Origin of the sequence: Candidatus Pelagibacter sp. (assembly GCF_052049675.1) — a bacterium.
In the GTDB taxonomy this organism is placed as follows: domain Bacteria; phylum Pseudomonadota; class Alphaproteobacteria; order Pelagibacterales; family Pelagibacteraceae; genus Pelagibacter.
In genome coordinates, this window is sequence record NZ_JBNGZM010000001.1 from 57,672 (window position 1) to 173,014 (window position 115,343).

The window sequence follows — 115,343 nt, forward strand, 5'->3', positions numbered from 1 at the left end:
TTCTATAAATACGAAAGCAAACATTGGATCCAATGATGGAAAAAAATTAAATGTAGGGCAAAAAGTTAATTTAAAAAAAATAAATTCAAATAAGGATATTAAAAAAATAAATTACATTAATACTAAAATAGAAAACATAAGGGTGATCAAAGGCACTAATTTTGATTACTTTTCAGAAGAAGGTAAAAAAATATTTTACGAAAAGGAATTCACAGTTTCGAAACTTTCAGACAGAATGGGTATGAGACTAGAGGGACCTAAAATTGATAATATTGTGAATACCAACATAAAATCAGAGGGTTTGATTAAAGGTGTAATTCAAGTACCGGCCGATGGAAATCCAATTATAATGCTTTCAGATCATGGTACTATTGGTGGTTATCCAAAAATTGGAGTTGTGGCTAGTGTTGATTACGACCGATTAGTACAAATGTCTCCTGGTTCAAAAATAAAATTTAAAGAGATTAATTTATCTGATGCAGAAACTTTATTTAAGTTATATGAAATGGAAACTCAAAATTTACTATCACAAATTTAATGAATTTTTTATCAAACATACCAGGTCCTTTTTTAGTTTTTTTAGGAGCTTGTGCATTAAGTTTTGGTGGTTTAATTGTTAAGTCTTTTGATGGATCTACACTTTGGCAAATATTATTTTGGAGATCACTTTTCTTTATTGGAGTAATTACAATTTTTTTAATCTTTACTTACAAAGGAAAAATTTTCAGTGCTCTTTATAAATCTGGAATTCCAGGTTTATTTGGAGGTATAATTTTATCCATAGGATTTGCTAGCTATGTATTTGCCATGTATGAAACAACAGTAGCTAATGCAAACTTTATAATTCAAACTCAAGCTTTGTTTTTAGCAATTTTTGGTTATGTATTTTTAAAAGAAAAAATTTCAAAAATTACATTAACTTGTATTATTACAGCAGTAGTTGGTATTATTTTAATGTTAGGAAGTTCACTAACACCAGGTCAAATGACTGGAAACTTAGTTGCATTCATTATGCCAATATCATTTGCGATTTTAATTTTAATTGTTAGAAAATATCCAAAAGTTGACATGATACCTTTACAACTCGTTGCTGGAATTTTTGCAACATTAATAGGTTTGTTTATGTCACCAAGTATTATTGTTTCAACAAATGATATTTTTTTAGGTTTTATTGCAGGATTTTTTCAAGTTGGACTTGGTTTTATACTCATAACAATTGGAGCAAGATCAACTCCCTCAGCATTTGTTGGAATAATTATGTTAACTGAAGCTGTTTTAGGACCCATGTGGGCATGGATGTTTGCAAACGAAAACCCACCACTTACATTACTTTTTGGGGGAGCTGTGGTTATAACAGCAGTGATTATACAGTTTTTGTCTCCATTACTTGTCAAAAAGGTAGCTAAATAAATTTCACATAAAAATTTTAAATGTGCTATAAATTTATATACGGGAGAGACTACTTTTGTAGCGCCGAAGGAGCAACCACCCCGGAAACTCTCAGGCAAAAGGACCGTACATATTAACTCTGGAAAGAGAATTATTCTCGCCGAAGGAGCAAATCTCTCAGGCACCAAGACAGAGGGGGCACAGAAGAGTTAATATGGAAATAAAAAAAACACCGCTAAATAAACTTCATCAAAGTAACAACGCTAAGTTTGTTGAATTCGCTGGTTATGAAATGCCCATTCAGTATAGCAAAGGTATTATTGAGGAACATAAATTCACAAGATCGAGTTCTGGAATATTTGATGTATCTCATATGGGTCAATTATTTATATATGGTGATGAAAGTTTAACAGAAGAATTAGAAAAGATTTTTCCATTAGATTTAAAAAATCTAAAACAAAACTGCTCTAAGTATAGTTTTCTAATGAATGAAGATGCTGGAATTTATGATGATTTAATTATCACTAAAATAGAGGAAGGATATTTAATCATCTTAAATGCTGCATGCAAAGATAAAGATTTTGAGATTTTATCTAATTTGCTAGGTTCAAAATTTAAAATGAATTTAGATAACAATAGATCTTTAATAGCAATTCAAGGACCTAAATCTGTTGAAATTTTAAACTCAATTATAAATGGGGTTGATCAACTAAATTTTATGACAGGAAATTGGTTTGATTCTGATAATCAAAAATTATTTGTCACAAGATCAGGTTATACAGGGGAAGATGGATTTGAAATTTCGATTTCTAACAATAAAGCTGAAAAATTCGTTGAAAATTTAATAAAAAAGGGAGCACAACTTATAGGACTTGGGGCAAGAGATACCTTGAGATTAGAAGCTGGATTATGTTTATATGGTCATGAATTAGATATTAATAAAACTCCAATTGAGGCAAACCTTAGATGGGCAATTTCAAAATCTAGATTATCAAATGGAGGTTTTATTGGATCGAAAAAAATTATGAACCAAATGCAAGATGGAGCAAGTCAAATAAGAGTAGGGATTAAGCCTGAAGGTAGACTGATTGCGAGAGAAAAAACCAAAATATTTAATGATAAAGATAAACATATTGGTGAGATAACTAGTGGAACGTTTGGACCAAGTGTAAACGGTCCTATAGCGATGGGTTATGTTGATAAAGAGTTTTCAAAAGTTGATACTAAAATTTTGCTTGAGGTAAGAGGGAAAAAACATCCAGCAAATGTTTGCGCATTACCATTTTATAAGAAAAATTATGTGAAAGGAGTAAATTAATGAGTGACGTAAAATTTTCTAAAGAACATGAATGGATTACTTTGGAGGGAGATGTGGCCACAATAGGAATTACTAAACATGCAACAGAAATGCTTGGAGATATAGTTTTTGCAGAACTTCCTGAAAAAGGATCTAATGTTGAAAAAGATGGTACTGCAGGAGTAGTAGAATCTACAAAAGCTGCTAGTGATGTTTACACTCCAGTTAGTGGTGAAGTGGTAGATACCAATCAATCTATAGTAGATGATCCAGCCAAAATTAATGAGGACCCCGAAGGTAGTGCGTGGTTTTTTAAATTGAAAATTAAAGATTCATCTGAGCTAGATACTTTAATGAACAAAGAAGATTATGATAAATTTGCAAAGGAGACATCAAACTAATGTTACATAACTCACAAAAAGATTTTATTAAAAGACACATAGGTCCATCAAAAAAAGACCAAGAAAAAATGCTTAAAGACCTTAACTTTAAGTCGTTAGATGAATTTATTAATAGTACTATTCCAGAAAAAATTCAGTTTAAAGGTGAATTAAATATTGGGGAACCAAATTCAGAATATGAAGCTTTAAGAAAATTAAAAGCAATTTCAAAAAAAAATCAAATTTACTCAAATTTTATAGGCATGGGTTATTATGGAACCTACACACCATATGTAATATTAAGAAATATATTAGAAAATCCTGGTTGGTATACATCTTATACACCTTATCAACCTGAAGTAGCACAAGGTAGATTAGAAATGCTATTAAACTTTCAGCAAATGATTGTTGATTTTACAGGCATGGATATAGCAAACGCCTCTTTACTTGACGAAGGAACAGCAGCTGCCGAAGCTATGGGTTTAAGTCATAGACTTAATAAAAGTGATAGTAATTTAGTTTTTGTTTCAGAAAACTGCCACCCACAAACAATTGACGTTATTCAAACTAGAGCAGAGCCAATGGGTCTTAAAGTACTTGTTGGAAACGAGGATAAAGTTCTAGAGCAGCTAAAAGAAGATATTGTTTGTGGAGTTTTACAATATCCAGGAACTTTAGGTGATATTAAAGATCCTAGTGAGGCCATAAGTAAAATTCATAAAAAAAATGGAAAAGCAATTTTAGTTTGTGATCTCCTTGCACTTTCTATGCTAAAAACACCAAGAGAGCTTGGAGCAGATATTGCAGTCGGTAGCTCCCAAAGATTCGGTATTCCAATGGGTTATGGAGGACCTCATGCAGCCTTTTTTGCAACAAAAGATGAATACAAACGATCTATGCCAGGTAGAATTGTTGGGGTCTCAGTGGATAGGCATGGAAACAAGGCTTATAGGTTGTCATTACAAACTAGAGAGCAACACATTAGAAGAGACAAAGCTACAAGTAATATTTGTACCGCTCAAGCCTTACTAGCGATTGTTTCAGCAGCATACGCTATTTATCATGGCCCAGATGGAATCAAAAGTATTTCCGAAAGAGTATCTCAACTAGCAAAAAATTTTGCAGATAAAATAAAACAATCAGGATATGAATTATACTCTGATTATTTTTTTGATACTGTAACTATTATTACCAAAGAAAAGACAGATCAGATTTTCAAAAATGCTTTAGACCAAAAAGTTAATATCAGAAAAGTAAATTCAGAAATGCTATCTGTTTCTTTTGATGAAAGAAAAAATGTTTACAGAGTAAATCAACTACTAAAAATATTTAATGCTGCAGAGTCAATTAAAAATGAGGATCCTACTGTTAGTTTACCAAATCTACCAAAAAATTTATTAAGAACTTCAAAATATTTAGAACACCCTGTTTTTAACTCATATCATTCAGAGACAGAAATGCTTAGATATCTTAAAAAGTTAGAGGATAAAGATATAGCTCTTAATAGAACAATGATTGCTCTAGGATCATGTACTATGAAATTAAATGCTACTGCAGAAATGATACCTATTTCGTGGAGAGAATTGGCTGAGCCCCACCCATTCGTACCTGTCGAACAGATGGAGGGATATAGAGAAATGTTCACAGATCTTAAAAATTGGTTAAGATCTATTACTGGTTTTTCTGGTGTTTCACTTCAGCCAAATGCGGGAGCCCAAGGTGAGTATGCAGGCTTAATGGTAATAAGAAAATATCATTTAGATAGAGGGGATGATAATAGAAATATATGTTTAATTCCAAGCTCAGCACATGGAACTAATCCAGCAAGTGCACAGATGGTTGGAATGAAAGTTGTCGTTGTTGATTGTGACAAGGAAGGAAATGTTGACTTTGAGGATTTAAAGAAAAAAGCAGAATTGCATTCAGACAATCTTGGTGCATTAATGGTAACTTACCCATCAACCCATGGTGTATTTGAGGAAAAAATTAAAGATATTTGTGAAGTAATTCATCAACATGGTGGTCAAGTTTATATGGATGGAGCAAACCTAAACGCACTTGTTGGGGTTGCAAAACCAGGAAATTTTGGTCCTGATGTTTGTCATATAAATTTGCATAAAACATTTTGTATTCCGCATGGTGGCGGTGGACCTGGAATGGGACCTATTGCCTGTAAAAGACATTTACAAGTTTATCTGCCTAATCATCCAGTTGTAAAAGATTGTGGACCTGCAAGTGGAATAGGTGCCGTTTCAGCAGCCCCATGGGGAAGTTCAAGTATTCTATCTATTTCATGGATGTATATTAAGATGATGGGATCAGAGGGTGTAAAACTTGCAACACAAATTGCAATTTTAAATGCAAATTACATTGCAAATAGATTAAAAGACCATTATCCAATTCTTTATAAAGGATCAAATGGCAACGTAGCCCATGAATGTATTATTGATATTAGAACAATTAAAAGCGATACAGGTATTTCAGAGGAAGATATAGCTAAAAGACTAATCGATTATGGGTTTCATGCACCAACAATGTCATGGCCGGTTGCTGGAACTATGATGATTGAACCAACAGAGAGTGAGGGTTTATCTGAACTGGATAGATTTTGTGATACATTGATTAGCATTAAAGCGGAAATAGATATGGTCAAGTCAGGAAAGTTTGACAAAGTTGATAATCCAATCAAAAATGCACCGCACACTGATATTGAATTAGCTTCAGATGAATGGAGTCATAAATATTCAAGAGAACAGGCTGCATACCCAGCAAAATTCTTAAAAGCAAATAAATTTTGGCCTCCAGTTGCGAGAGTTGACAATGTATACGGAGATAAAAATATTTTTTGCACTTGTCCAAGTATGGACGAGTTTAAAGAAGATGCAGCATAATAATTAATGAAAATTGCCGTTGTTGGTTCAGGTATTTCCGGACTAAGTGCTGCTTTTTATTTATCCAAAAAACATCATGTAGATCTTTTTGAAAGAGAAGATCATTTTGGCGGACATTCTCATACTATAGATTTGTTTTTTGGAGAAAAAAAAGTCTCAGTTGATATCGGTTTTATTGTTTTTAATTTTCAAACTTATCCAAATCTAATTAATTTTTTTAAAGAAAATGATATTCAAATTGAAAAAAGCAATATGTCCTTTTCAGTTTCAGTAGATAATACAAATTTTGAATATTGTGGCAAAGGATTAAGTGGAATTTTCTCTAATAAATCAAATTTATTAAATATTAAGTTTTTGAAAATGTTTTTTGATATAATAAAATTTTATAAAAAAAGTGATAAAGTCAGAATAGCCAATGAAAAAATCACCTTAGGCGAATATTTAAAAATAAATAAATTATCCAAAACTTTTATTGATTATCATATTATACCAATGGTATCTGCAATTTGGTCTATGCCTCCTTATGAAGCGAGCAAGATGCCAATTAGTTTTTTTCTTAGATTCTTCCAAAATCATGGTTTGTTTAAATTAAAAAATAGACCACAGTGGTACACAGTAACTAATAGGAGCAGAACTTATGTAAGTAAAATACTTTCACAAATAAGTGGCGAACATTATAAGAACTATAAAGTTACAAAAATAAAAAGAAAATCTAAAGGATTAGATTTATATTATGGTAATGAAAGTGAATTTTTCGATTATGACAAGGTAGTTTTGGCGACTCATGCTGATGAAGCTTTAAATTTAATTGAAAATTCAACTGATGATGAGAAAAATATTCTTTCGAATTTTAGCTACAAAGAAAATATAGCTTATATACATACAGATCAGCGAGCTATGCCAAAAAATAAAAAAGCTTGGTCTTCTTGGAATTCATCAATAGATAATAAGAATTTAGAGAAAAATTCAATTACATACTGGTTAAATTTATTACAAAATCTAAAGTGTGAAGAAAATATTTTCTTAACATTAAATCCTTACTTTAATATTGATGAGAAAAAAATATTGAAAATAGTGAAATTTACGCACCCTTATTATGATCAAAAAGCATTAGATGCTCAATCAGAGCTTGTTAGATTGCAAAATCAAAAAGATCTACTTTTTTGTGGAAGTTATTTTGGTTACGGATTTCATGAAGATGGAATAAAATCATCTATTGAAATGCTAAAAAACCTTAATGATTAGCTCATCTATATATAATGGAAATGTAATCCATAAAAGATTTAAGCCAAAGAAACATTTCTTCAAATATAAAGTTTTTTCATTATTTTTGGATCTATCGGAGCTCAAAGAACTAAATAATAACCTTAATTTTTTCTCTTTAAATAAATTTAATTTAATAAGTTTCTATGAGAAAGACCACGGTGAACGCGACGGTTCATCTCTTCTTGATTGGGTAAAAAATAACTTAAGAAGTAATAGCATCAGTACAGATAATATAAAAGTAAAACTCTTATGTTATCCAAGAATATTAGGTTATGTTTTTAATCCACTAAGCATTTTTTTTGTGTATGACGATGACGAAAATTTAATCTCTATATTATATGAGGTTAAAAATACATTTGGTGAACAACATACTTATGTTTTTAAAATTGAAGGAGAAAATAAATTAATTCAAAATAATTGTTCAAAAAAATTCCACGTTTCTCCATTTATTGAAATGGATTGTAATTATTTTTTTAGGATATTAAATCCAGGAGATAAGTTGTCTGTTATAATAGATCAATACGACCAGGAGGGAAAAATTCTATTTGCATCTCAAGATGGTATAAGATCCGATTTAACTAATAAAAATTTAATGAATTCCTATCTAAAACACCCTTTGATGACATTTAAAATAATTTCTGCGATACATTTTGAAGCGTTTAAATTATGGATTAAAGGAATTAAATTTGTGAAAAAAAAATTAAAAATTAAAAATAATATTTCTGTAGAAAATTAATGATATTAAATAATATAGCAGATAAGCTAGTTTATAAATTTCTAAGCAAGATCAATTATGGCTATCTCGAACTTACAACATTTGATGGAGAAGCTTTAAAGTTCGGAAATCCAAATGATAAATTACAAGCAAATATATTAATTAAAAAACCAAGTTTTAATTATAATTTAATTAGAGGAGGAAGTATTGGTTTCGCTGAAAGTTATATGAGAGGTGAGTTTGAAACTAATAACTTGTCAAATTTAATTGAATTAACAGCAAGGAATATAGAAATTATTCATAAATTTTCAGGTCTTCTTGATTTTTCAATAATTAACTTTGTTAAAAATAAGATAATTAAAAATACAAAAAGTAGAAGTAAAGAAAATATTGCTAAACATTATGATCTAGGTAATGATTTTTTTTCTCTTTGGTTAGATGAGACCCTTACTTACTCTAGTGCTATTTTTAATGATGATACAAAAAGCTTATCTGAAGCACAAAATAATAAATATCAAAAATTAATTGATTTAATAAAACCGAATAATGGAGATAAAGTTTTAGAAATAGGATGTGGTTGGGGTGGTTTTGCTGAATACTTAGGTAAAAAATATGACGTTAAACTTGATTGTATCACAATATCTAAAAAACAATTTGATTTTGCAAAAGAAAGAATTTTTAAATGTGGTTTAAATGAAAAAGTTAATATTGAAATCAAAGATTATAGAGATTTGAATGATAAGTATAACTCAATTGCTTCAATAGAAATGATAGAAGCTGTTGGCCAAAATTATTTAGAGGGTTATTTTAAAACCATTAAAACTAACTTATCTGATGGTGGAAAAGCAGCTATTCAAGCAATTACTATTGATGATAAGTTATTTGATAGATACAAAAACAAACAAGATTTTATCCAAAAATATATTTTCCCTGGGGGTTTCTTACCAAATAAAAATAGTATTAACAGATATGTCTCTGATAATGGATTAGCTATAAATTCATATATCTCTTATGCTGACCATTATGCAAATACATTATCTATATGGAGAAATGAGTTTTTAAAAAGATGGGATTTAATTAAAAATCAGGGTTTTGATTTAACATTTAAAAGAATGTGGGAGTTCTATCTCTCTTATTGTGAGGCAGGATTCAAATCAAAAAATATAGATCTAATTCAGTTTTCAATGCAAAATAAATAAAATAATGGAGATATTTATGCGACATATAAAAATTATTAAGCCAATTTCGTTGATAATTTTATTATTCTTAATTACAAGTTGCTCGAATAATAGCGCTATGAAACCAGAAGATTTTAAAAATAAAGAACCGAGATTAATTATTGAAGAGTATTTGTCTGGAAATGTTAAGGCTTGGGGTGTTTTACAAAATAGGTCAGGAAAAGTTACGAGACAATTTTCTGCAGATTTAAATGGAACTTGGGACGGAAAGCAGTTAGTTCTTAAAGAAAAATTTAATTGGGATGATGGTGAAGTTCAAGACCGAGAATGGACAATAAACAAAATTGACGAGCACAATTATGAAGGAACAGCAGGTGATGTTGTAGGTAAAGCAAAAGGTTATTCTTATGGATCAGCCTTTAAATTTGAGTATGTTTTATTAGTCCCAGTCAAAGGTAAAGAGATAAAAATTACTTTTGATGACTGGATTTTTAAGCAAGACGATAGGGTTGCAATAAATAGAGCAACCATGACTAAGTTTGGTTTTAAAGTAGCTGAGCTTACAGTTGTGTTTGTAAAGGATTAACGATTTACGTACTTAGAAATTAAGTAATTATAGATTTTGTTTGGCAGTATTTGAATTATTTTATAGATTAATTTTATTTGCTTAGGAAAAATTATTTCAAAATTATTTTTCTTAGTTAATCCATTAAAAATTTCATCTGCTGCATATTCTGTAGACTTTAAAAAAGGCATTTTAAACTCATTTTTATCTGTCAGAGCTGTTTTAATAAATCCAGGAGTTATTAGTGTAACCTTGATATTAAATTTTTTGAAATCAAAATAAATTCCTTGAGTGAAATTATTAAGTGCAGCTTTAGAGGGGGTATATCCCGATGATTTTGGAAGACCTCTATAACCAACTGGCGATGAAACAATTGCAACATGACCGTTTTGTTTGGTTTTATAATATTTTTCAACCGCACTCACACAATTAATTACTCCAATAAAGTTTACCTCCATAACATGTCTGATATTTTCTACTATTAATTCTTTCTCAGATTTTCTTTCATAAGTTCCTGAGCTAAACAAACATAGGTCAACATTTTCATGATCATTGATTATTTTACTAAATACTTCTTTAGTTTGAGCCATATCTGTAACATCTAAAGGATATGAAAAAATATTTTCATTTTTTGAAAGTTCATTTAATAATTCAGCTCTTCTAGCTGAAATAAGAACCTTCCATCCTTCATCAGCAAATTTAATTGCAGTTGCTTTCCCAATGCCACTACTAGCTCCTGTAATCCAAATAGTTTTTTTACTCATTTTTTGTTATGTATATATTTATCATGCTTAAAAATAAATTTTTAACATTTCTATCGTTTCTTGCTATTACATTCTCTGCCTCATTGATTGGAGGGTTGGCTACTATTAAATTTAAAGAACCTTGGTACTCACTACTAAATAAACCGACATTTAATCCACCAGATTGGATATTTGGTCCTGTTTGGACATCTCTTTATTTAATGATGACCGTCGCTATATGGCTTTATTGGCACACAAATAATAAAGATAGGAATACTGTTTATATTTACTTTATTCATTTAGTTTTCAATACAACTTGGAGTGTAGTTTTCTTTGTTTTTCATAATATGGTCATTGCATTATTAATATTAATCATTCTAATAGCATTGATAATTAACCTAATTTTAAGGTTTAAACGCGTCAAGATGTTGAGCGCTTACTTAATGATTCCATATTTACTTTGGTGTAGCTTTGCACTAATTCTGAACACAAACTTAATTATATTAAATTAGATATGGATGATGTTGTAGTAATTGGTGGTGGAATAATTGGGGCAGCAACAGCCTATTTTTTATCCAAAGAGGGCAGAAAAGTAAAAGTTATTGAGAAAGATCCTACTTATAAAACAGCTTCATTTCCATTATCCCTAGGTGGATTTCGAAGACAATTTTTCCAAAAAGAAAATATTCTTTTAGGAAAATTTGCTAGAGAATTTATTTTTCAAATACCAGAATTATTAAAAACAGAAAAAAATCCTAATCCTACAGCTAGTATGGTAACAAATGGATATCTTTTAATGTTTGGACCTGAACATGCTGAAGAGCAATATAGAGCATTAGAAAATCATAAAGATTGTGATGCAGGAACAAAAAATATTAAAGGCTCAGAATTATCAAAAGTTTTTCCTTATGTTAATAGTGAGGGAATTGAAACAGCAACTTATACAGATAACCAAAGTGAAGGATGGATTGATCCATTTATGTTTCATAGCGCTTTAAAGAGCAAAGCTATAGAGCTTGGAGCTGAATTTATTAAAGGTGAGGTAAAAAACATTTCCGAAATTAATGCTAAAACAATTGTTTCAGCTGCTGGTTGTTGGACAAAAGAATTATTAGAGGATATTCCAGTTGTTCCACAAAAGCATACAGTTTTCAGAGTTAAATGCCCAACATATATAAAAGAGATGCCTCTAAGTGGAGACTTAACAACAGGTGTTTACTGGAGACCAGAAGGGGGAGAATATTTAGCAGGCTCACCTATATCTGTATTTGACGCTGAAGATTTAGAACCAGCTTGGAATGATTTTGAGGAATTAGTTTGGCCAGCTCTAGCTAAGAGAATACCTGTATTTGAAGAATTAAAGTTATCTGGTGGATGGGCTGGTTACTATGATTGTAATAGATTAGATAATAATGCAGTAGTTGGTAAACATCCAAAATATGAAAATGTTTACATGGCATCTGGATTTACAGGTCGAGGATTAATGCAGGCACCAGGCATTGGCAGAGCCTTAACTGAGCTTATTACAACTGGATCATACCAAACAATTGACATAAGTGATTTTGCAGTTGAAAGAGTTTTAGGTAAATCAGCTAGGCCAGAGCCTTACGTTTTATAATTTTAAGTTCCACAAAAAGTTTGATATTTTTCATTACTTAATGGAGCAGGTGCTTTATATTCTTCAATATTATTCTGATTTTCATAAGAATTTTTTAAAATAGCTAACAACTTTTTCATTTTTTCTAAACTTCCTTTATCTGCTTCGGCTAAAGCTTCCTCTACTTTATGATTTCTAGGAATTACAATTGGATTATTTGATTTCATAAGTTTGCTTTGTTTTCCCTTAGTTGAATTATTTAACTCAGATCTTTTTTTCCATTCATTTTTCCAATTGATAAAATCATCATTTTTGTAAATTTCATAAGAATTGATATCCATTAGATTACAAAAAGTATTTGTGTAATCTGCTTTATATTTTTCCATCCAATTAAATAAATCATTAATTAATTTTTTATCATCTTTATCTTCACCAAATAGACCAAGCTTATCTCTCATCATATTTAACCATTTATCTTCATAAATATTTTGGAAATTATCTATTAAATCTGTTGCTAATTTAATTGCGTTATTCTCATCTTTATCAATTAGAGGGATCAAACATTCAGCAAATCTTGCTAAATTCCATTTTGTAATTGGTGGTTGATTAGAAAAGGCATATCTGCCAAATTTATCGATTGAGCTAAATACAGTTTTTGGATCATAATGATCCATAAATGCACAAGGGCCATAATCAATAGTTTCACCAGAAATTGTCATATTATCGGTATTCATAACTCCATGTATAAATCCAACGCGCATCCAATTGATTACTAGTTGGCATTGCTTTTCCATTACAAGATTTAACAAGTCTAATGCTTTTGAATTTGACGTTTTAATTTCTGGATAATGTCTGTTTATTGTGTAGTCGACTAAGGTATTTAAATTTTCAATGTTTTGAGTTGCAGCTATATATTGAAATGTTCCAACCCGAAGATGACTTGATGCAACTCTTGTTAATATAGCGCCCTGTAAAAGATTTTCTCTTACAACTTTTTCTCCTGTTTTGACTACAGCAAGGCTTCTAGTAGTTGGAATATTTAATGAATGTATCGCTTCACTGATAATGTATTCTCTAAGCATAGGTCCAAGTGCAGCTCTTCCATCACCCCCTCTAGAAAAAGAAGTTCTTCCTGAACCTTTAAACTGAATATCAAAACGATTGTCATTATTAACTAAATGCTCACCCAATAAAACTGCTCTACCATCTCCTAACATAGCAAAGTGTCCAAATTGATGACCCGCATATGCTTGCGCAATGGTATTAGTTTCTTCCGGTATAGAGTTTCCAGAAAATATTTCAGCTAATTTTTTTTTGTCTGTTTTTGAAAAATCTAAATTTAAAGTAGACGCCAATTCCTCATTTAAAATTACTAATTCAGGATCATGAACAGGAGTTGGTTTTATATTTTCTTTAAAAGTATTTGATAACTTTGAATATGTATTATCAAAATGCCAACCAATGGTCATTTTAATTAACTAACTTCAGCTTGATTTTCTTTTGGGTTAACTTCTGTTTTAAATTGATTAGAGATTTTTTGTACTTCAACAGAAGATACTTTGTATTCTGCACACATTGTTTCTTCATCTTTACCATGACCTGTAACCATATTAACCATATGTTCCGGGAAATGGAATGTAGTAAACACAATTCCTTCTTTAACTTTATCTGTAACCTCAACTTTAAGAGCAACCTCACCTCTACCTGAATAAAGTCTTCCAATATCACCAGTATTTAAATCTCTATGAGCAGCATCTTTAGGATGAATTAATAAAACATCTTCATCAACAATATTTATATTTTTTGTTCTTCTAGTCATTGTTGCTGCGTTGTAATGTTGTAAAACTCTACTAGTAGTTAAAATCAAAGGGTAGTCTTTTTGATTAGCTTCTATTTCTGATGATTCTTTCCAATCAAAGTTTTTAAGTCTGCCTTTACCTAATTTAAAGGTTTCTGTATGTAAAATTTTCGTATCAGTTCCATCTTCTTGAACTGGCCATTGTAATCCAAATTTTCCAAGTCTCTCTCTGGTAACTCCCTTAAAGAAAGGAACGATATCAGCAATTTCTGCTAGAACTTGATCTGCATCATAAGTTGGCTGGTCAAAACCTAATTTCTGCATCATCTCAGTTACGATTAATCCATCAGGTTTAGTTCCTGGAAGAGGAGGTACAGCTCTGTTCACTCTTTGAATTCTTCTCTCAGTGTTTGTAAAAGTTCCATCTTTTTCTAAGAAAGTTGTACCAGGCAGAACAACAGTTGCTAATTTCGCTGTTTCACTCATAAATATTTCTTGTACAACTAAAAGTTCTAAAGAGTTCATAGCTTCAATAACATGTGCGCTATTAGGATCTGTTTGAACAATATCTTCTCCTATGATCCATAAACCTTTTAATTCCTTGTTTATTGCAGCTTCAAACATTTGAGGAATTTTTAATCCTGGTTTAGTCGGATGTGTTACTCCATATTTTTCAGTATAAAATTCTTGATGTTTTTCATCAGCTACAGGAAAATATCCAGCACCCTGGTGTGGTTGACATCCCATGTCTGCTGCACCTTGGACATTATTTTGGCCTCTTAAAGGATTAACTCCAACACCTTTTCGTCCAATGTTTCCTGTAATCATTGCTAGATCTGCAATTAACATCACAGTTTTAGATCCTTGTTCGTGTTCAGTAACTCCTAAACCATGGAACTCCATTGAATTTCTTGCAGTAGCATATGCAATTGCTGCTTCTTTAACTAGTTGTTTATCTACACCAGCTACTTTTGCTAAATGATCAACATCTTGTCTTTCAATTTCTTTCAAGAAATTATCAAAACCTTCAGTTCTATCTCTAATAAAATCTGCATTATAAAGTTTTGATTTAATAATAAAGTGCAACATCATATTTAGAACTGCAACGTTGGTTCCAGGTCTTAGTTTAATATGATAATCAGCAAGTTTAGCTAGTTCAGTTGTAACTGGATCAAGTACAATTAATTTTTTACCTTTCATTACTTGCTGCTTTATTTTTGCACCTGTAACAGGATGAGCATTTGTTGGATTAGCTCCAATTACCAAAAATAAATCTGCATGATAAATATCTTCTGTAGAGTTAGTTGCTGCTCCAGTACCAAAAGTTTGTTGCATTCCCCAAGCTGTTGGTGAATGGCAAATTCTTGCACAACAATCTACACTGTTAGTTCCCACAGCAGCTCTAATCATTTTTTGAAAAACATAATTTTCTTCATTCGTACATCTTGCAGAAGAAATTCCAGCAAAGGCATCTGGACCATTATCTTTTGTAATTCTGTTCATTTCTTTTTTAATAAAATCATAAGCTTCATCCCACGAAGCTTCTTCAAATTTTCCATTTCTTTTAATTAAAGGTGTTTTTAATCTGTCTGGATGATCATAAAAACTAAATGCATATCTTCCTTTAATACACGTATGTCCAGCGTTAACTTCTGTTTGTTTAGGCGTATCAATAGCTACAACTTTATCATCTTTAATTGAAGCCTCTAAATTACAACCAACACCGCAGTATGAACAAGTTGTTCTAACTTTTTTATCTACTGCAGCAGACTTTGATTGAAAAACATCTGAGATAGCATCTGTTGGACAAGTATGAGCACAAGCACCACAAGAAACACATGAACTATCTCCAAACATCATATCGTTATCAGTTGTTATTCTAGACTCAAATCCTCTTCCACTCATTGTTAAAACGAATGAACCTTGAATTTCGTCACAAGCTCTAACGCATCTTCCACAATTGATACAATTGTCTAAATTCATTCTCATGTAATCATGAGATGTATCTCTAGGAATACCTTTATGTTGTTTTGGACTGTTATATCTGTGATCAGAAATACCCAAGTCATTAGCAACAGTTTGAAGTTCACAATTATTATTTACCTCACAATTGTCACATTCCATTGGATGGTCTGTTAATACTAATTCAACAATATTTTTTCTAAGATCTTTCAAAGACTCATTTGAAGTAAATATGTGTTGATTTTCAGCAACTGGAGTATGGCAAGAAGCAACTACTCTTGTAGGACCGTCTTTTTCTAAAGCAACTTCGACTGAACACACTCTACAAGCTCCATAAGGTGCTAAATTTGGATCATCACATAAAGTAGGAACTTTTTTTTCACCTACATAGCTTTTTACAAATTTCAAAATAGACGAATGATTTGGTCCGATTTCATACGGTTTTCCATCAATATAAGCAATTTTTCTTTTCTCTGAACTCATTAATTATCTTTAACCATATCATTTTTCATTTCATCCCCAAAGTACTTTAGAATGTTCTGAATAGGAGTGGGTATAGCTCCGCATAAAGCACATAAACAACCTTTTTTCATTGTAACAAGCAATTCTTCAAGCAATTTCAAAGGTATTTTGGCAGTTTTCTTTTTAGCTTGGTCAAACATTTCTTTACCTCTGTAAGATCCAAGTCTTCCAGGAAAACATTTTCCACATGATTCTTCAGCAGAAAATTCAAAAAGATGATGAATGTATTCTGCCATAGAAAAATCTTTAGGAATACTCACCACACTAGCATGACCTAACATGAAACCTTTTGCAGTAAACTCCTGAAAATCTAAATTAAGATTTTCTATTTCACTTAATGGAACCACACCACCAAGTGGCCCACCAATTTGAAAAGCTTTTAATGGTTCTTTATATCCTCCACCAATTTCATTAAATATTTTTTTCATTGGAGTACCCATATCAATTTCATAAACACCTGGGTTGTTAAAGAAACTATCCAAACAAACTAATTTAGTACCTGCTGATTTTTTATTTCCTATAGATGAAAACTTTTCAGAACCATTTATTAAAATTCCAGTTGCAGCTGCTAAAGTTTCAACATTGTTAACAACAGTTGGTTTTTTATATAATCCTTCTGTAACAGGAAAAGGAGGTCTAACATCAACTTCTGCTCTTCTTCCTTCAATAGATGCGATCAAAGCTGTTTCTTCACCACAGATATACGCACCTTGACCAATACAAATTCCTAAATCGAATGAAAAATCTGTTCCTAAAATATTTTCACCTAATAATCCTAATTTTTTAAGTTCGTTTATACTACCATTTAATGCTTCAATTGATTTTGGATATTCTCCTCTTATATATAAAACACCTTCATCACTCCCAATTACATAGCCACACATTACCATTCCAAAAATAACTTTTAAAGGCTGGTCTTCTAATAAATATCTATCTGAGAAAGCACCAGAGTCGCCCTCATCTGCATTACAGATAACATATTTTTTATCTCCTTTTGCTTTACTGCAGAAATCCCATTTCATTCCTGTTGGAAAACCTGCACCACCTCTTCCTGTTAAATTTGAGTCTAATAATGATTTTACTATTTCTTTTTTATCTGATTTTAAAAATTTACTTAATTGATCTTTGAATTGGTCTGTAGAAGAAAGTTTATCATCCATTAAAAAACTTGTTGTAGCAAAACTTTTTGAGAAAAATTTTTCTTGCTTAATTTCCTCACCTTTTAAAATCTGATCAATTTTTTCTATATCTTTACCAGCATAATTTTCCCCATCATAGTGAAATGCATGGTTTTCATAACAATGACCTAAGCAGAACATTTCTCCAACTTTGTCATCACCAAGTTTTTCCTTGAGTTTATCTTTTAATTTGTCTTGAGTACCTGCACACATGCATGCACTACCGTTACAAACGAAAGCTTTTTTTTCTCTATGAGAAGGTCTTAAAAACTCATAAAAGGATTCTGCACCATGAAGAGTTGAAACACCTAGGTTATGTTTTTTGGCAATATCTTTAATGTTTTGTGGATTATCGCTTAAGGTGTTTTCTGAGATTTGCTTAAATAGGTTATCTTTTAAGCCTATTCTGCCTGATAAATTACTTATATTTTTTGACACAAATACCCTTTTATTAGTTTAGTCCACAATAACTTTTTTGTTATTTGTGTAAATATTAAAACTGTCCCTCTTTACGAAACCAACAAGGGTAATGTCAAATTTATTCGCTAAATCGATAGCAAGACTAGTTGGCGCACCAACGCCTATCATTATACCTATATCCGTCATCAAAACCTTTTGAACTAATTCAAAATTTAGTCTGCCTGAGCATGTTATAAATTGGTTTTTAGGATCAATTTGGTTGCTCTTTAATGCACAACCAATAAGTTTATCTAGAGCATTATGTCTTCCTACATCCTCTCTGACAGCAACCAATTCTCCATTACTATTAAAAAGACCACTAGCATGAATTCCACCTGTTTTACTAAATTCTGATTGGCCATCTCTCAATGTATCTGGTGATTTTACAATTACCTCTTTTTTGATTTTGGGCTCTAATGGATTTGTTTTATTTTTTTTTATTATTTCTAGAGCATCAAGTGAAGATTTTCCACATACACCACAAGATGAATTAATTAAAAAATCTCTTTTTATTTTTGAAATATTCACATTTTCAGAATTATTTAAAGTTGCTAATATTTTATTTTGAATATTGTATTGACCAACTTTATCTCCATAACTTTCTATTGAATCAATATCATCAATATTTTTTATAATTTGTTCATTATATAAAAATCCTCTTACGAGATCCTCATCATCACCTGGAGTTCTCATTGTTATAGATAAACTTTGATTAATCCATTTATTAGACTCATTATATTTTAATGAAATCTCCAATGGTTCTTCAATTGAAACTAAATCATCTATATTCTCAAACTTATTAGATGAATATTTAAAAACTTTGTATTTAGAATTCATTAAATTATTTTAATGGATAGTTTTTTTTTAATAAATATTTGTTAATTATAATTGCTAATAACAATATAATTATACAACCAAAAATTATTGGATTAATTAAATAATCATAAGAGGCACTTCCTATAATAACTATAATTGGATTTCCACCAGCAGGTGGGTGAACAATATTAAATAAAATCATTAAAAAAACTCCTGCTCCAACAGCGATTGCAATATTGATATAAATAGGGAGTGGAATATAGTTTACAAAAATTACTCCTACTAAAGCAGTTACCAAATGTCCAAAAAAAACATTTTTTGGTTGTGCAAATGGGCTTTCAGGAAAACCAAATAGTAAAACCATTGAAGAACCGAAAGAGGCTGCAATAAAATATCCGAGTGTACTTTTATAAGTAAGGACTGTTAGCACACCAATTGTAAATGCAGAAAAAAAACCTGCAATTAATGCTTTTTGCAATAAAGGTTTTGTAATTTTGATCATTTAAATTTTTAACGCTTTAGCAATAGTTCTTAAAGGTAAAAGCAAACATTCTTTCCTTGAAAGATTTTTTTTATCTAAAATTTCTTTAAAGTCTTTCCAATGTTTTTCCATACTTACTTTTGCGTCCTCAAAAAGTTGCTCACCAATTTTTATAAATTTTTTAATATCATCAACTTTTTTTTCCTTAATTTTTCTGGACAGTAGACTGACTGATGCCTGACAATAAACACATGATTTACACTGATAACCCATATCTTTTACAACATCTTCTTTGACAATTAAGCTTATTTCCATCTCATCACCACATAATGGATTTTTGTGTTTTGACTTATGAGTATAGTTTTCAACAACTTTATTGTTTTCAGTATGGGCTGCTATTTCTAAAATTCTTAAATCCATTTAATTTCTTTAATTCAACTTTGAATGTTTTATATTTTATAGATGGATCATAACAATATTTTAGGCACTGTGCTAGCAGGCGGTAAGTCACAAAGATTTGGAGAAGATAAATCCCAAGTAAAGTTAGCTGGTAAATTGTTAATTGATCACATGTTGACTGAAATTATTGATGAATTCAAGGAACTCTTAATAGTATCAAATAATAAAATTAGTTTTCATAACTCAGAAAAAATTTCAATAATTGAAGATTTTGAAAAAGGTCTTGGTCCGTTAGGTGGAGTTTTATCAGCTATGAAATGGATAAAAGAAAACCAAAAAGACTACAAATGGATAGCAACTTTCCCTGTTGATACACCTTTTTTTAAAAGACAAATACTTAAAGATTTTATTCAAAATATAAATTTTAATGAAAGTGATTTATTTTTTATTAAGTCAAATAACACACGACATAATATATTTGGCTTATGGTCTATTAATTTACTAGATAAGTTAGAGAAGGATTTAAACAATGGAGAAAGAAAAGTAGAGTTGTGGGCTAATAATACTGGGGTAAAAATAATTAATATGGAGTTTTCAAATAATGATCCTTTCTTTAATATAAATACAAAAGAAGATTTAAAAAAAGCTGAACAAATACTCAAAAATGATTAGTTACGAAAAATCTAAGACAATTTTAAAAAAAGCAAAAATTAAAATTAAAGAGGAAACTATAAAGAGTATAAATTCTCTAAATAGAGTAGTTTCTACCAATATTTATTCTAATATAGATTATCCTGCAGGGAATAATGCTGCATTTGATGGTTACGCAATTAATTCAAAAGATACTAATGGATTAAAAAAAAAATTTCCAAAAAAATTTAAAATTATTGGCTCAATTGCAGCAGGAATGAAACCATTTAAAAAAAAAATAAAAAAATTTTATACTGCAGAAATAATGACTGGAGGAATTATTCCAAAGGGTTTTGACACAATTATTCCCATAGAACAAATAATTTTTGTGCCTAATAAAAAATATATTTTAATTGACCAAAAAATAAAAAGATTTGATCATGTTAGGTTTGCAGGTTCAGATTATAGAAAAGGGGAGGTTGTAATAAAAAAAAATACAATTATTCAACCAAACCATATTTTAGCTTTTAAAAGTTTAGGAATTAAACAAATTAAAGTAAAAAAAAGAATAAACATATTATTTTTTTCAACAGGAAACGAAATATCAGACAAAGATAATATTCCAAATTGGATGGTAAGAAATTCCAACACACACTATATAAAAAACCTAAATCAAAATTTTTTATTTAATTTTAAAAGTGGGAGTATATTGAGAGATAATCATCAAAATATTTTTAAACAAAAAATAAATAAATTAATCAAATCAGAAGATGATATTATTATTACTTCAGGCGCAGTGTCTGCAGGTAAGTTTGATTTTATACCTGATGTTGTTAAAAAATTTAAGTTATCAAGCTACTTTAAAAGTGTTGCAATAAGACCTGGAAAACCAATTATGTTTGCAAAAATTAAAGGGAAAGAAAAGGCAATATTTGGACTCCCTGGAAATCCAATCTCTTCAGCTGCATGTTTTAGATTTTTTGTAATTCCTTATATTTTAAATATTTTAGGATTATCAGAGGAAAAATCAATTAAAGCAAATTTGATAAATAGTTTTAATAAAAAAAAGAATTTTACAAGATTTGTAAAGAGTCAATTAAGCACAACTAAAAATGGAAAATTAAATGTTGAAATTTTAAAAGGACAAGAGTCTTTTAGAATTAAATCATTTGTAAAATCGAATATTTGGGTTTTGTTACCAGCAGGCAAATCAAAATTTAAAAAAGGAGATATTGTTGATTGCTTTTTCCCCAACCTTTCAAATCAAAATTTATTTTAGAAACGTATTTTTGTTGTAGAAAATTATATTTACAATTAGATTTCTGAATATGTTAAAGTTGAGAAATCCAAGAATAGCTATCCCTGTTGTACTTTTTGCCGGTCTATTATGGTCGTTTGGCCCATTAGTAGTTCGATACATGGATAATCCCCAATTGGTTCCTTGGCAGTATATTTTTGGCAGAGGCTTAACAATTTTCATTCTATTAAATCTTTATTTATTTTTTGAGGAAGGAAAAAATTTCTACAAAAACTATTTGAAAATAGGTTTGTCAGGAGTAATCGGTGGATCTGGATTGGGGATCGCTATGATTACATTTATTTATTCAATTACAAATACTAGTGCTGCAGTTACTTTACTTTGTTTAGCAGCAATGCCTTTTTTTACTGCATTATTGGCATTTTTATTTTTGAGAGAAAAAATTTCTCTCAATGTGTGGATATCAATAATAATTGCAACAGTTGGTATCATTATTATGGCACTTGGAAATACCGGTGAAAAACCATTAATTGGTTTTGTATTTGGTTTAACTTCTTCAATTGGTTTCTCAATTTTTTCTGTAACTCTAAGATGGAGAAAAGAAACACCAAAATTCACAACTGTAGCTTTTGCAGGTTTCTTTTGTTTTGTGTTTGCGACAATTATGATTTTATCAAACAACTTAGTTTTCTTTTCATCTAGTTATAACGGGGCTTTATTTTCTTTGCATGGAACACTAGTTTGTTTTGGTTTAATTTTATATTCAATTGGATCTAAAGCGATACCAGCGGCAGAATTGACTTTATTATCTTTAACTGAAGTTGTAGGTGGAATTTTTTGGGTTTGGTTACCGTTATTTGGTATTAATGAAGTGCCATCCACAAATACTATAATCGGTGGTTTTTTTCTTTTTGTATCTATATTTTATTACAGTTTAATAATGAGATGGAACAAAAGATATATTGCATTAAATTAATATGGAACGGCCAGATTTTTTTGAACTTAAAAACGGTGAAAAAGTAAAATTACCATTTACTGATAGAGAATATAACGATCGAGTAAGTAAACTTAGATCAGTGATGGACCAAAATGGTCTTAATATGGTTATCTTAACCTCAATGCATAACGTTGCATATTACACAGGTTTTATTTATTGTTCTTTTGGTAGACCATATGGATGTGTGATAACTCAAAGTAAAATTTCAACAATTTCAGCTAATATTGATGCAAGTCAACCTTGGCGTAGATCTCATTGTGATAACGTTATTTATACTGATTGGAAAAGGGATAATTTTTTAAGAGCCATTGTTTCAATTATTGGAAGAGATGAACCTCCAAAAAATATTGGAATAGAAAATGATCATGTCACGTTAGATATGCGAGAAAAAATAGGGTCTATTTTTACTTTCTCTGTTTTTAGCGATGTTTCAAAAGATCTAATGAAACTTAGAATGATTAAATCGAATGAAGAAATTGAGATCATCAAAAATGGCGCAAGAATTGCAGATATTGGTGGTGAGGAAATAGTAAAAAACATAAAAGAAGGTAATACGGAGATCGAAGTAGCAATAGCAGCAAGAGATAGAATGGAAAGAGAGATTGTTAAAAGTTATCCAGGGGCAGAGTATATGGATACTTGGGTATGGTTTCAATCTGGTATCAATACAGATGGAGCTCACAATCCAAAGACTAATAGAAAATTAGTTAAAGGAGATATTTTATCGTTAAATACTTTTCCAATGATCTCAGGATACTACACTGCGCTAGAGCGAACTTTATTTTTAGATCATGCTAATGATGATTCACTTAAAGCATGGGAAGCAAACGTGAAAGTGCATAAGCGAGGAATAGAATTGATTAAACCAGGTATTAAATGTTCAGATATTTGTCTTGAGTTAAATGAATTGTTTGCTGAACTTGGTTACCTTCATTATAGAACTTTTGGTTACGGACATTCATTTGGTATGCTTTCTCACTTTTATGGAAGAGAAGCAGGTTTAGAATTAAGAGAAGACATTGATACTATTCTTGAGGAAAACATGGTGGTTTCTATGGAACCAATGATAATGATTCCAGAGGGTAATCCTGGTGCAGGTGGATATAGAGAACATGATATTTTGGTGATTGGTAAAGATGGAGTAGAAAATATTACAAAATTTCCTTTCGGCCCTGAGCATAATATTATAAAAAACTAACCCTTATGAATGATAATAAAACTGTTGTTAATAGTTGGAATGAGTGGGATCCGTTAAAACATGTAATCGTTGGTAGAGCGGATGGCACATGTATACCTGCGCCTGAACCAGCATTAGATGCAAAAGTTCCAGAAGACAGTGATATGCGAGGTCAGTTTGGACCAAGAACCAAAGATACTGTCGATAAAGCAAATGAATTATTAGATAACTTTTCAAACATTCTTGAAAAAAGAGGCATTAAAGTTGATCGACCAACACCAATAGATTTTAATCAAAAAACATCCACTCCAGATTGGGAAGCTGAAACAATGTTTGGCTGCATGCCTCCAAGAGATGTTTTGTTAACAGTGGGCAATGAAATTTTAGAAGCAACAATGAGTTACCGATGCCGTTGGTTTGAATATTTATGTTACCGACCACTTTTAAAAGATTATTATAATCAAGATCCTAATATGAGACACGAGTCTGCTCCAAAACCAAGACTAACTGATGCAGATTACAGAAAAGATTATTTATCAGATAAAATTGGTGTTCAAAAAAGATTAGAGTGGACTGAGAAAAAATATTTCGTAACTACTGAAGAAGAGCCATTATTTGATGCAGCAGATGTATTGAGATTTGGGAAAGACTTAGTTGTTCAACATGGGTTTACAACTAATTTAAAAGGAATTGATTGGCTAAAAAGACATTATAAAGATCACAGAGTTCATGCAGTTAACTTCCCAGGTGATCCTTATCCAATTCACATTGATGCAACTTTTACCCCAATTAAAGAAGGTTTAATTATCAATAACCCACAAAGAAGACTTCCTAAGGAACAAAGAAAATTATTTGAAGACAATGGTTGGGAAATCGTAGACAGTGCACAACCAGCACATAACGAACCACCTCCATTATGTTATTCATCAACTTGGCTATCAATGAATGTTTTAGTTTTGGATGCAAAAACTGTATGTGTGGAAAAAAGTGAAAAATACCAAGCTGAACAATTAGATAAATTAGGAATGGAAGTTATACCAGTAGAACTTAGAGATGCATATGCTTTTGGAGGAGGCCTTCATTGTTGTACAGCTGATGTTTATCGAGAAGGCGATTTAAAAGATTATTTTCCAAAGCAATAATTTATTTGCAAATAAGATTAACTTGGATTTTGTTTTAAAAATTCAATGTATTTAATAACATCATCGTATTTTTCATCAGGAATATCTTTATAGCTAGCATTGAATTTGCTTTTCACGCAAATAGCAACATGAGCATAGGGGTTTCTTCCTTTAGGATGATTTGGATGATCAGGTAATTGACCCACCAAATAATCGCCAGCTTCCTGAATAATTTTCCAGAGTTTCTGTGAGTTTTCTTTATTCACATCTTCACTTTTCTTGTTATCTCTTAAATGTTGTTAATTAAATTGCACTTTTAAAATATTATCGTCTACCCTTAGCACTTGCGTGCTTTTCTAGGATTTTTTTGGCATTAAACTTTGCCTCTTCTGTTTTTTTAACCATCCAAATCTTATCTCTTGCAATCTTTGATGAAGAATGGTGATCAACAATTGGATTTGGATAATGTTTTCCTATTTCAATACCTAGGCCCTTTTGATCAATATAGGTTAGTTTCCATGGCTCATGGACTAATTTATTGGGTATTTCTTTTAATTCTGGCACCCATTTTTTGATAAAATCTCCTGTAGGATCTTGATCAATTGATTGTTTGATTGGATTGTAAATTCTTATTGAATTTATTCCTGTTGTTCCTGATTGCATTTGAAATTGTGAATAATGAATACCCGGCTCATAATCTGTAAATAATTTTGCTAAATGTTTTGATGTTTTTTTCCAATCAAGCCATAATTGATAAGACGCAAATGAAACTAACATTGCTCTCATTCTAAAATTAATCCATCCATTTGTTCTGAGGTACCTCATACAAGCATCAACAAAGGGATAACCAGTAGTTCCATTTTTCCATGCTAAATGATAATCTTCATTAAAATCATTTTCTCTTATTCCATTATAAGCGCTATTCATATTTCTAAATTCAATTTCTGGTTCATCATATAACTTTTGAATAAAATGACAGTGCCAAGCTAATCGACTTTTAAATGCAACTAAGGATTTCTTTTTTGAAAAAGATAATTTAGATTTTAATTTATCGTTAGTTTTTGTAAAAATTTCTTTAATAGAAATATTTCCGTATGCAATATGAGGACTTAATCTAGAACAAGAAGTTTCTCCAGTTATTGGTGAAGACATTTCTTTTTGGTAATTTTCTGATCTGTTATTAAGGAATGAATCTAAAAGTTGAAGTGCGTTTTGTCTTCCACCAATTTGAATTTTTCCATTTTCTAAATTATTTGTTTTTATTTTCGATAAATCTTCTACATAATCATCTGAAATAAACCCACAATTTAAATTTGAATTAGCACTTTCACTATCTATAAATTTATTCCAATTATATGACCATTTATTTCTAATTCTATGATTTAGTTGAACGCCAAATTGGTTTGATATTTTCCAGTTAATATTTTTTTCTTTAAATAAAAAACTAACTTCTTTATCTAAGTTAGTTATATACATGTTCTTGAATATTATATTTGAATAAACCTCATTTATTTTAAATGTATCAGTTAAATGACTTAAAATTTCTAATGTATCTCCATAATATATATTGAGTTTAGCATTATATTTTTCACTTAGTGTTTTTGATAAATCGTCTAATGATGATTTTAAAAAATCTAAATGGAATGAGCTTGATGTAGGTAATTTGTGATATTCTTTATCAAATATGTAAATTGGTAAAATCTTTCCTGATTTTATAGCTTCGTTAAAAGCATCATTATTAGATACACGTAGATCGTTCCTGAACCATACGATTTTGTTCATTTTAAATAATTAAAGACTGATTTTGAAAGTTCTTGAAGTTTTATCGTCTGATACTTTTAATATTTTAAATTTTGAAGTTTTCTCAAGTTTTTGACCTTTGTTTGTAATAAAAGATTTCATTTTCTTAACTTCACCTTCGGGCATTTTTCTTGTGTACTTCAGTGTATGTTTTTTTGATCCTATAACAAATATTGTTTTCATGTGATTTTAATTACAAATATATTTATTATCTGTCTCTGTGACATAAGTTTCATTTAAGACTTTGGGATTATTTTGAAATCGAGAATTTACTAAAGAAATGAAAGAAAAGGAGAGAATAGAGCGTAATCGTGCTGCACTAGCTAGAGAACAAAGATGTATTTTTTGATGCAATGCTTATGAACAAGGTAGTTACGTCAGTATTCACTTTGATAGATATAAAAGAAAAGAAAAAAAGTATGAATATTATTAATCTAAATATTTATCTAAAAAATAAACTTTTTCTAATATCTATAATTTCTCTTATTTGTTTGTCTTTAATAGCATTCCAAGAAACAAATAAAGTGCATAATTGATATAAGGAAAATATCTCATTTTTTTGATTTTGAGACAAATTACTATCTGCCTCTATATAGTTTTCAAAATAAGAAATATTATTTCTTGCACAGTTTAAATAATATTTACAAGCATCAGTTACTGTAGCTGTTGACCACCAGTTTGAGTCTCTGAAAAGATTAGATATTTCTTGATAGAAAGAACTTGTTTCAGAAATAACTAAATCTTTTTGAACACTTTCTGAAAATTGATCTAATTCAAATTGAATTAAAGCTAATATCTTTTTTTCGCTACTTCTCTTTACAAGTAGCTCGATGACATTTTTATATGACATTGATTGGATTTTATTCCAATTATTAAAAAAATCGTTTGGTGCTTTGTTTAAATCACTCATATTTTATAAAATTTTTAAATTTACTATTGAAATTACACTAAATTAACTATGCCAATATTAACAGTTTTAATTTTAAATTTTTAGTCTAGTGGAAATTAAATGAAAAAATTATTTATATTTTTATTTATATTTTTAAATATTGTTAATTATTCGAAGTCAGACGATTTCTTTGAAGATATAACTTATCAAATATTAGAAAATCAACCTAGATTAAGTTATGGCGTGTCTGTTTCAGATGTAAACAACGATGGAAATTTTGAATTTATTGTAACTGGATTTGGATTTAATAATTTAGCCCTAGCTCATAAAAAGGGTATTTTGTTCAATTCAATTGATCAAAGTATATTTTTAGATAAAAATCGTAGAACTATTGGTGTTGCATCCTGCGATATTGATCAAGATGGTTATGAGGAAATATATTTTTTAAATACAGATACTTATAGTGGGAACAAAAGATATTCAGACAGATTATTAGATTTTGATGGAAATAAATTTTTTGATTTATTTGAACTAGAAATAAACCAGAAAAATTTAAATCTTACAGCAGGTAGATCAGTTGTATGTGTAGATAGAAATGGAAATGGAGCTTATGGAATATACGTTGCAAATTATGGAGGTCCAACAAGATTTTATGAAAAAGATGGATATGAAATAATAGACAAAGCTTCAGAGCTAGGTATTGACAAAATTACTGGAGGTAGAGCGGTTATTTCAGGTAATATTTTATCTGGAAGATCAGATATTTTTGCTGCAAATGAAAGAGGGGAGAATTTTTTATATTATAATAATAATGGAAATTTTGTTGAACTTGCTAAAGATTATGCTGTTGATGATATCTTTCAAAACGGCCGTGGGACTGCATTAAGTGATATTTATTATAGAGGAAGATTAGATATATTAACTTCAAATTGGGAAGGGCCTCATCGAGCATTTGTTTTAAAAGATGGTAAATTTGTAGACATTGCTGACAAAACTTTTAGCAATCCGTCAAGAATTAGAACAGTAATCTCAGCCGATTTTGACAACGATGGTTATGATGAAGTTTTCATGAATAACATTGGCGAGCCAAATAAATTATTTAAAATTTTAGATAATGGTGAGTTCAAAGAAATAAATATCGGAAATGCTTTAGAAACTAATGGATTAGGAACAGGAGCTGCAGTAGCCGATATAGATGGTGATGGAATACTTGAGCTTTTAATATCTCATGGAGAATCTGGTTATCAGCCTTTAACTTTATATAAGGCAAATTTAAAAAAAAATAATTTCTTAAGAATTAAGCCAATTAATATGTATGGTGCTCCAGCAAGAGGTGCTACTGTAACTTTTATTTCAAATTTAAGAACTCATTCAAAAACTATAGATTCAGGCTCAGGATACTTGTGTCAAATGGAGCCAGTGGCACATTACGGAATTCGAAAAAATGAGAGAAATATTAAAATTATTGTTACGTGGACAAATGGAGAAGAAAACACTTTTGAAATTAATGAACTAAATAAAACATTGGAAGTTAAACAAAATAATTAATGTTTTTATGAAAAAATTTTTTTTTATAATATTTACCGTATTTTTAGTTTTTTCTTATAACTCAAGTTTAGAAGCACAAGAGAGAAATTATTATCAAGAGCTAGTAAATGAATGGAGTAAAATATTTCCAGATAGAAATAGAAATGCCGCTGGTCCAAAATTTTTTAAACATATACTGAACAAGGATATTACTTATCAAGAATTTGTTGAGTTTAATAAACTTTATTGTGCTGTATCTGGTTCTTTAATTGATCCTAATGCCGAACCTGAAAAAGTATATTTACAAGAAGTCAATACAAATAAAAAAATTTGTGGTGATTATTATAGGTGTTGTATCCCATGCTCATGCGATTTAATGAAATATTCAAAAGTTGACAAGATGAAACATAAATTTAAAGATGTAGAAAAAGAGTTCTATGTCTTAACCATTAAAAACCCTTGTAATAAAAAAAATTTTCCTAGACAAGTAAATAGAAATTATTTTTGTGATGGTGAAAGTTTATCAAAAGATCAAGTTGTAGAACTAAACGACAGGCTAGTTATTGGATTATTCCATCAAGCTAAATCTTGCGATAAATCTGAAATTGTCAAAATTGATAATCATCAAGTAACAGGATTGTTTTGTGAATTTAGAAACAGTACGCCAGATGAGCAATTGCAAGGTGGAATGGGAGATATTTTTATTAAATTAGCTAGATAATTTTAGATATTAAAATGAGTAAAGAAAAAAATATTAAAATTGATGAAATTTTCAAACATGAAAAATTTTTGGGTACTCTTGTTCATTTGTTGACTGGATTGGGAATTGTTGCTGGTTTTTTTGCTCTAATCGCGGTTATGAACAACAATCAAAAAGATGCATTCCTATGGCTTGGATTAGCATTTTTAATAGACAGTGTAGATGGAACCTTAGCTAGAAAATTTAATGTAAAAAAAAACTTACCAAATATTGATGGTAAAATGTTGGATAGCATAATTGATTTTTTTAATTATGTAATAATTCCATCAATAATGATTTACTGGTTCAAATATGTACCAGATCAATTTGTAGTTTTAATTCCTGCAATTTTGATTTTTATTTCTATTTTTTCTTATGTGAATTTGAATATTTTAACAAATGATAATTACTACAATGGTTTCCCTGCTATTTGGAATGTAATTGTACTTTACTTTTATATCTTTGGCACCAGCCAACATTTTAATTTGATATTTTTAATTTTGTTAATATTACTAAAATTTTCTCCTTTAAAATGTATTCATCCTTTAAGGGTTAAAAAATTTAAAAATTTATCAATTCTTTTTGCGATTTTTTGGTTCATTACGTCGATTTTGCTTATTTTAATAAAGGACATGAACATAAACTCAGTATATGAGGTTTCCTTAATGTTTTTATGGGTTGTTTCAAATATTTATTTTATATCTGTAAGTATTTTTAAAACACTTAGAAATTAGTTTAATCATAAGGGAGCCAGGAATTATAAAGTTTATTTTCTTTATCTATTGGAATTTCAATAATTTTATTTTGTCTAGATGAAGTATATACTGCGGTGACAAATTCTAAAGAATTTCTAGCATCTGTTAGTGTTACCTCATCACTAGGTAAACCGTTAAGTTTATTTGCTATTTCCCCAAACATACCAGCATACCAGGATTTAGTTTGACTTACCTTAGATAATATATCTTCAATTTGACTTTGTGTTATTGGTGCTCTTGGTAAAAAAGTCCACTCATCATCAGCTGGGCTATAAGGTTTTTCAGGAGAAGCAGCAGACTCAGCAGTTAATCCCTCAAAACAAAATCGAAGTCTACTAGTATCGTTTGCAGCACCTAATGTAATCGAACTTGTCACCAAGGTTCCATTTTCCATTTCAATTGAGAGGGCGGCACAATCCTCAACCTCAATATCATTTACTCTAGTTGATAGCTTGGCAAAAACATTTGAAACAGGACCTAGAATCATACTAACTAAATCATGAATATGAATAGAGTGACTTAAAATAGCTCCACCTTGTTCACCTTTCCAGGTTCCTCTCCAAGGTTTTGAATAGTAATCTTTTCCTCTATTCCAATGAGTTTCTAAAGAAGCAACCAATGGTTTTCCCGCCAAACCTGATTTGATTAATGCTTTTAACTTTGAAAATCCTAGACCATATCGATATTGAAATACTGGAAAAATTATCTTGCCAGTTTCTTTGCTGATTTTTTCTAATTCATCCACTTCTTTTAGACTTGAAACTAAAGGTTTTTCACAAATTACATGCTTTCCAGCCTCCAAAGCTTTTTTACAACCAGAAAAATGTAAATGGGGTGGGAGACAAATATCAATGATATCAATTTCTTTTACTTTTAATACATCTTCAAAATTAAGAGAAACTTTTGTTTCTCTATTTGACTGTAAAATTTTATCAATAGATTCTCTTGTTAAACCACACAAAGTGTGAACATTAAATCTCTCAGATACTTTTTGAAAGTCTTCAAAATGTTTTGCTCCTATATTAGTTCCAATTATAGCTACTTGATATTTTTTCATTTTTTTTCAGCTTGTTCTTGAGCTTTAATAGCAAGTTCCATTGAAAGATAAGTAAGTTCTTGAGGACATGCAGTTTCTCTTCTATTTAAAACATCATTAATTAAATTACTAAAGTAGGGAAGCTTAACGTTAGAGCAGTCAATATGTGTTACTTCATCATTATTTGCTAAATATAAATGATTACCTTTTTCTGATTTTGCTAAATCTGTATATTTTCTTATTTCAATAAAACCTTTATCTCCAAGGATTAGCAATCTTCCATCTCCCCAAGTTGGAAGGGCATCTGGAGTAAACCAATCTAGGCGTACATATCCGTGCCCACCATTACCAGTAAGGTTTACTTCACCAAAGTCTTGAAAACCAGGCATATCTTTCTTTGTTGTATTTTCTACTAATGCATGGTTGATTTTTGCTTGATTTGAATTTGTAAAAACTAAAAATTGATGAATTTGGTGGGAACCAATATCGGTAATAATTCCTCCATAACTTTGACGATTATAAAACCAATCTGGTCTCTCATAGTTTCCTTGCCTATGTGGGCCTGTACCAATAGTTTGTTTTACTTTTCCTATTTTGCCTTCATTTACTAATTCTTCAGCTTTAGCAACTGCAGCAACATGAAATCTTTCAGAAAAATTCACAGACCATATTTTTCCAGTTTCTTTAACTGTATTTTTCAAATTATTTAATTGATCTAAGGTAGTACAGCCTGGTTTATCTACCATAACATCTTTACCAGCTTTTAAAGCATCTATTGAGTGACTAGCTCTATCTACAGGGATCGAAGATATTAAAATCATATCAATAGATGAGTCATTTAATATTTCCTCTTTATTTTCTTTTCTTTTAATATCTGGATACTTTTTATTAAATTCTTGAAGAGTTAAAGGATCTCCATCTGTCCAAAAGTAATTACAGCTACAACCTTCTTTGATCATTTCATCTAGCATATCGAAAATATGACCATGATCTATTCCTATTACTCCAAGGTTAAGTGCTTTTTTCATAAACTAATAAGAACCTTTTTTCTTTGCACCTTTATAAAAAATTTCTTGCAAGTAATCATTTTCTTTTTTTCGAAGTAAAATACTTTCTTTACTCATAAAAGCTTTAGTTCTATTTATAATTTCATGATAATGATATTTATCTTCTCCTCTTGCAATTTGAACACTATTTTTGCCTAAGATCTGTTTTACATTTGTCCCTATATAGCTTTGGATAACAAATCCAATTCTCCTATCATTACTTCTATTTATTCCTGATCCATGTACTACTTTTGGATGATGCAAAGACATTTGACCAGCTTTTAGTTCTATAGATTTAACTTCCTCTTCAGGAACATTTTCTACTGTTTGTCCACGAGTAAGTAAGTTGCCTTCATTAAATTTTTCATTGTGATCTTTAATATTTAAATGTGATTTAGGCCACATTTTCATACATCCGTTGTTTTCATTTGAGTCTGTTAAAGCTACCCATGCTGTAACCCAATTGTGTGGCTCTAATCCTATGTACTTTGCATCTTGATGATAGCTTACAAAACCTTGCTCGTTAGGGTTTTTGATAAATAAAGTAGTACTGCAAACTAAGATATTTTTTCCAATAATGCATTCTACTGCATCTAAAATTTTTGAATTATGAACAATCGAATCAAGTTTTGGCGAAATTAGATGTACATTATATCTTCCTGCATTATCTATTTCATTGGGCATTCTTATTTCAATTAATTCTATTTCTTTTCTTGCTTCTGATGCTTCACTACTAGTCAAAACTTCAATAGGGGATATGTACCCTTGATCTTCATACTGTTTAAGTTGATTTGATGATAGATAAGTCATATTATTTTGAAAAGATTATATGAGCTCAACAATTTCTTCAATAATTTATGGCTGAAGTATTTAAATTAGGAATTGCTGCAAACAACAATCAACCAATCACAGAAGTAGATTCAATTGAAGTTTTAGCAAATAAAGGAATAGTGGGTGATCGACATTTTCATGATTCTAATGATCCTTACAATCAACTATCATTAATAGAGTCAGAGAATATAGATGAATATAATATTAAATTTGGTCTTAATATTCCTTATATAAATTTTAGACGAAATGTAATTACAAAAGGCATTAAATTAAATGATTTAATTGAAAAAAAACTAAAGATTGGAAATGTTGAATTAAAGGCGATTGAGTTATGTCGTCCATGCAGACATTTAACTGAAATGCTTGATCAAAAAAATATACTTAAAGAGTTTATGAGGAAGGGTGGACTAAGGTGTCAGATTCTCACTTCTTCAAAAATTAATATTGGTGATAAAATAGAATTAATTAATATTTAAGTTTTCGCAGTTTCATTAACTTGAGTTTCATCGAGTGTTGCAGGCGCATCAGGATCTAGTTCCAATCCAGCAGGTGTAATTGTTGCAGGAATTGGTGTGAATGTTGAGTCTGGATTTTCAATAGTGCTTCTAACCCTCATTCTATATAAACCGAATACACCAATTATTGAGTGTGCTATAATCAAAAATATAAACAAACCATTTAATCCAAACCATTCCATGAAAATTGCACACAAAATAGGACCACTAATAGCTCCAACACCAAAAATTAATTGTAATCCACCACCTGCAGCAACAAATTTAGATTTTGGAACAAAGTCATTTGTATGTGCAAGGTTAAGTGAAAATAATGGTAGACATAAACTTGTATAAAGTCCAACAGCTATAAAAAAAATTATTTTTCTAAAAGCAAATTCATCCATATAATAAATATTTTGTATAGGATCATTTGAAGTTAAAATTGCAATTAACGCTAAAAGGGAACTACCAAATGTTGTTATGACTATCACTCTCCTTCTATCAAAAATATCTGAAAAATAACCAATAGGACCTTGGCCTAAAACTCCAGCAATTGTTGCAACAAACAAAAGTATAGATGTTTCAAATAAAGTAAATTTTGCGATCGTTGCATAAACAGAAATTAAAGAAAAGAAAGCTGCATGAATTATTCCTGTAAAGAAAGAGCTTAAAGAACCAAGAGGTGAGATTTTATAAAGTTCTAGAATACTTATTGTTTCAATTTTTTTAAATTTAGGAGCGGGTCTTTTTGTTAATAAAATAGGAACTAGAGCAACAGAAAGTAAAACAGAAACCAAAATAAAGGGTTCATAAGCTTCCGGTTTACTTATATTAAGTAGAAGCATACCTAGAGCTAAACCAAAATAAATTACCATCATATATGCAGACAATAGTTGCCCTCTATTTTTATTTGTTGCTCTATCGTTTAACCAACTCTCAGTAACCACATAACAACTAACTAAACTTATACCTGTTATAAATCTACTAATTGTCCACATAAGTGGATTTACATAAACAACTGCTACTAAAGCACTTAAAGATGCAAGCGAAGCAAATGCAGCAAATACTCTTATATGACCAACTTTTGATACAAAATTAGGAGTAGTTTTTGAGCCTATAAAGTAGCCAACATAATATCCTGACATAAAGATACCAGTTGTAAAAACACTAAAATCTTCAAGTACTGAGCGGATACCCATGATTTGCATTTGCAATCCATGAGCAATCATCATTACTCCAATCCCAATAAATAGAGCCCAAGACTTTTTTACTTCTTTTTGCATGTTTAGTTTTTAAAATTTAATAATTCTTCGCTAGGTAGTTTTGGTTTGTGTTTTTTTTATGGCTAGTAAAGAATGAATTGCTATCGTGATAATGATAACAATGCCCCCATAGATCGTTTCAGGAGAAGGCTGTTCTTTTATTACCATCCAAACCCACAATGGTCCAAGAATCGTCTCTAAAAGAAAAAAAAGATTAACTTCAGCAGCAGTTATAAATCTTGGTGCTATAGTTACCAAAACAAAAGGTATAGCTACGCACATTACACACATTAAAGGTATATAAAAAAGATCATTTCCCACTAAAGCAAAGTCTTTTACAAAGAAAAAGGCAAATATAGCGACACATGATTTTCCAATTACAGCAGCAGGAACTAAGTCGGTTGATTTTGCATATCTTGCTATGTTTGCGTTACAAGCTAATCCAAAGGATGTTATTAAGCCAAATAAATCACCATAAAAATTACCAAGACTTAGTGAGTCGTAAAAAATATAAATACAAGCAATAAAGGTGACTATAATAGCAATCCAAGTCTTATTATCCGGTTTTTCTTTTAGGAAAATAGCCCCCAATATTGCTGATAGCATAGGTGCAAGAGCCACCATTAATAAAGTATTTGCTACATTGGTATTTTGTATTGAGATAATAAAAGTAATATTACAAATAGAAAAACTAATTACATAAAAAATACCTGGGTAACCAATTTTAAATAAAGCTTTTAAGAAATTATTTTTATAAAATAAAAGAAGACCTACTAAAACTACAAAAAATGGTATTGCTCCTCTGTAAAAAAGCATTCCCCAAGTATCAATATTTGATAATCTAATTAGTAATGAGTCAGGAGTTATAAACATAATAGCAACAAATGCCATTAAAGAGCCCTTTTGTTGATTAGTAAGATTATTCACGCTTTTAGCTCTTTCCAAAAAGTTTTAGCTAAATTTTTTCCTGATAGTTCAAAGAGTGTTTTAAGTCCAGTTGGAGAAGTAACATTAATATCTCCATTAAGTTTTTGGTCAATAAAATCAATTCCTGCAAAAAAAATATTTTCTTTTTTTAAGTCTTTTGCGATTATATTTGAAATTTTAATTTCTTTACTTGTTAATTTGATATTAATTGGACTTGCACCTTTACTCATATTGCTTAAAATTGAACCTCTTTTTGGAACTCTTGAAATTGCACCACATACTTTTCCATTAATAATGAAAACTCTTTTATCCCCTTTGCTTATTTTTGGAATAAATCTTTGGCACATAATATGATCATGTTTTTTAATAAATTTATTAATAAATTTTGAATTAAATTTAGTATGTAAATGAATATCATTTCCACTGAAACTATGAATAGGCTTTAAAATTACTTTTTTATTTTTTTTAAAAAATTTTTTTATTTCATCCATATTTTGGGTAAAAATTGTTGGTGGCATGTATTTTTGATATTTAGATGAATATAATTTTTCAGAAATATTTCTTACAGATGTGGGGTTATTAATTATTTTAACTTTGTTTTTGATTATATCTAAAATGTATGTTGTTGAAATATACTCAAGATTAAATGGTGGATCTTGACGAATAAGAATAAATTTACATTTTGTTAAGTCTAGATTTTCTTTTTTAAGGATTTTATAGAATTTTTTTTTGCTGTAATTAAATTTAATGAAAAAACCCTTTGCAGTAACTTTTGAATTAACAACTGATAAGTCTATTGGATCGTAATAGAAAATTTTATATTTTTTGTTCTGAATTTCATTTGCTAAAAAAACACTTGTATCCGTTAAAGGATTTAGTTTAGAAGGATGATTTCCTTGAACAGCAACAATTTTATTTATCATATAATTCGTCTAAATTTTCGTTTTTTGAAAATTTACTAATCATATGATCTGCGTTTGTTGTCTTATTATCAATTACTTTTTGTAGATGTTTTAGGAATATAGTCTCGTTGTTACCCTTTTTACTTAAAATATCTCTGTTCTCTAAACCTTTTCTCGAAAGTTCTAAAAGCATAGACGACCAATAAAGAAGATCTTTACCCATCAATTGAGTATTAAATCCTTTTTTTGGTGCCTCTAAATAGGCATTAATTATTTTGTCTTTATCCCATTTTGAAATTAATTCATGAACTTCATCTAAATTTCCGTAAAGCATGCCAATATTGAAAGCCGGTCCCGCACATAAACAATCCCAGCCACAGGTATCCATAGATCTCAATTCAATATACTTTTTAACTCTGTTTTCAGTAAATATTGTGCTTAAGTGAGTTGTTAGGTCTGTTTCAGTTGGAAGTTTATTTCCGATTTCTTGTATTTTTCTATTCATAAAATCTTTAAAAATATATTTCCTACCTGAAATATATTGATCTTTATGTTCTATAAATAATATTGGAAAATTAATTACAAAATCTGCATATTTTTCAAAATTCATATTTTCAAAAAATAATTTAGGCAATCCACCCCTTGAAGTACTTTGCCATACCTTAGATCTATAAGATAAGTAGTTGCTATTTTTTTTCTCTACAATTGAAGAATTAGCAAACAAAGCAATTGCAATGGGTACAATTGAGTTTGCTACTCTAAATTTCTTTATAAAATCTTCTTCTGATTTATAATCTAAATTTAATTGAGTACCACAAGTTCGATACATCATGTCTAAACTAAGCTCACCACCTAGAGGCATATCCTTAGTCATTAATTCATATCTTTTCTTAGGGTTGCCTGGGATTTCATTTAATTTAGAAATAGGATCAAATCCTGCGCTAACAATTTTTATATCTAATTTTTTTGTCACCTGTTTAAGTTCAAATAAATAATCTTGTGACTCTGCACAAGCTTCGTGCATATGATTTAATTTATCTCCAGACAATTCTATTTGATTGCCTGGTTCAAGAGTTATATTTTTTCCACCTTTATTAAGAGCAATGATATTTTCTTTTTCAAAAACTGGATTCCAGCCAAATTCAAGTAAAGCTGAAAACATTTCTTTTATTTTTGAATAATCAATCCTTTTATTGTCCGTAGTATTAAATAAAAACTTTTCATGCTCTATTCCAATTTTAAAATTTTTGGGCTCTTTAACACCTGACTTAAAATAATTAATAATTTTTTCTTTTGAATCAATCATGCGCTGTAAATAGTGATTTATAGATAAATTTAAAGATAATAATAAGGCTCTTTTGCAAATATTTTTTTAACTAATGGCTTAAAATCATCCAAAGTCATACTTTTGTAATCAGGGTCAAAAGAGCATTGATCATATTTTTCACAAAAATCTATGGTGTCTTGATAATATTTATGGTCTTTAAATTTATCTCTTGCATTTCTATCACCACCTAAATGATGAGCGCTGTAATAAGTTTGAAAAAGACCATGGTGTAGAATAATCCAATAGGTTTTTTCTGAAACATAAGGTCTAAGTATGGATGCAGCATATTGAGAATGATTCATTGGTGCTAAATCGTCTCCAATATCATGTAGTAAAGTTGCAACAATCATTTCATCACTTTCTTTATTTTTAAAAGCTCTTGTTGCAGCCTGTAAAGAATGTTCTAGTCTACTGATTTTGTAACCTTCTAAAGTTGAAGTTTGTTTGCTCAAATAACTAAGAATTCTATCTGCTGTTTGTCTTTCAAATTTCTTTTCTTGTTTTTCTAAAAGTTGATAGTCATCTTTACTACCATTTTTCATTTCAGTAAATTTAACTGTTTTCATAGTTTAATTATTTGATGCTGAACTCAATAATGACAATTGAGTAATTTTATTGTCTCCCAACTCATCAACCAATTTCACTGGATAATCACCTGTAAAATAATGATCCGTTAATTGTGGATAAATTTTGCTTCTGTTTTCATAACCTATTGCTTTATATAATCCATCTATTGATAAAAAACTTAGAGATTTGGCACCGATATATTTACAAATTTCATCATTAGTTTTGTTTGCAGCCAATAATTCTTTTTTTGTTGGCGTATCTACTCCATAGAAATCTGGGTATCTTATTTCAGGACATGCAATCTTAACATGAACTTCTTTTGCACCACCATCATAAAGCATTTTTACAATTTTATGAGACGTTGTTCCTCTAACAAGTGAGTCATCAATTAGAATTATTTTTTTATTTTTAATAGTTGATTGATTAGCATTTAGTTTTAATTTAACACCTAAGCTTCTTATTTTCTGGCTTGGTTCAATAAAAGTTCTTCCAACATAATGATTTCTAATTAATCCATGTTCAAAATTCATTTTTAATTCTTGAGCAAAACCCATAGCAGCAGCATTTCCAGAATCTGGCACTGGAACCACAATATCAGCATCGATTTTACTTTCTTTTGCAAGTTCTTTACCTAGGTTTTTTCTGTGTTCATAAGCTGTTTTCCCTCCAATCAAGCTATCAGGTCTTGAAAAATAAATATATTCAAAGACACATGGTCTTACTTTTTTAAGAGGAAAAGGCTTAACACTTTTTAATTTATTTTTTTCAATTAAAACTATTTCACCGTTCTCAACCTCTCTAATAAATTTTGCACCAATAATGTCGAACGCACAAGTTTCGGATGCAAGAACATAACTACTTCCAAGTTTACCAATAACTAGTGGCCTGATTCCATAAGGGTCTCGTACCCCAATCAATGAGTTTTGAGTTAGCATTACCAAAGCATAACCACCTTGAATTTGAAAAATTGCATCAATAACTTTATCAATTGTTTTGGGTCTTTTTGATTTAGCAATTAGTTGAACGATCGTTTCAGTATCTGAAGTAGTATAAAATATTGCTCCTTCTTCTACTAATTTTTTTCTTAATGATATTGAATTAGTAAGATTTCCGTTATGTGCAACTCCAATACCACCTGCATTAGTGTCAGCAAAAAAAGGCTGTATGTTTCTTAATATATTATTTCCAGTTGTACTATATCTGTTATGGCCAATTGCATAATTTCCCTTAAGATTGTTAAGCACTTTTTCTTTGTTGAAATTATCTCCAACTAAACCAAATCTTTTCTCAGAATAATATTTTTCCCCATCAAAAGTGACTATACCACAGCCTTCTTGACCTCTGTGTTGTAGAGCATGCAGTCCAAGTGCTGTTAAAGCTGAAGCATCTTTTGCATTGCTTATGCCAAAAACCCCACACTCTTCATTTAATCTTGGATTATAGGTCCTGAATTTTTTCTTTAGAATCTTGATATGTTTTTTCATTAGGAAATTCTTTTATCAAATAACTACTACCTTTTTCTAAATATGGAAAGACGTATGATTTGTCAAAATTTATCGGCCATTTATCATAATTATAAACGATATGAGCACCTGAAAATATACAAACAGAAATAATGTAAGCTCTTATAAAACCAAAAAAGAATCCAAATGTTGTATCTAAGCCACCGATTCCTGTATATCTAACTGCTTTGCTTATTCCTTTATTAACTAATAGAACCAAAAAGATAACAACCACAAATATTACTATTCCCAAACTAACATCGAGCACATACTCATTATCAATTATGTCTTTTATATATGGTTTAATTTTTGGAAATAAAATTAGTGTAATTATGTATGCCAGCAACCATTTAGCCATCGAGAGAATACTTAAAATGAATCCCTTTTTGTAACAATTTATCAAAGAAAGAATTGTTAAAATTAAATAAATTAAATCAATTATTGATATTGCTTTATAAAAATCTTTTATGATTTCTAACATTAAGATTATTTGCCAAAAGGTTTGATAATTAAGATTAATGCAGGAAGCAGTGTTAATACAGATATCATAGCTAATAACATAGCAAGTCCAGTAAATACACCAAAATAAATTGTCGGAATAAACTTAGATAACACCAAAATTGAAAATCCAAAAACAATCGTAATTGAAGTGTTTAGTATAGCGACTCCAACAGTTGAATGGCAAGTTTTTAATGTTTTGTTGTAATCCTTTATTTTACTAAACTCTTCTTTAAATCTGTAAATATAGTGAATGCTGTTATCTACAGCAATTCCTATTGTAATTGCTGCAATAGTTATCGTCATCATATCTAAAGGTATTCCTAACAATCCAATTATTCCTAAGATAAAAAAAGCAGCAATAAAATTTGGTACAACACCAATCAATGAAAGTTTAATATTTCTAAATAAGATTATGAACATTGAAAATATTCCAATCATAACTAATCCCAATGTTAAAATTTGAGATTTAAACAGGCTTTGTAATAAATTATTAAATAATATTAAAACACCGGCTAGCTTATAATCTTTTTCTTCTAAACCAAATTTATCTTTTAAATCAAAATTAATTTTGTTAATTAAATCATTTCTTCTTAAATCTTCCTGTGAGTCTATAATTCTTAAACTAATTCGAGCCTCATTATCTTTGATTGAAAGATAGGGATCAATGATTTCAGTTTTAATGCTCTCAGGAATTTTAGAGTAAAGTACTCCCATTTCTAAAGTGCCTAAAGTCTTGTTGTTATTTAATTGAGTAGCTACCTCAACAATAGATGAAAAGGATAGAACTTTACCAATTCCAGGTAAGCTATCTAAGTAATTATGAACAGATGCAATTAGATCAATTTTATCTTTTGTAAACCAATATTTTTCATCATTAGTATCTTCTTCATCGCCCCAATCTTCAAATTCATCATCTTCTTCAGACTTTTTTACCTTTTCTTTCTTTGGAAATTTTATAATAACCTCTAAAGGTGTGGTTCCACCTAGTTCTTCGTCTATAAGTTTCATACCTTTATAAATTTCGGTATTCTTATCAAAGTAATTTATAAAACTATTTTCAACTTCTAGCTTACTTATTCCAACAATACTAAAAATTACAACTACTCCAGTTACCAAGAATATTGAGTTTTTATTATTGAGAGAAATTAGACCAAGTAAATTTGTAATTTTAGATTTTTGTTCTTTTTTAACTGAAATATTATTTGTGGGTGCAAAGTTTAGAAGGGTAGGTAGTAGAGTAAATGTAATTATAAATGATGTGATTAACCCAAAAGTCATCATCCAACCAAAGTCAATAATAGGTTTTATTTCACTAAAAATTAAAGATAAGAAAGCAAAAATCGTAGTTAAAACAGTATAAAGAATTGGCCAAAACATTTTTGAAGTTGTTAATGAAATAATTTCAAAATTATTTTTTGATGGAAAATCTTTTTTAAGCTGAAGAAACCTGGTGCTCATATGAATATTCATTGCCATTGTTAGAATTAACATCAGTGCAATAAAATTTGATGAGATAACTGTAACTTTCCATCCTATTAGCCCAAGTAACCCCATCATAATTATCACAGAAAAAAGACAACTGCTTATTGGAACTACAATCCAAAGAAGATTTCTAAAAACAAACCATAAAGTGGCAATTATAAATATTAGAACACCCAAACCAAAAACAATTATATCGCTTTTGATAAAAGTCATCATATCGTCTGCAATCATTGGTATTCCTCCAAGATAAATCTTTCCAACGTCACCATAACTTTGAATTACTTGTCTAATTTCTAAAATATTCTGATGGTTTTGTTTTTTTATTTGATCTTTGATTAGTTCAACCTCTTCTTTGGATTTATTTTCTATATCTTCTAATTTTTGAGATTGTTTAATGTTAACAATAATTCCACTAGTTTTACCATCTTCACTTATGACAAAATTTCTAAAAACAGGACTATTTAAAATTTCTTCAAAACCTCTATTTCTATCAACATCTTCATCTTTTAATGTTTTGAAGCTTTCTAGTCTTTCTTGAAGAGGAGCATCTGAATTATTTAAAAGAGGAATATCTAATAACGTAATTACACTATGGACCCAGTTGAGGCTCTGAATTTTATATTTAATACTTAATAAATTATTAATTGATTTGTCGGTTACCATTCCCCCATTTGGTGTATAGGTAAGAATTAAAAATTCTTTAGATCCATACCTTTCTGAAACTTCTTTCAAGTATGCTAAATCTGGGTCTCCTTCTATCAAGAGAGTTTCTGAGGAAGCATCTAGTCTAAAATTTTTTGAATAGTACCCAAAACTTAAAATAGCAATAATTAACAATACAAATATTGCTTTAGGATTTTTAAGTATAATGTTTTGATAAAAATGAGCTATCATTCAAGCTCTTTATATTGGAAATTAACTTAATTGAGTATCCTTAAATTTTGTAAATCTTTCCTCAAATTCAAGAGTTACTTTACCAATAGGACCGTGTCTTTGTTTTCCAATTATAATTTCGGCTAAATGTGCAACTTCATTCATTTTTGCTTGCCACTCAGCGTGTTCAACTGTTGCTTCTCTCGGCTCTTTTCTCTGTAAATAATATCCTTCTCTATAAACAAACATTACAACATCAGCATCTTGTTCAATAGAACCAGATTCTCTTAAGTCTGCCAATTGAGGCTTATGATCATCTCTTTGCTCTACTTGTCTTGATAACTGTGAAAGAGCTACCACTGGAACAGAAAGTTCTTTGGCTATAGCTTTTAGCCCTTGAGTAATCTGAGAGATTTCTTGCACTCTTCCGTCTTTATTAAAAGTAGTTCCTCTCATTAATTGAATGTAATCAACTACAATCATATCTAGACCGCTTCGTCTTTTAATTCTTCTTGCTCTATTGCTCATAGCTGCAATACTTATTGCAGGTGTTTCATCTATAAATAGAGGTAAGTCTGAAATATCCTTAGAGGTTTCTAAGAATTTATCAAATTGTTCATCGGTAATTCTTCCTTGTCTTATATCGTTTGAGCTAATTCTTGCTTGTTCTGAAATAATTCTTGTAGACAATTGTTCAGATGACATTTCTAGCGAAAAAAAAGCAATTGAAGATTCTTTACCACTTTCTTGTATATTTTTTGCTGCATTAAACGCGATATTAGTTGCTAAAGATGTTTTACCCATAGAGGGACGTCCAGCAATAATTATCAAATCAGATTGGTGCAAACCACCAAGTTTATAATCTAGATCTCTAAGTCCAGTAGGAACACCTACTATACCTCCTTCATTTTTATATGCTGCTGATGCCATATCAATAGTCTGTTTCATTGCTTCATCAAATTTGATTATGTTAGAATTAAACGAACCTTTTTCTGCTAAATCAAATAATGATTTTTCAGTTTTCTCAATAATATTTTGTCCATTTGTTTGAAGGTCGTTTACTTTAACATCATCAACAGTTTGTTCAGAAATTTTAATCAATTCTCTTCGAACAAACATATCATAAATAATTTTAGAATATTCTATTGTTTGTCTAACTGAAGTGGAAAATTTAGTTACCTTTACTAGATATTCAGGAACATTTAAATCATCTTTTTCATCTTCAAAATAATTTTTTAGAGTAATTGGATTTGCTAAAAGTCCTTTATAAATTAAACTTGAAATAGATTCAAAAATTTTTTGATGCATAGGATCATAAAAATTAGAAGCTTCAATGATAGTACTTATTTCATCAAACATCTCGTTACTTACAAGAATAGATCCTATGACAGCTTGCTCTGCTTCGATGTTATTTGGTAATTCTTTAAATTGATCTTTGACTATACTTAAATTATTTTCCATGAAGATAAAATTTACATAAAAAATGGCTCAATTAAATTGTAAATTGATGCTGGGGAAAAGACTGTATAATTATTGAATTGTATCAGCCGAAGAAACATTTATTGAAATTTCAGCATCAACTTCAGAGTGTAAAGAAATTTTAACTTTAAATTTTCCTAAAGATTTTATTTCTTCAACTGGTTGAATCATAGAAGGTTTGATATCAATTTTGTTTTCTTCTTGAATAAGTTTTGAAATTTCAGTTGGTTTAACAGAACCATATAATTCATTATTTTCTGTACTTAATTTTTTCACAGAATATTGTTTACCGTTAATTTGTTCAGCGATTTTAGTGGCTTCTTTTTTCTTTTCAGTATCTTTCTTAGATAAGTCAGCTTTAATTTTTTCTACTTCTTTAATATTTTCTTTTGATGCATAAAGAGCTTTTTTATTAGCAATTAGAAAGTTTCTAGCGAAACCTCTTTTCACATCTATTACTTCACCTATAGATCCAATTCTTTTTATATTTTCTAATAAGATTACTTTCATTTTATATTAATGCTAAATTTCTTGCTCTTTTGATTGAAAGAGAAAGTTGCCTTTGTTTTTTTTGAGATACATTTGTAATCCTAGAAGGTAAAATTTTACCATTTTCAGAAACATATTTTTTTAAAAGTTTGATATTTTTATAGTCCACTTCTGGCGCACCTTTTACAGATAATGGACAAGTTTTTTTAAATTTGTATTTATTTGGTTGAAAAATACTTAATTTTGCAAAATTACTCTGTTTACCTTTTTTATTTCCACTTTGTCTTTTTGGCATTAGTTTTTAGCAATTTCTTTTTTTTCACTATCCTCTTTTTTTCCAAAATAGTTTGTTTTTAAATCAAATTTTTTTACTCTAACTGTTAGATATCTAAGTAATTTTTTATCTATAGCTTCATTTTTTTCTAATTCATCAATTACATTACCTTTGCCTTTTATTTTAAAGTGTATATAACTTCCCTTTTTATTCTTTTTAATAAGATAAGATAAATTTAGTAATCCCCAATTTTCAGTTTTAATAACTTCTCCATCATTTTTTTCAACAATTTTAGAATACTTTTCTGTTAGTTGCTTTAATTCACTGGGTGAAGTATCTTGTCTGGCAATAATAGTATGTTCGTATAAATTCATGTAAGTTCTTTAATAAAAAATGAGGATATACTATTATAAAAGTTCAATTACAATAGTTAAATAGGTAAAAATATAAGTTTTTTTTATATGTTTTCAGTAATTTTTCCAGGTCAGGGATCTCAAATAGTGGGCATGGGAAAAGAGCTTTACAATAAATTTAATAAAGTAAAACAACTTTTTAAACAGGCAGATGAAACATTAAATTTTTCTATTTCTAAGATTATACTGGAAGGACCGAAGGAAGAATTAGATTTAACAGCCAATACACAACCAGCAATATTTTTAATAAGTTACTCGATATTTAATTTAGCAAAAAATGAATTTAAATTAGATTTAAATAAAGCAAAATACTTTGCTGGACACTCTTTAGGTGAATATTCAGCTTTATCATGTGCAGGATATCTCGATTTTTCAGATACTTTAAAAATATTAAGAATAAGAGGAGATGCTATGCAAAACGCTGTACCTAAAGGACAGGGAGGTATGGTTGCAGTATTAGGATCAAAAGTCGATGAGATTGAAAAAATTTTGACAGAAAATGAGGAAAATTTAAAAGCACAAATTGCTAATGACAATTCTGAAGGTCAAATCGTTTTAAGTGGAAAAACAGAAGATTTGGAAAAGTTAATTAAAGTTTTAAAGGATAATTCAATAAAAAATATAAAGCTTCCTGTAAGTGCACCCTTTCACTGTGATTTAATGAGTAATGCTACTAAAATAATGACAGAAGAATTAAATAAGCTTAATTTTAAAAATGGACAAAATAAATTGATTTCAAATGTAACAGCTAATGAAATTAAAGATCCAAATGAGCTCAAAAGTCTTTTAATTAAGCAAATTGAAAATAGAGTTAGATGGAGAGAAAGCGTAATTAATATGATAGAAAATAACGTAAATCATTTTATTGAAATTGGACCTGGGAAAGTTTTGTCGGGTTTGGTAAAAAGAATTAATAGAGATGTTAAAATTGATACAATCAATAACCAAAGTGATATTGAGAGTTTAAAAATATGACAGATTTAAAAGGTAAAAACATTATAGTTACAGGTGCCTCAGGTGGGATAGGCAATTCAATTGTTGAAAAATTAAATCAAGCTGGAGCAAATGTTTTAGCTTCAGGTACAAGATTAGAAAAACTTGAGGAGTTAAAAGGAAAATGTAGAAACATTAAAATATTAAAGTTTGATATTTCTCAAAGTGATAAAATTGAGAAATTTATTGAAAATGCAACACAAGAACTTGGTGGTAGTTTAGATTGCATTGTCAACAATGCAGGTATTACTCGAGACAATTTGGCAATAAGGATGAGTTTAGAAGAATGGCAAAAAGTAATCCATATTAATTTAACATCGACTTTTTTAATGAGTAAATTTGCGATAAAAAAAATGCTTAAAAATAAATCTGGAAAAGTTGTAAATATCACTTCAGTTGTCGGTCATACAGGGAATCTAGGGCAGGCAAATTATACAGCATCAAAGGCAGGAATAATTGCTATGTCAAAAAGTTTGGCAATAGAATATGCTAAAAAAAATTTAAATATAAATTGTATTTCTCCAGGCTTTATTAAAACAGCAATGACAGATAAATTAGATGATAAATTTAAAGAAGCTATAATATCAAAGATACCATCAGCGCGTCTAGGGGAGCCAGATGATATTGCAAATGCAGTACTTTTTTTATGCTCAAGTCAATCAAGTTATATAAATGGTGAAACCTTGCATGTTAATGGGGGCATGTATATGGGTTGACAAAATAGGTTTTTAAACTAATAAGAATTTATAACAAAAAGGATCAATATGTCAGAAGACGTTTCAAGCAAAGTAAAAAAAATTGTAGCTGATCACTTAGGTATCGATGAAGCTAAAGTTACAGAGGAGTCAAGTTTTATAGATGACTTAGGTGCAGATAGCTTAGATACAGTTGAATTAGTGATGGCTTTTGAAGAGGAATTTGGATCTGAAATTTCAGACAGCGAAGCCGAGAAGATTTTAACTGTAGGTGATGCAGTTAAATTTATCGAAGGAAAAGCTAACTAGAAATTTTAATGCCATCAGAAAAAGATGGAGTAATGATAATATTATCTTCTCCTTCAGGAGCAGGTAAAACCACTCTAGTTAAAAAATTATCTGAAAAAGATAATTTTGAAATCTCAATATCTCATACTACCAGACAACCTAGGCCAAACGAAAATCAAAATGAAGATTATTTTTTTGTTAATGAGCCAGAGTTTAAGAGGCTAATTAAAAACGAGGAATTTCTTGAATACGCAAAAGTTTTCAACAATTTTTATGGTACAACAAGAACACCTGTCATAGACAAACTTAATAAAAGCAAAAATGTGCTTTTTGATATTGATTGGCAGGGTGCCGATCAAATAAAGAACAAAAAATTAGATTATAATTTAATCACTTTTTTCATACTACCTCCCAGTAAAGAAATTTTGTTTGAAAGATTATCCAAAAGACATGAAAATAATAAATTAATAGCTGAAGAACGAATGAAACAATTCGAGAGAGACGTATTACATTGGATCAATTATGATTACGTAGTTATTAATAATGATTTAAATGAATGTTATATTAAAATTTCAAATTTAATTGATGCAGTAATAAATAATGGTTCAAAAGATTATGATCCAGATTATATCAGAAGACATATAGAAAAACTAACGACTTAAATTTTCATATTCATAAGCTAGGTTGTAGTAAGTTTCAAAATTTAGATTTTGCGGTCTTAAATTTAAATTAATTTTTAATCTTTTTAAAACTTTTTGATCTCCATTGAAAAGTTGATTAAAGGGTTTTTTTAACATTTTTCTTCTTTGGTTAAAAAAAACTCTTGTAACTTTTTCTAAACTATTAGGATTAATTTTTATAAAATTTTTCTTTGGATAAAATATTAGCAATGAGCTATCAATTTTTGGTTTTGGCGAGAATGCATCTGGTTTAATATCGCATATTTTTTTAATTTTAAGCATCCAGTTGCAAATTATTGATAATCTCCCATAATTAGAGGTATTAAATTCTGCAATAATTCTGTCAGCAACTTCTTTTTGAAACATTAAAACTAGACAGTCAAACCATAAAGAATTATTAAAATTAATTATCCATTTAGTAATTATTTCTGTGGATATGTTGTAAGGAAGGTTTCCAAAAACTGTCACCTTTTCATTAAAAAGTGAACTTTCATTTATATTTAGTATATCATCATTAATTATCATCAGCTCATCTTTAAAATTATTTTTCAAATTGGATGCTAAGTTTTTATCTTTTTCAACGACGTAAAATTTCTTAGGTTTTTTTTTTAAAATAAACGAGGTTAAATTCCCTGTTCCTGGACCTATTTCTAATATAGTTTTGTCTTTAATTTCTGTTGCATTTGTAATTTTTTCTAAAATATTCTGATCGATTAGAAAATTTTGTCCTAAACTTTTTTTAGCTTTAATCAATCTTTATCCAAAAATGTAATAGCTTGTATTAAACTTAGGGGATCAGAGATATTTTTACCTATCATCTGAACATTAGGTCCATGATCTGGGGTTACTCTTAAAAATGGTAGACCAAGTGTAATATTAATTGCATCGTATTCAAATATCGTTTTTAAAGGAGTTAAAACTTGGTCATGATACATTCCTATTACTACATTAAATTTATTTCTGTTTTTTCTCATAAAGAATGTATCTGCTGAATATGGACCCGATATTTTATATCCTAAACTATGCAAATGTTTTATTGTAGGTTTTAGAATTTTTTCATCTTCATTATTTTTGTCAATACTTTCACAATGTGGGTTTAAGCCAAGAACAGCGATTTTAGGTTTGAATCCCGCTTTTTTCTTATAAAAATTGTTAATAAGTGATACGGAATTAAATATATTTTTTTTTGTTATTAGTTTTGAAACTTGTTTGATTGGAACGTGTGTTGTTAAAGGACATACAGATAAATCTTTATTATATATTAACATAGTTACATTTTTATTATTACTTTTTTCTGCAATATACTCAGTGATACCAAGATATTTTTTTTTCAAGAAGGTTTTTTTTGATATGGGTCCATTAATTAATTTATTGGATACTCCGGAATAAATCATACCTAAAGCAATGTCAAAAGAATTTTTGATAAATTTATTTGATCGCGCAGAAATTTTTTTCATATTTTTTTGTAAATCATATTTTACATCAATTAAATTTATCGATTTATTGTTTAGTTTATTAAGATTTATGTTTTCTTTATCAATTATCTCAATTTTCTTATAAAATTTAAATTTTTTCATATAAAATTTTAATAATTTCAAAGATGATATAAGTAAAATTGGGGAATTATATTTTTTAAATTTAATTGCTTTAAAAAATATTTCTAAAAAAATACTATTTGGTTCACCATTTACAATTATAATGGGTTTATTTTGCATCTAAATAAATATCTTTCTTTATTTTATTAAAATAAATATTTGAATATTGGTTTAATTGTTGATTTTGCATTCTTCTTACTATTAAAGCAAAATTTTTTTTTTCATCAATCTTTTCTTCAACAATTTTTCTATCTTTAACAATTAAAATTAGAAAACCACCAGGGACTATAACGGGATCGGTAAATTCATTAATTTTTAAATTATTAATACTTTCTAAAATCTTTTTGTTTAAAGATTTTTCACTAATCCAACCCAATTTACCGCCAGTTTTAGAGGTACTTGATATACTATATATTGAGGCTGTATTTTCAAAACCATTTTTGTCTATACTATTTTTGATTTGATCAAATATTTTTTTTTTTTCACTACTATTTTCTGCATTAAAGACTATTTCATGAAGTAAAAATGTTCTAGAGGTTTTCTTCATATTTTTTAAATCATTCTCAATTTTTTTTTTATCAATTTTAATCTTTGAAAAAAATTTATTGTAAATAAGCTGATTCCAAATCGCTTCTTTTGTAAGTTTTTCTTTTACAAATTCAATGTTGATGTTTTTAGTTTCCAAGTATCTTATAAACTCATCTTCATTATTCAAACCAATATTTTGGTATATAGAAACAATAATATTTTGAAGGTGACTTGTGTTAATTTTTAAATTTTTATATTTTTGCAATTCTAAATCTTTAATAGTCTCTCTTATTAAAGAATTTTTTGCTATTTCCTTTATTTCATCATTTTTTAAAGAATCTAAATTAGGATTTAGAGCAATTAAATAATCGGACTCTATATTTATATCTATTGAAGAAATAATTTTATTATTGATTTTTATAACAATTTCATTCTCAAAAGTTAAGACAGGGCTCATATTTGAGAAAATAAAAAAAATACAACAAATAAATATAATTTTTTTTTTTAATTTAAACATTATTTAATTGACTGTTCAAAAGATGTTATTGGATAGAAACTTATTGTAAACATAAGATTTTCAGAGGGTTTAAGTTCTCTATCTTCATAGAATGTTTTATTAAACCTTATACCAGCGGTTAAGCAGTCGTTTTTATATTCATAAACCAAGTCATAATACTCTGTTAGATTAATTTCTCTATTTCTTCTGGTTTTAAAGGTAAGAGTATTTGCGTCATTAAATTTATAACTTGTCGTATTTTCAAAAATATTTGTATTTCCAATTTCAGAGTCTTCCTCTATGAAGTTAAAAGTAGTAACAAAGTTATTTAAAGACAAGTCAATTTCGATTGAGTTGTGTTCAAATTTATCAATTTTATCATCAATCGCAAAATTATAATCAATCTTTAAGTTTTCTGATGCTCTATAATTTATAGATCCAAACAAGTTAGAATTTTTTTGGTTTAGAGTTGATTGGGATGGGATGTTGCTTTCTTCATTGTCTCTAAAAACTGAACCCATTTTTAATTCTAAAAAATTATCTTTATTATTTTTATTTTCCTTTTTGTAATCAACTCCAAGAGTAATAGAATTTCCTGACTCAAATGTATCATTTAAACCCAGCCTATTTATATCAAAAATATTTCCAATGTTTATTTTTCTTTCACTTGTAGCGTAGTTTTTCATATCACCTGGGTTTAATCGTAAGGATGCTCTGGGGATCAGTATTTCATTATTCATCTTTGATATTTTTATTAATGGCAATTCAGAATTAAATTCTATTAGAGATTGCAATTCAATTTGTGGACTTGATTTATATTCTGAAACATTTTTACCAAGGCTGTTTAAATTTTTAAAATAAAAATTCAAGTTACTTTTGACACCTAAATTTTCAAAAATGTGACTATTAAATTTAAAATTTGTATCATTGATTATCTTGGTTTTAACTTTATTTGTATTATCTAGAGTATTGTCCCCAATTGATGAAAAATTTAAATACCCGTATTTAGTTTCTATTGCATTTCTAGAAAAATTATAAAAAGGTAAGACATACTGGTACCGATCATTTTGCATTTTTGTGAGGTCTTCATAAACATTTGCTCCAGTATAAATTGAATAATTATTATCCTCCAAAAATATATTAAATCCAGAATTTAAATTGTCTGAATTTTTTGGCAAAATTTCACTATCAGAAAGATTGTCACCAAATAATTTTAGATAAGTATCTTTAGAAACTCTCTCTAAAAAAATATTTAAATTACTAATTGAAAAATTTTTTAGTCCCAGCTCACTCTCAAACTTTCCAAATAAATGGTTGATATTTTTTTTCTTGTTGGTCGAAGGTGATTTGAAGTTATTTACTATACCAATATCAACAATGAATGAGGAATTTTTATTTTTTTGCCTGTATTCGTTTTGAAGCATTTGAGTATTTTTTGAGAATAAAATTGGATTAATAGTTAAATCTTTATTATCACTAATTGTATAAAAGTATGGAATACTTAAAGATGATCCTAAATTATTAGAGCTCTTTAAGTTTGGCTGTAAGAATCCAGATTGTCTTTTTACAGATGGGTCAGGATGAAAAAACTTTGGAAAATAAAAAACAGGTAAATCATATATTTTTAAGACTGCATCTTTATAAGATATTTGTTTTTTTAATTTATCATGTTTAATTTCAGATGCCTCAAATCTCCAAACTGGACAATCATCTGTTTTTTTACAACTTGTAAAAACAGCTTTTTTTAAAGATGTAACTTCCCCCCTTTGTTTTGATGAAACACCATATAATCTTGGATTATTTTCTTTCCTGTTAAATAAATTTCTCTTAAAATTTATTTCTGCTTTTGTTGCATCAAACTTTCTATTTTTAAGGTCAAAAAATCCTGTTTCAAAATATAATTTGTTGCTTTGATCAATTTGGACTCTTATATTTTCAATTATTTTTATATCTGTAGCTTTAAGAAGTTCATTAATAATATCAAAATCAAAACTCCCAACCTCAAAAGATGTAAAATTATTATCTAAAATGTTTGTTTTTTTAAATGAACTAATTCTCATTTCATTTTCCAAAAAAACAACATTCTTAGAATTAAATTTATATTTTGAATGAATTATAGCCTCTGTTTTACCTGTTGTAATAATTTTACCCATTTTTTTTTGATATTTAATTTTATCTGTATTTATAATTAAATCTTTTTTTTTATCGCTTAATTCAACATCAGTATTTGCAATTATTTCTAAATTATTATGAAAATATATTATTTCATTTGCTTTTAAAGTTTGATTATTTTTTAAATCCTCAATTATAACACTTTTTTTTGCAACTATTTTTTTTTGGTTCACATAATATGATATTTGATCTGCACTAATTAAAATATTATTTCTTTTATCTTTTAATTTTATATTTCCTTTTGCAGTTATTATTTCAGAATTTTTTAAATATGTAATATTATCACTACTTATAAAGATACCTCTGTTTTTATCTTCTAATTCAACATTCTCATAAGCATCTAAACTTGTTAATAATTTATTATATTCGAACTCATTTGCTTTAATAGAAATGCCATTATTAGTTGTTGCTTTTCCACCATTATAACCTTTAATTAAATTTCCGTTCTGTGTAATTTGAATTTCTGAAACTTCAAATTTAAATATTTCATTTGAACTTGCATTTGAAAATAAATATAAATTTAATAAAAAAAAAATAAAAAAAATTTTAATACTATTTTTCATTTACTCTATACGTCATTATAAGAATTGGAAAAATTAAAAAAAATAATGGAGCCCATACTGATATCATGTAATGCAATCTTTCAGTCAAACCAAGTACATAAAATAAATTGTTTAAATAGTATATTAATACACATAAAAAAAGACCAATTGATATCTTTAAAGTATTACTTTTAATTTTTTTACTACCAAACATTAAAACACTAGAAAATACAGTCATTAAAATTAAATAGATTGGATATGAAATTAGTTTTTGTATATGAATATCAATATCAACAGTAGAAAAATTTAATAATTTATAATTATGTTTAAGTTCAAGAAGTCCTAAAAATGAAAGAGAGGATAGGTTTGAGAAAAGACTTTGTATTCTTTCATAATTAAAATTAGAATTAATTTCTATAAAGCCTTCTTTTTTTTCACTTACATTTGCAATAAAAATTTCAGGATTAATTATTTTCCACGTATTTTTTTTAATATCTATTGTGTCACTTTTAATATTTCTTATGACCTCAAAATCACTGTCAAATTCGGTTATAAAGTTATTTATTAGAAGATTTCCCTCAATTTTTGAAGAATTTATAATTAAAACTTTATCTTCAATTTTATCTCTTATCCAAAGACCATTTTTATTAATAACCGCAAGATATTTACCATCTTTCGTATATACCGATTTTAATTCAAGATAAAAATTTTTTAAGTTAGAAGACGTATTATAGAATACACTTATAATTAATAACCCTAAAATTAATGAAATTGAGCATATTATTAACAATATTCTAGAATTTTTAAGTCCAGAATATTTAAAAATTTGAATTTCGTTATTAGTAAATAATTTTATAAAAAAAACTTGAGTTGATAATAAAAAAATAAAAGGGAAAACTTCAAAAATCATAGAAGGTGAATTTAGTAAAGCCAAATATATTGTAAAAAAAACATTAACATCTATCTCTCTAAAAAATTCTAATTCAGTTAAAAGATTAATAATCACAATTAAACTAAAAATTGTGCAAACAACATAAATGAAGGATTTTAAATAAGTTGATACAAGAAATTTAATATAAGTTTTCATTTTGAAGGTGATTTAAAGTTAAATTTATAAATAAAATAAAAATAAAGAAATATAGATATTAAAATTGGAACTAAAAAAATAAATAGGTTTTTTATAAAAGAATTTCCAACAAATCTTAATGAGGCTTCAGAAAGAACTATTAAAGAAAACCCAATAAGAAATACAATTATTCTAAATCTTGAATAATTAATTTTTTCTTTTGAGTAAATTATTAAAAGTAGTGACAATAACATTAATGTAGGAATATACAAAGGTATATTTATTCTTTTAAAGAGTTCGACGATTATATTATCTAAATTTTTTGTTTCACAATTATGAATCCTGTCTCTTATTTTGTTTCTGTCTTTTACACTTTTATCAGTTAGATTAAGAATACATTCCACTAAATCTGAAGTTTTATGTTCTTGAGTTTTTGGATATAAAATTGTGTCTGAGGAAAATATAGATAAATTAAATTCTGACTTTGAAAAACTAAAATTTGTTAAATTACCTTTATTTAAATTTATATTTTCACCATCATAAAGTTCTAAAACTGTATTTCCATTATTAATTTTAAATATACCTTTTTTAGCATAGGTAATTTGAAAATTATCTTCTCCGGTATTTTTTTTAATATAAATATTATTATAATTTCCATCTTTATCTTTGTTTTCAGTGTAGATAGTCAAATTTTTAACTGCAGCGTTAAATTTTTTGATTTTAATAAAATTATCTACAAAATTGTAGTCAGATGTTCTTACAATTGATTTAGATAAATTTTGTGTACTAGGAACTACGAATGATGTTAAAAAAATTTGAATAAAAAACAAAATAAATGAGACGAATAAAAAAAAATTAACAAAATTAATTTTGTTGACCCCAAAGTTCCAAAATATTATTAATTCATTTTTCAATTCGTATCTTGCTATCACAGTTGTAAAGCTAAAAAAAAATGCAAATGGTAATATTTTGCTAACAATTTTAGGAAAACTTAAAAGAGCATAGTTTAAATAAACACTGTAATCACGACCCTCATATATAACTATATCCAAGTAATTTACTGCCTGAATAATCCAGATTATAACGCTAGTACTTACTAAACTTATAATAAAAAAGACAAAACAATCTGCCAAAAATTTTCTATAAAGAATTTTTTTCATTGAAATATGCTATTTTTACTCATATATAGCATCCATCTCGTGTAGAGTGTATTTAAAAGTTATGACTATCACAATTAATTATAAAAATAAATCGTCAAAAAAAAACTCTGAAAACATTATTTTCTTTGTTGATGAAAAATACAATATTTCGAGTTTAAAAAATCATATTTTAAGGGCAGAATATTCCTTAATTTCAGATTTGATCAAAACTAGAGATCTTAAGAAAAAAATACTATCTTTTGATTTATCATCAAAAAAAAAAATAATTTTAGTTTCACTGAAAAACAATTTTACAAGTTCTGATACTGAAAATCTAGGTGCAGAATTTTATGATTTAGTTAAAAATTTTAAGCAAAACGAGTTTAGCTTAAATTCTGATACAATTTCGGGTAAATTAATGAAACATGTTGGATATTTTCTACATGGTCTCAAGTTGAAATCTTACAAATTTGATAAATATAAAACTAAAAAAAACAATAAAGTAATTACTATTTTGGTCATAGGAAAACATAAACCATCTTTAAAAGATCAGGTTAAATTTAATTCTATAGAAGAGGGAACATTTTATACTAGAGATTTAGTATCTGAGCCTGGAAATGTTTTGCATCCAGATGAATATGCCAAAAGAATAAACTCTTTAAAAAAATATGGTCTAAAAATTAATATTTATGATGAAAAAAAATTAAAAAAATTAGGAATGAATACTTTGCTGGGAGTTGGTCAAGGCAGTATAAGAGGTTCTTACCTTGTAACAATGGAATGGAATGGTTTAAAAAATAAATCTAAACCTTTAGCTTTTGTAGGAAAGGGGGTTTGCTTCGATACTGGAGGTATATCACTTAAACCTGCAAAGTTTATGGAAGATATGACCTATGATATGGCAGGATCAGCAGTAGTTGTTGGATTAATGAAAAGTTTGGCATTAAGAAAAGCAAAAGTAAATGCAGTAGGTGTGGTTGGTTTGGTAGAAAATATGCCAGGTGGTAATGCTCAAAGACCTGGAGATATTGTAAAATCTTATAGTGGGAAGACTGTTGAAATTTTAAATACCGATGCTGAAGGTAGATTAGTGTTAGCAGACGCTTTAACTTACACTGAAGAAAAATTTAAACCGAAATTCATAATAGATTTGGCAACTCTCACAGGAGCAATTATTGTTTCTCTTGGATCTGAATATGCAGGTTTATTTTCAAACGATGATAAATTATCAAATCAATTGATCAATGCAGGAGAAAATGTGGAAGAGAAGGTATGGAGAATGCCGCTAAATAGAAATTTTGATAAATTAATTGACTCTAAAAATGCAGATATGCAAAATATTAATTATGTTGGAGGCGCAGGATCTACAACTGCTGCTCAATTTTTACAAAGATTTATTTTAAATAAAACACCTTGGGCTCATTTAGATATAGCTGGAATGGCTTTTTCAAAATATGGAGGAGCATTAAATTCAGGTGGCGCAACGGGGTATGGTGTAAGATTATTAAACAAGCTAATAGAGGATAATTATGAGTAATTTAGAACAAACTTTGTCTATTATTAAACCTGATGCAGTTGAAAGAAATCTTGAAAACGAAATTAAAGAAATTTTTAAAAGTAATGGTTTTTCTGTTTTAAAAGAAAAAAAAATTCAAATTGAAAAAAATGAGGCAGAAAAATTTTATAAAGTTCACGAAACTAAGCCATTTTATAACGAATTGTGTGATTATCTTTCTTCTGGTCCAATTGTGGTTATGGTTCTCGAAAAAGAAAATGCAGTAATAGGTAATAGAGAGCTAATGGGATCCACAAATCCAAAGGATGCTAAGGAGGGCACAATCAGAAATAAATACGGAATTTCAATTGATAAGAATTCAGTACATGGATCCGATAGTGTTGAAAATGCTAAAATTGAAATAGATTTTTTCTTTAAAGATTAAAAACTTTTAATATAGCTTTTGGGTATAGTTTATGTTCTTGAGCTAAAATTTTTTTAGCAAGAGAAGCCTCTGTTTCATTTTTTGAAATCTTGACTTTCTTTTGTAAGATAACCTTCCCTGAGTCTAATCTAGCATTTACGAAATGAACAGTACATCCAGAGTATTTTTCTTTATTATTTAATACTCTTAAGTGAGTATTTAATCCTTTATATTTAGGAAGTAAAGATGGGTGTATGTTTAAAATTTTTCCTTTAAACTTTTTTATAAAATTTTTTGACAAAATTTTCATAAACCCAGCAAGACAAATCATATTAATGTTATTTTTTTTTAAAATAGAAAGTAATTTTATTTCACTTTTTTTTTTATTTTTAAAACTGAATACCTTTTTTTTAATTTTGTAAATTTTTGCATAATTTAATCCTTTTGCTTTAGAATTATTTGAAATGACAAAATTAATGGATATAGGAGATATAGAAGTTTTTGAAAATTTAATTAGAGATTTTAAATTACTTCCTGTACCTGAGATAAATACAGCTGTTCTAGTTTTATTGTAACCAGTCGATAGAACCATTTAGTATAACTTTGTTTTTATCTTCAGAAATCTTTCCAATGACATATGGTTTGTATTCTTTTGAAAAAAATTTATTTATTTTTTTCAAATTTTTATGTTCTATAATTAGGCAGAAACCTACTCCACAATTAAAAGTCTTGAGCATTTCTTTATCTGAAATTCCATTATTTTTAAGCCAATTAAATATTTTTGAAGTTTTAATTTGACCTAAATTAATATTTGCAGAAAGTTTATCTGGTATAATTCTTTTTATATTATCTGATAGTCCTCCACCAGTTATATTTGCACAACCATTAATTAATTTATTATTAATTAAATTCATTATCTCTTTAACATATATTTTAGTAGGTTTTAAAAGCTCAGACTTCAAAAATTTATTTTTTTTAATATTTATATTTTTTTGTTTTAATAAATATCTTACAAGAGAATATCCGTTAGAATGTAAACCACTAGATGGAATTGCTAGTATAAGATTATTTTTTTTTATTTTATTTTTTTTTAAAATTTTATTATTTCCAACAACACCAACAGCAAAACCTGCAATATCAAATTTTCCTTTTTCGTAGGTTCCAGGCATTTCAGCAGTTTCTCCACCAACCAGTTCACATTCTGATTGATCACAACCTTTTCTAATCCCTTTTATTATTGCTTTGAGTTTTTTTAGATTAATTTTATTTGTAGATATATAATCTAAAAAAATTAACGGCTTAGCCCCTTGAACTATTAAGTCATTTACACTCATAGCAACAAGGTCAATTCCAATAGTATCAAATTTATTTAAAATATTTGCAATTTCAATTTTAGTTCCCACTCCATCAGTGCTGGCTACAATTTTAGGTTTTTTTATGTTATTTGGTATATTCGTAATTGAACCAAAGCCACCTATATTAGAAAACTTTTTTTTGCCTCTTTTTTTTGATGAAACTTTAGAAATGAAATCAACAAATTTGTCAGCAGCTTTGATGTTAACTCCACTTTTTTTATAGGTAAATTTTTTTTTATTCATTAATATGTTTTATGAAATTTATTTCTAAACTTAAAAAATTAAAGCTTTTATATAATTTTTTCTTATTTCTTGCTTTAATAAATATTTTCTTTTCCACAGAAAAAATTCATGCAAAGACATTTTCTATAGATGATATTGAAATATCTACACCTTTTGAAATTAATTTTAATAAAAATGAAATTATCGATAAAGGATTTGTGGAGGCGTATAATGAACTGATTTTTTCAATTGTTCAAAGTAAAGATCAAATAAAATTAAAAAATACTTCAATTAATCAAATAAAAGGAATGATTGAAACTTTCTCAATTGTAGAGGAAAAGTTTATAGATGAGATTTATTATCTTACTTTGAATGTCTCGTTTAATAAAAAAAACATATTTGATTTGTTAGAAACGAAAAATATATTTCCTTCTTTGCCTGTAAAAAAAGATTTCTTATTCATTCCAGTTTTTGTTGATCAGAATAAAAATCAAATTTCAATTTTCTCTGAGAATAAGTTATTTTCAAACTGGAATTCAAATATCAAAAAATACAGCCTTTTAAATTATATCTTACCTACTCAAGATCTTGATGATTTTAGTTTGATTAAAAAAAATATTAATAATTTGGAAGATTATGACTTTAAAGAAATTATAAAAAAATACAATATAAGCGATCACATAATTATGATTGTGTTTAAAGATAATAATAAAATAAGAGTATTTAACAGAATTTTTTTTAATCAAAAAAACAATTTAAAAAATTTAAATTATACTGAAGTTAATTTTGATGAAGAAGAAGAGACGCTTAAATTTATTGATAATTTAAAATTAGTTTACGAAGATTTTTGGAAATCACAAAATCAAATTAATACCTCAGTAAAGCTATCATTAAATATTTCTATAGATAATTCCAATAATATAAAAATTAATAAATTTGAAAAAATCTTATCTCGTATGGATTTGATATATAATTTTTCTATTTACAAGTTTGATAATCAAAATAATTTTTATAAAATTATATTCAATGGAACACCTGATAAATTTTTAGAGGTCATGAGTTATCATAATTATGATTTTGAAATCAAAAACAAAATTTGGGTTTTAAATGACAAATCTTAATCAGCAAATACTTAAATTTCATTACGAACAAAATTTTAAAGATCAGGATTTTTATGTTTCAAATAGCAACGAACATTCTTTTAGTCTTCTAAATAGTTGGCCTAAATGGGATAAAAATTTTATTAACTTAATAGGCGAAAAGTTTTCAGGGAAAAGTCATCTAATAAATATATTTTTAGAAAAGCATAGAGGAATTAAAATTAATGCAGAAGATATTAATAATGATTTTCTTAAAAAAATTAAAATTTTTCAAAATATCGTTATTGAGGATTTAACTGAAAAAATAAATGAAAACTTATTATATACACTTATTAACATAATAGATCAGGATAATAAGTATTTAATTGTAACCTCAATAATACCAATAGTTGACTTTAAATTTAAACTAAATGATCTCAATTCAAGATCTAATAATTTTATTTTATCTCACATTGAAAAACCTGGTGACGATTTACTTTATGCATTAATATTAAAAAATCTTTCTGATCGTCAAATATCAATAGACCAAAAACTAATTGAATTTATAATTAAGAGAATTGATAGAACTTATGGCAAAATTTCTGATTTCATATATAAAATCGACGAAATTAGTTTAAAAAGAAAAAAACCGATTGACTTTAAAATTATTAAAGAAGCATTAGAGGATTAATTGAACAAGTACAGATCACATAATTGTAATGAATTAAGAAAAGAGGATGTAGATAAAAAAATTTCTCTTTCAGGTTGGATTAATAAAAAAAGAGATCATGGTAATTTGTTATTTATAGATTTAAGAGATAATTATGGAATTTCCCAATGTATAATTGATAAAGAGAATAAATATTTTTCTGATTTAGAAAAAATGCAATTAGAAACAGTAATTAAAGTTGAGGGAAAGGTTGTTAATAGATCTAAAGAAACAATTAATTCTGAAATTGATACAGGTGAAATAGAGGTTGCTATTCACAAATATGAGGTTTTAGGTACGTGTAAAGAACTGCCAATGCCAGTCTTTAGTGATCAAGAATATGCTGAAGAAATAAGATTAAAATATAGATTTCTAGATTTAAGAAGAAAAAAAATTCATGAAAACATTATTTTAAGATCCAAAGTTATTTCATATATACGAAATGAAATGACTAAATTAGGTTTTTTAGAATTTCAAACACCAATTTTAACCTCATCTAGTCCGGAGGGTGCAAGAGATTTTTTAGTACCTAGCCGTTTGAATCCAGGAAAATTTTATGCATTACCTCAGGCTCCCCAACAATTTAAACAATTAATAATGGTTTCAGGGTTTGATAGATATTTTCAAATCGCACCATGTTTTAGGGATGAAGATGCAAGAGCTGACAGAAGTCCTGGTGAGTTTTATCAATTAGATTTAGAAATGTCATTTGTTGAGCAGGAAGATGTATTTAATGTAGTTGAAAAATTAATGGTTAATACATTTAAAAATTTTTCTAGTAAAAAACTAATGTTTGATAAATTTCCAAAGATTTCATACAAGGAAGCGATGCTTAAATATGGTACAGATAAACCAGATTTAAGAAACCCACTAATTATAAATGATATAACTGATATATTTACTAGAGAAGATGTTTCATTTGAAATATTTAAAAAATTGGTAAAATCTGGATCTAAAGTAAGATGTATTGTCACAAAAAATACAAAAGAAAAGCCAAGAAGTTTTTTTGATAATATGGATAAATGGGCAAAAGGAGAAGGTGCTTCTGGTCTAGCATATTTTACTATTGAAAAAGATAAAGATATTTCAGCAAAAGGTCCTATAGGTAAATTTTTTTCTAAAGACGCTTTACTTGAAATCATGAAAAAAACAAACTGTGAAATAGGAGATAGTATTTTTATGGCTTGTGGAAAAAAGGATGAATTAGAAAAAATTACTTCTTTAGCAAGAGATAAAATTGCAAAAGATCTTGATTTAATAGATGAAAATATATTTGCATTTTGTTGGGTTGTAGATTATCCAATGTTTGAAAAAGATGAATTAACTAATAAGATAGAGTTTAGTCACAATCCATTCTCAATGCCTCAGGGCAATTTAACTGAAAAAGATCTTGAAAATCCTTTAGATATACTTGCATATCAATACGACATAGTTTGTAACGGAATCGAGCTATCATCTGGAGCTATTAGAAATCATAAACCAGAACTTATGTACAAACTTTTTTCAATTGCAGGATATGACAAAAAGCAAGTAGATGAAAAATTTAGTGGAATGATTAATGCACTTAGTTTTGGGGCACCACCACATGGTGGAATAGCGCCTGGTATTGATAGAATTGTAATGTTACTCGCTAATGAAAAAAATATAAGGGAAGTTACAATGTTTCCAATGAATCAGAATGCACAAGATTTAATGATGAATGCACCATCTGAGGTAAATTCAGATCAATTGAAAGAATTAAATCTTTCTTTAAAAATTAAAAAATAACTTACTTTTTACCTTTTAAACTTATTTTTACATCTGAAAGATCAACTAGATTTTTTTTATAATTATTTCTTACAAAACCTTTGCTTGTAATATCTTTTACAATTTTTAATAATTGGTTTTGATCATCAGAGTTATGATCCTCTGTGTTTATCAGATCATTTCCTCCAATTGCAGGAGTGTGAGCTAGATCCTCTCTATTTTGATATGAAATAGCTAATTCTCTGAAAATATAATCTAAAATTGACGTAGCGCTTAAAATTCTATCATTGCCGTGGACTTTTCCAGATGGTTCAAATTTTGTACCAACAAATGCACTTATAAATTCATCTAACGGAACACCATATTGAAGGCCTAAAGAAACAGCAATTGCAAAGTTATTCATTAAAGCTTTAACAAGTTCGCCCTCTTTACTGGTATCAATAAATATTTCTCCAATTTTTCCATCTTCATATTCTCCAGTATGCAGGTAGACTTTGTGATCACCGATAGTGGCTTTTTGAATATAACCCTTCCGTCTATCAGGCATGCTAAATCTTTTACCTGACTTTTCGTTGGCTGTGTTAATACTTGTTAATATATTTTCTTTAGTTATTGGGCTTTTATTGTTTGTTTCTTTAATTACCTCTACTTTTTTGCTTTCTAAGACTTTATTATTTTTTGGATCTAGACTTTTTGTTCTTCTGTTATCAAGTTTTACATCTATAACTTCGAATTTTCCATCATCTCTCTTTTCTAAATTTTTTAACTCCACCTCGTTAATGTCATCTAAATAATGATTAACTTTAAAAGTACAGGTATAATAAGTTTCAACTAGATATTTTGCCATTTGACCTCAGTTTAAATTTTAATTTGAATAATGAATCAATTAATTTATATACATATTCATATTATAGTCTAATTTAAATTTTACAATTTTTAATTGAATAAATAAAAAAATATTATGTTGACACTCTTTAAAAAAATTTTCACTTGGTGGAATCAAGATACTTTTGGAACAAGACTAAAAACTATTTTTTTTGGAAAATTAGTTGGTACTGATGAGCAAGGTAATAAATATTATGAAAGTAAAAAAGGAAAAAGGTGGGTTATCTATTTTAACACAATTGATGCATCAAAAATTCCTGTAGAATGGTATTCTTGGATTCATTTTACTCCTAATAAAATCGAAAAAAAACATAATTTGGAAAAATATGATTGGCAAAAACCACATCAAGAAAATTTAACAGGGACCGACTCAGCTTATTATCCAAATAAAAATAAAGATGGTGTTAAAAAAAAATACTCAAGTTGGAAAGAATAAATTTAAATTAATAAGTTTAGTTTTTTTATTTTATTTTTCTTTAACTTTAGATTCAAATTCAAAAAATAATTTAGAAGGTATTTTTACCGATATAAAAATTTTAGATAAAATAAGCTCTAAAAATACCTTGCTTAAACTTAAAAATGGAGAATTAAAAAAATTTAAAGATTTAGAAATAAAAAGTCTTAAATGTAAAAATTCTGAGTTTGATGATAATCCAGAGATAACAGCTTACATTCAAGTTAGAGACTTAACAAATAAAAATAATGATGAAGTTTTTGTTTTTAATGGCTGGATGTTTTCATCAAGTCCTTCAATCAAACCTTTTGACCACCCTGTATATGATGTATGGTTGATAAGATGCTATTAAATGATTTTTTCTTTATCTATCCAACTTACGTTGAAGTCAGACTCAATAAATTTTTTGTGATTTAATAGTTTTTTATGTAAAGGAATAGTTGTTGTTATTCCTTCGATAACAAATTCATCTAAAGATCTATTCATTCTTTGAATTGCCTCTGATCTATTTCGACCATGACATATTAACTTACAAATCATGCTATCATAGTAAGGCGTTACTTTATATCCTTGGTATATAGCTCCGTCTACTCGAGTTCTGAAACCAGAGGGTTGATGACATAAACCAATAGTACCAGGAGAGGGTTGAAAGTTTTTACTTGCATCTTCAGCATTAATTCTACATTCAATTGCATGTCCTCTAGGATTTATATCACTTTGTTTTAAAGCTGTTTCTCCTGAAAATGCAATCCAAATTTGCTCTTTTATAATATCAATTCCTGTAACCATCTCTGTAACTGGATGTTCTACTTGAACTCTAGTATTCATCTCAAGAAAATAAAACTTTCCATCTTCATATATAAACTCAACAGTACCAGCTCCCATATAACCAATATTTTTCACCATATTTACAGTTTTTTCAAAAAGGTCTTTTCTAATTTCGTTGTTTAAAACTGGACTAGGCGTTTCCTCAATAAGTTTTTGATGCCTTCTTTGTACTGAGCAATCTCTTTCATGAAGATGTACAACCCGATTCTTACCAGCAAGAACTTGCACTTCAATGTGTCTTGGGTTTTGAAAAAATTTTTCAATATAAACTTCATTATTTCCAAAATATTTTTGTGCTTCTGATTTAGCTGTAGAGAACAATGTTTCAAATTCTTCATCTTTGAAAACAATTTTCATGCCTTTTCCACCACCTCCACCTGAGGCTTTAATTAGAATAGGAAAACCAATTTTTTTACAAAGCTCCTGAGCTTGAGATATATCCTCAATTCCACCCTCAGAGCCCTCGATTACTGGTAATCCATTTTCTTTTGCAATTCTTTTTGCTTGAATTTTGTCCCCCATCATTGCAATTAATTTTGAAGAAGCTCCAATAAATCTAATTTTATTTTCTTCCAATATTTTTGCAAAATTTGTATTTTCTGAGAGGAAACCATAACCAGGATGAACAGCTTCAGCATTAGTTAATTCTATAGCTGACATCAATGCAGGTATATTCAGGTAACTATTTTGAGGTTGATGTGAGCCTATACATACACTTTCATCAGCAAGCCTGACGTGCATACTATCTCGATCTACGTCAGAATGTACAGCAACGGTTGATATTCCCCATTCTTTGCAAGCTCTAATAATTCTAACCGCAATTTCCCCACGGTTTGCAATTAAAATTTTTTTAAACATTGTTTATTCTAGAATAATAATAGTTTGACCAAATTCTACAGGTTGGCCATCTTCAACACAAATTTCTTTTACTACACCATCTGCTGTTGAAGGGACATGATTCATTGTTTTCATTGCCTCAACTATCATTATTGTATCGCCTTTTTTAATTTTTTTTCCAATCTCAACAAACTTTTTAGCACCAGGTTCTGGAGCGTGATAGGCAGTTCCAATTATTGGTGAAGTAATATCAGTTCCTGATTTAATATTTTGAGTTTGAGGAGGTGTTGAACTTGTTGCAGGTGATGAGGGCGAAATAACTTGTGGTTGATTACTAATTGAATCATTATTTTTTGATACTTTTATTTTTGTATCTTTTTCAGTTATCTCAATTTCAGTAAGATTAAATTCTTTTAAATAATCACTTAGTTCTCTAATTATTTTCTTATCTATTTTCATTATGCAAAGTCTTTTGTAATGAAATTATGGCCAAAATATATCCTTCAGTACCTAATCCAAAAATCCCTCCAGTTACAACACCACTTATGAGTGATTTATGTCTAAATTCTTCCCTTTTATAAATATTAGATAAATGTATCTCAATTATTGGTTTTTTAAATAAATCTAGTGCATCTCTTATGGCTACAGAGGTATGAGTAAATGCAGCAGCATTTATAATCATACCATCAAATTTTTTCCTAGCATCTTGAATTATATTAACAAGCTCACCTTCAACATTAGATTGAGTAAATTCAACATCAAGACCAATTTCTTGTGCTTTTTTAGAACAATTCACTTTAAGTTGGTCGTAAGTAGTTGATCCATATTGTGATTGTTCTCTTTCACCTAATAGATTAAGATTTGGACCATTAATAATAATTATTTTATTATTCATTCAGCACTTATATACGATGAAAAAAATAAAAAAAATAAAAATTAAAATAAATGGTAAAATCAAATATATAAATCAAGATTCTAACCTTTCTATAGTGTTAAAAAAACTAAAAATACCATTAAATAAAGTAGCAATTGAGCTTAATGAAGAAATAATAAATAAAAAAAAAATTGATAAAATAAAATTAAATAAAAATGATAAAATCGAAATAGTTCATTTTATTGGAGGTGGTTAGTTTGAAAAAAGATAGTCTAATTATTGCAAATAAAAAATTTAATTCCAGATTAATTGTTGGAACAGGAAAATACAAAAGTATGTCTGAGTGTGCGAAAGCAATTAAACTTTCAGGAGCAGAAATCGTAACGGTTGCTGTTAGAAGAGTTAATATTTCAAATAAAAATAAGCCTTTGCTTATGGATTATGTAGATCCAAAAAAAATCACATATTTACCCAATACTGCTGGATGTTTTAATTCAAAAGAGGCTTTGAGAACTTTAAGATTGGCAAGAGAAATAGGTGGTTGGAAGCTAGTTAAATTAGAAGTTTTAGCAGATAAAAAAAATTTATTTCCTGACATGATTGAAACTCTAAAATCTACAGAAGTTTTAGCTAAAGAGGGTTTTAAGGTTATGGTTTATTGTAATGATGATCCTATAATGGCTAAGCGTTTAGAGAATTCAGGCGCTGACGCTATTATGCCTCTAGCCGCACCAATTGGGTCAGGATTGGGTATTCAAAACAAAATCAATATTCAAATAATTAGAAAACAAACCAAACTTCCATTAATTATTGATGCTGGTTTAGGTCAAGCTTCAGATGCTACAATTGCAATGGAATTAGGATGTGACGGAGTACTTGTTAACACTGCTATAGCAAAAGCAAAAAAACCATTTGAAATGGCTCTTGCTTTTAAAAATGCTGTTATTGCCGGAAGACAATCTTACAAATCTGGAAGAATAGATAAAATTTTAATGGGTAATCCATCCTCACCATCAAAAGGAATTATTTAGTTTTTTTATAATATTTTTTTTTATTGTATTTTGTTTTATTAGTTTTTTTATTTTCTTTTTTTTCTGAAAATTTATCTTCTTTATTTTGTTTTTCTAAATTTTTTAATTTTTCGTAATACTCTATTAGTTCAATGGTTTTTTTTGATTTATTTTTAATATCTATAATGTACTCAGGTATAATTAACGAATTCTCACTAATAATATCTATTTTCATTTTATTTTTTTTTTCAAAATAAGTTAGGTCATTAACAAAATTTTCTTTAAGAAAATCTGAAATTTTTTTACAAACTTTTAATTCAACAAATTTAGCTTTATTAATTACAGCTTTTAACTCAACAATCTTTAAAAGTTTTTGAGCAAAAGACTCATCAGTTAATGTAACTTTCCATTTAATTGCACTTTCTCTTAGTCTTTGTCTTGACATCTCCAAAAGACCAAAATTACTTATTCTTCCAATTTGAATTCTTGCTCTATCTGACCTACATTTTTCTTTAAGTTTTCTTTCTACTAACCTCCTATTTCCATAACTAAGCATATCAATAAAATCTATAATGATTAAACCAGACAAATCTCTAATCTTTATTTGCCTTGCAATTTCTTCTGCAGCTTCAATATTTGTATCTAAAGCAGTGCTTTCAACATTTTTTCCTTTTATTGAACTTCCAGAATTTATATCAATAGAAACTAAAGCTTCTGTAGGGTTAATAACCAAATAACCTCCTGATTTAAGTTTAATTTCAGAGTCAAATATTTGATTTAACTTTTGTTCAATATTTTCTTGAATAAATAATGGAATTTTTCCTCTATACTTTTTTACTTTTTTCAGATTTGATGGCATCATAGTTTTCATGAATGATTGAGCTTTTTTATAACCCTCGTTACCTTCTACAATTATATTTTTAGTATTTTCATCAAACATATCTCTTAAAGTTCTTTTAATTATTTCACTTTCTTGATGAATTAAAGAAGGAGCAATAGAGTTTATTGCGTTTTCTTTTATTTGACCCCAAGAATTAATCAAAGTTGTTAAATCACTATTTATCTCATTTTTGGTTTTATTGCTTCCAGCAGTTCTGACAATTAATCCCATCTCTCTAGGTATTTCAATTTCATTTAAAATTGTTCTTATTTTTTTTCTATCAGCAGGATTAAATATTTTTCTTGATATACCTCCTCCTTTAGGAGTGTTTGGCATTAAAACTATATATTTTCCTGCAATTGAAATGAAAGTACTCAATGCGGCACCTTTTTGCCCTCTTTCGTCTTTAATGACTTGCACAAGAATTACTTGATTAGGTTTAATTACTTCCTGAATTTTATACCTTTTAAATTTAAATCTATGTTCCTTTTTTTTTTCTTTTCCATTACCTAAATTTTCTTTTTCAGAAATATTTTCTTTATTATTTAAATCTTCTTCTGTTTGCTCTTCTGATGTTTTTTCTATTGGATCATCAATTTCTAGTTTTCCTTTAGCAATATTTTCTTCTTCTTTAGCCTGAACTTCTTTTGAAAGTTCTTCTCTAGCTTTTTCTTCCTCTTCTTTAATTCTTTCTAAATCGGCTTTTGGAATCTGATAATAATCTGACTGGATGTCATTAAAGGATAAAAACCCATGCCTCTCTCTTCCAAAATCAACGAAAGCAGCTTGTAACGATGGTTCTATTCTGCTTACTTTTCCTAAATAGATATTATTTTTAATTAAGTTATTTTTTAAACCTTCGTACTCGTAATCTTCAATATTTTCACCTGATTTAAGAACAACTCTAGTTTCGTTAGGATGCGAAGCATCAATATATAAATTTTTTTCCATAATTTTGTGAATGTTAATTTCATTAGTTATTTAATTTTTTAAAATTTTGTTTTATCCTTGCCATATCTTTAACAAATTCCAAGATATAATGAAATTAAAATGAATAAATTTTTAAGAAATATCTTTATTTTAATTACGTCTTTTATTCTTTTATCAGTAATTTTGATAATAAGTATCTTATGGACTTATTCTAATGATTTACCAGATTATAAGTTCCTTAAAAATTACAAACCTCCTGTTTCTAGTAAAGTTTACTCAGGTAATGGTGATTTAGTGGCAGATTTTTCAAAGGAAAAAAGAGTTTTTGTTCCATTTAATTCAATTCCAAAAAATGTAATTAACGCATTTTTATCTGCTGAGGATAAAAATTTTTTTAAACATCCAGGCGTTGATGCCAAAGGTGTTGCAAGGGCTGTAATAAACAATATTTCAAATATTTTATCGTCTAAAAGGTTGGAAGGGGCATCTACAATTACCCAACAGGTAGCAAAAAACTTTTTACTAACAAATGAAGTAAGTTTAAATAGGAAAATTAAGGAAGCAATTCTAGCTTTTAGAATAGAGAGAGCCTTAACTAAAGAAAGAATTCTAGAACTTTATCTAAACCAAATTTATCTTGGAAGTGGAGCATATGGAGTAGCTGCTGCAAGCTTAGAATATTTTGATAAATCTATTAAAGATTTAAATTACTCAGAAGCTGCTTTATTAGCAGCTTTGCCAAAAGCACCAAGTAGATATAATCCATACAGAAACTTAGATGTAGCAAAATTTAGAAGAAATTTAGTTTTAAAAAATTTGTTAGATAATAATTATTTAACATCAGAATGGTATGAAAAACTTACAAAACAAGAAATAATTTTAAAAAAAAATAAAAAAATTTATTTAGAAGATGCTCAATATTTTATTGAAGATGTGAGAAAGAGTGTAATTGAAACTTTGAGCTATGATAAAGTTTATAAACAAGGTTTTAATATCAATACTCCAATAGATTTAAATTTACAAACAATTGCAACTGTATCACTTAGAGATGGATTAATTGCGTATGATAAAAGAAAAGGATGGAGAGGGCCGCTTACTAACAAGATTTATAACTCAGAATGGAAAAAAGATCTAGAAAAGTATAAATTAGAAAATTCAACTAATTGGAAATTAGCAATAGTCAAAAAGATAAATAAATTTTCAGCAGAAATAGAAACAGAAGATAATATCAAAGGTGTTATTCAATATCAGAGCATTTCTTGGACAAAGAAAGACTTTAATAAATTATTAAAACCTGGCGATGTTATTTATGTTAAAAATGTTAAAGAAAATATTTTCAATTTACAGCAATTACCAAAAGTAAATGGTGGAATTGTTGTGATGGATCCATTTACAGGAAGAGTTTTAGCATTAAGTGGTGGTTTTAGTTTTAAACAAAGTGAATTTAATAGAGCAACTCAAGCTAAAAGACAGCCTGGATCAGCTTTCAAACCATTTGTTTATGCATTAGCTTTAGAAAATAATTTTACACCAACATCATTAGTTCTAGATGCACCACTGGTTTTAGAACAAGGTGATGATTTAAAAATGTGGAAACCAGAAAATTATGGAAAAAAATTTTATGGTCCTTCGACCTTAAGGGTTGGTTTGGAAAAATCTAGAAATTTAATGACAGTAAGAATAGCCCAAAATCTTGGTGTAGAGAAATTAGTTGATTTTTCAAAAGCATTAAAAATTTATGATAATCCAGAAGAACTTTTATCTATGTCCTTGGGGTCTGCTGAAACAACTTTATTAAAACTTACATCTGCTTATTCAGTTTTTATTAATGGAGGAAAACTTGTTGAACCAATACTGATAGATAGAATTCAAGACAGTGAGGGAAATACTATTTTTAATAATGATAAAAGAAAATGTATCAATTGTGATCAAATTTCTTATTTAACCAACGATTATCCAGAGATTAAAAATAACTATACGCAAATTTTTTCTCCAGAAACAGCTTTTCAAATGACTTCAATTTTAGAAGGAGTAGTTCAACGAGGTACAGCTAAAAAACTAAAAGAATTGAATTTAAATATTGCAGGTAAAACTGGAACAACAAATAAAAATACAGATACTTGGTTTATAGGTTTTACTTCAAATCTACTAGTTGGCGTTTATGTTGGTTCAGATAACCCAACCCCATTAGGAAAATATGAAACAGGATCTAAAACTGCTTTGCCAATCTTCAAAAGTTTTATTAGCAATTCTGTTAATAAATATGATGCAAGACCATTTAAGGCAGCTAAAGGAACAGTGATGATGGTTGTTGACCCTTTAACAGGTCAAAAAGCAAAATTTAACTCAAAGAATACTATTATTGAGGTTTTTAAAAAAGAAAATGTAGTTGATGGAAAAGTACTTTATACAAATTCAGATAGATTAGACTCAAATAATATATTAAAGTTTTACTAATGGATAATAATTATCAAAATTTTAAAGAAGAAGTTGAAAAGATAAATCAAAAAATACAGGAGTATCTTTGAAAAAAATAATGTCCATTCAAAGCTGCAATCTTTAAATTCACAAATTGTTAGTGCCAATTTTTGGCAAGATAAAAACAACTCAAAAAGAGTGATCAAAGAAAAAAAATTTTATGAAGATTTAACTAATTCTTATAAAAACAATGTTGAAAAACTAAAAGATTTAGATGATTTGTATAAACTGGCACTCGAGGAAGAGAACTTACAAGTTCAAAAGGAAGTTCTACAAAATATAAAAGACTTAAGAACTGATGTTAAAAAAAATGAAATTAAATGTTTTCTATCTAATGAAGCAGATCCCTTAAATTGTTATATAGAAATACATGCCGGTGCAGGAGGTACAGAAAGTCAAGATTGGGCTGATATGTTAAGAAGAATGTATTTAAAGTGGTCTGATAAAAAAAATTTTATCTCATGTTTGATTAGTGAACATAGAGGTGAAGAGGCTGGTATAAAGTCTGCAACAATTAAAATAGATGGTGACTATGTTTTTGGATGGTTAAAAAAAGAGTCAGGAATACATAGATTAGTTAGGATATCTCCATTTGACTCCGGAGCAAGGAGGCACACAAGTTTTGCTAGTGTTTGGATTTATCCAGTTGTAGATGAAAATATAAATATAGAAATCTTAGAAAAAGATTTAAGAGTAGACACTTATCGTTCCAGTGGAGCAGGTGGTCAGCATGTCAACACTACTGATAGCGCAGTTAGAATTACACACATTCCATCAAAAATTGTTGTTCAATGTCAAAATGAAAGATCTCAACATAAAAATAAAGAAACATGTATGAATATGTTGAAAGCAAGATTATATGATTATGAAATAAAAAAAAGAGAAGAAGAAAGCCAAAATGTTGAAAGTTCTAAATCCGAAATAGGGTGGGGCCATCAAATCAGATCGTATGTTCTTCAACCCTACAGACTAGTAAAAGATAATAGAACTAATTTTGAAAGTACTAGTCCAGATAAAGTGTTAGATGGTGATATTGATGAATTTTTGGAACAATCGCTTTATAAATTAAATGAAAAATAATATTTTAAAATATTTTATCCTACTTTTGTCAGTGTTAGTTGTTTTTACAGTTTATCTTAGTACCGCAGGTATAGAGACAGATAAATTTAATGATCAAATTAAAAAAAGAATTTTACTAATAAATAAAAAGATAGAAGTAGATTTAAAAAATATTAAATTTATTCTAGATCCTTTTAAACTAAAAGTTTATGCAAAAACAGTTGGAACTACGGTATATTTTTCAAAAAGACCTTTAGCATTAGAAAGTATTAAAACGCAAGTTTCACTGGGTTCTTTAATAAAAAACAAGATTTCATCGTCAAATATAGAAATAACAACTAAGTCTATATTATTAAATGATTTAATTAAATTTATTCGGACAACAAATAATAAAACTGAATTATTTTTATTAGAAAAAATTGTAAAAAAAGGTTATGTAATTTTAGACCTGACTCTGAATATCGATGAAAACGGTAATTTAAAAAATGATTATAAAATTGAAGGTTTGATAAAAGATGCAAGTATTAATCTTTTAAATAAGGCTAATTTAAAAAATATAAATTTTAATTTCAATTTTCAAAAAGATAATTATATTTTTAATGGAATAAATTTCCAATTGGATGAGGTTGAATTTATTTCAAAAAAACTAAACGTAAAAAAGAAAAAAAATAGTTTTTTGATTGATGCTATTGTTGAAAACGATCAGTCAAGTTTAAATTCAAATATATTAAAATTTTTTGATTTAAGTTTTGAAAATATAATTATTGATGATGCTAAATTTAAAACAAATAATAAATTTTCTCTAGAAATAGATGAAAAATTTAAAGTTAAAAATATTATATTAAGTTCTGATGTAAACATAACTCAGCTAAAATATAAAAAATTAGAGTTAATAAATAATTTTTTTCCAGAAGTTGATGACTTAATTTTACTCAATAATCATAAATTAAATTTAAATTATAAGGACAATAATCTATCAATTAACGGTGAGGGAAAAGTTCAGTTAAATGCTGAGGAAGCAGATGAGATTAAATATTTAATAAATAAAAAAGACAAGGATTTAAGTATAGAATCAGAATTATTTTTAAAAAATATAGTTTTAGGGCAACAAGATTTTTTAAAAATTTTCTTCCCTCAAATAAACAAAAATATTAATTTTAATAATCAAAAATTAAAAATTAATTTTAAAGATAATAAGCTAACTTTTTCAGGTTCTGGTAAATTTAAAATTGATAAAAATTTTGAACAAATTGATTATTTTGTTGAAAAAAAAGAAAACAAAATAAGTTTTAATACTAATTTAAACGTAAAACATACAAAATTTAAAATTGATAATATTAATTATAAAAAAAAAGATAAAAGTAAAATGAATCTTTTAATTAATGGAGAGCTTATAAATAATAAAAATCTTAATATAAATAACTTTATTATTAATGAAGAAAATAATAATATTAAAATTAAGGATTTATATCTAAACGATTCTAATCAAATAATAAAAATTGATCAGGCAAATTTTAATTATTTAGACTCAGAAAATATAAAAAATAATTACAACATCAATAAATTAGAAGGCCAAAATTATTTAATTGATGGCACTTCATTTAATGCAAATTCTTTACTTTCAAATCTATTAGATTCTGTTGATAAAAAAGAAAACAATCTGTTTGAAAATAATGTAAGTATGGAACTAAATTTTGAAGAAGTTTACCTAGATAAAATACACTTTGTTAAGGATTTGAATGGAAAGATAAAAATTATTAATAATAAAGTAGAACAAGCAGATATTTTGGCTTTTTATAATGATTTACAAAATATAAAGTTTACAATTATAACAAATGATCAAGGTGAAAAAATTACCACTCTTTTCTCATCTAAGGCAAAACCCCTAGTAGATAGATATAAATTCATTAAGGGTTTTAAAGATGATAAAGAGGGATATTTAGACTTTTACTCTTTGAAAAAAGATGGAGTTTCAACTTCTAAATTAGTAATTGATAATTTTAAAGTTAAAGAAATTCCAGCGTTAGCAAAGTTGTTAGCCCTTGCATCTCTTCAAGGAATAGCGGACTTACTTACAGGGGAAGGGATTAGGTTTACAGATTTTGAAATGATTTTTACCAATCAGGATAAACTGATGAAAATTCAAGAGTTATACGCAATTGGTCCAGCAATATCTATTTTATTAGAAGGATACATTGAGGAGGACAAATTAATCAGCTTAAGAGGAACACTGGTTCCTGCTACAACTATAAACAGATCCATTGCTTCAATACCTTTACTTGGTGATTTATTGATTGGAAAAAAAGTGGGCGATGGTGTTTTTGGAGTAAGCTTTAAAATTAAAGGACCCCCTAAAAATTTAGAAACTACTGTAAATCCTATAAAAACTTTAACACCCAGATTTATTACTAGAACTTTAGAGAAAATTAAAAAAAATTAATTTAATTCTATTTTAATATGCCTTTTTTTTCCAAGGGAAAGTTTAAGATAGTTATCTTTAAATAAATTTTTATTAATTTCAAATTTTTCATTTGAAATAACATCATCGTTTATTTTAACTGCATTCCCTTTTATAAGTCTTCTGATTTCACTTTTTGATGTTTCTAGTTTAGATAATAAAACAAGGTCTACTATATTTATTTTTTCTTCTATTTTGTTTAATCTAACGTCAACTTTAGGTAAGTTAGATCCCAGAGTGTTTCCAGAAAAAGCTTCTTTTGCTGCTTGTTCAGAGTTTTTAGCCACTTCTTTTCCATGTAACATTTCTGTAGTTTTATTAGCAAGTAATATTTTCAATTCATTTATATCTTTATCTTTAATTCTTTCTATTTCCTTAATTTCAATTTCAGTAAACATTTTTAAAAATTTAATTACATCTCTATCATCTATGTTTCTCCAAAATTGCCAATAATCATAAGCCGATAAATATTTTTCATCCAACCAAATAGCCCCACTTTCAGTTTTTCCCATTTTAGTGCCAGTTGCTAGTGTAATTAAAGGCGTAGTTAAACCAAAAGTTTGATTATTAGAATATCTTTTTATTAACTCAACACCATTAACGATATTTCCCCACTGATCTGAACCTCCGATTTGTAAGACACAATCTTCTTTTTTATTTAATTCAAGAAAATCATATGCTTGTAAAATCATATAATTAAACTCCATATAGCTAAGAGATTGCTCTCTATCTAATCTAAGTTTTACACTATCAAATGTTAACATTCTATTTATCGTGAAATGTTTTCCAATGTTTCTCAAAAATGAAATATAATTTAAATCTTTAAGCCAAGTATAATTATTTACAAATATTGGTTTTGTATTTGGATCATCATTATCTAAAAATTTTTTTAAAATATTTTTAATATTTTTAATATTTTTCTCAATTTCTTCCTCACTTAATATTCTTCTAGTTTTATCTTTACCAGATGGATCTCCAATTCTTGTAGTTCCTCCACCAAGCAAGACTATTGGTTGATGTCCATTTTTTTGAAGTAGTCGCAAACACATTATTTGCAACAAGCTGCCTACATGCAAGCTTTCTGCTGTACAATCAAAACCTATATAACCTTTAATTTTTTTTTCATCTAACTGTTTAGATAATTCATTTTCACTTGTGCATTGATAAAAAAAACCTCTATTTTTAAATTCTTTTAAAAATTTATTCATAAGTTTATAGTTACAATATACAAATTTTTTTTAAAAAACATATCAATGAAAAAAAAATTATATACTGCTATTGGATTAATGAGTGGAACATCTATGGATGGTATCGATTTATCTATAATTAGTTCAGATGGATACGATGAATTTTCAAACATTTTAGATGATTATTATGAGTATGATAAAAATCTTCAGAATCAGTTAGTTCGATTAAGAGATTTAGTCTTAACAAAGAAAGATCTTTTACAAAATTCAGAAAAATTAAGAGAATTAGAGAGAAATTTAACTCTTTTTCACGCCAATGCAGTTAATCAATCATTAAAAAAATATAGGGATCCCATTGATTTGATAGGTTTTCATGGTCAAACAATTTTTCATAGCCCACATGAGAAAATTACAAATCAATTAGGAGATGGGAAATTGTTATCCCAAGTCGTCAAAAAAAAAGTCATATATAATTTTAGACAAGCAGACATTCAAAATAATGGTCAGGGAGCACCTTTAACACCAATTTTTCATCAAATTTTATCAAAAAAAATAAATCAAAATTTTGATATTAAATTTCCAATAGGTTTCTTAAATATTGGCGGTATCGCAAATGTTACAAAAGTTGTTAATATTTCAGATAATTTTCAAAATAACCTTTCTGCTTTTGATATAGGTCCTGGCAATTGTTTAATTGATGAATGGGTAAGAAAGAATTCCAGTAAAAAATTTGATAAAAATGGTGAATTATCTAAAGCAGGAAAAGTTGATCAATTAATTCTTAATCAGGCAATAGACAACTTTAAAATAAATTCTTACTCACAATCATTAGATATTAAAAATTTCGATGTATCTTTTGCGAGAGGTTTATCTTTAGAAGATGGTTGTGCTACAATAACAGATTTTACGGCATATCTGATCGCAGAAGGGTTAAAATATATTAGCCAAAAAAATAGTATTACATTTTTACTCTGTGGTGGTGGTAGAAAAAATAGTAATTTAATTAATTGTATAAAAAATTACATATCAAATGAAAATAATATTACTTTGGAAATTATAGATAATTATAATTTAAATGGTGATTATATTGAATCCCAGGCATTTGGATTTTTGGCTATAAGGTCTTATTTAAATTTACCCATTTCTTTCAGCACAACAACTGGATGTAAAGAATTTACAGTGGGTGGAAAACTCGTAGAAAATTTTTAATAAAGTGCTGTTTCTTTTTTTACATATTTATCAAGATGTTTAATTAAAGCATCGCTATTTTTTGAAAAGAAATGATTGGCATCTGATATAGTATTAAATTCTACTTTAATTCCTTTTTGAGCACTTAATCTTTTATCTAATTCTGAAATGTATTCTAGTGGTACTAATTCATCTTTTTTACCATAAATTACTAGGCCTGAGGTTGGACATGGAGATAAAAAAGAAAAATCATAAACATTTGGCTGAGGTGAAATAGCTATAAATCTATTTATTTCTGGTCTTCTCATTAATAATTGCATTGCAATTAATGATCCAAATGAAAATCCTGAAACCCAACATTGAGAATTGTCAAAATTTTCTCTCTCCAACCAATCTAAAGCAGCTGCCGCATCAGCAAGCTCACCTTGACCATTATCAAATTCTCCATCGCTCTTACCAACACCTCTAAAATTTACTCTACAAACTGAAAAATCGTTATCCATAAAAGTATGAAAAGTATCTACCACAACTTTATTATTCATTGTCCCCCCATATTGAGGATGGGGCTGTAATACTAAAGCAATTGGGGATGTATTTTTTTTACTTTTATAATATTTAGCTTCAAGTCTTCCTGCAGGACCAGGTATAAATATTTCTAAAATCTTGTTATCCATAAGCGATATTGATTATTATTCTCAAAAAAAATGTACGTTTATCACAAGTCAGCGACAATATGTTAGTTTTTTTTTATACTCTAATCTTGACCAATTTGGTCAGGTATGTATAAAAACCCACATTTTAAGGGTATAAATGAAACTTACATCAAAAGGAAGATACGCTGTAATGGCTTTAGTTGATTTAGCTAGGTTTGATAACATCAATCCAGTATCACTAAGAGACATATCTTTAAGACAAGGTATTTCGTTAGATTACCTTGAACAAATTTTTTCTAAATTAAAAAAAAACGAAATTGTAAAAAGTATTAGAGGAACCCAAGGAGGATATGTTCTTAATAAAAACCCAAACGATATTAAATTAACAAATATATTCAATGCTGTGGATGAAAAAGTAAAAACTGTTCAATGCAAAAAAGAATCAAAAAGAGGATGTAACGGTAAAGCTACAAAATGTATAACTCACAATCTTTGGGATGAATTAGAGATTCACATAAATACTTTCTTTGAAAATAAAAGCTTAAAAGATTTATTAAATAACAATAAAGAAACAAGAGTTTAGAATGGATAAAAGACAAAAAGAAATAAATAATTTAAAAGATTATAAATATGGTTTTTCGACAGACATAGAAAATATTCAAGCCCCAAAAGGTTTGAATGAAGATGTCATTAAATTTATTTCGAATATTAAAAAAGAACCTGCATGGATGCTTGAGTTTAGACTAAAAGCTTTTGAAAGGTTTAAAGTATTAAAAGAACCAGATTGGCAAAAACCTAAATTTCCAAAAATAGATTATCAAGATTTATATTATTACTCTGCACCTAAAAGTATGAAAGATAAGCCAAAGAGCTTAGATGAACTGGATCCTAAACTTTTAGAAACTTATAAAAAACTTGGTATTCCTTTGCAAGAGCAAGCAAGATTAAATGGAATAGCTGTTGATGCTGTATTTGACTCAGTTTCTGTAGCTACTACTTTTAAAGATGAATTAACAAAAAAAGGAATTATATTTTGTCCTATATCGGAAGCAATTCAAAACCACCCTGAGTTAGTTAAAAAATATCTAGGATCTGTAATTCCAACAAGTGATCATTTTTTTGCAACATTAAACTCAGCAGTTTTTACAGATGGTTCTTTTGTATATATACCAGAAGGTGTTAGATGTCCAATGGAGCTATCAACTTATTTTAGAATTAATGCATCAAACACAGGTCAATTTGAAAGAACTTTAATTATTGCAGATAAAGGAAGTTACGTAAGTTACTTAGAAGGATGTACAGCTCCAATGAGAGATGAAAATCAATTACATGCTGCTAATGTAGAATTAATTGCACTTGATGATGCGGAAATAAAATATTCAACAGTTCAAAATTGGTATCCAGGCGATAAAGATGGCAAAGGTGGTATATACAATTTTGTAACAAAGAGAGGTTTATGCAAAGGAAAAAATTCAAAAATTTCATGGACACAAGTTGAAACAGGTTCAGCTATTACATGGAAGTATCCTAGTTGTATTCTTAAAGGAGATAATTCTGTTGGTGAGTTCTATTCAATAGCTATTACCAACAATCATCAAAAAGCTGATACAGGTACAAAAATGATACATCTAGGTAAAAATACTAAAAGTAAAATAATTTCTAAAGGAATATCAGCAGGTAGTTCAGATATGACATATAGAGGTTTAGTTGATATTTCATCAAAAGCTAAAAATTCAACTAATTATACTCAGTGTGACTCTTTATTAATGGGTAACAAATGTGGAGCTCACACTGTTCCTTATATAAAAAATAAGAATTCAGAGTCTAATATTGCTCATGAGGCAACTACATCCAAGATTAGTGAAGAACAGCTTCATTATTGCCAACAAAGAGGATTAAATCCAGAGGAAGCTGTTGGCTTGATTGTTAACGGTTTTTGTAAAGAAGTATTGCAACAATTGCCTATGGAATTTGCAGTAGAAGCCCAAAAACTTGTAGGTATCAGTCTGGAAGGAAGCGTAGGTTAATATGCTTAAAATAAATAATTTAAATGCAATGATTGATAACAAGTCTATTTTAAATGGACTATCCTTGGATATAAATCCTGGTGAGGTTCATGCAATTATGGGTCCTAATGGATCTGGAAAAAGCACATTATCAAATATTCTATCTGGAAAAAAAGGTTATGAAGTTTCGGGGGAAGTTCTTTTTGAAGAAAAAGATTTATTTGAACTTGAAACAGAGGAAAGAGCACACAAGGGAATATTTTTGGCTTTCCAGTATCCCTTAGAAATTCCAGGAGTAAATACAAATATATTTTTAAAAACTTCTTTGAATGCTGTTAGAAAAGCTAGAGGTGAGAAAGAGCTTGATGCTATTGAATTTCTAAAATTGGTAAAAGAAAAATCTAAAGAACTAAAATTTGATGAGGATAAATTAAACAGACAATTAAATGTTGGTTTTTCTGGTGGTGAAAAAAAGAAAAATGAAATTCTACAAATGTCGTTGTTAGCTCCAAAACTATCTATTTTAGATGAAACAGATTCAGGCTTAGATATTGATGCTTTAAAGATCGTTGCAGATGGAGTTAATACACTAAGAGATCAAAACAATTCGTTTTTAATTATTACACACTATCAAAGATTACTTGATTATATAAAACCAGATTTTGTACACGTTTTAATGAATGGAAAAATTGTAAAATCTGGTGGGCCAGATTTAGCTTTAGAATTAGAAAAAAAAGGATATGAAAATTTTAATTAAATGAAAGAACAATTACAAAAAGATTTTGATAATAGCATAAAAAATTTAAGTTTATCTCAAAAAGATATTGAAATAAAAAAATTTTGTTTAGACAATTTCATAGACAAAGGTTTTCCAAATAGAAAAAAGGAAGATTGGAAATTTTCAGATTTGAATCAAATAATAAAAAATAATATTGGAGAACTTAGTTTCTATAATGATCAAACAACTACTAATAAAGTTGATACATCTGTATTTGTAGATGGATTAGAGCATAATAAAATAGTTTTTATAAATGGTAGAATTGAAAAAATTGATTTTGAATATGAAAAAAAAGATCAAATAGAAATAATTGATCAATCAGAAACAATAAATGAATTTAAAAATAGCAATTCATTATCTGACTTGAACAATGCTTTTACTAATAAATGTTTTAAAATATTAGTAAAAAAAGGTTATCAGTTAGTAAAACCTTTAATTATCTATCACACAACAAATTCAAAAATTTGGTCTAAGAACATAAATTTACGACTTAATTTTGAACTAGATAAAGATAGCTCATTAAGATTAATTGATTTGTTTAATGATACATCTGAGAAGAACTTTTTAAATATATTTTATAACTTTGAATTAAAAGAAAATGCAGTTTTAAAAAATTATAAAGTAGATAAATTTGAAAATAAAAATATTAAATATTCTTTTAACAATATTGATCAAGATAAGAACAGTATTTCTGAAACATTTATTTTATCTTCTGGATCAAATTTTTCTAAAAATGAGATAAATTGTAATTTAAATGGAGTTTATGCATCAGCTTTTGTAAATGGAATTCTTTCATTGAATAATGATAAACATCACGAAATCAGATCAATAATAAATCATTTAACTGAAAATACAAAAAGTTATCAATTAATTAAAAGTGTTTTAGACCAAAGTTCTAAAGCAGTGTATCAAGGAAAAATATTTGTAAATTCAGATGCTCAGAAAACTGATGGATACCAATTGAGCAAAGCAATATTGTTAAATAAGGAGTCAGAGTTTAATGCTAAGCCAGAACTAGAAATTTATGCTGACGACGTTAAATGTTCGCATGGTTCAGCTTCAGGGAGTTTAAATGAAGAGTCAATATTTTATTTAATGTCTAGAGGTTTAAGTTATCAACAATCAAGAGAGCTATTAATCAATGGTTTTTTGCTTGATGTTGTAGAAAAAATTACTGATTCAGAAATAAAAAACTTAATTAAAAATATGATTGGAATTAAAGAATGAATATTGATCAAATAAAAAAAGAATTTCCAATATTTGATGAAAAAATTCAAAATAATGACCTAGTTTATTTAGATAGCGCTAATTCATCTCAAAAACCTAAGATAGTAGTAGATAGAATAAATGAATTTTATACCAAACAATTTTCAAATGTTGGTAGAAGTGTTCATTATCTTGCAGTTGCTGCTACTAATTTATATGAAAATACAAGAACGTCTGTTCAAAAATATATTAACGCTCAAGATAAAAATGAAATTGTTTTTACAAAGGGTGCAACTGAAGCATTAAATTTAGTTGCTAATACATTGGGCCAAAGTTACTTGCAGGAAGGTGATGAAGTATTGATTACAGAACTTGAGCATCATTCAAATTATGTTCCATGGCACTTCTTAAGAAAATCAAAAAATATAAAAATTAATTTTGCTGAAATAAATGATGAAGGTGAAATTACTCTTGAAGAAATAGAAAAGAAAATAACTCCAAAAACAAAGTTGATTTCAATTACTCATTTGTCTAATGTAACAGGTGCAATTTTACCAGTAAAAGAAATTGCCCAACTTGCACATTCAAAAGGAATAATTGTTGTAGTTGATGGATGTCAAGGCGCACCACATTTAAGATTAGATATGCAAGATTTAGATTGTGATTTCTATGCAATTTCATGTCACAAAATGTATGGACCTACAGGTTTAGGAGTTCTTTACGGAAAGAAAAAATGGTTAGAAGAATTACCTCCATACCAAGGTGGTGGAGGAATGATAAATGAAGTTAAAAAAGATAGAATTTCCTATGGCGAATTACCTAATAAATACGAGGCAGGAACTATGGCCACAGCACAGGTAATTGCCTTTGATCAATCAATAAAATTTTTAGAAAATATTGGTATAGAAAACGTAATGAAACATGAAGCTGACTTAGTTAATTATGGACAAGAACTATTGCAAAAAAATAATTCAGTTAAACTAATTGGAAATCCAAAAAATAAAGGAGGGGTGTTATCATTCACAATAGAAGGAGTTCACCCACATGATATTGCAACCATCTTGGATGAAGATGGAGTTGCAATAAGAGCAGGACATCATTGTTGTCAAATTCTTCATGATAAATTAAATATTCCAGCAAGTGCCAGAGCATCAGTTGGTATTTATAACACAAAAGAAGATTTAGATCAGCTAAATGAGTCGATAAACAACTGTAAAAAAATATTTAATCTATAATGAATTTAAAAGAACTTTATCAAGAAATTATACTAGAACACGGTAAGAATCCTAGAAATCTTAGAAAGACAGAAGGTTTTAATAAAGACGCAAAAGGCAACAATCCTCTTTGTGGTGATAATGTTCATGTTTATTTAAAATTAAATGGACAAAAAATTGTAGAAGATGCATCTTTCGAAGGGAGCGGTTGTGCTATTTCAATGGCTTCAGCTTCTATAATGACTGATTTGATAAAAGGAAAAAATGAGCATGAAGCTAAGGAAATAGTTGAGGATTTTTTAGGCATGATTAAAGAAAATCCTGAATTAAAATCTGAGTATTTGAGTGAGGATGAAAAAACTAAACTAATGTGTTTATCTGGTGTTAAACAATATCCAATGAGAGTTAAATGTGCAACCTTATCTTGGCACACAATGGTTTCCGCTTTTGATGAAAAAACAGAAGAGGTAAAAACAGAAAATTAAATTATGTCTAAAAAAGAACAGATAATTGAGGAAATAAGAAAAATTTATGACCCAGAGTTACCTGTAAATATCTACGAATTGGGTTTAATTTATGATATTAAAGTAAAGGATGAAAAGTTTGCAATTATTAAAATGACTTTGACAACTCCAAATTGTCCAGTTGCAGAAAGTTTACCAAAAGACGTAAAAGAGGGTGCAATGCAGGTAGAAGGTATAGAGGATGTTGATCTTGAGCTAGTTTGGGATCCACCATGGAACAAAGATATGATGTCGGAAGCAGCTAAATTGGAATTGAATTTGTAATGAACCCTATAATCAAATTAAGTAATAACGCAGCATCGAGAATAAAAGAAATAATGGCTAATGCTGAAAAAGACTCTATCGGTGTTAGAGTATCAGTTAAATCAGGTGGTTGTGCAGGGATGTCTTATGTGATGGAGTATACAAAGGATTTAAATCCTAATGATGAAGTTATCGAAGATAAGGGTGTGAAAGTATTTGTTGATTCAGCTGCTATTATGTATCTGCTTGGAACTGAAATGGATTATAAAAAAGAGGAATTGTCCTCGTCATTTGTATTTAATAATCCTAACGAAACTGAGAGATGCGGCTGCGGAGAGTCGTTTAAAACATCATAAGTTGTATTATCCTAATATTTGCATATCTGAATTGCATTTTTTGCATATCTAGTATATAGTTTCATTATGAATAAATTTGAGTTTAAAAATTTAGTTAAAAACCTAAAAGACTCTTTAAAAGAAAAAGCTTTCTTTAAAGATTTACGAAAAGAAGTTGAAACTGGTGCCAATGGTACCCAAGATTACGTCGTAAAAAAAGGTATTAACAAAAATACAATTGCAACAACAAAACAGTAACTAAGTATTTAGCAGCTGTAATACATCTCAAACTCAACAGGATGGGGTGCATGTTCAAATTTATGAATTTCTTCAAACTTTAATGCAATATAAGCATCAATTTGATCATCAGTAAAGACACCGCCTTGAGTTAAAAATTCTCTGTCTTTGTCTAAACTTTCCATTGCTTCTCTTAATGATCCGCATACAGTTGGAATAGATTTTACTTCCTCTGGTGGTAATTCATATAAATCTTTATCAAATGACTCTCCTGGATGAATTTTATTTTTAATTCCATCTATTCCAGCCATTAACATTGCTGCAAAAGTTAAATAAGGATTTCCTGATGCATCTGGGAATCTTATTTCACATCTTGCACCTTTTTTACTCAAAGTAATAGGAATTCTGCATGACGCTGATCTATTTCTTGCTGAGTAAGCTAGTAATACTGGAGCTTCAAAACCAGGAATTAATCTCTTGTAGCTGTTTGTAGTAGCATTTGAAAAAGCATTGATTGCTTTTGCATGCTTTAAAATTCCACCAATATAATGCAAAGCTGTTTCTGACAAGCCTGAATAAGCATCACCAGAAAATACCGGCGTATCACCTTTCCATATTGATTGATGAGTATGCATTCCAGAACCATTATCACCCGCAACTGGTTTAGGCATAAATGTTGCTGTTTTTCCAAATGAATGAGTTACCATTTGAACAACATATTTGTATAACTGAACATTATCAGCTTGATCAACTAAAGTTCCAAAATACATTCCTAATTCATGCTGACTTGGTGCAACTTCATGGTGATGTTTTTCAACTTTAATACCCACTTCTTTCAAGTTTTTTAAATATTCACTTCTCATATCCTGTTCACTATCTACAGGCGGAACAGGGAAGTATCCTCCTTTTACACCCGGTCTATGACCCATGTTTCCATTTGCATATTCTTTCCCAGAGTTATAGGGACCTTCTTTACTGTCTAAGATAAAGCCACATTCATTCATATCATTTTTAATTCGCACATCATCAAATACAAAAAACTCAGGCTCTGGACCAAAAAATGCTTTATCACCAATTCCAGAGGATTTTAAATATTCCTCTGCTTTTTTTGCTATACCTCTAGGATCTCTTTCATAAGGTGTTTTTTTTATCGCATCAAGAATATCACAAAACAAAACTACTGTATTATGAGACGTAAAAGGATCCATAAACATTCTTGAAGTATCTGGTTTTAAAATCATGTCTGATTCATTAATTGCTTTCCATCCGGCAATAGAAGATCCATCAAAAAACACTCCCTCATTTAACATTCCCTCATCAACAACTGTTGAGTCCATAGTTAAATGCTGAAGCTTACCTCTTGGATCTGTAAACCTTAAGTCTACAAATTCCGCATCTTTTTCTTTGATATACTTTAAAACGTTTGCTGCGCTCATTTTGTCTCCTATGTAATTTTGTTTGGCCTAATTAGCAAAAAAATACTTAAAAATATTGCTTATTTAATAAATAACACCTATGCAATTTTCACATAAGTAGTGTAATTAGTCACTAAAATAATAAATATATTAAACCTGTGAAATCAATATTAAATAAAGAGCCAGTTTTAAGAGCAGAAAAATCGCTAAAACAATTTAATCCAGATATTAAAGTGATTGTTTTAGAGCAAACTGCTAGAACAGCTAACGATGCAGCTACAGCTTTAGGTTGCAAAGTAGGGGCAATTGTTAAAAGCTTACTTTTTAAAGCAGGGGATAGTTATGTTTTATGTTTAGTTTCTGGAGATAAAAGGTGTTCATTAAATAAATTAAAAAAAATTTTAGATCAAAAAGATGTCTCAATGGCGAACCCAGAAGATGTTAAAAAAATTACTGGGTATACAATTGGTGGAGTATCTCCAACAGGACATTTAACAAAAATAAAAATTTTTATTGATGAAACTTTAAATAGATTTTCTTCAATTTTTGCAGCCGCAGGTCATCCTAATGCAGTATTCGAAATAAATTTTGAAAATTTAATTGCCTTAACTTCTGGTGAGATAAAAGAAATAACAGAATGAGAAAACCACAATTAGTTGATTATTTGTTGTTGATATTGTTGTCATTAATATGGGCGTCTGCTTTTTTTAATATAAAGATTGCCACATACTCATTTGGACCTATTACAATAGGTTTTTTAAGATCTTTTTTAGGAGCTATACCAGTTTTAATTTTATGTTTTTATAAAAATATAAAAATTGAAGCATTCTCAAAAGACTGGAAGTGGTTTGCAATAATTGGATTGGTAAATTTAGTTATTCCATTCATACTAATATCTTATGGAGTGAATTTTGTTCAAAGTAACTTAGCAGCTATCTTGATGTCCACAACACCATTAAGCTCAACGGTTCTAGCTCATTTTTTTTTAAAAGGAGAAAAATTTAACTTATTAAAAACTATTGGATTATTAATAGGATTTTCAGGAATAGTATTTTTGTTTTCAGACGACTTTTTAATTAATGAAAATAACTTTGTTGCTGCACTTTTAATTCTCCTTGGATCAACTTGCTATGTAATTGGAGGAGTAATTACCTTAAAAATAAGCAATAAAGAAAATGAAAATGTTACAGGTTCAATTTTAATTTGGTCTACAATTATACTTCTTCCATTCACTTTAATTTTTGAAAAACCTTGGATGTTAAATCCCTCAACGGAATCTATTATATCTGTAATATATTTAGGAATTTTTCCTACTGGGATTGCTTGGTTATTGAGATTCAGAATTTTAAAAACAAATGGTCTTATATTTCATTCACAAGTTTCATATATCATTCCAATATTTGGAATTATTTTAGGATACTTATTTCTCAATGAAATAATTACCTCAAAAATTATAGTTGCTTTGATTGCTGTATTTATTGGAATATATTTAGCTAGAAAAGCAGATTATAAAAACGTTACTTAATATTTGCGATTGCTTTTATGTGTGAAGGACTTGTTTCACAGCATCCCCCAAGAATAGTTGCCCCAGCGTCTTTAAATTTCCTAGCAATTTCTTGAATTTTAATTGGTGTCAAATCTTGTCTTTTACCCAAAATTTCATTTGGATTAGATTTTTTTCCTAAAAAAACTGATGTGTAACTTTCTCTTAGTTTAGTGGTAACAAAACCATTTAATTTGAAACCAAATGGTATATTTAAACTTTTTAATTCTTTTAAGTTTTTCTCAAAATTTTCGGGAGAAACACAAGACAAAAGCACTCCAAGAGCGTTTTCATCAATTATTTTTTTAACATCTTTGATCTTTTCCCCATTTGGTAAAGTTGTTCCTTCAGATACATGTAATCCAACTAAATATGGTTTTTTAAATTCTTTTATAGCCTCAATCCCGCATTTAACTTCTTTAATACTACTCCAAACATCAAAGTAAAAAAAATCAACATATGGATTTAATGCTTTTGCTTGACTATTAAAGTTTTCTGTAATTTCAGCTTCACCTCTATCATCTGCTTCGTAGGTTAAATTTTGTGGAGGTATACCACCAGCAATATACGTATTGGGAAATTTTTGTTTTGCAGCTTGAGCAATTTCACCTGCTTTTTGATTTAAGTATTCAAATTTATCTAAAAGATTATTCTCTTTTAAACGTTTTTGCCGTGTTGCAAAAGTTGTTGTGACAATGATTTCTGCACCAGCTTTTATGAAATCAATATGTGTATCTAAAACAAGTTGATGATAATTTTCATCTAATATTGCATTTGCACTCCATAAAGTTGAATTTGGCTTCATCCCTCTTGCAAGTAATTCTTGACCCATTCCTCCATCTAATATTCTAATTTTTTTAAAAAAATCTTTGTTAATCATTATTTTCTAAGAATGATTTTTGCATTAAAAGAAAAAGATCTTCTTTCAGCATTGATATTAAACGGGTATGCAGTATGCATTAAATAGTTTGGAAAAATTATTAAGTCTCTCTCTTTAGGTACAATATTAAAAATACTTCTGCTTAAAAACCCCCTTTGTCCGTTTATAAAATCAATTGTACCATTAGTCTTATCTTTTTTGTTTTTTAAAAGTTTATTTTTAGTCATATCTTTAGGGACTTTTAAATAACCTACACCAGATATATCTCCATTATGATAATGAATAGGGTTATATTCATCTTTAAATTGACTAACTACCCATAAGTTTAATATTTTTATATCTTTAATTTTTTTAATCTTTTCATTTTTTAGAAAATTTTTGATATTTTTTTTTATTTCTCTTTCTAAATTTTTTTTTATGAAATTATCTGAGATTTTAATTTCTTTTTTAATTTGACTAGCTAGTTTTGAGCTATAATCATTATTTTTAGTTAAAACTTTATTATCAATTTCTTTATTTAAGATATCTAAAAATTTCTTTGAAATTTTTGTCTTTCCTATTGATGGACCAAAAGGCTTAATATTTTTCATAATGCTTTAAATATATTAAAAGCAAATTTATTCAATATTAAGCTACAAGTTTAATTCCCATTCTTATTGCGACAAAAATTACAAGAAAAGAAGTTAGTAGAGCTAATATTTTGTTCGATAAAAATTTAATGTTTAACACGCTACCAATTTGTCCTCCAATAAGTACCGATAAAAATAATGGCCAGTAGGTAATAACTTGATCTAAAACTTGATCTTTTGTCAGCTGTCCAACTATTCCAAAGATAGAGTTGATTAATATAAATAAAGATGCACTACTTGTGATATGTTTGGGGTATCCAGCTTTCATTAAAAATAAAAAAGGGCTTAAAAAAATTCCTCCACCAATTCCCACTATACCTGACATAAAGCCAATTATTGATCCAATAGAAATTGAGGTTAATCTTGGTATTTTGTTAATTTTAATTTGCTCTTTATTAAAAGATTTACTCTCAATTAATAAAAAAATGCCTGCAACCAACAAAACACAAAATAATAAAATCTCAAATAAACTTTTTTCAATTGTTATTGATCCTCCAATAAATGCAAAAGGAATAGAGCCAATTAAATAAGGAAAAAGTAAATTAATATTAATATTTTTAGATTTTATAAAATTGATAGAATTACCAGATACAACAATAATATTACATACAAGAGCTATAACGGGAAATATTGTGTAAGGTACACCCCAAATTAAAAGTATTGCAAGATATGTTGAGCCTCCACCAAAACCAACACTTGAGTATATTAATGCAGTTACAAAGAAAAGAATTGATAATATAATCATTTTTAAATTATGGATGTGAATATAGCTTTATTAACTGTAACAGATACAAGAACATTTGATAATGATAAATCGGGTGCAATCTTAGTTGAAAAAATTAAAGAAGCAAAACATCAATTAATTGATCGAAAAATTTGTAAAGACAATAAAGAAGATATTGTAAAAATTTTAAAAGAATGGACTAATCAAAAAGATATAGACGTTATAATTACTACTGGAGGAACAGGTCTTACTGGAAGAGATATAACTCCTGAGGCGATTGACGAAATTGCAGATAAACATATACCTGGTTTTGGAGAGGTTTTTAGAACAATAAGTCTAAAAACAGTTGGAACATCCTCTATACAATCTAGAGCCTGTGCCGCTTTATCAAATGGAAAATATATTTTTGCATTACCTGGTTCCTCAGGCGGTGTAACAGATGCATGGGATGGAATTTTAAAACATCAATTAGATATTAATCACAAACCTTGTAATTTTGTTGAATTATTTCCAAGACTAAAAGAAAAATAATTATTTTTGATATTTTTCTTTCCATTCAGAATAAGGCATCCCATAAACATGCTCTCTTGCTTCTAAGTCTGACATGCTTACTCCATTTTTTTCACCTTCTTCTCTTAACCATCTTGATAAACAATTTCTACAGAACCCAGCAAGATTCATTAGATCAATATTTTGGACATCTTTTCTTTCATCCAAATGTTTCAACAATCTCTCAAAAGCTGCTGATTGAAGTTCTTTTTTTTGATTATCATTCATGAATAAAGTATTAATCACAAAAACGATCAACACAATAAATAAATTTAAATTTTATTTTTATATTTTTCAGAAACAAGTTGTGAAATAATTGATAACGCTATTTCAGATGGTGATTTTCCTCCCAACTTAATTCCAATTGGTCCATTTATTTTATCTAATTCTACTTCTTTAAAACCAGCCCCTATTAATCTCGAGCATCTTTTTTCATGTGTTTTTTTACTTCCTAGGGCACCAATATAAAAAAATTTATTTTTTAATGCATACTGTAAGGCAGGATCATCAATTTTTGGATCATGGGTTAAAGTAACCAAAGCCGTACTTGAATTAGTTTCTATTTCATCAAAAGCTTCATTTGGCCATTTATTAATAATTTTTGTATCTGGAAACCTTTTTTTTGACGCAAAATACCCTCTTGGATCAACGATAATAATCTCAAAATTTAAATTTTTAGCAAAATCAATTAAATACATTGAAATATCAACAGCTCCTACGACGATTACTCTAATTGGATTTTTATACGTTTGAACAAATATCTCTGAGTTTTCTATTATACCACTTTTGTTTGAATGAAATATTTTTTCAATTTCCTCTGAATAATTTAAAAACATTCCACTAAGATTATGCCCAGGAAAAAATATCTCACTTTCTCCATTAATTAAATTTGTTATTAGTGCAAATTCTTTTTTTAAAGATTTATTCTTTAAAGTTTTTCTAATTGTTTCTATTTTCATTGTTTAATTTCTTCAATATAAATTGAAATATCACCTCCACAGGCTAATCCTATTTCCCATGCATTTTCATTCGAGACATTAAAATCTATTTTTTTACAAATTTTTTTATTTTTCATTAAAGATATACATTCTTCAACAACTTTAGCCTCCACACAGCCTCCAGAAACAGATCCTAAAAAATTTCCATCTTCACTTACTATCATTCTACTACCAATTCCTAATGGAGATGAGCCCCATGTTTGGACAACTGTTGCTAATGAAACTTTTTTATTATTTTTTATCCAATTATCTGCTTCTTCAAATATTTTTTTTTCAGGAAAATTACTCATTTTTCAAATATTCTTTTAAAGTTTATTCTTAGGGCCAGTAAAACTGTTATTAACACAAAATAAATTAAAGGTTTAAAGTAAATAGTTTTAGATAACCAAATAAAATGCAAAGAACCTAAGATTGCAATTATATATATTAGTCTGTGCAATTTTTTCCAGTTTTGTTTAAGCAATATTATCATTTTTTGTGAAGAGGTTATCGTAAGTGGTATTAATAAAACCCAAGCAGCAAAGCCAACAAAAATATATTTTTTTTTTACAACATCATTCAAAATTGGTTGCCAGTTAAATCTATGGTCTATGCCAACATAAGTTAATAAATGTAATGAGGTATAAAAAAAAACAAATAATCCTAGCATTCTTCTAACCTTTACCCAATAATTTAAATTAGTGATTTTTTTTAATGGTCTCATTGACAAAGTTAAACATATAAAAATTAAAGCCCATTCTCCTGTAAAATGAGTTATTTCTTTAACTGGTTCTGGCCCTAATTTATTAAAAAAAATTTTATAAGTTATAACTAGAAATGGAATTGTACTTAATATGAAAATACTTGGCTTAAAATACTTTATCATCAAAAGTACTTTTTTAAATCCATGCCAGTGTATAAACTTGCTACTTCATCACCATAGCCATTAAACATTAAGGTTTTAACCCTTGGAGCCCACACACCTTCTCCAATTATTCTTTCAGTTGCTTGAGACCATCTAGGATGATCAACATTAGGGTTAACATTTGAGTAAAATCCATATTCTCTAGGTGAAGCCCACATCCATGAAGAGGTAGGCATGTTTTCAACAAACTTTATTTTAACAATTGCTTTTGCACTTTTAAAACCATACTTCCACGGAATAAAAATTCTTAACGGTGCCCCATTTTGATTTGGAAGTTTTTTACCATATAAGCCAGTCACAACAGTTGTTAAAGGATGCATGGCTTCATCAATTCTTAAGCCTTCATTGTATGGCCAATTTAAAACAGGATATCTTTGACCTTTCATTTGTGCAGGATCATATACACTTTCAAATTCAACAAATTTTGCTTTATTAGTTGGATTAACTTTAGATAGTAGTTCGCTTAAAGAAAAACCCATCCATGGAATAACCATTGACCAACCCTCAACGCATCTTAATCGATATATTCTTTCCTCAGAAATAAACCTCTCTGAGATCTCCTCCATAGATAATTTAATAGGTTTTTCTACTTCTCCTTCAATAGCTATTTCCCAAGGAGTTGTTTTAAATGTTTTAGAATTTCTATACGGGTCACTCTTTGATGTTCCAAACTCATAATAATTATTATAAGTCGTTATATCTTTATAACTAGTTAATTTATCTCTTTCACTTGCTAATGATTTATTTACAAAGGGTATAGTGGATATTGCTAAAGAGCTTGCACCAAGCCCTATAGATTTAATAAAAGATCTTCTATTTTTATAAATATTCTCTGGTGTAATTTCTGAGTTTTTAAATTTTATCATTTTAATTATTTATAGATACTCCCTTTAACCATTCGCTTTGTTCATTTTTATAATGTTCTTTTTTCCAAATCGGTGATCTTTTTTTAATTTCTTCAATTATGTATCTAGATAATACAAATGCTTGATCTCTATGTTTGCAAGCTACACCAATAATAATACTTTTTTCTTTCAAACCCACATATCCTTTAACATGCTCAATAAACACTGCTTTTTCTTTAATATTTAGCTTGTTATCGGCTTCTTCATAAATTTCTTCAAAACTTTTTATAACCATACTTACTTTGGCGTCATAGGTAATACCAGTAACTGTTTTATTTTCATTTAAATCTCTTACAGTCCCAACAAAATATATTATAGCACCAAATTTCGATTGATTTAAAAAATTTTCTGCTTTTGAAATTTCTATCTTCTCATTTTTTGAAGCATCAATAATTTTAGTATGTAGCATTAACCGCCTCCTATAGGAGGTATAATGCTAAAGTTTTGTTTTTTAACTATTTTATAATTGTCTGAGACAATTTTATCATCAGATGAACAAAAAGCTGACGATTTAATAATTTTTTTAAAAGTTTCATTTCCTTTAAATTTCATATCAACAAACTCTATCATTTGGTTTCTAAGATCTTTTATTGAGGAATTTTCAATTAATTCAAAGTCTAAATGGGATTTGGTACTAAATTCTCTAGCTGCGCCAAATAGTTCAACTGAAATTTTCATTAAAAAATATTTTTTAGAAAAACTGGGAGACCATCAGGGTTTTTCCATAATCCACTTTTTCCACCTTCTTTAATTAATAATTTTACGTTATCAATTTTAAGATGTGGATTTACTATTTTGCTTAAATCATAAATTGTGATTAAGGCAGAGTTAACACCCATTATTGCTTCCATTTCAACACCGGTTTTTGCTACTGCAGAAACTACGCAAAACACTTCTAATGAACTGTCTAATTCATTCATAATTATTTTAGTTGCCGTATGGTCAATTGGAAGTGGGTGACAAAGAGGAATAAGTTCACTTGTTTTTTTTACTCCCAACACAGCTGATATCTCAGCTAAAGCAATAGGATCTCCTTTAGGCATCTTCTTATTTTTAATTAGATCAAAAACTTTTTTTCCAACATATATCTTACCTGACGCAAGTGCTCTTCTAAAAGTTTCTTTTTTTGAAGAAACATCAACCATATTAAAAGAATTTTTTTGAAATATTTCTTTCGCCCAATCTTTAAGCTCTTCTTGATTTATAATTTTTAATTTTGACATTAGCCACCTGTTGTAGATAAATTTTTAGTTAAACCAGTTTCACCAAGTTCCAAATGGTGAGATTCTTTTTTAAATTTCATTTGACCCATTATAAGATCTTGTAATTCACCAATTTGATCATCTTTTTGTAATAAATGTCTTATACTTATACCAGTATTTCCAAATAGGCATAATCTAAGATCTCCTTTTGATGTAATTCTTAATCTATTACAGCTTCTACAAAAATCTTTAGAGTAGGGTGCTATGATTCCAAACTTTCCTTTATATTCTGGATTGATATAATTTAGTGATGGCCCAGCATCTTTACCTAAGGTTTGATAAATCCAATTATTTTTATTTAAGTATTCTTTGAAGATTTTTGAAGATACATGGTATTTTTTAAAATAATCCAGGTTATCACCTGTTTGCATTAACTCTATATATCTAAAATCTACTTTGTTATTTTTTATAAATTCTCCCCAAGAGTCAAAATCTTTGTCTGATGCATTTATTCCATTTAAAAGAACTGCATTAATTTTAATATTTTCAAAATACAAATCTTGAAGTTTTTTAATTCCTTTTAAAATCTCTGGTAATCGATCATGACCTGTAACATTTTTGAATGTATTTCTATCTAGACTATCAATGCTAATATTAATACCATTTAAACCACAATCAACTAACATCTTTGCTTTTTGATCTAAATGATAACCGTTTGTGGTAATTACAACTTTTTTTATACCAGCTTCATTTTTTAAAATCTTAATTATATCAAAAAAATCTTTTCTTACTGTTGGTTCTCCACCAGTAAGTCTAATTTTGCTTACACCTAATTTTGAAAAAACTTTTGCAAGACGTTTTATTTCTTCTAAGTGAAGAAATTTTCTATTGTCACTTTTATCAATTTGATAACCATTAGGTAAACAATATCCACATTTAAAGTTACATACATCAGTAATTGAAAGCCTTACATATGGAAAGGTCCTACCAAATTTATCTCTTAATATTTTCATTTAAGATAAAGATATCATAATTAATAAAATTAATCATGATTGAATTAAATTAAAAATTATGAATAAATACTAAAAAACAATATTAACTCAAAATGGCAGAGATAAATATTTCTAACATTAATAAATTCTTTGGATCCACACATGTGATCAAAGATGTATCTCTAGAAATTAAAAGTGAGTCTTTCACTGTATTTGTTGGACCAAGTGGCTGTGGTAAATCAACAATGCTAAGAATGATTGCTGGTCTAGAGGAGATTAACTCAGGAACAATTTCAATTGATGGACAAGTTGTTAATGATCTTCCACCAACAGAAAGAAATATAGCAATGGTCTTTCAATCATACGCTCTGTATCCACACATGACAGTGTTTGATAATATGGCATTTGGTTTAAAGATTGAAAAAAAATCTAAAGAGGAAATTACTGATAGAGTTATGGAAGCTGCTAAAATTCTTCAGATCGAGCAATACTTGGAGAGAAAACCGAAACAACTGTCGGGAGGACAAAGACAGAGAGTTGCGATTGGTAGAGCAATCACAAGAAAGCCAAAAGTATTTTTATTTGATGAACCTTTATCTAATTTAGATGCAGCCTTAAGAGTTCAGATGAGAGTAGAGCTCGCTAAATTACATGATCAATTAAATGCGACAATGATTTATGTTACTCATGATCAAACCGAAGCAATGACACTTGCAGATGATATTGTTGTATTAGATAATGGAATTGTATCTCAAAAAGGAACACCCTTGAAATTATATAATGAACCAGAAAATTTATTTGTTGGTGGTTTTATTGGTTCACCAAAGATGAACTTTATCAATTCTAAAGTTATAAGCTCTAATAGCTCTGAAACCGAAGTTGAAATTTCAGGACAAGGAAAAATTATTGTTCCAAAAACTTCAGATAAAGTTTCACCTGGCGATAATGTAAAGATTGGTATCAGACCTGAACATATATCAATCAATACTGGTGAAAAATGTTGGGATAGCAAGGTATTCGTAATTGAAGAATTAGGTTCATCTACATTTCTATATTTAGAGAAAGATGGAGAACCATTAGTTGTTCAAACAGATGGTGCGAATTCAGCTAATATTGGAGATAATTTAAGCTTAAGTTTTGATATAAATAAATGTCATTTATTTGATGAAAATAATTTAGCTTTTAAATAATTTATCTTTTTTAATAAGTTTTTATTTAGATTTAATTTAAAAATCTGAAGGAATTGAATTTTGTTCTACAAGCTTTTTGAAAAAATAATATGATTTTTTGGGGGTTCTTTTTAAAGTTTTAAAATCAACATGCACAATTCCAAATCTCTTTTCAAATCCTAACGCCCATTCAAAATTATCCATAAATGTCCATGCAAAGTAGCTTTTAACTTTAGCTCCATTATCAATTGATTTTTTTACAGCACTTAAATACTTCTTAAAGTAATCAATACGATCGTTGTCGTTTATTTCTCCATTTTTTTCAATTAAATCTGGATATGCTGCACCATTTTCAGTTAGATAAATATCTGGATTTCCATAATTATTTTTTAAATCCATAATTTGATCATAATAAGCATCTGGAACAATTTCCCATCCCATAAGAGTTAACTTTGAAACTTTATCATTAAGACCAAAAGGTAATTCATCATTGAATGCTCCTCTTGCTTTAAGTAAATGTTTATTATCAGCTTTAATTCTAATATGTTGATAATGATTTAATCCAATAAAATCATTTTTTTGAAAAATAGTTTTCATATCATCTTGTTGAATATGTTTTGAGACATCATTAATTAGTAATTCAGGATATCTTCCAAGATACATAGGGTCGGCAAATGATCTATTCCAATGAGTATCGAATAATTTAGTTGCATGAAGATCCTCACTTGATTTTGTAGCAGGAATACATGGCGCCATATTTAAAGTACAGCCAATTTTTATATTATTATTTAAAGATTTCATTGCTTGAAAAGCTGTACCATGTGCAACATTAACATTATGTATTGATGCAAAGTATTTTTCTAAATCTTTGTATCCTGGAGCCATGTAACCATCTAAATATCCATGAATAGTAAAAACTTGTGGTTCATTAAATGTGATAAAATGATTACATCTGTCTCCAAAATTTTTAACAATAGCCTCTGAATAATCTGAAAATATTTTTGCCATGTCTCTATTTGCCCAACCCCCTTTATCTTGCAGGGATTGAGGAAGATCCCAATGATATAAAGTTATGAAAGGCTCAATATTTTTTTCCAAACACTTGTCTATCAACCTTGAATAAAAATCTACTCCTTTAGGATTTATTTTACCCATCCCCTCTGGAATAATTCGTGTCCATGCTAAAGAAAATCTATATGAATTTAAATTTATACTAGCCATCAGCTCAATATCTTCTTCATACCTATGATAATGATCAACAGCAGTATCTCCATTTTCATTATTTTTAACTTTTCCAGGTGTATGTGTAAAAGTATCCCAAATACTTTTGCTTTTTCCATCTTTATCTGTAGCACCTTCTATTTGGTAACTTGCTGTAGCCGTTCCCCAAAAAAAACCATTAGGAAATTTATTTTTCATATTAATTAAATACTGGTATCCAATTTTTGTGAGCTATTAATAATTCATCTACCATAGAACTAATTTGATCTAAACTTAATATAGAAGAAGTAAGTGGATCCAACATAGCTGCATGATAAATAGTCTCCTTTTTTTTTGTCTTTAAGGCTTCAACAGTCAACTGTTGAACATTTATATTAGTTTTCATTAAATTTGCTAAATGCATAGGTAAATTATCAACCTTTTGTGGATTAATACCTTTATTATTTATTTTACATGGTACTTCAACACAACAATCCTCTGGTAAATTAGAGATTAATTTATTATTTAAAACATTTCCATTAATTGTATCTTCTTTGCCGTCTACAATTGATACAATTATTCGTGATGCATATTCTAAAGATTTTTTACAAACAAATTTTTCCCCATTTAATAAACTTTGTTCTTGTTGATCCCATTCTTTAATTTGTTTTTTACATCTTCGAATATATTCATTAATTGGAATGTTGAATTCACTTAATAAGTCCTCTCTGTTATTTTTAATAAACCATGGTGTATATTCTGCAAAGTGTTCAGATGATTCAGTAACAAAATATCCAAGTTTTTCTAAAACTTTATATCTAACTTCATTTGTGCATCCATCCCAATTAGTTCCAAATGTTTTTTCTTTTCCAGCTTTAAAAATTTTAGGATAAAGATTTTCTTTTGTTCCATCAGAGTTAATCTTTTCAAATTTAGTAAAAAAAGACATATGATTAATACCTGAACATTCATAACTAATATTTTTTATGTCTTCGCCAATATCTTTTGCTAAATCTTCAGCAGTTCCTTGTACAGAATGACAAAGTCCAACATATTTAACTTCAGGTGCAAATTTAGATAATGCCAAACAGTTTATTGCCATAGGATTAACGTACTGTAACATTATTCCACTTGGACAAACTTCATTCATATCTTTTACAACAGACAATAAAACAGGGACAGTTCTCAACCCTCTCATGATTCCACCTATACCTAAAGTGTCACCAATAGTTTGTTTTAATCCATACTTTGCTGGAATTTCAAAATCAATAACTGTAGAGGGTTCATAACCTCCTATTTGAAACATTAAAATTACAAAGTCAGCTCCTCTAAGTGCTTTTTTTTGATTTTTTTCAATTGTAATCTTTGGATTAGCACCTATTGATTTTGCAACTTTTTCTGCTACTAAATTTGAAGTTTTTAATCTTCTTATGTCAATATCTTGTAAAACTATTTCACAGTTGCTGAAATTTTTTTCAAGCAAAATATCTGTAAGTATATTTTTCATAAATACAGTACTTCCTGCTCCAATAAAAGTAACTTTAATCATACTAACCTTTGGTTGCTCCAAGAGTTAATCCAGCAATGAAATGTTTTTGCATTAAAAAAAACATAATAACAGGAGGTATCGCAGCAACAATAGATCCAGTTGATAATAAGTGATAAGCTGTAATCCATTGACCATTTAATGATTTTAATCCAGCAGTAATTGGCATTGCATGATCACCTTGTATTAAGACGGTTGCCCAAAAATAATCGTTCCATATAAATGTAAAAATTAAAACACACAGTGCTGCTATAGCTGGTCTAGTCAAAGGTAATATTATCTTCCAAAATATTCTAAATTCGGATGCTCCATCCATTCTTGCAGCCTCTATAAGCTCTTGAGGTAAGGCTTTGATAAAATTTCTCATAAAAAGTGTACAAAAACCTGTTTGAAAAGCCACATGAAATAAAACCAATCCTGTAATAGTGTTGTATAGACCAATTTTAAAGGTCAGGTCTCTAACTGGTATCATTAAAATTTGAAATGGAACAAAGTTTCCAGCTATAAAAATAAAAAATATTATTAAATTTGTCTTAAATTTATATCTTGCAAGAGCAAAGCCAGTCATACAACTTAAAGCAACCGCTCCTAACATTGTTGGTATAGTTACTTTAAAGCTATTTAGAGTGTATTTGATCATTGGAGTGTTAGTGAAAACATCGTATAAATTTGAAAAAAGTAAAAATTCACTTGGTGTTCCCCACATATTTCCAGCAGTAATATCCCCTAAACCTCTGATTGATGTCATTAAAATACCAAATATCGGTATCAACCAAATAATTAATGAGATAGGCAAAAATACTTTATAAATGTATTGATTTATAATTGGTCTTTGATGAATCGGAGTAGGGAACATTTAGTTGTTATCCTCCCTCTCGTTTCGATACATTCTGTATATAAAAAACAAAATATAAAACATCATTATTGTGAATAAAACAGTTGCTATCGCTGACCCGTATCCCATTCTGTAACCGTATTCACTTAAAGCTTGCTCAAACATGTAATACGCTAAGACATTTGAATAACCATAAGGTCCACCTTGAGTCATTATTGCCACCATGTCAAAACTTCTAAGCGCACCAATCACAGTTACTACAATTGCTAAAAAGGTAGCGTGCCTTAGTTGTGGAAGTACAATATTCCAAAACAAATGAAATCCTTTTGCGCCATCCATTCTCCCAGCTTCAATTTGTTCAGGGTTAATATTATTAAGTCCTGTTAAATATAAAATTAAACAATAAGCAATTTGTGGATAAAGACCTGCAAATATTATCCCATAAGTAGCGGTATTTTCATTTGCAAGAATTGAAAATCCTTCTAATCCAATTAAATTTAGAAAGGGTGCAATAACCCCATAATTTGGCTGGTAAAACCAAGTAAAAATAAGTCCAATAACTACTTGAGAAATAACAAATGGAAAAAAAAATAGAGATTTTATTAATCTAATTCCAAAAACAATTTGATTTAAAAATATTGCTAGTCCTAAGCCAATAGGAACTGCCAACATAAAAAATATTAACCACTTAAGATTATTCCAAAGTGAAATATAAAAATATTCATCATCTAAAAGTTCAATGTAATTTTGAAGGCCAACATATATAGATGGAGATAATCCATCCCATTGATAAAAAGAAATACCAATTGATACAAATATTGGGGCTATTACATAAATAGAAAAAAATATTAATCCTGGAGCTAGAAAAATCCATGGGCTTATTTTAACTTGATTTTTTTGCCACCAAGTAATTCTTTTTGGTTTTGAATTATTAAGTTCCATATAATTTTATTTAAAAATTGATGAAATCGAATTTTTAACTGAGGGGCTAGTAAGCCCCACAGTTAAATTAAAAGTTTATTTATAAACTCTTTGACGTACTTTTTCTAATCTTTCTAAGATTTTTTGTCTTCTGTCAGGATTAGACATATATTCTTGAAAGCCTTTCATTCCCTCTGATGCCATTTGAGCTGGAGCATCTCTATCGTAGAATTGTGCCATTGCGTAAGCATTATTTAGCATATTCAATCCTGCTGCTAAGAAAGGATCTCCCTCTTTAACTTTAGAGTTTTTGTTAATAGGAAGCTGACCTAATATTTTATTGATCTCTTCTTGCACATCTGCTCGAGACATAAATATTAAGAAACGTTTAGCATCCGTTTTATTTTTAGCTTTAGAAGGTATATGCACAGTATCCGTAGGTGCTTCTTCAGCCATTGGGATACCTGGTGTGATTTCAGGGAACTGGAAGAAACCTAAATTTGAGTCTCTTAAGCCAGCCTCTTTTAAAGGAGCAACAGCAAAGTTACCCATCACATACATTGCTGCTTCACCATTTGCCATAGGAGTTAAAGCTTCTTGCCAACTAAGTGCTGCATGATTTTCTAAGAAGTAACCAGGCTTTACAAGCTCATCCCATTTATCAAATACCGCTTGCACTTTTGGATCTGTGTAAGGAACCTTACCTAGTGTTAAATCCATATGAAATTCATAGCCATTTGTTCTAAGATTTAAATAATCAAAAACACCAGCTGTTGTCCAAAGATACTTTGATCCAATTGTAATAGGTGTAATACCTGCAGCTTTTAACGTAGCACATGCAGCTACAAAATCATCCCATGTAGTTGGTACAGATATTCCATTTGCTGTAAATAAATCTTTTCTGTAATACACTCCCCACTGATAATAAGTGTAAGGAATGCCCCATTGCTTACCACCAATAGTCATTGATTTTTTAGCGTGCTCCATATTTTCAGAAAGGTTTCCGTCTACCCAACCTGAGTCTTTCCAAATATCAGAGACATCTTCAAACAAACCTGCTCTTACAAATGGTAGCATTCTATTTCCAGCATACCAGTTTGCAACATCAGGCGGATCAGTGTTTAAAAAATTTCTTATGGATTGTTTGTAACCTTCATGGTCAAAAACATTCCATTTTACTGTGACGTCTGGGTTTTCTTCTTCAAATTTTTTAATAATATATTCAAAAGCCTCTTTAGGTGCTGCATCAGATGTATCTGTGTTTATCACTAAAGTACCAGCGAATGAATTTGAAGAGATTATTCCAAACATCATTATTAATGAGATAATAACCTTTTTCATTTATGCTCCTTTTTTAATTTATGACTTATAGAGTATGTATTTTTAAAATTGATTACAATTAAAAATTTTCCCCAGAAATTGATGATTATTAAATTAACAAAATAAAGATCTAATAATTTTGTTCATAAATTTTTTAAAATTTAACCAGGTGTAAATATTCTTTCAGATTCTGGATCTTTTGTTGAGAAAGGTAATTTTAAAAGTTCGTTCCAAAATTTTTCTGGGATACTTGTTTGAGCCCATGATAGGTTTTTTTCAATACTCTGAACACTAGTAACACCGCATAGAGTAGAGGTGATTCTTTTATCTTTCATTGAAAACTGTAAAGCAGCTGCACCCATTTCAACATTGTATTTTTTACAAACTTTTTCTATTTCTCTGGCAGGTGCAAGTTTTTCTTCTGAAACATCTTGATAAGTTATTTTTTTGAAGTTACTTGGACCTTTTGCTAAAACACCACCAGCGTAAGGAGCGGCATTAAAAATAGATATATTTTTACTGTGAGCATAGCTATACATCTCATCAGCTTCTCTATTTAATAAAGTATATCTGTTATGATTAATTATCACATCAAAGTCCCAATTTTTTAAAATAGGAAACATTACATTTATTTTTCCCATAGCTAAACCAACTGCTTTAGCCAAGCCCTCTTCTTTTATTTTAAATAACTCATCCAATGCACCATCTTTTTTAGTAACATCATTTACATCTTTGACATATTCCGGATCATGAAGAAATAAAATATCAACAGAGTCTACATTTAAAGTTTTTAAACTTTCTTCAATAGATTCTCTTGTTCTTTTTTTATCAAGAACTAGCGTTTCCATGTTTCTATCAATTTTTGTTGATAAGATAAAATTTTCTGGCCAACCTCCATTTTCCTTAATTGCAATTCCAATCCTTTTTTCACTTTCTCCCATTGCATAATTTCTTGAAGTATCAAGCATATTTACTGGACCTTGAAAAAATCTTTTTAAGGTTTCTTGAGCTCTTTGTTCTGGTACTTCATAACCATAAGTATCTGGCATACTCCCCAGAGAGGATGTTCCAAAACTTAATTCTGTAACTTCTAAACCAGTATCTTTGATTTTATTTTTTTTCATAAGTTAATTTTATTAGGTTCACTCACCTAAAATACTATCATCTAATACCTTTGTGTCATATGCTGAATAAGAATGCCATCCCGCAACTGTTTGATCAAAATCAACAATGCTACCAGTCATAATTCCTGACTCATCTGAGCACAAGAAAGCCAAAATTTTAGCAACGTCTAAAGGTTTGTTTAATCTTTTGAAAGGAACTTTTGATTCAGCTTTTTTTAACCAATTATCATCTGCGTTGTGAAATTTTTTCTGAATTACTGTTTCTGCTGGTGTATCTGTCCATCCTAGATTTACACCATTCACTCTTATTTGATGACCAGAAACTGAATTTGCAACATTTTTAATCATTACTGCTAAAGCTGCTTTAGACGAGCTGTAAGCAGTTAAGAAAGGCATACCACTATATCCAGCCATTGATAAAATATGAGCTATAGTTCCTTTTTTTTTATCTCTAATCATTATTTTTATAACGTCTTGCATCATAAAAAGAGGAGCTTTAACATTTACATTAAAATTTTTATCAAAATTTTCCTCTGTTGTGCTTAAGATAGTTCCTCTCTCAGTAAAAGCGGCAACATTTATAAAAGTATCTACTGTATTAAATTTTTTATCAGTTTCAGAAACTATTTTTTTACAGTCTTCAAGTTTTTCTAAATCTGCTTGAACGTACAGGCATTCTGTACCCATGCTTTCTATTTCAGATTTTACCTTATTTCCTTTTTCATTATTTCTTCCACAAATAGTTATTCCCTTAGCACCTCTACTTGCTAGTAATTTTGCAGTCTCAGCTCCACTTCCTTGGGTACTTCCTGTTACAATTATTATCTTATTTTTAAATTGGTTAGATTGTTCAGATATATATTTATTAGACATGTTAAAATTTTATATCTATTACTTTACCACTTTCAAAGGATTCATATGCTGCATTAGCTATAATCAAAGCATTTCTTCCATCCTCAAATCCTACTAATGGTTTTGTTTTATTTTCAATGCATTTTACAAACTCATTAAATTGATCTCTGTAAGCTTGCTCATATCTCTCGATAAAAAAGTAATGTATAGGTTCTTTTTCATTTGTTGATGTGCTTGTATATCTTTCTAAAGAAGTAGGAGTTTGATTATTAGAGATTACCATTCCTTTACTACCAAATACCTCAACTCTTTGATCATATCCGTAAACTGCTCGTCGAGAGTTGTTAATATGAATTAAAACACCATTTTTTGATTTTAAAATAAACATAGCGGTATCCAGATCTTTTACTTGTTGTGAATTTTTATCAAATAATGCACCCCCAAATGCTGATACTTGAACTACAGGATCATCTCCTAATATAAATCTAGTTAAATCAAAATCATGAATCGTAGTATCTCTAAAAAATCCTCCAGCAGCTTTTAAATAATCAATTCCAGGAGGCTCAGGATCTCTACTTGTAATAACAACCATTTCCAATTCACCAATTTCTTTTTTTACCCTTGCTTGTTGTGCCTTTGAATGACTGGCATCAAACCTTCTATTAAAGCCAATTTGAATAGGAACGTTTGATCCTTTAATATTTTTCATGCACTCATTCACTTTATTGATATCTAAATCAATTGGCTTTTCACAAAAAATTGCTTTTCCTGCTTTTGCTGCCATTGTAATAAATTGAGTATGGGTTGGAGTAGCAGACGCTATAAGAACTGCATCAATATCATCTGCATTAATTGCATCCTCTGGTGAGGACACTATTGAGCAATTTGTTGATTTTGCTACTTCTTTAGCAAATTCAGAATTAATGTCATATATGTATTTTAATTTTGCTTTTGGATGTGTTGCTATAAATTTAGCATGCATTTTTCCAATTCGTCCAGCACCCATCAAAGAAAAGTTAATCATAATAAAATAGAACAGAATTAAAAAATAAAATCAAGAAACATTTTTTTATTATTAATTAAACATCAATTGAAAATATAATTTTCTTGATGCAAAAGATAGTATCATTTAAAAATGTTTTAAATTTTTAATAAATTTTGTATGTCAGTAAAATTAGGAATAGCACCAATTGCATGGAGTAATGATGATATGCCTGAATTGGGCGGAGACACATCTCTAGATCAGTGTTTGTCTGAAGCTAGTCAAGCAGGATTTATTGGAATTGAGTCTGGTGGTAAATTCCCAAAAAAATCAGAGGAATTAATTCCTAAACTTAATGAATTTAATCTAAATCTTTGTTCAGGTTGGTATGGCGCTAATTTAAGAACAAATAGTGTGAATGAAGAAAAAAAAGTTATTCAAGATCAACTCAAACTTTTTAAAGATTGTAATGCCCCTTGTATTGTTTTTGCTGAAGTTTCTGGTTCAATTCAAGGAGACCCAGATCGAAAATTATCTACAAGACCTCAAATGGATCTTGATGAGTCTAAAAAATATTACGAAAAAATTTCAGAAATGGGAAAATATCTCGAAGATGAAGGTATGCCACTTGCTTATCATCATCATATGGGTACGATAATAGAGACTGAAGAGGATACGATAAGATTACTTGAAAACACACATGATAGTGTAAAACTTACATTAGACACTGGCCACATGTTATTTGCTCAGGGAGATTCTCTAAAAATATTAAATGATTTTAGCGAAAGATTAATTCATATGCATTGTAAGGATATTAGAAAAAGTGTCTTAGAAAAATCTTTAAAAGAAGACTTAAGTTTTAGAGGTGCATTTTTAGAAGGTGCATTTACAGTTCCAGGTGATGGATGCATTGATTACAAGCCGTTGTTTGACGTATTGAAAGAAAAAAATTATTCAGGATGGTTAGTTGTAGAAGCAGAACAAGATCCAGCCAAAGCAAACCCATTTGAATATGCAAAAATAGGGTACAAGTATTTAACTGAAACTTTAAATAATAGTAACATTGATATCTATAATAACTGACCATCTATAAATAAAAGTTAGTTCACCAATCTCAGGATCAATTCAAAGGGAATTAAAATGAAATTTTTTAAAAATTATTTCTATATTATAATTTAACGATCTTGGATTTTTCTAATTTTTCATCAAAAAAATCAATAATATTTTGAATTGTCTCTTTACCCATTCTTGTCATGCATTCATCGGTAAAAGCTGCGGTATGTGGACTTAAGTAAACTTTTTCATTTTTAAGAAGTGGATTATTGTCATCAGGAGGTTCTTTTTTAAATACATCAATACCTGCACCAAAAATTAAATTTTCGTTGAGCGCCTTATCAAGATCTTCTTCATGGATAATACCACCTCTTGCTGCATTAATTATAATACAAGTTTTTTTCATTGTTTTTAATAAGTTATAATTAATTAAATTTTCGGTTTTGTCCGTCAAAGGCATATGTAGTGAAATAACATCCATTGTTTTTACCGCTTCAGCTAGATCTTCTACTTTTATTCCACCTAACTCCTCAATTTTATCCTTGTCCACAAATGGATCATAAACAAATACATTCATTTCAAAGCCCAAACATCTTTTTATTAGCGCCTTTCCTATTCTTCCAAAACCCATTATCAAAAAATTTTTTTTCCATACTTCTATAGTTTTTGGTAATTTATTTCTGTCTTTAAAATTTCCGTCTCTTACTGTTTTGTCAAATAAGTCTTTTCTTTTTGCAATATTTAACAAAACAAACATTACATGTTCTGCAACTGTAACAGCATTAGCGTTAGCTGTTATTGCTATTTTTATATCTTTTTCCTTCGCTTTTTTTAAATCAATATTGTCATAACCAACACCATGTCTTGAAATGATTTTTAAATTTTTTGCTCCTTCAAATGTTTCACCCGGAAGTTTTGCTATTCTTATTGATGCGCCATCACAATCTTTTAATTTTGATTTTAAATTTTCTATAGAGGTATCGTCAGTTACTTCTACATCATAATTGGGATGGTTATTAATTAATTCCATACCTTTTTCATGGACTTTTTGAATAATTAATATCTTTTTTTTACTACCCATAATTATATGTCATTTTTTTAGAGAGCGTTTTTAATACGAGAATTATTCTATAAAGTAAATTACTTTTTTGATTAAAGTTGTATTTATTAAATAATTAAAATAAATTTAGCTGTGAATTTGACAATTAATTTTCTCCTGTCTTTTTTTAATATCCTCGAGAAAATAAATACTTTTTTTTTAAGAATTGGCAGACAGTTTGCATGGATAGCAATATTTTTGATGGTGATTGTTATCTTAATACAAGTATTTTTTAGATATGTATTAAATAATGCGCTGCCATGGCCTGATGAAGTCGCAAGATTTTTGATGTTATGGATGACAGGATTGATCGCACCCTCTGCATATAGATGGGGTGGATTTGTTTCTATTGATTTATTGGAAAGATTTTTGCCAAAACTGATCTCTACATTATTAGCTTTATTTTTACTAATAGTATCCCTTTTTGTATTAGTTATAGGTTTAGAGTTAGGTTTTAAACATATTAACGCTGGATGGATATTTAATTCCTCTTCGATAAAGATTCCTTTTCATTTGATTGGTGGAAAAGCAGAACCAATTAAATTAGCTTGGATGTATATGTCCTTACCAGTAGGGATTATTTTTTTAATATCTGTGAACATAGAATTAATTTTAAGAAATATTCTTACTAATTTTACAAAATTAGACTTGCCTGAAGACTACGATAAACAAAAGCTGGAGACACAATAATGTTAGTTTGGTTTCTTCCTCTTTTTTTATTATTTTTGTTAATTGGTTTACCAGTATTTTTTGGTTTGTTAGCAGCACCAGGAATTTTACTTTGGTTAAATGATCAAGCAAGAGATGGAGCTATGCTTTATAGAAATATTTATAATGGAATAGATAGCTTCCCTTTGATGGCAATTCCATTTTTTATGTTAGCAGGGGAATTAATGAACAGAGGAGGAATAACCCATCGTCTAGTTGAGTTTAGTCAGGCAATGATGGGTCACTTAAAAGGTGGATTAGCTCATGTCAATGTGCTGACTTCAATGTTGTTTGCTGGTTTATCAGGTTCAGCTGTAGCTGACACTTCGGCAATTGGATCAATGCTTATTCCTGCAATGGAAAAACAGGGATATACAAAAAAATTTGCAGCAGCTATTACTGCAGCTAGCTCTGTTATTGGACCCATAATTCCACCTTCAGGAATAATGATTATTTATGCGTATGTAATGGGTGAGAGTGTTGCAGCATTATTTTTAGCAGGAATTGTACCTGGTATTTTAGTAGGAGTTAGTTTGATGGTCACAATAAAATTTATGGCCAAAAGATATAATTTTCCAGCAGTAACCGAAAAAACAACTTGGGGCCAAAGAGGCAAGGCATCTCTTAAAGCTTTTTTTCCTTTAATGACACCAGTGATAATTTTAGGAGGTATACTAGGTGGAATTTTTACTCCAACCGAAGCATCAGCTGTTGCAGCTGCTTATGCAATGTTTATCGGCCTATTTGTTTTGAAATCATTAAAATGGAAAGATGTTCCTAAAGTTATGACAAAAGCAGCAATGGTATCTTCAGTAGTTCTTCTTTTAGTAGGCGCTGCAATGGCTTTTAAAACCGTTGTAAGTTTATCACATGCTCCTGAGCATCTTGCAGCTTTTGTTTTAGGATTAACTGATAACCCTTATGTATTATTATTTCTTATAAATATTTTATTATTTGTTGTTGGAATGTTTTTAGATGCAGGTCCAGCTATAATTATTCTGGGGCCAATTCTTGGACCAGTTTTTGTTGAGCTTGGGGTTCATCCTGTACATTTTGCAATTATTATGTCTGTAAATTTAACTGTTGGTTTAGCAACCCCACCGATGGGTCTTGTGTTGTTTGTTGCATCTTCTGTTTCTGGGGAAAGAGTAGAAACAATTGCAAAAGCTATATTGCCATTTTTAGCAGTAGAAGCTATAGTTATATTTTTAATAACATATTTTCCATCAATCTCTATGACTATTCCTCTGCTTACTGGATTCGCAAAATAAATTTATCAATTTTTTTTACTAGTCGATAGACTCTCGAATTCAATTTAAGTATAGTTTTTGTACATAAATATTTAATGAGAGGGGAAATAATTATGAGTAAATTAATAAAATCATTTTTTTCATTATTATTCTTGATCAGTTTTACTGCGTCAGTTTCAGCCGCAGATTATAACTTAAGAATGACAATGAACTCTAATGATCAAGATGAAGACTATGATGGTGCTGTAGTATTTAAAAACTACGTTGAAGCAGCTTCAAATGGAAAAATAGCTGTAGAGTTATTTGTAGGTACACAGCTTTGTTCAAAGGGTGCTGAGTGTTTACAAGGTGTATCAGATGGAAGTATAGATATTTATATTTCTACTTCTGGAGGTGCTGCAGGTGTATTTCCGTATGTTCAAGTTTTAGATTTACCATATCTAATGGCTGATGACAGAATTGCTGAAGATGTAATGCAGGGTGATTTTGTAAGAACAATGAGAAAAATGGCTCTGAAAGATTCTAATGACTCAATTAGATTGATGACAATTGGAAATACCGGAGGATGGAGAAATTTTGCTAACACAAAAAGAAGAGTTGCAAATCCATCTGACATGAAAGGTTTAAAAATCAGAACAGTTGTAGCAGATTTACCTCAAGAACTTGTCAGAGCGTTAGGTGCATCGCCAACTCCTATTCCATGGCCTGAATTATTTACATCATTTCAAACTGGTGTAGTTGAGGGTTCTAAAAATGGAATTACTGACATTATGAACATGAAGTTTCCTGATGCAGGTCTAAAATATGTTACTTTAGACGGTCACGCATACATGGGAGCATTATGGTGGATGAATAATGCAAAATACGAATCTATGTCTACAGATCTTAAAAAGGTTGTGACTGATGGTTTTTATGCTCTACAACAAGCAACTTTTGCATCTCCTAAAAGAAAATCAATTAAAGCTTATGAGGACTTTGTAGCAGGTGGCGGAGATTTATATGTTCCTACGCCTGATCAAAAAGCTAGTTTTAAAAAAGAAGCTAGCCCAGTGTATGATTGGTTTAAAGCTAATGTTAAAGGTGGAAAAGAAATTTTCAATGCTTTAACTAAAGCAGTGGCGAGTGCAGAGAAAAGAGCATCAAGCGCATACAAAAAAGATTTATAATTTTAAATTAATATAATGGGGCGAATTAATTTCGCCTCATTATCTAAAAGGATATATCCAAGATTTATAATCTTTTATGAGAATATGAGCTTTTTCAATTTGTTCAGGAGTCATTTTTTTAATAACTTCTTCCTGAGAAATTGCAGCATCAGGATCTCCACCAATAGCGGACAAACCATACCACATATAAGCTCTAACAAGATCGGGAGCAGGAAGTCCTCTACCAATTTCGTAATACCATCCAACACCAGATTGAGCACCAGGATGACCTTTCATAGAAGATCTGAGATACCATTCAAAAGCTCTAACATCATCTCTTTCAACACCAAGACCCATAGCATACATAATTCCAATAAGCTCTTCAGCATCAGCATTACCAGATCTAGCTGCTGGCATAAGTTCTTCCATAGCTTCTTTAAATTTTCCTTCTTCCATCAAATCTCGAGCATTTTCTATTTCTGCAAAAAGTATGGATGGAAGAAACAAAAATATAAAAAGATATTTAATCATTTAAAAATAATAATATTTATAATTCCATTTTTAATTTCAGTAAATAAAACTTACGCAACTGATTTACCAAAACCATTAAAGAGCGAAGATTTCCATGAAGTTGATATAGAAAAAGTTAAAATTGGAAGACTTTTATTTCATGACAAAATTTTATCTGCAAATCGAAACATTGCTTGCGCAACCTGCCACAGTCATGATCTTGGTGGTTCAGATGGACTTTCTTTAGGTATTGGTGAAGGAGGTCAAGGTATAGGACTAGAGAGAACCGCAGGTAAGGGCGATGATAAAATAAAAAAACGAATTCCAAGAAATGCTTTAGCTTTATGGAATTTAGGATTTAAAGACATAACTACCTTATTGCATGATGGAAGGGTAACTAAATCAAACATATTTGGTAACGGTTTCAATACACCTGCTCAAGAAGCTCTTCCTAAAGGACTTGATAATATAGTTGCAGTTCAAGCATTATTTCCAATGACAAGACAGTTTGAGATGGCAGGAAATCCAGGTGAAAATGAAATTATAGGTTTGGTCTCAAAAGTTGGAAAAGATAGTATGAGAATCGACAGAGTATGGCCTGTGATTACCCATAGGATCAGAGGAATTCCAGAATATGTTGAATTATTTAAAAATGCTTTTGATGATGTAAACAGTCCTCTAGATATTAACATTACACATATTGTTAATTCGATTGCTGCATTTGAAATTCATGAATGGACATCTTTTGACTCTCCGTTTGATGAATATTTAAATGGAGATGAACAAGCTTTAACTTTAAAGCAAATAAATGGGATGAATTTATTTTATGGAAAAGCAAACTGTAGTTCTTGTCATTCAGGATCTTTGTTGTCAGATCAAAAATTTCATTCAATAGGAATTCCCCAGTTTGGTCCTGGAAGGACACGCCCTTTTGATCCTTATGCACGTGACGTTGGCCGAATGGTCGAAACGGATAATATAAACGATATGTATAAATTTAAAACGCCAGCGTTAAGAAACGTTTCTTTAACAGCTCCCTACGGTCATAATGGTGCTTATCCGACTTTAAAATCAATAATTAAACATCATTTAAATCCAATAAAAATGAGTAATAATTGGAAATCTGAATATGCAAATTTACCTAAGGCGCCTTGGTTAGAAGAAATTGATTTTGTAACTTTTTCAGACAAAAGGGAACAAGAAAGAATTCTATCAAGCATTGACATACAGCCTATAGAGTTGAATGATAAAGAAATTGATCAACTTGTTTCTTTTCTAGAATCTTTAACTGGAAGAAGTGGAAATCAGAGACCGCTAGGTAAACCAGATAAAGTACCAAGCGGGCTAAGTATTGATTAAGTTTTTTAATTAAACTGATAGAAACAGAATATGAAAAAAATAAAATATGGAATTGTTGGAGCAGGGACAATGGCTCGAGAACATATTTTAAATATATCATTAATTGATAATGCAGAAGTAGTTGCACTTGCTGATCCTCATGAAGATTCATTAAATCAGTGTAAAGATATTCTAAAAACAAAAGTTTTATGTTTTAAAAATCATTTAGAAATGATTGAAAAAAATATTGTTGATGTATACTTAATTTCATCTCCTAACTTTACTCATACAGAAATCTTGAAAGATATAATCAAAACTAAAAAACACATATTAGTAGAAAAACCATTATGCACTAATACAAAAGATTGTTTAGAAATAAAAAAACTTACAAAAGATTATCCATCAGTATTTTGGACTGCTATGGAGTATAGATATATGCCGCCAGTTTCAAAGTTTATTAATGAAATTCATAATAACAAAATTGGTGATTTAAAAACTTTAACTATAAGGGAACACAGATTTCCTTTTTTAAAAAAAGTAAATGATTGGAATCGTTTTGAGGAAAATACCGGTGGTACACTTGTTGAAAAATGCTGCCATTTCTTTGATTTAATGAGATTGATTATCCAAAGTAAGCCACTGAGTGTTTATGCAAGTGGTGGTCAAGACGTTAACCATTTAGATGAAGTGTATAATGGAAAAAAGCCAGATATCATTGATAATGCCTATGTGATTGTAAATTTTGAAAATGGAGCAAGAAGTTTGCTTGAGCTTTGCATGTTTGCAGAAAATTCTGAAATGCAAGAAGAGCTGGTAGCCACAGGAAATAAAGGAAAAATTGAAACTTCAGTCCCCTCTGATGATTCAGGTAAAAACTCTTCAAATATAAGAATTGGAATGAGAGATGGTAAAACACACATCGAAAATATTGAGGTAGATAAAAAAATTCTTGAGGCCGGCCACCATCATGGATCTACTTACTACGAACACTTAGCTTTTTTGAGAGCTATTGAAAGTAATTCAAATCCAGAGGTATCATTAGAAGACGGTTTAATTGCTGTTGCAATGGGAGAGGCTGCAGAACAATCAATAAAACAAGGTCGATTGATAAATCTAGAAGAAATAATCAATTAAAAAAATCTGTGATTTTTTTAACTATAAAGTCACTTACTCTAATATTTGACTCTGTTGTTACACCAGAGATATGAGGTGTCAAAATACAATTCATACCTGGTTTTATTTTGTGATAAAATTTACTCTCTATTGGTTCATTTTCAAACACATCTAGCGCAAAACCAGAAATAATATTTTTATGGTAAGCTTCAATTAAATCACGTTCATTTATGATACCCCCCCTAGAGGTATTTATTATAATTGGTTTATTTTTCATTTGAGCAAATGACGATTTATTTACCATATTTTTTGTTTCGTCTGTTAAAGGTAGGTGTACGGAAATGATATCTGATTTTTCATAAATCTCTTTTAAACTTGATGATTTAATATTAATTTCTTTATCATTTATTTCTTTAACATAAGGATCGTAGGCTAAAATTTTTAAACCATTTTTTGAAGAATACTCAGCAACTTTTTTTCCAATTATCCCAAATCCTATTATCCCTAAATTTTTTTGCTTTATTTCTAAGGACTTAATTGTTGTTCTTGGCCATTCACCTTTGATAGTTCCATTATGAAACATTGGGATTTTTTTTATAAGAGACATTGATGAAGAAACAACATATTCAGCAACAGAAACTGCATTCATTCCTGTAGCTGGTTGAACATGAATGTTTTTATTTTTGCAATATTCTGTATCAATATTATCTAAACCAACACCCAACCTTCCAATGAATTTTAATTTTAAGGCATTTTTTAAAATGTTCGAATTTACCTGAGTTTTATTTCTAACAATTAGACCTTCATAATCTTTAATCATTGTTATTAGCTGTTTTTCATTTTCACATAATTTTTCATCATACTTAACATCAAATTTTTTATTTAAATTTTCTAAACTACTTTGATTGATAAATTCTGTAATTAAAATTTTAGCCATTAATTTTTTTAAATATTAAACTAAATTAGACAAGTCTCTTTTATTGTTCTTGTACGTTGGCAGAGGATACTTAAATGC

Annotated in this window: 122 protein-coding genes and 1 riboswitch (2 of these 123 cut by a window edge); of the genes, 56 read left to right on the forward strand and 66 right to left on the reverse strand. The window is 28.7% G+C overall.

Annotated elements, in window-relative coordinates; translation table 11 throughout:
• The 9 genes from ACTT9L_RS00310 to ACTT9L_RS00350 all read left to right on the forward strand — a co-directional run.
• Window positions 1–538 carry the 3' portion of a biotin-dependent carboxyltransferase family protein gene (locus tag ACTT9L_RS00310; RefSeq protein WP_440927391.1) on the forward strand. Its footprint begins 407 nt before the window's first position, so the window shows 538 of its 945 coding nt (coding positions 408–945); its start codon lies beyond the left edge, outside the window; it ends in the stop codon at window positions 536–538.
• Window positions 538–1,410: a DMT family transporter gene (locus ACTT9L_RS00315; protein WP_440927392.1), complete on the forward strand. Its 873-nt coding sequence runs from the start codon at window positions 538–540 to the stop codon at window positions 1,408–1,410. The genes ACTT9L_RS00310 and ACTT9L_RS00315 overlap by 1 nt, the downstream gene beginning before the upstream one ends.
• Window positions 1,411–1,440: 30 nt before the next feature.
• Window positions 1,441–1,526, forward strand: a riboswitch (glycine riboswitch).
• A 77-nt stretch (window positions 1,527–1,603) separates the two neighbouring features.
• Window positions 1,604–2,707, forward strand: coding sequence for a glycine cleavage system aminomethyltransferase GcvT (gene gcvT, locus ACTT9L_RS00320; protein WP_440927393.1), 1,104 nt, complete (start codon window positions 1,604–1,606; stop codon window positions 2,705–2,707).
• Window positions 2,707–3,087 (forward strand): glycine cleavage system protein GcvH, encoded by a 381-nt coding sequence (gene gcvH / locus ACTT9L_RS00325; protein ID WP_440927394.1) that lies wholly within the window; start codon window positions 2,707–2,709, stop codon window positions 3,085–3,087. The genes gcvT and gcvH overlap by 1 nt, the downstream gene beginning before the upstream one ends.
• Window positions 3,087–5,957 (forward strand): aminomethyl-transferring glycine dehydrogenase, encoded by a 2,871-nt coding sequence (gcvP, locus tag ACTT9L_RS00330; protein ID WP_440927395.1) that lies wholly within the window; start codon window positions 3,087–3,089, stop codon window positions 5,955–5,957. Before gcvH ends, gcvP begins: the two co-directional genes overlap by 1 nt.
• Window positions 5,958–5,963: 6 nt before the next feature.
• The gene (locus tag ACTT9L_RS00335) at window positions 5,964–7,202 is read left to right on the forward strand and encodes an NAD(P)/FAD-dependent oxidoreductase (RefSeq protein ID WP_440927396.1); all 1,239 of its coding nucleotides are present in this window, start codon (window positions 5,964–5,966) and stop codon (window positions 7,200–7,202) included.
• Window positions 7,195–7,959 (forward strand): DUF1365 domain-containing protein, encoded by a 765-nt coding sequence (locus ACTT9L_RS00340; RefSeq protein ID WP_440927397.1) that lies wholly within the window; start codon window positions 7,195–7,197, stop codon window positions 7,957–7,959. The genes ACTT9L_RS00335 and ACTT9L_RS00340 overlap by 8 nt, the downstream gene beginning before the upstream one ends.
• Complete coding sequence (locus ACTT9L_RS00345) at window positions 7,959–9,137, forward strand: class I SAM-dependent methyltransferase (RefSeq protein WP_440927398.1); 1,179 nt, start codon at window positions 7,959–7,961, stop codon at window positions 9,135–9,137. Before ACTT9L_RS00340 ends, ACTT9L_RS00345 begins: the two co-directional genes overlap by 1 nt.
• Window positions 9,138–9,153: 16 nt before the next feature.
• Complete coding sequence (locus tag ACTT9L_RS00350) at window positions 9,154–9,702, forward strand: DUF3833 domain-containing protein (RefSeq protein ID WP_440928650.1); 549 nt, start codon at window positions 9,154–9,156, stop codon at window positions 9,700–9,702.
• Here the strand turns inward: ACTT9L_RS00350 and ACTT9L_RS00355 are convergent.
• Window positions 9,699–10,445, reverse strand: coding sequence for an SDR family NAD(P)-dependent oxidoreductase (locus ACTT9L_RS00355; RefSeq protein ID WP_440927399.1), 747 nt, complete (start codon window positions 10,443–10,445; stop codon window positions 9,699–9,701). The two genes, ACTT9L_RS00350 and ACTT9L_RS00355, sit on opposite strands and share 4 nt — an antisense overlap.
• Before the next feature lie 23 nt (window positions 10,446–10,468).
• Here ACTT9L_RS00355 and ACTT9L_RS00360 point away from each other — a divergent pair, with 23 nt between their 5' ends.
• Together ACTT9L_RS00360 and ACTT9L_RS00365 are read left to right on the forward strand one after the other, a co-directional pair.
• Window positions 10,469–10,936 (forward strand): TspO/MBR family protein, encoded by a 468-nt coding sequence (locus ACTT9L_RS00360; protein WP_440927400.1) that lies wholly within the window; start codon window positions 10,469–10,471, stop codon window positions 10,934–10,936.
• Window positions 10,937–10,938: 2 nt separating this feature from the next.
• On the forward strand, window positions 10,939–12,042 hold the full coding sequence (locus ACTT9L_RS00365) for an NAD(P)/FAD-dependent oxidoreductase (RefSeq protein ID WP_440927401.1): 1,104 nt from the start codon (window positions 10,939–10,941) through the stop codon (window positions 12,040–12,042).
• Between the two features lie 2 nt (window positions 12,043–12,044).
• Here ACTT9L_RS00365 and ACTT9L_RS00370 read toward each other — a convergent pair whose 3' ends face one another.
• The 6 genes from ACTT9L_RS00370 to ACTT9L_RS00395 are packed head-to-tail and all read right to left on the reverse strand — an operon-like array spanning window position 12,045 to window position 19,657.
• Window positions 12,045–13,490: a protein adenylyltransferase SelO gene (locus ACTT9L_RS00370; RefSeq protein WP_440927402.1), complete on the reverse strand. Its 1,446-nt coding sequence runs from the start codon at window positions 13,488–13,490 to the stop codon at window positions 12,045–12,047.
• A gap of 5 nt (window positions 13,491–13,495) precedes the next feature.
• The gene (gene fdhF, locus ACTT9L_RS00375) at window positions 13,496–16,264 is read right to left on the reverse strand and encodes a formate dehydrogenase subunit alpha (RefSeq protein WP_440927403.1); all 2,769 of its coding nucleotides are present in this window, start codon (window positions 16,262–16,264) and stop codon (window positions 13,496–13,498) included.
• Entirely contained in the window at window positions 16,264–17,919 is a 1,656-nt protein-coding gene (locus ACTT9L_RS00380) for an NADH-ubiquinone oxidoreductase-F iron-sulfur binding region domain-containing protein (RefSeq protein ID WP_440927404.1), read from the reverse strand. The genes fdhF and ACTT9L_RS00380 overlap by 1 nt, the downstream gene beginning before the upstream one ends.
• Window positions 17,920–17,937: 18 nt before the next feature.
• Window positions 17,938–18,777, reverse strand: coding sequence for a formate dehydrogenase accessory sulfurtransferase FdhD (gene fdhD, locus ACTT9L_RS00385; protein WP_440927405.1), 840 nt, complete (start codon window positions 18,775–18,777; stop codon window positions 17,938–17,940).
• Window positions 18,778–18,781: 4 nt separating this feature from the next.
• The gene (locus ACTT9L_RS00390; RefSeq protein ID WP_440927406.1) at window positions 18,782–19,258 is read right to left on the reverse strand and encodes an HPP family protein; all 477 of its coding nucleotides are present in this window, start codon (window positions 19,256–19,258) and stop codon (window positions 18,782–18,784) included.
• Window positions 19,259–19,657, reverse strand: coding sequence for an iron-sulfur cluster assembly scaffold protein (locus ACTT9L_RS00395; protein WP_440927407.1), 399 nt, complete (start codon window positions 19,655–19,657; stop codon window positions 19,259–19,261). It lies immediately after the preceding gene.
• A gap of 42 nt (window positions 19,658–19,699) precedes the next feature.
• Between ACTT9L_RS00395 and mobA the strand changes: the two genes are divergently transcribed.
• Genes mobA through ACTT9L_RS00420 form a run of 5 tightly spaced genes read left to right on the forward strand, consistent with a single transcriptional unit; the run spans window position 19,700 to window position 24,840 of the window.
• On the forward strand, window positions 19,700–20,308 hold the full coding sequence (gene mobA, locus ACTT9L_RS00400; RefSeq protein WP_440927408.1) for a molybdenum cofactor guanylyltransferase: 609 nt from the start codon (window positions 19,700–19,702) through the stop codon (window positions 20,306–20,308).
• Window positions 20,301–21,545 carry a molybdopterin molybdotransferase MoeA gene (locus tag ACTT9L_RS00405; RefSeq protein WP_440927409.1) on the forward strand — a complete coding sequence of 415 codons (1,245 nt, stop codon included), beginning with the start codon at window positions 20,301–20,303 and terminating at the stop codon, window positions 21,543–21,545. Before mobA ends, ACTT9L_RS00405 begins: the two co-directional genes overlap by 8 nt.
• Before the next feature lie 49 nt (window positions 21,546–21,594).
• Window positions 21,595–22,500, forward strand: a complete 906-nt coding sequence (locus ACTT9L_RS00410; protein ID WP_440927410.1) for a DMT family transporter — start codon at window positions 21,595–21,597, stop codon at window positions 22,498–22,500.
• A gap of 1 nt (window position 22,501) precedes the next feature.
• A complete protein-coding gene (locus ACTT9L_RS00415) occupies window positions 22,502–23,719 on the forward strand; it encodes an aminopeptidase P family protein (protein WP_440927411.1) in 1,218 nt (405 codons plus the stop codon).
• A 5-nt stretch (window positions 23,720–23,724) separates the two neighbouring features.
• Window positions 23,725–24,840 (forward strand): serine/threonine protein kinase, encoded by a 1,116-nt coding sequence (locus tag ACTT9L_RS00420; protein WP_440927412.1) that lies wholly within the window; start codon window positions 23,725–23,727, stop codon window positions 24,838–24,840.
• Between the two features lie 17 nt (window positions 24,841–24,857).
• Here ACTT9L_RS00420 and ACTT9L_RS00425 read toward each other — a convergent pair whose 3' ends face one another.
• From ACTT9L_RS00425 to ACTT9L_RS00440, 4 genes are all read right to left on the reverse strand, one after another.
• Window positions 24,858–25,085: a hypothetical protein gene (locus tag ACTT9L_RS00425; RefSeq protein ID WP_440927413.1), complete on the reverse strand. Its 228-nt coding sequence runs from the start codon at window positions 25,083–25,085 to the stop codon at window positions 24,858–24,860.
• Between the two features lie 58 nt (window positions 25,086–25,143).
• Window positions 25,144–26,601 carry a deoxyribodipyrimidine photo-lyase/cryptochrome family protein gene (locus ACTT9L_RS00430; RefSeq protein WP_440927414.1) on the reverse strand — a complete coding sequence of 486 codons (1,458 nt, stop codon included), beginning with the start codon at window positions 26,599–26,601 and terminating at the stop codon, window positions 25,144–25,146.
• A 9-nt stretch (window positions 26,602–26,610) separates the two neighbouring features.
• The gene (locus ACTT9L_RS00435; protein ID WP_440927415.1) at window positions 26,611–26,802 is read right to left on the reverse strand and encodes a hypothetical protein; all 192 of its coding nucleotides are present in this window, start codon (window positions 26,800–26,802) and stop codon (window positions 26,611–26,613) included.
• Window positions 26,803–27,061: 259 nt separating this feature from the next.
• Entirely contained in the window at window positions 27,062–27,529 is a 468-nt protein-coding gene (locus ACTT9L_RS00440) for a hypothetical protein (RefSeq protein WP_440927416.1), read from the reverse strand.
• Window positions 27,530–27,628: 99 nt separating this feature from the next.
• Between ACTT9L_RS00440 and ACTT9L_RS00445 the strand changes: the two genes are divergently transcribed.
• Genes ACTT9L_RS00445 through ACTT9L_RS00455 form a run of 3 tightly spaced genes read left to right on the forward strand, consistent with a single transcriptional unit; the run spans window position 27,629 to window position 30,508 of the window.
• Window positions 27,629–29,056 carry a CRTAC1 family protein gene (locus ACTT9L_RS00445; RefSeq protein WP_440927417.1) on the forward strand — a complete coding sequence of 476 codons (1,428 nt, stop codon included), beginning with the start codon at window positions 27,629–27,631 and terminating at the stop codon, window positions 29,054–29,056.
• A gap of 7 nt (window positions 29,057–29,063) precedes the next feature.
• Window positions 29,064–29,756 carry a hypothetical protein gene (locus tag ACTT9L_RS00450; RefSeq protein WP_440927418.1) on the forward strand — a complete coding sequence of 231 codons (693 nt, stop codon included), beginning with the start codon at window positions 29,064–29,066 and terminating at the stop codon, window positions 29,754–29,756.
• A 14-nt stretch (window positions 29,757–29,770) separates the two neighbouring features.
• Window positions 29,771–30,508 (forward strand): CDP-alcohol phosphatidyltransferase family protein, encoded by a 738-nt coding sequence (locus ACTT9L_RS00455; protein WP_440927419.1) that lies wholly within the window; start codon window positions 29,771–29,773, stop codon window positions 30,506–30,508.
• Window position 30,509: 1 nt separating this feature from the next.
• On the opposite strand, the gene ACTT9L_RS00460 is transcribed toward ACTT9L_RS00455, so the two are convergent.
• From ACTT9L_RS00460 to ACTT9L_RS00470, 3 genes are read right to left on the reverse strand one after another with little or no spacing between them, the layout of a single operon-like run.
• On the reverse strand, window positions 30,510–31,586 hold the full coding sequence (locus ACTT9L_RS00460) for a Gfo/Idh/MocA family protein (RefSeq protein WP_440927420.1): 1,077 nt from the start codon (window positions 31,584–31,586) through the stop codon (window positions 30,510–30,512).
• A complete protein-coding gene (locus tag ACTT9L_RS00465; RefSeq protein ID WP_440927421.1) occupies window positions 31,583–32,593 on the reverse strand; it encodes a Gfo/Idh/MocA family protein in 1,011 nt (336 codons plus the stop codon). Before ACTT9L_RS00465 ends, ACTT9L_RS00460 begins: the two co-directional genes overlap by 4 nt.
• A 3-nt stretch (window positions 32,594–32,596) precedes the next feature.
• A complete protein-coding gene (locus ACTT9L_RS00470; RefSeq protein ID WP_440927422.1) occupies window positions 32,597–33,421 on the reverse strand; it encodes a phytanoyl-CoA dioxygenase family protein in 825 nt (274 codons plus the stop codon).
• A 47-nt stretch (window positions 33,422–33,468) separates the two neighbouring features.
• Here ACTT9L_RS00470 and ACTT9L_RS00475 point away from each other — a divergent pair, with 47 nt between their 5' ends.
• The gene (locus ACTT9L_RS00475) at window positions 33,469–33,918 is read left to right on the forward strand and encodes an MOSC domain-containing protein (protein ID WP_440927423.1); all 450 of its coding nucleotides are present in this window, start codon (window positions 33,469–33,471) and stop codon (window positions 33,916–33,918) included.
• Here the strand turns inward: ACTT9L_RS00475 and ACTT9L_RS00480 are convergent.
• The 12 genes from ACTT9L_RS00480 to rpsF all read right to left on the reverse strand — a co-directional run bounded on the left by ACTT9L_RS00480 (window position 33,915) and on the right by rpsF (window position 45,895).
• Window positions 33,915–35,219, reverse strand: coding sequence for an MFS transporter (locus tag ACTT9L_RS00480; protein WP_440927424.1), 1,305 nt, complete (start codon window positions 35,217–35,219; stop codon window positions 33,915–33,917). The genes ACTT9L_RS00475 and ACTT9L_RS00480 overlap by 4 nt on opposite strands.
• 30 nt (window positions 35,220–35,249) lie before the next feature.
• Window positions 35,250–36,125: a DMT family transporter gene (locus tag ACTT9L_RS00485; protein ID WP_440927425.1), complete on the reverse strand. Its 876-nt coding sequence runs from the start codon at window positions 36,123–36,125 to the stop codon at window positions 35,250–35,252.
• On the reverse strand, window positions 36,122–37,048 hold the full coding sequence (gshB, locus tag ACTT9L_RS00490; RefSeq protein WP_440927426.1) for a glutathione synthase: 927 nt from the start codon (window positions 37,046–37,048) through the stop codon (window positions 36,122–36,124). The genes ACTT9L_RS00485 and gshB overlap by 4 nt, the downstream gene beginning before the upstream one ends.
• On the reverse strand, window positions 37,038–38,333 hold the full coding sequence (locus tag ACTT9L_RS00495; protein ID WP_440927427.1) for a glutamate--cysteine ligase: 1,296 nt from the start codon (window positions 38,331–38,333) through the stop codon (window positions 37,038–37,040). The genes gshB and ACTT9L_RS00495 overlap by 11 nt, the downstream gene beginning before the upstream one ends.
• A gap of 29 nt (window positions 38,334–38,362) precedes the next feature.
• The gene (locus ACTT9L_RS00500) at window positions 38,363–38,920 is read right to left on the reverse strand and encodes an HD domain-containing protein (protein ID WP_440927428.1); all 558 of its coding nucleotides are present in this window, start codon (window positions 38,918–38,920) and stop codon (window positions 38,363–38,365) included.
• Between the two features lie 3 nt (window positions 38,921–38,923).
• Complete coding sequence (gene purF, locus ACTT9L_RS00505) at window positions 38,924–40,405, reverse strand: amidophosphoribosyltransferase (protein ID WP_440927429.1); 1,482 nt, start codon at window positions 40,403–40,405, stop codon at window positions 38,924–38,926.
• Window positions 40,359–40,904 (reverse strand): CvpA family protein, encoded by a 546-nt coding sequence (locus tag ACTT9L_RS00510; RefSeq protein WP_440927430.1) that lies wholly within the window; start codon window positions 40,902–40,904, stop codon window positions 40,359–40,361. Before ACTT9L_RS00510 ends, purF begins: the two co-directional genes overlap by 47 nt.
• 5 nt (window positions 40,905–40,909) lie before the next feature.
• The gene (locus ACTT9L_RS00515; protein ID WP_440927431.1) at window positions 40,910–43,300 is read right to left on the reverse strand and encodes an efflux RND transporter permease subunit; all 2,391 of its coding nucleotides are present in this window, start codon (window positions 43,298–43,300) and stop codon (window positions 40,910–40,912) included.
• A 21-nt stretch (window positions 43,301–43,321) separates the two neighbouring features.
• Window positions 43,322–44,740, reverse strand: coding sequence for a replicative DNA helicase (locus tag ACTT9L_RS00520; protein WP_440927432.1), 1,419 nt, complete (start codon window positions 44,738–44,740; stop codon window positions 43,322–43,324).
• A gap of 69 nt (window positions 44,741–44,809) precedes the next feature.
• Complete coding sequence (rplI, locus tag ACTT9L_RS00525) at window positions 44,810–45,268, reverse strand: 50S ribosomal protein L9 (protein ID WP_440927433.1); 459 nt, start codon at window positions 45,266–45,268, stop codon at window positions 44,810–44,812.
• 1 nt (window position 45,269) lies between these two features.
• Complete coding sequence (gene rpsR, locus ACTT9L_RS00530) at window positions 45,270–45,542, reverse strand: 30S ribosomal protein S18 (protein WP_440927434.1); 273 nt, start codon at window positions 45,540–45,542, stop codon at window positions 45,270–45,272.
• The gene (gene rpsF / locus ACTT9L_RS00535) at window positions 45,542–45,895 is read right to left on the reverse strand and encodes a 30S ribosomal protein S6 (RefSeq protein ID WP_440927435.1); all 354 of its coding nucleotides are present in this window, start codon (window positions 45,893–45,895) and stop codon (window positions 45,542–45,544) included. The genes rpsR and rpsF overlap by 1 nt, the downstream gene beginning before the upstream one ends.
• Before the next feature lie 87 nt (window positions 45,896–45,982).
• On the opposite strand from rpsF, the gene fabD reads away from it, so the two are divergent.
• From fabD to gmk, 4 genes are read left to right on the forward strand one after another with little or no spacing between them, the layout of a single operon-like run.
• Window positions 45,983–46,909 carry an ACP S-malonyltransferase gene (gene fabD / locus ACTT9L_RS00540; protein WP_440927436.1) on the forward strand — a complete coding sequence of 309 codons (927 nt, stop codon included), beginning with the start codon at window positions 45,983–45,985 and terminating at the stop codon, window positions 46,907–46,909.
• Complete coding sequence (fabG, locus tag ACTT9L_RS00545) at window positions 46,906–47,643, forward strand: 3-oxoacyl-[acyl-carrier-protein] reductase (protein ID WP_440927437.1); 738 nt, start codon at window positions 46,906–46,908, stop codon at window positions 47,641–47,643. Before fabD ends, fabG begins: the two co-directional genes overlap by 4 nt.
• A gap of 48 nt (window positions 47,644–47,691) precedes the next feature.
• Window positions 47,692–47,931: an acyl carrier protein gene (locus ACTT9L_RS00550; protein WP_008544320.1), complete on the forward strand. Its 240-nt coding sequence runs from the start codon at window positions 47,692–47,694 to the stop codon at window positions 47,929–47,931.
• 8 nt (window positions 47,932–47,939) lie between these two features.
• Window positions 47,940–48,572 carry a guanylate kinase gene (gene gmk, locus ACTT9L_RS00555; protein WP_440927438.1) on the forward strand — a complete coding sequence of 211 codons (633 nt, stop codon included), beginning with the start codon at window positions 47,940–47,942 and terminating at the stop codon, window positions 48,570–48,572.
• On the opposite strand, the gene rsmA is transcribed toward gmk, so the two are convergent.
• From rsmA to ACTT9L_RS00585, 6 genes are read right to left on the reverse strand one after another with little or no spacing between them, the layout of a single operon-like run.
• On the reverse strand, window positions 48,561–49,343 hold the full coding sequence (rsmA, locus tag ACTT9L_RS00560) for a 16S rRNA (adenine(1518)-N(6)/adenine(1519)-N(6))-dimethyltransferase RsmA (protein ID WP_440927439.1): 783 nt from the start codon (window positions 49,341–49,343) through the stop codon (window positions 48,561–48,563). The two genes, gmk and rsmA, sit on opposite strands and share 12 nt — an antisense overlap.
• The gene (locus ACTT9L_RS00565) at window positions 49,340–50,305 is read right to left on the reverse strand and encodes a 4-hydroxythreonine-4-phosphate dehydrogenase PdxA (protein ID WP_440927440.1); all 966 of its coding nucleotides are present in this window, start codon (window positions 50,303–50,305) and stop codon (window positions 49,340–49,342) included. The genes rsmA and ACTT9L_RS00565 overlap by 4 nt, the downstream gene beginning before the upstream one ends.
• The gene (locus ACTT9L_RS00570) at window positions 50,295–51,170 is read right to left on the reverse strand and encodes a peptidylprolyl isomerase (RefSeq protein WP_440927441.1); all 876 of its coding nucleotides are present in this window, start codon (window positions 51,168–51,170) and stop codon (window positions 50,295–50,297) included. The genes ACTT9L_RS00565 and ACTT9L_RS00570 overlap by 11 nt, the downstream gene beginning before the upstream one ends.
• A gap of 59 nt (window positions 51,171–51,229) precedes the next feature.
• Window positions 51,230–53,944, reverse strand: coding sequence for an LPS assembly protein LptD (gene lptD, locus ACTT9L_RS00575; protein ID WP_440927442.1), 2,715 nt, complete (start codon window positions 53,942–53,944; stop codon window positions 51,230–51,232).
• Window positions 53,934–55,010: an LptF/LptG family permease gene (locus ACTT9L_RS00580; RefSeq protein ID WP_440927443.1), complete on the reverse strand. Its 1,077-nt coding sequence runs from the start codon at window positions 55,008–55,010 to the stop codon at window positions 53,934–53,936. Before ACTT9L_RS00580 ends, lptD begins: the two co-directional genes overlap by 11 nt.
• Window positions 55,007–56,149, reverse strand: a complete 1,143-nt coding sequence (locus ACTT9L_RS00585; RefSeq protein WP_440927444.1) for an LptF/LptG family permease — start codon at window positions 56,147–56,149, stop codon at window positions 55,007–55,009. The genes ACTT9L_RS00580 and ACTT9L_RS00585 overlap by 4 nt, the downstream gene beginning before the upstream one ends.
• 61 nt (window positions 56,150–56,210) lie before the next feature.
• Here ACTT9L_RS00585 and ACTT9L_RS00590 point away from each other — a divergent pair, with 61 nt between their 5' ends.
• Window positions 56,211–57,665 carry a leucyl aminopeptidase gene (locus tag ACTT9L_RS00590; protein WP_440927445.1) on the forward strand — a complete coding sequence of 485 codons (1,455 nt, stop codon included), beginning with the start codon at window positions 56,211–56,213 and terminating at the stop codon, window positions 57,663–57,665.
• Window positions 57,658–58,068 carry a nucleoside-diphosphate kinase gene (gene ndk / locus ACTT9L_RS00595; protein ID WP_440927446.1) on the forward strand — a complete coding sequence of 137 codons (411 nt, stop codon included), beginning with the start codon at window positions 57,658–57,660 and terminating at the stop codon, window positions 58,066–58,068. Before ACTT9L_RS00590 ends, ndk begins: the two co-directional genes overlap by 8 nt.
• Here ndk and purN read toward each other — a convergent pair.
• A complete protein-coding gene (gene purN, locus ACTT9L_RS00600) occupies window positions 58,058–58,639 on the reverse strand; it encodes a phosphoribosylglycinamide formyltransferase (RefSeq protein WP_440927447.1) in 582 nt (193 codons plus the stop codon). The genes ndk and purN overlap by 11 nt on opposite strands.
• Window positions 58,614–59,645, reverse strand: a complete 1,032-nt coding sequence (purM, locus tag ACTT9L_RS00605; protein ID WP_440927448.1) for a phosphoribosylformylglycinamidine cyclo-ligase — start codon at window positions 59,643–59,645, stop codon at window positions 58,614–58,616. The genes purN and purM overlap by 26 nt, the downstream gene beginning before the upstream one ends.
• An 11-nt stretch (window positions 59,646–59,656) precedes the next feature.
• On the opposite strand from purM, the gene ACTT9L_RS00610 reads away from it, so the two are divergent.
• From ACTT9L_RS00610 to aspS, 3 genes are read left to right on the forward strand one after another with little or no spacing between them, the layout of a single operon-like run.
• Window positions 59,657–60,745, forward strand: a complete 1,089-nt coding sequence (locus tag ACTT9L_RS00610) for a hypothetical protein (RefSeq protein ID WP_440927449.1) — start codon at window positions 59,657–59,659, stop codon at window positions 60,743–60,745.
• Window positions 60,732–61,394, forward strand: coding sequence for a DNA replication protein (locus ACTT9L_RS00615; RefSeq protein WP_440927450.1), 663 nt, complete (start codon window positions 60,732–60,734; stop codon window positions 61,392–61,394). The genes ACTT9L_RS00610 and ACTT9L_RS00615 overlap by 14 nt, the downstream gene beginning before the upstream one ends.
• On the forward strand, window positions 61,395–63,179 hold the full coding sequence (aspS, locus tag ACTT9L_RS00620; protein WP_440927451.1) for an aspartate--tRNA ligase: 1,785 nt from the start codon (window positions 61,395–61,397) through the stop codon (window positions 63,177–63,179).
• A gap of 1 nt (window position 63,180) precedes the next feature.
• Here aspS and ACTT9L_RS00625 read toward each other — a convergent pair whose 3' ends face one another.
• Complete coding sequence (locus tag ACTT9L_RS00625) at window positions 63,181–64,005, reverse strand: TSCPD domain-containing protein (protein WP_440927452.1); 825 nt, start codon at window positions 64,003–64,005, stop codon at window positions 63,181–63,183.
• A 114-nt stretch (window positions 64,006–64,119) separates the two neighbouring features.
• Between ACTT9L_RS00625 and ACTT9L_RS00630 the strand changes: the two genes are divergently transcribed.
• Both ACTT9L_RS00630 and ACTT9L_RS00635 read left to right on the forward strand, forming a co-directional pair.
• A complete protein-coding gene (locus ACTT9L_RS00630; protein WP_440927453.1) occupies window positions 64,120–64,479 on the forward strand; it encodes an NADH-ubiquinone oxidoreductase subunit NDUFA12 family protein in 360 nt (119 codons plus the stop codon).
• A complete protein-coding gene (locus ACTT9L_RS00635; RefSeq protein WP_440927454.1) occupies window positions 64,442–64,849 on the forward strand; it encodes a DUF2155 domain-containing protein in 408 nt (135 codons plus the stop codon). Before ACTT9L_RS00630 ends, ACTT9L_RS00635 begins: the two co-directional genes overlap by 38 nt.
• Here the strand turns inward: ACTT9L_RS00635 and accC are convergent.
• Genes accC through aroQ form a run of 3 tightly spaced genes read right to left on the reverse strand, consistent with a single transcriptional unit; the run spans window position 64,846 to window position 67,057 of the window.
• Window positions 64,846–66,183, reverse strand: coding sequence for an acetyl-CoA carboxylase biotin carboxylase subunit (accC, locus tag ACTT9L_RS00640; RefSeq protein WP_440927455.1), 1,338 nt, complete (start codon window positions 66,181–66,183; stop codon window positions 64,846–64,848). The genes ACTT9L_RS00635 and accC overlap by 4 nt on opposite strands.
• Before the next feature lie 3 nt (window positions 66,184–66,186).
• Complete coding sequence (locus ACTT9L_RS00645) at window positions 66,187–66,621, reverse strand: acetyl-CoA carboxylase biotin carboxyl carrier protein (protein WP_440927456.1); 435 nt, start codon at window positions 66,619–66,621, stop codon at window positions 66,187–66,189.
• Window positions 66,608–67,057: a type II 3-dehydroquinate dehydratase gene (aroQ, locus tag ACTT9L_RS00650; protein ID WP_440927457.1), complete on the reverse strand. Its 450-nt coding sequence runs from the start codon at window positions 67,055–67,057 to the stop codon at window positions 66,608–66,610. The genes ACTT9L_RS00645 and aroQ overlap by 14 nt, the downstream gene beginning before the upstream one ends.
• A 16-nt stretch (window positions 67,058–67,073) precedes the next feature.
• Between aroQ and thiS the strand changes: the two genes are divergently transcribed.
• Window positions 67,074–67,292 carry a sulfur carrier protein ThiS gene (gene thiS / locus ACTT9L_RS00655; protein ID WP_440927458.1) on the forward strand — a complete coding sequence of 73 codons (219 nt, stop codon included), beginning with the start codon at window positions 67,074–67,076 and terminating at the stop codon, window positions 67,290–67,292.
• Between the two features lies 1 nt (window position 67,293).
• On the forward strand, window positions 67,294–68,067 hold the full coding sequence (locus tag ACTT9L_RS00660; RefSeq protein ID WP_440927459.1) for a thiazole synthase: 774 nt from the start codon (window positions 67,294–67,296) through the stop codon (window positions 68,065–68,067).
• On the opposite strand, the gene ACTT9L_RS00665 is transcribed toward ACTT9L_RS00660, so the two are convergent.
• Complete coding sequence (locus ACTT9L_RS00665) at window positions 68,060–69,877, reverse strand: Rne/Rng family ribonuclease (RefSeq protein WP_440927460.1); 1,818 nt, start codon at window positions 69,875–69,877, stop codon at window positions 68,060–68,062. The genes ACTT9L_RS00660 and ACTT9L_RS00665 overlap by 8 nt on opposite strands.
• Before the next feature lie 99 nt (window positions 69,878–69,976).
• On the opposite strand from ACTT9L_RS00665, the gene ACTT9L_RS00670 reads away from it, so the two are divergent.
• From ACTT9L_RS00670 to ACTT9L_RS00680, 3 genes are all read left to right on the forward strand, one after another.
• The gene (locus ACTT9L_RS00670; RefSeq protein WP_440927461.1) at window positions 69,977–72,313 is read left to right on the forward strand and encodes a penicillin-binding protein 1A; all 2,337 of its coding nucleotides are present in this window, start codon (window positions 69,977–69,979) and stop codon (window positions 72,311–72,313) included.
• A protein-coding gene (prfB, locus tag ACTT9L_RS00675; protein ID WP_440927462.1) for a peptide chain release factor 2 occupies window positions 72,313–73,414 on the forward strand; the annotation gives its coding sequence in 2 pieces (ribosomal slippage) (window positions 72,313–72,381 and window positions 72,383–73,414; 1,101 coding nt in all). Before ACTT9L_RS00670 ends, prfB begins: the two co-directional genes overlap by 1 nt.
• Complete coding sequence (locus ACTT9L_RS00680; protein ID WP_440927463.1) at window positions 73,404–75,833, forward strand: hypothetical protein; 2,430 nt, start codon at window positions 73,404–73,406, stop codon at window positions 75,831–75,833. Before prfB ends, ACTT9L_RS00680 begins: the two co-directional genes overlap by 11 nt.
• Here ACTT9L_RS00680 and tyrS read toward each other — a convergent pair.
• Entirely contained in the window at window positions 75,830–77,059 is a 1,230-nt protein-coding gene (tyrS, locus tag ACTT9L_RS00685; RefSeq protein ID WP_440927464.1) for a tyrosine--tRNA ligase, read from the reverse strand. The genes ACTT9L_RS00680 and tyrS overlap by 4 nt on opposite strands.
• A 45-nt stretch (window positions 77,060–77,104) precedes the next feature.
• Here tyrS and ACTT9L_RS00690 point away from each other — a divergent pair, with 45 nt between their 5' ends.
• Window positions 77,105–78,247 carry an anhydro-N-acetylmuramic acid kinase gene (locus ACTT9L_RS00690; protein WP_440927465.1) on the forward strand — a complete coding sequence of 381 codons (1,143 nt, stop codon included), beginning with the start codon at window positions 77,105–77,107 and terminating at the stop codon, window positions 78,245–78,247.
• On the opposite strand, the gene ACTT9L_RS00695 is transcribed toward ACTT9L_RS00690, so the two are convergent.
• Window positions 78,244–78,888, reverse strand: a complete 645-nt coding sequence (locus tag ACTT9L_RS00695) for an alpha/beta hydrolase (RefSeq protein WP_440928651.1) — start codon at window positions 78,886–78,888, stop codon at window positions 78,244–78,246. The genes ACTT9L_RS00690 and ACTT9L_RS00695 overlap by 4 nt on opposite strands.
• Before the next feature lie 148 nt (window positions 78,889–79,036).
• Here ACTT9L_RS00695 and ACTT9L_RS00700 point away from each other — a divergent pair, with 148 nt between their 5' ends.
• The 9 genes from ACTT9L_RS00700 (at window position 79,037) to ACTT9L_RS00740 (ending at window position 85,443) form a co-directional block, all read left to right on the forward strand.
• Entirely contained in the window at window positions 79,037–79,462 is a 426-nt protein-coding gene (locus ACTT9L_RS00700) for an Rrf2 family transcriptional regulator (RefSeq protein WP_440927466.1), read from the forward strand.
• A 1-nt stretch (window position 79,463) separates the two neighbouring features.
• Window positions 79,464–80,906 carry a Fe-S cluster assembly protein SufB gene (sufB, locus tag ACTT9L_RS00705; RefSeq protein ID WP_440927467.1) on the forward strand — a complete coding sequence of 481 codons (1,443 nt, stop codon included), beginning with the start codon at window positions 79,464–79,466 and terminating at the stop codon, window positions 80,904–80,906.
• A gap of 1 nt (window position 80,907) precedes the next feature.
• Window positions 80,908–81,642: a Fe-S cluster assembly ATPase SufC gene (gene sufC / locus ACTT9L_RS00710; RefSeq protein ID WP_440927468.1), complete on the forward strand. Its 735-nt coding sequence runs from the start codon at window positions 80,908–80,910 to the stop codon at window positions 81,640–81,642.
• Window positions 81,643–82,890 (forward strand): SufB/SufD family protein, encoded by a 1,248-nt coding sequence (locus tag ACTT9L_RS00715; protein WP_440927469.1) that lies wholly within the window; start codon window positions 81,643–81,645, stop codon window positions 82,888–82,890.
• The gene (locus ACTT9L_RS00720; protein ID WP_440927470.1) at window positions 82,887–84,104 is read left to right on the forward strand and encodes an aminotransferase class V-fold PLP-dependent enzyme; all 1,218 of its coding nucleotides are present in this window, start codon (window positions 82,887–82,889) and stop codon (window positions 84,102–84,104) included. The genes ACTT9L_RS00715 and ACTT9L_RS00720 overlap by 4 nt, the downstream gene beginning before the upstream one ends.
• A complete protein-coding gene (gene sufU, locus ACTT9L_RS00725; protein ID WP_072091216.1) occupies window positions 84,104–84,568 on the forward strand; it encodes a Fe-S cluster assembly sulfur transfer protein SufU in 465 nt (154 codons plus the stop codon). The genes ACTT9L_RS00720 and sufU overlap by 1 nt, the downstream gene beginning before the upstream one ends.
• Window positions 84,569–84,571: 3 nt before the next feature.
• Window positions 84,572–84,871, forward strand: a complete 300-nt coding sequence (locus ACTT9L_RS00730) for an SUF system Fe-S cluster assembly protein (RefSeq protein ID WP_440927471.1) — start codon at window positions 84,572–84,574, stop codon at window positions 84,869–84,871.
• Window positions 84,871–85,206 carry a HesB/IscA family protein gene (locus ACTT9L_RS00735; protein WP_440927472.1) on the forward strand — a complete coding sequence of 112 codons (336 nt, stop codon included), beginning with the start codon at window positions 84,871–84,873 and terminating at the stop codon, window positions 85,204–85,206. The genes ACTT9L_RS00730 and ACTT9L_RS00735 overlap by 1 nt, the downstream gene beginning before the upstream one ends.
• Window positions 85,207–85,272: 66 nt before the next feature.
• The gene (locus tag ACTT9L_RS00740; protein ID WP_440927473.1) at window positions 85,273–85,443 is read left to right on the forward strand and encodes a hypothetical protein; all 171 of its coding nucleotides are present in this window, start codon (window positions 85,273–85,275) and stop codon (window positions 85,441–85,443) included.
• Between the two features lie 8 nt (window positions 85,444–85,451).
• Here ACTT9L_RS00740 and glnA read toward each other — a convergent pair whose 3' ends face one another.
• The gene (glnA, locus tag ACTT9L_RS00745; protein WP_440927474.1) at window positions 85,452–86,858 is read right to left on the reverse strand and encodes a type I glutamate--ammonia ligase; all 1,407 of its coding nucleotides are present in this window, start codon (window positions 86,856–86,858) and stop codon (window positions 85,452–85,454) included.
• Between the two features lie 137 nt (window positions 86,859–86,995).
• Here glnA and ACTT9L_RS00750 point away from each other — a divergent pair, with 137 nt between their 5' ends.
• The gene (locus ACTT9L_RS00750; RefSeq protein WP_440927475.1) at window positions 86,996–87,478 is read left to right on the forward strand and encodes a YbaK/EbsC family protein; all 483 of its coding nucleotides are present in this window, start codon (window positions 86,996–86,998) and stop codon (window positions 87,476–87,478) included.
• Complete coding sequence (locus tag ACTT9L_RS00755; RefSeq protein ID WP_440927476.1) at window positions 87,475–88,362, forward strand: DMT family transporter; 888 nt, start codon at window positions 87,475–87,477, stop codon at window positions 88,360–88,362. The genes ACTT9L_RS00750 and ACTT9L_RS00755 overlap by 4 nt, the downstream gene beginning before the upstream one ends.
• Here ACTT9L_RS00755 and ACTT9L_RS00760 read toward each other — a convergent pair.
• From ACTT9L_RS00760 to ACTT9L_RS00770, 3 genes are read right to left on the reverse strand one after another with little or no spacing between them, the layout of a single operon-like run.
• Window positions 88,355–89,260 (reverse strand): homocysteine S-methyltransferase family protein, encoded by a 906-nt coding sequence (locus ACTT9L_RS00760; RefSeq protein ID WP_440927477.1) that lies wholly within the window; start codon window positions 89,258–89,260, stop codon window positions 88,355–88,357. The genes ACTT9L_RS00755 and ACTT9L_RS00760 overlap by 8 nt on opposite strands.
• Complete coding sequence (locus tag ACTT9L_RS00765) at window positions 89,260–89,850, reverse strand: putative 2OG-Fe(II) oxygenase (RefSeq protein ID WP_440927478.1); 591 nt, start codon at window positions 89,848–89,850, stop codon at window positions 89,260–89,262. The genes ACTT9L_RS00760 and ACTT9L_RS00765 overlap by 1 nt, the downstream gene beginning before the upstream one ends.
• Window positions 89,851–89,887: 37 nt before the next feature.
• Entirely contained in the window at window positions 89,888–90,634 is a 747-nt protein-coding gene (locus tag ACTT9L_RS00770) for a sulfite exporter TauE/SafE family protein (RefSeq protein WP_440927479.1), read from the reverse strand.
• A gap of 9 nt (window positions 90,635–90,643) precedes the next feature.
• Between ACTT9L_RS00770 and moaB the strand changes: the two genes are divergently transcribed.
• The gene (gene moaB, locus ACTT9L_RS00775) at window positions 90,644–91,144 is read left to right on the forward strand and encodes a molybdenum cofactor biosynthesis protein B (protein ID WP_440927480.1); all 501 of its coding nucleotides are present in this window, start codon (window positions 90,644–90,646) and stop codon (window positions 91,142–91,144) included.
• Here moaB and ACTT9L_RS00780 read toward each other — a convergent pair whose 3' ends face one another.
• The 9 genes from ACTT9L_RS00780 to moaA are packed head-to-tail and all read right to left on the reverse strand — an operon-like array spanning window position 91,145 to window position 96,184.
• On the reverse strand, window positions 91,145–91,390 hold the full coding sequence (locus ACTT9L_RS00780; RefSeq protein ID WP_440927481.1) for a DUF1244 domain-containing protein: 246 nt from the start codon (window positions 91,388–91,390) through the stop codon (window positions 91,145–91,147).
• A gap of 44 nt (window positions 91,391–91,434) precedes the next feature.
• Window positions 91,435–92,121, reverse strand: a complete 687-nt coding sequence (locus tag ACTT9L_RS00785; RefSeq protein ID WP_440927482.1) for an XdhC family protein — start codon at window positions 92,119–92,121, stop codon at window positions 91,435–91,437.
• Window positions 92,118–92,450 carry an XdhC family protein gene (locus ACTT9L_RS00790; protein ID WP_440927483.1) on the reverse strand — a complete coding sequence of 111 codons (333 nt, stop codon included), beginning with the start codon at window positions 92,448–92,450 and terminating at the stop codon, window positions 92,118–92,120. Before ACTT9L_RS00790 ends, ACTT9L_RS00785 begins: the two co-directional genes overlap by 4 nt.
• Window positions 92,447–93,025, reverse strand: a complete 579-nt coding sequence (locus ACTT9L_RS00795) for a sulfite oxidase heme-binding subunit YedZ (protein WP_440927484.1) — start codon at window positions 93,023–93,025, stop codon at window positions 92,447–92,449. Before ACTT9L_RS00795 ends, ACTT9L_RS00790 begins: the two co-directional genes overlap by 4 nt.
• Window positions 93,025–93,930 (reverse strand): protein-methionine-sulfoxide reductase catalytic subunit MsrP, encoded by a 906-nt coding sequence (gene msrP, locus ACTT9L_RS00800; RefSeq protein WP_440927485.1) that lies wholly within the window; start codon window positions 93,928–93,930, stop codon window positions 93,025–93,027. Before msrP ends, ACTT9L_RS00795 begins: the two co-directional genes overlap by 1 nt.
• 1 nt (window position 93,931) lies before the next feature.
• Window positions 93,932–94,378, reverse strand: a complete 447-nt coding sequence (locus ACTT9L_RS00805; protein ID WP_440927486.1) for a molybdopterin synthase catalytic subunit — start codon at window positions 94,376–94,378, stop codon at window positions 93,932–93,934.
• A complete protein-coding gene (locus ACTT9L_RS00810; RefSeq protein WP_440927487.1) occupies window positions 94,378–94,647 on the reverse strand; it encodes a MoaD/ThiS family protein in 270 nt (89 codons plus the stop codon). Before ACTT9L_RS00810 ends, ACTT9L_RS00805 begins: the two co-directional genes overlap by 1 nt.
• Window positions 94,647–95,192, reverse strand: coding sequence for a cyclic pyranopterin monophosphate synthase MoaC (gene moaC, locus ACTT9L_RS00815; RefSeq protein ID WP_440927488.1), 546 nt, complete (start codon window positions 95,190–95,192; stop codon window positions 94,647–94,649). Before moaC ends, ACTT9L_RS00810 begins: the two co-directional genes overlap by 1 nt.
• On the reverse strand, window positions 95,192–96,184 hold the full coding sequence (moaA, locus tag ACTT9L_RS00820; RefSeq protein WP_440927489.1) for a GTP 3',8-cyclase MoaA: 993 nt from the start codon (window positions 96,182–96,184) through the stop codon (window positions 95,192–95,194). The genes moaC and moaA overlap by 1 nt, the downstream gene beginning before the upstream one ends.
• A 92-nt stretch (window positions 96,185–96,276) precedes the next feature.
• Here moaA and ACTT9L_RS00825 point away from each other — a divergent pair, with 92 nt between their 5' ends.
• Window positions 96,277–97,353 (forward strand): ABC transporter ATP-binding protein, encoded by a 1,077-nt coding sequence (locus ACTT9L_RS00825; protein WP_440927490.1) that lies wholly within the window; start codon window positions 96,277–96,279, stop codon window positions 97,351–97,353.
• Window positions 97,354–97,389: 36 nt separating this feature from the next.
• Here the strand turns inward: ACTT9L_RS00825 and ACTT9L_RS00830 are convergent, their stop codons facing one another.
• The 8 genes from ACTT9L_RS00830 to iolG all read right to left on the reverse strand — a co-directional run bounded on the left by ACTT9L_RS00830 (window position 97,390) and on the right by iolG (window position 106,154).
• A complete protein-coding gene (locus tag ACTT9L_RS00830; RefSeq protein WP_440927491.1) occupies window positions 97,390–98,751 on the reverse strand; it encodes a GH1 family beta-glucosidase in 1,362 nt (453 codons plus the stop codon).
• Between the two features lies 1 nt (window position 98,752).
• Window positions 98,753–100,081, reverse strand: coding sequence for an alpha-glucosidase/alpha-galactosidase (locus ACTT9L_RS00835; RefSeq protein ID WP_440927492.1), 1,329 nt, complete (start codon window positions 100,079–100,081; stop codon window positions 98,753–98,755).
• A 1-nt stretch (window position 100,082) separates the two neighbouring features.
• Window positions 100,083–100,934 (reverse strand): carbohydrate ABC transporter permease, encoded by an 852-nt coding sequence (locus ACTT9L_RS00840; RefSeq protein WP_440927493.1) that lies wholly within the window; start codon window positions 100,932–100,934, stop codon window positions 100,083–100,085.
• Window positions 100,935–101,855, reverse strand: coding sequence for a carbohydrate ABC transporter permease (locus ACTT9L_RS00845; RefSeq protein WP_440927494.1), 921 nt, complete (start codon window positions 101,853–101,855; stop codon window positions 100,935–100,937).
• 75 nt (window positions 101,856–101,930) lie between these two features.
• Window positions 101,931–103,175, reverse strand: coding sequence for an ABC transporter substrate-binding protein (locus tag ACTT9L_RS00850; RefSeq protein WP_440927495.1), 1,245 nt, complete (start codon window positions 103,173–103,175; stop codon window positions 101,931–101,933).
• Between the two features lie 140 nt (window positions 103,176–103,315).
• Window positions 103,316–104,278, reverse strand: coding sequence for an aldo/keto reductase (locus ACTT9L_RS00855; protein WP_440927496.1), 963 nt, complete (start codon window positions 104,276–104,278; stop codon window positions 103,316–103,318).
• 18 nt (window positions 104,279–104,296) lie between these two features.
• Window positions 104,297–105,151 carry an SDR family oxidoreductase gene (locus ACTT9L_RS00860; protein WP_440927497.1) on the reverse strand — a complete coding sequence of 285 codons (855 nt, stop codon included), beginning with the start codon at window positions 105,149–105,151 and terminating at the stop codon, window positions 104,297–104,299.
• Between the two features lies 1 nt (window position 105,152).
• On the reverse strand, window positions 105,153–106,154 hold the full coding sequence (iolG, locus tag ACTT9L_RS00865; RefSeq protein WP_440927498.1) for an inositol 2-dehydrogenase: 1,002 nt from the start codon (window positions 106,152–106,154) through the stop codon (window positions 105,153–105,155).
• A 138-nt stretch (window positions 106,155–106,292) separates the two neighbouring features.
• On the opposite strand from iolG, the gene iolE reads away from it, so the two are divergent.
• The gene (gene iolE, locus ACTT9L_RS00870; protein WP_440927499.1) at window positions 106,293–107,195 is read left to right on the forward strand and encodes a myo-inosose-2 dehydratase; all 903 of its coding nucleotides are present in this window, start codon (window positions 106,293–106,295) and stop codon (window positions 107,193–107,195) included.
• 85 nt (window positions 107,196–107,280) lie between these two features.
• Here iolE and ACTT9L_RS00875 read toward each other — a convergent pair whose 3' ends face one another.
• A complete protein-coding gene (locus ACTT9L_RS00875; protein ID WP_440927500.1) occupies window positions 107,281–108,246 on the reverse strand; it encodes a hydroxyacid dehydrogenase in 966 nt (321 codons plus the stop codon).
• A gap of 219 nt (window positions 108,247–108,465) precedes the next feature.
• Here ACTT9L_RS00875 and ACTT9L_RS00880 point away from each other — a divergent pair, with 219 nt between their 5' ends.
• The 3 genes from ACTT9L_RS00880 (at window position 108,466) to ACTT9L_RS00890 (ending at window position 111,388) form a co-directional block, all read left to right on the forward strand.
• A complete protein-coding gene (locus ACTT9L_RS00880) occupies window positions 108,466–108,954 on the forward strand; it encodes a TRAP transporter small permease (protein ID WP_440927501.1) in 489 nt (162 codons plus the stop codon).
• Entirely contained in the window at window positions 108,954–110,243 is a 1,290-nt protein-coding gene (locus ACTT9L_RS00885; RefSeq protein ID WP_075504318.1) for a TRAP transporter large permease, read from the forward strand. The genes ACTT9L_RS00880 and ACTT9L_RS00885 overlap by 1 nt, the downstream gene beginning before the upstream one ends.
• Window positions 110,244–110,335: 92 nt before the next feature.
• Window positions 110,336–111,388 (forward strand): TRAP transporter substrate-binding protein, encoded by a 1,053-nt coding sequence (locus ACTT9L_RS00890; RefSeq protein WP_440927502.1) that lies wholly within the window; start codon window positions 110,336–110,338, stop codon window positions 111,386–111,388.
• A 39-nt stretch (window positions 111,389–111,427) separates the two neighbouring features.
• Here ACTT9L_RS00890 and ACTT9L_RS00895 read toward each other — a convergent pair whose 3' ends face one another.
• The gene (locus ACTT9L_RS00895; protein WP_440927503.1) at window positions 111,428–111,898 is read right to left on the reverse strand and encodes a tetratricopeptide repeat protein; all 471 of its coding nucleotides are present in this window, start codon (window positions 111,896–111,898) and stop codon (window positions 111,428–111,430) included.
• 120 nt (window positions 111,899–112,018) lie between these two features.
• Here ACTT9L_RS00895 and ACTT9L_RS00900 point away from each other — a divergent pair, with 120 nt between their 5' ends.
• Window positions 112,019–113,236 carry a cytochrome-c peroxidase gene (locus tag ACTT9L_RS00900; protein WP_440928652.1) on the forward strand — a complete coding sequence of 406 codons (1,218 nt, stop codon included), beginning with the start codon at window positions 112,019–112,021 and terminating at the stop codon, window positions 113,234–113,236.
• Window positions 113,237–113,266: 30 nt separating this feature from the next.
• Window positions 113,267–114,349, forward strand: coding sequence for a Gfo/Idh/MocA family protein (locus tag ACTT9L_RS00905; protein WP_440927504.1), 1,083 nt, complete (start codon window positions 113,267–113,269; stop codon window positions 114,347–114,349).
• Here the strand turns inward: ACTT9L_RS00905 and ACTT9L_RS00910 are convergent.
• Both ACTT9L_RS00910 and ACTT9L_RS00915 read right to left on the reverse strand, forming a co-directional pair.
• A complete protein-coding gene (locus ACTT9L_RS00910) occupies window positions 114,342–115,265 on the reverse strand; it encodes an NAD(P)-dependent oxidoreductase (protein ID WP_440927505.1) in 924 nt (307 codons plus the stop codon). The genes ACTT9L_RS00905 and ACTT9L_RS00910 overlap by 8 nt on opposite strands.
• A gap of 15 nt (window positions 115,266–115,280) precedes the next feature.
• Window positions 115,281–115,343: the end of a phytanoyl-CoA dioxygenase family protein gene (locus ACTT9L_RS00915; RefSeq protein ID WP_440927506.1), read on the reverse strand. 918 nt of this gene lie beyond the right edge of the window; the window shows 63 of its 981 coding nt (coding positions 919–981); its start codon lies off the right edge, out of view; the stop codon is at window positions 115,281–115,283.

Bases quoted from the DNA above. Each gene is read 5' to 3' on its own strand.
- ACTT9L_RS00780 (WP_440927481.1), bottom strand. From the start codon at position 91,390: ATGAATGATAATCAAAAAAAAGAACTTCAATCAGCAGCTTTTGAGAGA.
- purN (WP_440927447.1), bottom strand. From the start codon at position 58,639: ATGGTTCTATCGACTGGTTACAATAAAACTAGAACAGCTGTATTTATC.
- ACTT9L_RS00755 (WP_440927476.1), top strand. From the start codon at position 87,475: ATGAGAAAACCACAATTAGTTGATTATTTGTTGTTGATATTGTTGTCA.
- ACTT9L_RS00770 (WP_440927479.1), bottom strand. From the start codon at position 90,634: ATGATTATATTATCAATTCTTTTCTTTGTAACTGCATTAATATACTCA.
- ACTT9L_RS00645 (WP_440927456.1), bottom strand. From the start codon at position 66,621: ATGAAAATAGATAAGAAAATAATTAGAGAACTAAGTGATTATTTAAAA.
- rpsR (WP_440927434.1), bottom strand. From the start codon at position 45,542: ATGCCAAAAAGACAAAGTGGAAATAAAAAAGGTAAACAGAGTAATTTT.
- ACTT9L_RS00430 (WP_440927414.1), bottom strand. From the start codon at position 26,601: ATGAACAAAATCGTATGGTTCAGGAACGATCTACGTGTATCTAATAAT.
- ACTT9L_RS00405 (WP_440927409.1), top strand. From the start codon at position 20,301: ATGATTAGTTACGAAAAATCTAAGACAATTTTAAAAAAAGCAAAAATT.
- ACTT9L_RS00765 (WP_440927478.1), bottom strand. From the start codon at position 89,850: ATGAAAAATATTAAGCCTTTTGGTCCATCAATAGGAAAGACAAAAATT.
- iolG (WP_440927498.1), bottom strand. From the start codon at position 106,154: ATGATTAACTTTTCTTTGATGGGTGCTGGACGAATTGGAAAAATGCAT.
- ACTT9L_RS00360 (WP_440927400.1), top strand. From the start codon at position 10,469: ATGCTTAAAAATAAATTTTTAACATTTCTATCGTTTCTTGCTATTACA.
- gshB (WP_440927426.1), bottom strand. From the start codon at position 37,048: ATGATAAATAAAATTGTTGCTGTTCAAGGAAATCATCCTTCTAAACTA.
- ACTT9L_RS00805 (WP_440927486.1), bottom strand. From the start codon at position 94,378: ATGCTACATACTAAAATTATTGATGCTTCAAAAAATGAGAAGATAGAA.
- ACTT9L_RS00440 (WP_440927416.1), bottom strand. From the start codon at position 27,529: ATGAGTGATTTAAACAAAGCACCAAACGATTTTTTTAATAATTGGAAT.
- fabD (WP_440927436.1), top strand. From the start codon at position 45,983: ATGTTTTCAGTAATTTTTCCAGGTCAGGGATCTCAAATAGTGGGCATG.
- ACTT9L_RS00570 (WP_440927441.1), bottom strand. From the start codon at position 51,170: ATGAGCCCTGTCTTAACTTTTGAGAATGAAATTGTTATAAAAATCAAT.
- ACTT9L_RS00580 (WP_440927443.1), bottom strand. From the start codon at position 55,010: ATGAAAACTTATATTAAATTTCTTGTATCAACTTATTTAAAATCCTTC.
- msrP (WP_440927485.1), bottom strand. From the start codon at position 93,930: ATGATAAAATTTAAAAACTCAGAAATTACACCAGAGAATATTTATAAA.
- ACTT9L_RS00625 (WP_440927452.1), bottom strand. From the start codon at position 64,005: ATGGCAAAATATCTAGTTGAAACTTATTATACCTGTACTTTTAAAGTT.
- ACTT9L_RS00730 (WP_440927471.1), top strand. From the start codon at position 84,572: ATGTCTAAAAAAGAACAGATAATTGAGGAAATAAGAAAAATTTATGAC.
- gcvH (WP_440927394.1), top strand. From the start codon at position 2,707: ATGAGTGACGTAAAATTTTCTAAAGAACATGAATGGATTACTTTGGAG.
- ACTT9L_RS00720 (WP_440927470.1), top strand. From the start codon at position 82,887: ATGAATATTGATCAAATAAAAAAAGAATTTCCAATATTTGATGAAAAA.
- ACTT9L_RS00340 (WP_440927397.1), top strand. From the start codon at position 7,195: ATGATTAGCTCATCTATATATAATGGAAATGTAATCCATAAAAGATTT.
- ACTT9L_RS00615 (WP_440927450.1), top strand. From the start codon at position 60,732: ATGACAAATCTTAATCAGCAAATACTTAAATTTCATTACGAACAAAAT.
- purF (WP_440927429.1), bottom strand. From the start codon at position 40,405: ATGAAAAAACATATCAAGATTCTAAAGAAAAAATTCAGGACCTATAAT.
- ACTT9L_RS00395 (WP_440927407.1), bottom strand. From the start codon at position 19,657: ATGGATTTAAGAATTTTAGAAATAGCAGCCCATACTGAAAACAATAAA.
- ACTT9L_RS00860 (WP_440927497.1), bottom strand. From the start codon at position 105,151: ATGTCTAATAAATATATATCTGAACAATCTAACCAATTTAAAAATAAG.
- ACTT9L_RS00510 (WP_440927430.1), bottom strand. From the start codon at position 40,904: ATGTTAGAAATCATAAAAGATTTTTATAAAGCAATATCAATAATTGAT.
- aroQ (WP_440927457.1), bottom strand. From the start codon at position 67,057: ATGAATAATAAAATAATTATTATTAATGGTCCAAATCTTAATCTATTA.
- tyrS (WP_440927464.1), bottom strand. From the start codon at position 77,059: ATGAATAAATTTTTAAAAGAATTTAAAAATAGAGGTTTTTTTTATCAA.
- moaA (WP_440927489.1), bottom strand. From the start codon at position 96,184: ATGAAAATATTAAGAGATAAATTTGGTAGGACCTTTCCATATGTAAGG.
- ACTT9L_RS00450 (WP_440927418.1), top strand. From the start codon at position 29,064: ATGAAAAAATTTTTTTTTATAATATTTACCGTATTTTTAGTTTTTTCT.
- ACTT9L_RS00370 (WP_440927402.1), bottom strand. From the start codon at position 13,490: ATGACCATTGGTTGGCATTTTGATAATACATATTCAAAGTTATCAAAT.
- ACTT9L_RS00410 (WP_440927410.1), top strand. From the start codon at position 21,595: ATGTTAAAGTTGAGAAATCCAAGAATAGCTATCCCTGTTGTACTTTTT.
- gmk (WP_440927438.1), top strand. From the start codon at position 47,940: ATGCCATCAGAAAAAGATGGAGTAATGATAATATTATCTTCTCCTTCA.
- purM (WP_440927448.1), bottom strand. From the start codon at position 59,645: ATGAATAAAAAAAAATTTACCTATAAAAAAAGTGGAGTTAACATCAAA.
- mobA (WP_440927408.1), top strand. From the start codon at position 19,700: ATGGATCATAACAATATTTTAGGCACTGTGCTAGCAGGCGGTAAGTCA.
- ACTT9L_RS00785 (WP_440927482.1), bottom strand. From the start codon at position 92,121: ATGAAAATAGAAACAATTAGAAAAACTTTAAAGAATAAATCTTTAAAA.
- ACTT9L_RS00895 (WP_440927503.1), bottom strand. From the start codon at position 111,898: ATGATTAAATATCTTTTTATATTTTTGTTTCTTCCATCCATACTTTTT.
- fabG (WP_440927437.1), top strand. From the start codon at position 46,906: ATGACAGATTTAAAAGGTAAAAACATTATAGTTACAGGTGCCTCAGGT.
- ACTT9L_RS00735 (WP_440927472.1), top strand. From the start codon at position 84,871: ATGAACCCTATAATCAAATTAAGTAATAACGCAGCATCGAGAATAAAA.
- ACTT9L_RS00790 (WP_440927483.1), bottom strand. From the start codon at position 92,450: ATGAGTAATTTTCCTGAAAAAAAAATATTTGAAGAAGCAGATAATTGG.
- lptD (WP_440927442.1), bottom strand. From the start codon at position 53,944: ATGAAAAATAGTATTAAAATTTTTTTTATTTTTTTTTTATTAAATTTA.
- ACTT9L_RS00835 (WP_440927492.1), bottom strand. From the start codon at position 100,081: ATGATTAAAGTTACTTTTATTGGAGCAGGAAGTACTGTATTTATGAAA.
- glnA (WP_440927474.1), bottom strand. From the start codon at position 86,858: ATGAGCGCAGCAAACGTTTTAAAGTATATCAAAGAAAAAGATGCGGAA.
- ACTT9L_RS00740 (WP_440927473.1), top strand. From the start codon at position 85,273: ATGAATAAATTTGAGTTTAAAAATTTAGTTAAAAACCTAAAAGACTCT.
- rplI (WP_440927433.1), bottom strand. From the start codon at position 45,268: ATGAAAGTAATCTTATTAGAAAATATAAAAAGAATTGGATCTATAGGT.
- ACTT9L_RS00550 (WP_008544320.1), top strand. From the start codon at position 47,692: ATGTCAGAAGACGTTTCAAGCAAAGTAAAAAAAATTGTAGCTGATCAC.
- ACTT9L_RS00690 (WP_440927465.1), top strand. From the start codon at position 77,105: ATGAAAAAAAAATTATATACTGCTATTGGATTAATGAGTGGAACATCT.
- ACTT9L_RS00905 (WP_440927504.1), top strand. From the start codon at position 113,267: ATGAAAAAAATAAAATATGGAATTGTTGGAGCAGGGACAATGGCTCGA.
- ACTT9L_RS00565 (WP_440927440.1), bottom strand. From the start codon at position 50,305: ATGCAAAATAAACCCATTATAATTGTAAATGGTGAACCAAATAGTATT.
- ACTT9L_RS00630 (WP_440927453.1), top strand. From the start codon at position 64,120: ATGTTGACACTCTTTAAAAAAATTTTCACTTGGTGGAATCAAGATACT.
- ACTT9L_RS00590 (WP_440927445.1), top strand. From the start codon at position 56,211: ATGACTATCACAATTAATTATAAAAATAAATCGTCAAAAAAAAACTCT.
- ACTT9L_RS00415 (WP_440927411.1), top strand. From the start codon at position 22,502: ATGGAACGGCCAGATTTTTTTGAACTTAAAAACGGTGAAAAAGTAAAA.
- ACTT9L_RS00665 (WP_440927460.1), bottom strand. From the start codon at position 69,877: ATGGAAAAAAATTTATATATTGATGCTTCGCATCCTAACGAAACTAGA.
- ACTT9L_RS00845 (WP_440927494.1), bottom strand. From the start codon at position 101,855: ATGGAACTTAATAATTCAAAACCAAAAAGAATTACTTGGTGGCAAAAA.
- ACTT9L_RS00465 (WP_440927421.1), bottom strand. From the start codon at position 32,593: ATGAAAAAAGCACTTAACCTTGGAGTAATAGGAATAGATCATGGTCAT.
- ACTT9L_RS00635 (WP_440927454.1), top strand. From the start codon at position 64,442: ATGGTGTTAAAAAAAAATACTCAAGTTGGAAAGAATAAATTTAAATTA.
- ACTT9L_RS00875 (WP_440927500.1), bottom strand. From the start codon at position 108,246: ATGGGTAGTAAAAAAAAGATATTAATTATTCAAAAAGTCCATGAAAAA.
- ACTT9L_RS00315 (WP_440927392.1), top strand. From the start codon at position 538: ATGAATTTTTTATCAAACATACCAGGTCCTTTTTTAGTTTTTTTAGGA.
- rpsF (WP_440927435.1), bottom strand. From the start codon at position 45,895: ATGAATTTATACGAACATACTATTATTGCCAGACAAGATACTTCACCC.
- ACTT9L_RS00830 (WP_440927491.1), bottom strand. From the start codon at position 98,751: ATGAAAAATAAATTTCCTAATGGTTTTTTTTGGGGAACGGCTACAGCA.
- moaC (WP_440927488.1), bottom strand. From the start codon at position 95,192: ATGTCAAAATTAAAAATTATAAATCAAGAAGAGCTTAAAGATTGGGCG.
- ACTT9L_RS00910 (WP_440927505.1), bottom strand. From the start codon at position 115,265: ATGGCTAAAATTTTAATTACAGAATTTATCAATCAAAGTAGTTTAGAA.
- thiS (WP_440927458.1), top strand. From the start codon at position 67,074: ATGAAAAAAATAAAAAAAATAAAAATTAAAATAAATGGTAAAATCAAA.
- ACTT9L_RS00700 (WP_440927466.1), top strand. From the start codon at position 79,037: ATGAAACTTACATCAAAAGGAAGATACGCTGTAATGGCTTTAGTTGAT.
- ACTT9L_RS00890 (WP_440927502.1), top strand. From the start codon at position 110,336: ATGAGTAAATTAATAAAATCATTTTTTTCATTATTATTCTTGATCAGT.
- ACTT9L_RS00470 (WP_440927422.1), bottom strand. From the start codon at position 33,421: ATGACTTATCTATCATCAAATCAACTTAAACAGTATGAAGATCAAGGG.
- ACTT9L_RS00855 (WP_440927496.1), bottom strand. From the start codon at position 104,278: ATGAAAAAAAATAAAATCAAAGATACTGGTTTAGAAGTTACAGAATTA.
- ACTT9L_RS00435 (WP_440927415.1), bottom strand. From the start codon at position 26,802: ATGAAAACAATATTTGTTATAGGATCAAAAAAACATACACTGAAGTAC.
- ACTT9L_RS00365 (WP_440927401.1), top strand. From the start codon at position 10,939: ATGGATGATGTTGTAGTAATTGGTGGTGGAATAATTGGGGCAGCAACA.
- sufC (WP_440927468.1), top strand. From the start codon at position 80,908: ATGCTTAAAATAAATAATTTAAATGCAATGATTGATAACAAGTCTATT.
- ACTT9L_RS00840 (WP_440927493.1), bottom strand. From the start codon at position 100,934: ATGTTCCCTACTCCGATTCATCAAAGACCAATTATAAATCAATACATT.
- ACTT9L_RS00520 (WP_440927432.1), bottom strand. From the start codon at position 44,740: ATGGAAAATAATTTAAGTATAGTCAAAGATCAATTTAAAGAATTACCA.
- moaB (WP_440927480.1), top strand. From the start codon at position 90,644: ATGGATGTGAATATAGCTTTATTAACTGTAACAGATACAAGAACATTT.
- ACTT9L_RS00825 (WP_440927490.1), top strand. From the start codon at position 96,277: ATGGCAGAGATAAATATTTCTAACATTAATAAATTCTTTGGATCCACA.
- ACTT9L_RS00760 (WP_440927477.1), bottom strand. From the start codon at position 89,260: ATGATTAACAAAGATTTTTTTAAAAAAATTAGAATATTAGATGGAGGA.
- ACTT9L_RS00850 (WP_440927495.1), bottom strand. From the start codon at position 103,175: ATGAAAAAGGTTATTATCTCATTAATAATGATGTTTGGAATAATCTCT.
- ndk (WP_440927446.1), top strand. From the start codon at position 57,658: ATGAGTAATTTAGAACAAACTTTGTCTATTATTAAACCTGATGCAGTT.
- gcvT (WP_440927393.1), top strand. From the start codon at position 1,604: ATGGAAATAAAAAAAACACCGCTAAATAAACTTCATCAAAGTAACAAC.
- ACTT9L_RS00585 (WP_440927444.1), bottom strand. From the start codon at position 56,149: ATGAAAAAAATTCTTTATAGAAAATTTTTGGCAGATTGTTTTGTCTTT.
- ACTT9L_RS00680 (WP_440927463.1), top strand. From the start codon at position 73,404: ATGAAAAATAATATTTTAAAATATTTTATCCTACTTTTGTCAGTGTTA.
- ACTT9L_RS00610 (WP_440927449.1), top strand. From the start codon at position 59,657: ATGAAATTTATTTCTAAACTTAAAAAATTAAAGCTTTTATATAATTTT.
- iolE (WP_440927499.1), top strand. From the start codon at position 106,293: ATGTCAGTAAAATTAGGAATAGCACCAATTGCATGGAGTAATGATGAT.
- ACTT9L_RS00345 (WP_440927398.1), top strand. From the start codon at position 7,959: ATGATATTAAATAATATAGCAGATAAGCTAGTTTATAAATTTCTAAGC.
- ACTT9L_RS00355 (WP_440927399.1), bottom strand. From the start codon at position 10,445: ATGAGTAAAAAAACTATTTGGATTACAGGAGCTAGTAGTGGCATTGGG.
- ACTT9L_RS00810 (WP_440927487.1), bottom strand. From the start codon at position 94,647: ATGAAAATTTCAGTTGAACTATTTGGCGCAGCTAGAGAATTTAGTACC.
- ACTT9L_RS00420 (WP_440927412.1), top strand. From the start codon at position 23,725: ATGAATGATAATAAAACTGTTGTTAATAGTTGGAATGAGTGGGATCCG.
- ACTT9L_RS00500 (WP_440927428.1), bottom strand. From the start codon at position 38,920: ATGAAAACAGTTAAATTTACTGAAATGAAAAATGGTAGTAAAGATGAC.
- ACTT9L_RS00880 (WP_440927501.1), top strand. From the start codon at position 108,466: ATGGTGATTGTTATCTTAATACAAGTATTTTTTAGATATGTATTAAAT.
- fdhD (WP_440927405.1), bottom strand. From the start codon at position 18,777: ATGAATTCTAAATACAAAGTTTTTAAATATTCATCTAATAAGTTTGAG.
- sufB (WP_440927467.1), top strand. From the start codon at position 79,464: ATGGATAAAAGACAAAAAGAAATAAATAATTTAAAAGATTATAAATAT.
- ACTT9L_RS00390 (WP_440927406.1), bottom strand. From the start codon at position 19,258: ATGATCAAAATTACAAAACCTTTATTGCAAAAAGCATTAATTGCAGGT.
- ACTT9L_RS00885 (WP_075504318.1), top strand. From the start codon at position 108,954: ATGTTAGTTTGGTTTCTTCCTCTTTTTTTATTATTTTTGTTAATTGGT.
- ACTT9L_RS00715 (WP_440927469.1), top strand. From the start codon at position 81,643: ATGAAAGAACAATTACAAAAAGATTTTGATAATAGCATAAAAAATTTA.
- ACTT9L_RS00795 (WP_440927484.1), bottom strand. From the start codon at position 93,025: ATGATAAAGTATTTTAAGCCAAGTATTTTCATATTAAGTACAATTCCA.
- ACTT9L_RS00515 (WP_440927431.1), bottom strand. From the start codon at position 43,300: ATGATAGCTCATTTTTATCAAAACATTATACTTAAAAATCCTAAAGCA.
- ACTT9L_RS00460 (WP_440927420.1), bottom strand. From the start codon at position 31,586: ATGAAAAAATATCAAGTAGCTATAATTGGAACTAATATAGGAGCAAAA.
- ACTT9L_RS00495 (WP_440927427.1), bottom strand. From the start codon at position 38,333: ATGATTGATTCAAAAGAAAAAATTATTAATTATTTTAAGTCAGGTGTT.
- sufU (WP_072091216.1), top strand. From the start codon at position 84,104: ATGAATTTAAAAGAACTTTATCAAGAAATTATACTAGAACACGGTAAG.
- ACTT9L_RS00480 (WP_440927424.1), bottom strand. From the start codon at position 35,219: ATGCAAAAAGAAGTAAAAAAGTCTTGGGCTCTATTTATTGGGATTGGA.
- ACTT9L_RS00475 (WP_440927423.1), top strand. From the start codon at position 33,469: ATGGCTGAAGTATTTAAATTAGGAATTGCTGCAAACAACAATCAACCA.
- ACTT9L_RS00350 (WP_440928650.1), top strand. From the start codon at position 9,154: ATGCGACATATAAAAATTATTAAGCCAATTTCGTTGATAATTTTATTA.
- ACTT9L_RS00335 (WP_440927396.1), top strand. From the start codon at position 5,964: ATGAAAATTGCCGTTGTTGGTTCAGGTATTTCCGGACTAAGTGCTGCT.
- ACTT9L_RS00455 (WP_440927419.1), top strand. From the start codon at position 29,771: ATGAGTAAAGAAAAAAATATTAAAATTGATGAAATTTTCAAACATGAA.
- fdhF (WP_440927403.1), bottom strand. From the start codon at position 16,264: ATGAGTTCAGAGAAAAGAAAAATTGCTTATATTGATGGAAAACCGTAT.
- accC (WP_440927455.1), bottom strand. From the start codon at position 66,183: ATGTTTAAAAAAATTTTAATTGCAAACCGTGGGGAAATTGCGGTTAGA.
- ACTT9L_RS00445 (WP_440927417.1), top strand. From the start codon at position 27,629: ATGAAAAAATTATTTATATTTTTATTTATATTTTTAAATATTGTTAAT.
- ACTT9L_RS00670 (WP_440927461.1), top strand. From the start codon at position 69,977: ATGAATAAATTTTTAAGAAATATCTTTATTTTAATTACGTCTTTTATT.
- gcvP (WP_440927395.1), top strand. From the start codon at position 3,087: ATGTTACATAACTCACAAAAAGATTTTATTAAAAGACACATAGGTCCA.